Source organism: Lysobacter sp. TAB13 (assembly GCF_052113885.1).
GTDB classification, from domain to species: domain Bacteria; phylum Pseudomonadota; class Gammaproteobacteria; order Xanthomonadales; family Xanthomonadaceae; genus Lysobacter; species Lysobacter gummosus.
The window spans coordinates 1-115,343 of sequence record NZ_JBFRDR010000006.1; the positions used below are offsets into that span (position 1 = coordinate 1).

Here is a 115,343-nt window from a genome sequence, read left to right on the forward strand (position 1 = left end):
GACGGCTTCGTGGAAGCGCTGCAGACGGTGATCGACCGTCACGACGTGCTGCGCACCGCGGTGCAGTGGGAAGGCCTGCCCGAACCGGTGCAGGTGGTCTGGCGCGAAGCGACGATCGAGGTGGAGACGCTGGTGCTGGACGGCGCCGACGTCGAAGCGCATCTGCGCGCCTACACCGATCCCGCGCATTACCGCCTGGACGTGCGCAGCGCGCCGCAGATGCGCGGCTTCGCCGCCTTCGATGCCAGCCAGCAGCGTTGGCTGCTGGTGTTGCTGCAGCATCACTTGATCATGGATCACATCACCAGCGACCTGCTGATGCAGGAACTGGCCCTGATCCAGAGCGGCCGCGGCGATGAACTGTCCGAGCCGGTGCCGTTCCGCGATTTCGTCGCCCAGGCGCGCCTGGGCGTGAGCGTGCAAGAGCACGAACAATATTTCCGCGAGATGCTCGGCGATGTCGAGGAACCGACCGCGCCGTTCGGCTTGAAGGACGTGCAGGGCGGCGGTCAGGACATTCGCGAGGCGCATCGCGTGGTGGACAGCGACTTGTCGCGCCGTATCCGCGCGCAGGTAAAGGCTTTGGGCGTGAGCGCGGCCAGCGTATTCCACTGGGCCTGGGGCCAGGTGCTGGCGAAGACCACCGGACAAGAGGACGTGGTGTTCGGCACGGTGTTGTTCGGACGCATGCACGGCGGCTCGCGCGCGGATCGCGCGATGGGTTTGTTCATCAACACCTTGCCGGTGCGCATTCGCCTGGGCGAAGCGAGCGTGCGCGAAAGCATCCGCCGCACCCATGCCAGCCTGTCGCAACTGGTCTGGCACGAACACGCGCCGCTGGCGCTGGCGCAGCGCTGCAGCGCCTTGCCTTCGTCCACGCCGCTGTTCTCCGCGCTGTTGAATTACCGCCATAGCACGCTGGAACTAGACAACCTGTCCGACGCCGGCCTGGGCGACGGCGTCGAAGTCTTGGCCGCGCAAGAGCGCCACAACTATCCGCTGAGCCTGTCGGTGGACGATCTCGGCCAGGATTTCCACCTGGGCCTGCAGATCGCCTCACCGATCGACGCGCAGCGCATGTGCGAGTACATGCACCGCGTGCTGGAGCAGGCGGTGCAGGCGCTGGAGCGCACGGCCGAAACGCCGGCGTGGCGCGTCGGCGTGTTGGCCCAGGCCGAGCGCACCCAGCTGCTGGAGCAATGGGGCGCCGCGCACGCGGCGTATACGCAAACCGATTGCGTCCACGAACTGTTCGAACGAGAGGCCGCGCGCGCGCCCGATGCGGTGGCCGTCGTTCACGACGGCCGCCACACCAGCTACCGGCAACTCAACGAAGCGGCCAATCGCCTGGCCCGCCATCTGCGCTCGCTGGGCGTGCGCGAGGGCGACAGCGTGGCGATCGTGCTGGAGCGCTCGGCCGATCTGGTTGCGGCGCAGATCGCCATTCTCAAATGCGGCGCCTGCTACGTGCCGATCGACCAGAACGCGCCGATCGAACGCCAGGCCTTCCTGCTGCAGGACAGCGCCGCCGCGATCCTTATCACCCGTTCCGATGAGACTTTGCCGCCGCTGGGCGGAGCGCGGCGCCTGGATCTCGATCTGGCCGACTTGCACGCGCTCGCCGCCGACGACCTCGGCGCGAGCGTGGACAGCGAGACCACGGCCTACATCATGTACACCTCCGGTTCGACCGGACAGCCCAAGGGCGTGATGGTGCCGCATCGCGCCATCGGCCGGGTGGTGCGCGACAACGGCTACGCGCCGTTCGATAGCGGCGACCGCGTGGCGTTCGCATCGAATCCGGCTTTCGACGCCACCACCATGGAAGTGTGGGGCGCGCTGCTCAACGGCGGCCGCCTGGTGGTGATCGCAGCCGACGTGCTGCTGGAGCCCGCGCGTCTGGCCCAGGTGCTGAGCGAACAGCAGGTGACGGCGATGTTCGTCACCACCGCCTTGTTCAATCAGTACGTGCTGGCGATACCGCGCGCCTTGGCCGGTCTGCGTTATCTGATGTGCGGCGGCGAACGCGCCGATCCGGACAAGTTCGCGCGGTTGCTGGCGCACGAAGGCCCGCGCCATCTGATTCACTGCTACGGCCCGACCGAGACCACCACCTTCGCCACCACCTGCGAGATCGGCCGCGTTCCCGAGTCGATGAGCAACGTGCCGATCGGCGGGCCGATCGCCGGCACCTCGGTGTACGTGCTCGACGCGCACGGCGAACCGGTGCCGCAAGGCGTGGCCGGCGAGCTCTACATCGGCGGCGTGGGCGTGGCGCTGGGCTATCTGAATCGTCCGGAGTTGACCGCCGAGCGTTTCCTCGACGATCCGTTCGCGAACCGCGCGGGTGCGCGGATGTACCGCACCGGCGATCTCGGCCGCTGGCTCGAGGACGGCACGATCGAGTTCCTCGGCCGCAACGATCATCAGGTCAAGATCCGCGGCTTCCGCATCGAGTTGGGCGAAATCGAGGCCTGCCTGACGCAGCAGCCCGGCGTGCGCGAGGCGATCGTGCTCGCGCGCGAAGACAATCCGGGCGACAAGCGCCTGGTCGCGTATGTGGTCGGCGATGCCTTGCCGCACAGCGCGGAATTGCGCGCGGCGCTGGCGCAGGAACTGCCCGAATACATGGTGCCGGCGGCCTTCGTGGCGCTGCAGCGCCTGCCGCTGACGCCCAACGGCAAGCTTGACCGCCGCGCCTTGCCGGCGCCGGACGGCGACGCCTACGCTCAGCGCAGCTATGAGGCCCCGCAGGGCGAGGTGGAAACCGCGCTGGCGCAGATCTGGGCCGAGCTGCTGCAGGTCGAACGCGTCGGCCGCGGCGACCATTTCTTCGAACTCGGCGGGCATTCGCTGCTGGCGGTGCAGATGAGTTCGCGCGTGCGCCAGCAACTGGGTCTTGAAGTCGCGTTGTCGGATCTGTTCGCGCAACCGGTCCTGCACGAATTCGCCGCGCTGACCCATCAAGCCGCCTCCGGCGCGCAGCCGGCGCTGCAGCCGCAGTCGCGTCCGCCGGTCGTGCCCTTGTCGTTCGCGCAGCAGCGGATGTGGCTGATCGCGCAGATGGGCGCGCACGCCAGCGTCGCCTATCACATCCCCGGCGGCCTGCGATTGCAGGGGCCGCTGGACGTGGACGCGTTGCAGGCGGCGCTGGACAGGATCGTGCAGCGGCACGAATCGCTGCGCACGCATTTCGCCGTGGTCGATGGACAACCGGTGCAGCGGCTGAGCGATGCGGCCGGCTTCAGTCTGATTCGCCAGGACATGACCCAGGCCGACGATGCGCAGGCCGAGGTCGAATATTGGAGCGAAATCGAGGCGGAAGAACCGTTCGATCTGGGCACGGGGCCGCTGGTGCGCGGGCGTCTGCTGCGCCTGGGCGAGCAGGAGCACGTGCTGCTGCTGACCATGCACCACATCGTCTCCGACGGCTGGTCGATGGGCGTGCTGATCCATGAGCTCGGCGTTTTGTACCGCGCTTATGCGGTCGACGGCGTGGCCCATGCGGTCGATCCCTTGCCGCCGCTGCCGCTGCAATACGCCGACTACGCCGTGGCCCAGCGCCAGTGGCTCGATGCCGGCACCGAGAGCCGCCACCTGGATTACTGGCGTTCGCATCTGGCCGGGGCGCCGGCGATGTCGAGCCTGCCCACCGACAAGCCGCGTCCGGCCGAACAGAATTTCAAGGGCGGCATGGTCGAAGCGTGGCTGCCCGCCGACGCGAGCAAGGCGCTGGCCGATCTGGCCCGGCGCGAGCACGCGACGCCGTTCATGGTGTTGACCGCGGCGCTCAGCGTGATGCTGTCGCGCTACAACGCGCAGACCGACATCTGCCTGGGCACGGTGGTCGCCAACCGCGACCGCGCCGAGTTCGAGCCGATGATCGGCCTGTTCCTCGACACCCTGGCGATCCGCACCCGCATCGATCCGCAGCAGCGCTTCGAAGAACTGCTGCGCCAGGTGCGCGCCAATCTGCTCGGCGCCTACGCCCACCAGGGCCTGCCGTTCGAGCAGGTGCTGGACGTGGTCAAGCCGGCGCGCAAGGCCGGCGTGCCGCCGCTGTTCCAGGTGATGCTGCTGATGCAGAACATGCCGATGGAGCATCTGCAGCTGGCGGGCCTGACAATGCAGGCGTTGCCGCCGCCGGAACACACGGCCAAGTTCGATCTGACCTTGTACGTCACCGAACGCGACGGCGCGCTGCATCTGGCCTACGAATACAGTCAGGCGCTGTTCCGAGAGGAAACCATCGAGCGTCTGGCCGGGCATTTCAACCAACTGCTGATCGAGCTGAGCCGCGCACCGGCCACGCGCATCGATGATCTGTCGCTGCCGGGCACCCAGGCGCTGGCCTTGCCCGCGACTGCCGTGAACCGTTCCGACAGCGGCGAACGCATCGCGCTGTCGCATCACCAGCAGCGTCTGTGGTTCATCGACGCCTTCGAAACCGGCAAGGTCTACGAGACCTCGCCGGTCTACCACAACGTGCCCTTGCTGTTGCAATTCGACGCCGGCGTATCGGCCGAGCATATCGAGGCCGCGCTCAATGCCGTCATCGCCCGTCACGACGCGTTGCGCATCTCGATCCGCAGCGACGGCACCCACGCCTGGCAGCAGGTGGATCGCGACGGCTCGCTGACGCTGTCGCGCGTCACCGTGCAGGGCGAATATCTGCTGGAAGCGGCGCTGGCCGATGCCGCGCGGCCGTTCGCGCTCGGCCGCGACCGCCTGCTGCGCGCCACGCTGTGGCGCGGCGACGGCACCGATACCTTGTTGTGCGTGACCGCGCATCACATCGTCGTAGACCGCCCGTCGATGCAGGCGCTGGCGCGCGAACTGGTGCAGGCCTGCGCGGCTCTGATCGAAGGGCGCAGCCCCGATCTGCCCGCGACCGGCCTGCAGTTCGGCGACTACGCCCATTGGCAGGCGGCGCAGACGCCGGAGTTCATCGAAGCCGGATTGCTCTACTGGAAGCAGCAACTGCACGACCGCCTGCAAGCGCTGGAACTGCCCTTGAACCGGCCGCGGCCGGCGGTGCATACCTTCACCGCCGCGCGTCACGCCTTCGCCCTCGACAGCGAACTCGGCTCGCGCCTGCGCGCTCTGGCCGACACGCGCGGCGTGAGCGTCGAAGACGTGCTGCTGACCGGTTTCAACGCCTTCCTGCGCCGTTACGCCGGCCACGACGAACTGGTCATCGGCACCGGCGCGGCCTGCCGCGGCCATGCCGGCTTCGAAGCCCTGGTCGGCCCGGTCGCCAACTTGCTGGTGCTGCGCACCAAGCTGCCGGCGCACTGCAGTTTCGAACGCCTGCTGCAATCTCTGGCGCATACGCGCCGGCGCGCCCTGCAGCATCAGGACATGCCGTTCGAACTGCTGACGCGCAAGCTCGATCCGGAAAAGGACATGAGCCGCACGGCCCTGTTCGACGTATTGTTCCAGTACGACGAAGACAGCGGCCGGCCGATCCGCGCCGGCGCGGTCGAAGCCTTGCCGCTGGAAACCAACCTGGGTTACGGCAAGTACGACCTGCACCTGCATCTGTTCCCGGCCGGCGACGGCTTCCAGGCGCGCGTGGCCTATAACGCGGATTTCTTCGATGCCTGGCTGATCGAGCAGATGATGCGTCACTACGTGCGCCTGCTGCGCGCGGCGGTGGACGACCCGGCCGCGGTCATCGACGACGTAGCGCTGCTGGAGGACTCCGAACAGCAAAAGCTGCTGGCCTGGAACCAGACCGACGCGGCTTATCCGCACGACAAGACCGTGACGCGGCTGTTCGAGGAACAGACCGCGCGCACGCCGGACGGAGTCGCGGTGAGCTGCGGCGATGTCCGCCTGAGCTATCGCGAACTCAACCAGCAGGCCAACCGTCTGGCCCATCACCTGCGCGCGTGCGGAGTGCTGGCGCAGGAGCGGGTGGCGCTGTGCCTGGACCGCGGCGTGGAGATGATCGTGGCCATGCTCGCGGTCATCAAGGCCGGCGCGGCCTATGTGCCGATCGATCCGGAGTACCCGCAGGACCGCGTGCGTTTCATGCTGGAAGACGCCGGTTGCCGCTTCGTCCTGACCAGCGCCTCGCGCGCTGCGTCCCTGCCGGACACGGCGGTGCAGGCGATCGTCCTGGATCGCGACCGCGAGGCCGTGGACGCGCAGCCGTCGAGCGATCCGGCGCCGCTCAACGCGCCGGACGATCTGCTGTACGTGATCTACACCTCCGGCTCGACCGGCCGCCCGAAGGGCACCTTGCTGTCGCACCGCAACGTGGTGCGCCTGATGATCAACGACCAGTTGCAGTTCGATTTCTCCGAACGCGACGTGTGGTCGATGTTCCACTCCTACGCCTTCGATTTCACCGTCTGGGAAATCTACGGCGCGCTGCTGTACGGCGGACGGCTGGTGATCGTGCCGCACGCCGAGCGCAAGGACCCGCAGCGGTTCCTGGAACTGCTGCAGCGCGAACAGGTGACGGTGCTGAACCAGACCCCGAGCGCGTTCTACCACCTGGCCGACATCGCGGTGCGCCGCGGCGAGCCGGCGCTGGCCGCGCTGCGCTATGTGATCTTCGGCGGCGAAGCGCTGAGCCCGTCGCGGCTGCGCGAGTTCCGCGCGGTCCATCCGCGGGTCGAACTGATCAACATGTATGGCATCACCGAAACCTGCGTGCACGTCACCTTCAAGCGGCTGGAAGCGGCCGACCTGGACAGCGGCGCGTGCAATATCGGCGCGCCGATTCCGACCACGCGCACCTACATCCTCGACAGCCACCAGCGCCTGCTGCCGGCCGGCATGCCGGGCGAGCTGTACGTCGGCGGCCTCGGCGTCGGCCAGGGTTATTTGAATCGCGACGAACTTACCCGGCAGCGTTTCATCGCCGATCCGTATCGCCCCGGCGAACGCCTGTACCGCTCCGGCGATCTGGCCAAGCGGCTGGATTCGGGCGAGATGATTTACCTGGGTCGCATCGACAATCAGGTGCAACTGCGCGGTTTCCGCGTCGAACTGGGCGAGATCGAAGCGCAGCTGGCGCGCCTGCCGGGCGTGCGCGAAGCGGCGGTGATCGCACGCGAAGACCAGCCGGGCGACCAACGTCTGGTCGCGTATCTGGTCGGCGACGAAGTCCCCGATACGCCCGAGCTGCGCGCCGCGCTGGCGCGCGAGTTGCCGGACTACATGGTGCCGGCCGCCTACGTCATGCTGGCGCGCTTGCCCTTGACCTCCAACGGCAAACTCGACCGTAACGCCTTGCCGGCGCCGGAAGGCGACGCCTACGCGCAGCGGGCCTATGAAGAGCCGCAGGGGCCGGTGGAAACGGCACTGGCGCAGATCTGGGCCGAGCTGCTGCAAGTCGAGCGGGTGGGACGCCAGGATCACTTCTTCGAGTTGGGCGGACATTCGCTGCTGGCCTTGCAGATGACCGCGCGCCTGCAGCAACGCCTGGGCCTGGACGTGGCCCTGTCGGACCTGTTCGCCCAGCCGGTGCTGCAGCATTTCGCCCGCGTCGCCGGACACAAGCACGGCGAAGCCTTGCCAGCCATCGTCGCCGCGCCGCGTTCGCAAGCGCTGCCGCTGTCGTTCGCGCAGCAGCGCTTGTGGTTCATCGCGCAAATGGATCAGGCCGCGAGCGCGGCCTATCACATGGCTGGCGGCCTGCGTCTGCACGGCCCGCTGGACGTGGATGCGCTGCAGGCCTCGCTGGACCGCATCGTGCAGCGGCATGAGGCGCTGCGCACTCGTTTCGAACTGGTCGATGGACAACCGTTGCAACGCATCGACGCGGACGGCCGCTTCAATCTGCTGCGGCACGATCTGAGCGATGCCGCCGATGCCGCGGCGCAGGTCGCGCATTGGAGCGAAACCGAAGCCGCCGCGCCGTTCGACCTCGCCGCCGGCCCGCTGGCGCGCGGCCGCCTGCTGCGCTTGGGCGAGCAGGAACACGTGCTGTTGCTGACCTTGCACCACATCGTTTCCGACGGTTGGTCGATGGGCGTGCTGGTCAACGAATTGGGCGCGCTGTATCGCGCCTATGCACTGGAAGGTGTGGCGACCCGGATCGATCCGTTGCCGGCGCTGCCGGTGCAGTACGCCGACTACGCGCTGTGGCAGCGGCAATGGCTCAGCGGCGAGGTCCAGCTCAAGCAGCAGACCTTCTGGCGCGAGCAACTGACCGGCGCGCCGGCGCTGATCACCTTGCCGACCGACCGGCCGCGGCCGGCGGTGCAGGAATATGCCGGCGCCAGTCTGGATCTGGAGCTGGACAACGACTTGAGCGATGCGCTGCGGGCGCTGTCGCGCAAGCACGGCACCACGCTGTACATGACCTTGCTGGCGGCGTGGAGCGCCTTGGCGTCGCGACTGGCCGGACAGGACGAAGTGGTGATCGGCACGCCGGTCGCTAACCGCGCCCGCGTCGAAGTCGAGCCGCTGATCGGTTTCTTCGTCAACACCCTGGCGCTGCGCCTGGACCTGCAAGGCAAGCCGAGCGTGGCCGAGCTGCTGGCGCGGGTGCGCGAGCGGGTGCTGCAGGCGCAGGCGCACCAGGACGTGCCGTTCGAGCAAGTGGTGGAAGTGCTCAAGCCGGCGCGTTCGATGGCGCACAGCCCGCTGTTCCAGTTGATGTTCAGCTGGCAGAACACGCCGCAGGCGGCGCTGGAACTGGGCGCGCTGCAGTTGCGCGACCTGGATGAAGGCGAGCATCGCAGCGCTCAGTTCGATCTGTCGCTGGGCATGCAGGAAGTCGATGGCCGCATTGTCGGCAGCCTGGAATACGCCACGGCCTTGTTCGACCGCGCCACGATGCTGCGTCACGTCGACTACCTGAAGGCCGTGCTGCGCGGCATGGCCGACGATGACGGTCAGGCCGTGGAGCGCATCGCGATCCTCGATGGCGGCGAACGGCAACACCTGCTGCAGACCTGGAACGACACCGCGCGTGCGTATCCGCAACTGCAGTGCATCCATCGATTATTCGAACAACAAGCCGCGCAGACGCCCGATGCGGTGGCGGTGGAGCAGGACGGCCAGCGGCTGACCTACGCCGAACTCAACGCGCGTTCGAACCGTTTGGCTCATCACCTCAAGGCGCTGGGCGTCGGCGCGGACGATCGCGTCGCGATCGCCATGCCGCGCACGCCGGACATGCTGGTGGCCTTGCTGGCGACCCTTAAGGCCGGCGGCGCCTACGTGCCGCTGGACCCGGCGTATCCGTCCGAGCGCCTGGCCTACATGCTCGAAGACAGCGCGCCGAAGGTATTGCTGACCCACGGCGAGGTGCGGGCGAATCTGCCTGTCGTCGATGGTCTGCGGGTGATCGAGATCGATCGCGACGCATCGGCATGGCAGTCGTTGCCGCAGCACGACCTCAACGCTCAGGCCTCGCCGGTCGGCGCCGAACATCTGGCCTACGTGATCTACACCTCCGGCTCCACCGGCCAGCCCAAGGGCGTGATGGTGGAGCACCGCGCCCTGAGCAACTTCCTGCTGAGCATGCAGGAACAGCCCGGACTGGAGCGCGGCGACCGCCTGCTGGCGGTCACCACGCTGAGCTTCGACATCGCCGGCCTGGAACTGTGGTTGCCGTTGATCAGCGGCGCCAGCATCGTGCTGGCGCATCGCGAACAGGCGATGGACGGCGCCGCTCTCAAGGAACTGCTCGAAAGCCGCGCGGCGACGATCCTGCAGGCCACGCCCGCCACCTGGCGCCTGCTGATCGAAGCGGGCTGGCAGGGCGGCGAAGGCTTCAAGGCGCTGATCGGCGGCGAAGCGCTGCCGCCGGATCTGGCCGCGGAGCTGCTGCAACGTTGCGGACAGCTGTGGAACATGTACGGCCCGACCGAGACCACGGTGTGGTCGATGGTCGATCGGGTGCGGCCGGCGTCGCCGCCGGCCGGCATCGGCCGTCCGATCGCCAACACCTCGATCTATGTGCTCGATGCGCACGGCGAACCGGTGCCGCAAGGCGTGGCCGGCGAGCTCTACATCGGCGGCGACGGCGTCGCCCGCGGCTATCTCAACCGCGCGCAGCTGAGCGGCGAGCGTTTCCTCGACGATCCGTTCGCCAACCGCATCGGCGCGCGGATGTACCGCACCGGCGATCTCGGCCGTTGGCTCGCCGACTGCACGATCGAGTTCCTCGGCCGCAACGATCATCAGGTCAAGATCCGCGGCTTCCGCATCGAACTGGGCGAGATCGAGGCCTGCCTGATCCGTCAGAGCGGCGTGCGCGAGGCAGTGGTGCTGGCGCGCGAAGACCGACCGGGCGACAAGCGTCTGGTCGCGTATCTGGTCGGCGACGACATCGCCCCGACCGCGCAGCTGCGCGCGGCGCTGGCGCAGGAACTGCCCGACTACATGGTGCCGGCGGCGTACGTGACGCTGGAACGTTTGCCGCTGACGCCCAACGGCAAGATCGACCGCCGCGCCTTGCCCGCGCCGGAAGGCGACGCCTACGCGCAACGCGAGTTCGAAGCGCCGCAAGGGCCGGTGGAAACCACGCTCGCGCAGATCTGGGCCGAGCTGCTGCAGGTCGAGCGGGTGGGGCGTCAGGATCACTTCTTCGAACTGGGCGGACATTCGCTGCTGGCGGTGCAGATGGGCTCGCGCCTGCGCGAACGCCTGGGCATGGACGTACCGTTGTCGGCGCTGTTCTTCGAACCGGTGTTGAGCGCGTTCGCGCGTCACGTCAGTCAGGCCGCGGTCAATGTCCTGCCGGCGCTGGTGTCCGGCCAGCGGCCGGAACTGATTCCGCTGTCGTTCGCCCAGCAGCGTTTGTGGTTCATCGCTCAGATGGGGCAACAGTCCAGCGGCGCCTATCACATGGCCGGCGGCTTGCGCCTGCGCGGCGCGCTCGACGAAAGCGCCTTGCAGGCGGCGCTGGACCGGATCGTGCAGCGCCACGAGGCCTTGCGCACGCACTTCGAACTGGTCGAAGGCCAACCGGTGCAGCGCATCGCAAAGCAGGCGAGCTTCGCCCTGTCGCGGCAGGATCTCAGCGCCAGCGCCGATCCCGCCGCCGAGCTGGCGCAGTGCAGCCATCGCGAAGCGCACGAACCCTTCCATCTGGATCGCGGCCCGCTGATTCGCGGACGGCTGTTGCGTCTGGCCGAGCAGGAGCACGTGTTGCTGCTGACCATGCACCACATCGTCTCCGACGGTTGGTCGATGGGCGTGTTGATCAACGAACTGGGCGAGCTGTATCGCGCCTACGCCTCGCACGAGGTGCCGGCCGATATCGATCCGTTGCCGGCGCTGCCGGCGCAGTACGCCGATTACGCGGTATGGCAACGCCGCTGGCTCGACGGCGAGTTGCTGCAAAGCCAGCAGGCCTATTGGTGCGAACACCTGCAAGGCGCGCCCGGCCTGTTGGAATTGCCGACCGACCGCGCCCGTCCGCCGGTGCAGGAGCATGCCGGCGAAAGCCGCCGCTTCGTCGTCGATGCCGACATCACCCGCGATCTGCGCGCACTGAGCCAGCGCCACGGCACGACCTTGTACATGACCCTGCTGGCGTCGTGGGCGGCGTTGCTGAGCCGCTTGTCCGGGCAGGGCGATGTCGTGATCGGTACGCCGATGGTCAACCGCAATCACACCGAGCTGGAACCGCTGATCGGCTTGTTCATCAACAACGTCGCCCTGCGTTTCGACCTGTCCGGCGATCCCAGCGTGGCCGAGTTCCTGGCCCAGGTGCGCGGCACCGCGCTGGCCGCGCAGTCGAACAAGGACCTGCCGTTCGAGCAAGTGGTGGAAGCGCTCAAGCCGGTGCGCAGCCTGGCTTACACGCCGCTGTATCAGGTCGTGTTCGTCATGCACAACATGGCCGACGCCGGCCTGATCCTGCCCGGTCTGCAGATCGAGGCGATGCCGGTGGAAGAAGCCACCGCGCAGAACGATCTGTGGTGGTCGGTCACGGAGATGGACGAACGCCTGGAGTGCGAGGTGGTGTTCGCCAGCGCCTTGTTCGACGCGGCCACGATCGAGCGCTGGATCGGCCATTGGCAGAGGCTGCTGCGCGCGATGGTCGCCGAAGAAGCGACCCAGGTCAGTCGCTTGCCGTTGCTGTCTTCCGACGATCGGCGCCAGCTGCTGCACGACTGGAACGACACCGCGCAAGCCACGCCGGAACCGGCCTCGCCGGAGCACGCCGCGCGCGAGCAAAACCTGATCCATACCTGGTTCGAAGCGCAGGCCGCCCGCGCCGGCGACGCGCCGGCGGTGGTGTCCGAGCACGGCAACCTGAGTTACGCCGAACTCAACGCGCAGGCGAACCGTCTGGCCCATCATCTGGTCGCGCTCGGCGTGCGTCCGGACCAGCGCGTGGCCTTGTTGCTCGAACGCGGCCCGCAGTTGGTGGTGGCGATGCTGGCCACGCTGAAGGCCGGCGGCGCTTATGTACCGCTGGATCCGCAATATCCGTCCGAACGTCTGGCCTTCATGCTCGACGACAGCCGGCCCAAGGTGGTGCTGACTCAGCAAAGCCTGGAAGAGCAATTGCCGGCCAGCCGCGCCCTGATGACCGCCAGCGTGGTGCTGGTGGACGATGCTGCCGCATCGTGGCAGCGCCTGTCCGACGCCGACCCCGATCCGTCGGCGCTGGGCATCGGCGCGGCGACCCTGGCCTATGTGATCTACACCTCCGGCTCCACCGGCAAGCCCAAGGGCGTGATGGTCGAGCACGGCGGGCTGGCGCATTACCTGGGCTGGGCGCTGGGCCACTACGGCGGCGGCGGACGCCGCGATGCCGTGGTCTCTTCGCCGGTGGCTTTCGATGCCACCGTGACCAGCCTGTATCTGCCGCTGATCAGCGGTGGCGTCGCGCAGCTGTTGCGCGACGGCGATGAACTGCTCGGGCTGGAAAACTGGATACGCGGCGCCGCCGCGGGCCATCTGATCAAGATCACGCCTTCGCATCTGCGCGCGCTCGGCGAGCGCCTGGAAGAACTCGGCGCCGGCTGCGCAAGCCAGTTGTTCGTGATCGGCGGCGAAGCCCTGCCGGCGTCCACGGTGGCCTTGTGGCGCCGGATCAGCCCGGACTCGCGTCTGGTCAACGAGTACGGCCCCACCGAAACCGTGGTGGGCTGCGTGGTGCACGAAGCCTCGGCCGGCGTGAACGATTCGGGCTACTGCCCGATCGGCCGGCCGATCGCCAACACCCGCATCTACATCCTCGACGCGCACGGCGAACCGGTGCCGGCGGGGGTGAGCGGCGAAATCCATATCGCCGGCGCCGGCGTCACCCGCGGTTACCACAACCGCGCCGAACTGACCGCGGAGCGTTTCCTGCGCGATCCCTTCGCCGACGATGCGCAGGCGCGGATGTACAAGAGCGGCGACATCGGCCGCTGGTTGCCCGGCGGCGTCATCGACTATCAGGGCCGCAACGACGATCAGGTCAAGATCCGCGGCTTCCGCATCGAGCTGGGCGAAATCGAAGCCAAGCTGTCGCAGTGCTTCGGCGTGCGCGAAGCGGTGGTCGCCGCGCGCGAGGACGTGCCCGGCAGCAAGCGCCTGGTCGCTTACTACGTGGCCGCCGACGCGTCGGTGGACAGCCATGCGTTGCGCACGCAGTTGCAGCTGTCCTTGCCCGAATACATGGTGCCGGCGGCGTACGTGGCGCTGGAGCGGTTGCCGCTGACGCCCAACGGCAAGCTCGACCGCCGCGCCTTGCCGGCGCCGGAGGGCGACGCCTTCGGCCAGCGCGTCTTCGAGGAACCGCAAGGGCCGGTGGAAACCGCGCTGGCGCAGATCTGGGCCGAGTTGCTGCGGGTGGAAAGGGTGGGACGCCAGGACCAGTTCTTCGAACTGGGCGGGCACTCGCTGATGGCCTTGCAGATGACCGCGCGGCTGCGTCAGCGGCTGGGTCTGGACGTGGCCCTGCCGGAACTGTTCGCCCATCCGGTGCTGCGGGATTTCGCCCGCGTCGCCGGACAGCGGCAGGGCGAGGCGCTGCCGGCCATCGTGGCCGCCGAGCGCACGCAGGCCTTGCCGCTGTCGTTCGCGCAGCAGCGCTTGTGGTTCATCACCCAGATGGATCAGGCCGCCAGCGCGGCGTACCACATCGCCGGCGGCATGCGCCTGCACGGCCCGCTGGACGTGCAGGCCTTGCAGGCCGCGCTGGACCGCATCGCGCAGCGGCACGAAGCATTGCGCACGCGGTTCGAAGTGGTCGATGGGCAGCCGGTGCAGAAAATCGTCGGGCACGGCCGTTTCAGCCTGCTGCGCCAGGATCTGCGCGGCGCGGACGATGTCGAGGCGCAGGTGGCGCATTGGAGCCGGATCGAGGTCGAGGCGCCGTTCGACATGGCCGCAGGCCCGCTCGCGCGCGGACGGCTGTTGCAGGCCGGTGAGCAGGACCATGTGCTGCTGCTGACCCTGCATCACATCGTTTCCGACGGTTGGTCGATGGGCGTGCTGGTTGAGGAACTCAGCGCGCTGTATCGCGCCTATGCGTTGGACGGCGTGCCGACTCACACCGATCCGCTGCCGGCCTTGCCGGTGCAATACGCCGACTACGCGCTGTGGCAGCGGCAGTGGCTCAGCGGCGAGGTGCAGCAGAAACAGCAGGCCTACTGGCGTGAGCAACTGACCGGCGCACCGGCATTGATTACCCTGCCGACCGACCGGCCGCGGCCGGCGGTGCAGGAATACGCCGGCGCCAGTCTGGATCTGGAACTGGACGACGGCTTGAGCGAGGCGCTGCGCGCGTTGTCGCGCAAGCATGGCACCACGCTGTACATGACCTTGCTCGCGGCCTGGAGCGCGGTGGCATCGCGTCTGGCCGGGCAGGACGACGTGGTGATCGGTACGCCGGTCGCCAATCGTTCGCGGGTCGAAGTCGAACCCTTGATCGGTTTCTTCGTCAACACTCTGGCGCTGCGCCTGGACCTGAGCGGCGAGCCGACGGTGAGCGAACTGCTGGCGCGAGTGCGCGAGCAAGTGCTGCAGGCGCAGGCGCACCAGGACGTGCCGTTCGAGCAAGTGGTGGAAGTGCTCAAGCCGGCGCGCTCGATGGCGCACAGCCCCTTGTTCCAGTTGATGTTCACCTGGCAGAACACGCCGCAGTCGTCGCTGGAACTGGGCGCGCTGCAACTGCGCGACCTGGACGGCGGCGAACGCCGCAGCGCCCAGTTCGACCTGTCGCTGGGACTGCAGGAGATCGACGGCCGCATCGTCGGCAACCTGGAATACGCGACCTCCTTGTTCGACCACACCACCATGGCGCGGCATGCCGAGTACCTGAAGGCGGTGCTGCGCGGCATGGCCGATGACGACAGCCAGCCGGTGGAGCGCATCGCGATCCTGGAGGCGGACGAACGCCGGCAAGTGCTGCAGAGCTGGAACGACACCGCGCGCGCGTATCCGCCGGTGCAGGCCATCCATCACCTGTTCGAACAGCAAGTCGCGCGCACGCCCGATACGGTGGCGGTGGCGCAGGACGGCCAGCAGCTTAGCTACGCCGAACTCAACGCGCAGTCGAACCGGCTGGCGCATCACCTGCGCATGCTCGGCGTCGGCGCGGATGAGCGCGTCGCCATCGCCATGCCGCGCAGCCTGGAGATGATGGTCGGCCTGCTGGCGGTGCTGAAGGCCGGCGGCGCCTACGTGCCGCTGGACCCGGCGTATCCGTCCGAGCGCCTGGCCTACATGCTCGAAGACAGCGCGCCGAAGGTGTTGCTGACCCACAGCGAAGTGCGCGCGGACCTGCCGATCGGCGATGGCCTGACGGTGATCGAGCTCGATCGCGACGCCTCGGCGTGGCAGTCCTTGCCGGACACCGATGCCGATGCGACGGATGTCCGCGCGAATCAGCTGGCCTACGTGATCTACACCTCCGGCTCCACCGGCCAGCCCAAGGGCGTGATGAACGAACACGGCGGCGTGGTCAACCGTCTGCAGTGGATGCAGGAGGCCTACGCGCTGAGCGGCGGCGACGCGGTGCTGCAGAAGACGCCGTCGAGCTTCGACGTGTCGGTGTGGGAGTTCTTCTGGCCGCTGATGACCGGCGCGCGGTTGGTAATGGCGCGTCCGGAAGGGCACAAGGACCCGCGCTATCTGGCCGAAGTCATTCGCGATCAGCGCATCACCACGATGCATTTCGTGCCCTCGATGCTGCAGGTGTTCCTGGATGTGGCCGACACCGCCTTGTGCGCCAGCCTCACCCGCGTCATGTGCAGCGGCGAAGCCTTGCCCGGCGCATTGGCGCGGCGTTTCCGCCAGAGCTTGCCGGGGGTGGGGCTGTACAACCTGTACGGCCCGACCGAGGCCGCGGTGGACGTCACCGCCTGGTCCTGCGATCACGACGCGCTGCCGGAAAACATTCCGATCGGCCGTCCGATCGCCAACACCGCGATCTATCTGCTGGACCGTCACGGCGAACCGGTGCCCGCGGGCACGGCCGGCGAGCTGTTCATCGGCGGCGTGCAGGTGGCGCGCGGTTACCTCAACCGTCCGCAGTTGACCGGCGAGCGTTTCCTGGCCGATCCGTTCTCCGACCGCCCGGCCGCGCGCATGTACAAGACCGGCGATCTGGCCCGCTGGCAGGACGACGGCACGCTGCTGTACCTCGGCCGCAACGATCATCAGGTCAAGATCCGCGGCCAGCGCATCGAGCTGGGCGAGATCGAAGCGCAACTGGCGAAGCTGCCGGGCGTGCGCGAAGCGGTGGTGCTGGCGCGCGAAGACCGCCCCGGCGACAAGCGCCTGGTCGCCTACGTGGTCGGCGAGCACGCGCCGCAGACCGCGCAGTTGCGCGCGGCGCTGTCGCGCGAGTTGCCCGAGTACATGATCCCGGCCGCCTGCGTGGTGCTGCAGGCGCTGCCGCTGACGCCCAACGGCAAGCTCGACCGGCAGGCGTTGCCGGCGCCGGAAGGCGAGGCCTATGCGCAACGCCCGTATGAGGCGCCGCAGGGCGAGATCGAAACCGCGCTGGCGCAGATTTGGTCGGAGCTGCTGCAGGTGGAGCAGGTCGGCCGCCACGACAGCTTCTTCGATCTCGGCGGCCATTCGCTGATGGTCATCCACGTGGTCGATCGCCTGCGCAAGCTCGGCTTCGAAGTGGAAATCCGCACCATCGTGGAAACGCCCGCGCTGCAGGACGTGGCGAGCCGCACCCACCGTGTCGCCCGCGCGCCGCTGTCCAAGCATCTGGTGCCGATCCGTTTCGGCGCCGCGCGGCGACCGCTGTTCTTCATCCACGAGCCCACCGGCGAAGTGCTGTCGTACGAGCGCCTGTCGCGGCACCTGGACGACGACCTGCCGGTCTACGGCCTGCAGGCCGACCGCGGCGACGCCGAAGGCCACATCACCGCGGAGATGCTCGCCAAGCGCTATGTGCAGGCGATCCGCAGCGTGCAGCCGAGCGGTCCGTATCGCCTCGCCGGTTGGTCCGGCGGCGGCCATCTGGCCTACGAAATGGCTCAGCAGCTGCTGGGCGAGGACGAGAGCGTCGAGTTCCTCGGCATGATCGACAGCGGCCGTCCCGGCAATCTGCGGCCGGAAGACATGCCGCAGGACGAAGAACGTTTCCGCTGGGATTTCCTCTTCAGCCACATCCGCTATCTCGACCCGAGCCTGGACGAGGACGAAGTGGAAGCGCTGGAGTCGCGCGGCACCCTGGAAGCGGCGATGGCGCATTGCCGCAGCATCGGCTGGCTGCCGCCGAGCTTCAGCGCGGAAGAACTGTCGTGGCGCGCGGCATTGATGAAGCAGTTGTCGGTGGCCTGCCTGAGCTATCGCCCGCAGTTGCTGCCGATGCCGACGTATCTGTTCGCCGCCGACATCGCCGCCGGCAAGGACGCCTCGCACGGCTGGGCCGAACTGGCCGGCGACTACCTGCGCCTGGAAGTGATCGGCGGCACCCACAAATCGATCATGGAAGAACCGCTGGTGGCCAAACTGGCCGCGCGCATCAACGCGCTGCTGGCGCAAGCCGAGGCCGAACCCACGCCGCCGCCGTCGCATCCGCACAAGGCCGGCATCGTCATCCAGTCGGCCAAGCCGGGCACCTCGCCGGTGTTCTGCATCCCCGGCGCCGGCGCCAACGTCAGCTGTTTCCTGTCGCTGGCCCAGGCCTGCGGCGGCCAGTTGCCGCTGACCGGACTGCAGTCGCGCGGCCACGACGGCAAGTCGGTGCCGCACGCCTCGGTGGAAGCCGCGGCGCGGGCCCTGCTGCCGGAAATCCGTGCGATGGGCGCGGGCGGTCCCTACCACCTGCTGGGCCATTCCTTCGGCGGATGGATCGCCTTCGAGCTGGCCTGCCTGCTCGAACGCGCCGGCGAACCGGTGGCACCGCTGATCCTGGTCGATTGCGAGCCGCCGCAGCGCGTGCGCGTGTCCAATCACCTGGAAGTGCTGACGCAGTTCGTCGATCTGCTGGAGATGGATCAGGCCCGCGACCTGGGCCTGAGCGCGAAGACGCTCGCCGCGCTCGATCCGCGCCAGCAAGACCAGCGCCTGCTCGCGTGCATGGTCGACGCCGGGCTGCTGCCGCCGCGCACCTCGCTGCCGCAGCTGCAGGCCTTGCTGCGCGTGTTCACCGCCAACTTGAACGCCAGCTACCAGCCCGCCGCGGTCTATGCCGGCCCGGTGGTGCTGCTCAACGCCCAGGCATCGGACAAACCGCTCTCGGTGCAGCGCTCGCTGATGTCGCCGGCCGAACAGGCCGAAGGCTGGCACCGCTACGCGAAGAACCTGGATATCCACGCGCTGCATGGCGATCACATGAGCGTATTGCGATTCCCCCACGTGAACCAGCTCGCGGCCGTCCTGGCCAAGGCCTGGCCGCTGCATGTCGTGTCCGCCGCCGGCAAACACGACACCACCGCTCAACCTGCCAAAGACCACTCCATCAAAGTCGAGTCAACATGAACACACTTCAGTCCTTGTCCGCCGATGTGCGCAGCGTTCCGCTCGTCAACCAGTGGTTCGCGCACATCTACCTGATGTCGCCGCTGACCCTGGGCCTCTATACCAAGCACGCGCACCTGGCGATGCTGGATTCCTTCATCGACGATCCCGAGCAGCATCTGGTTTCGTCCAACACCCCGGAACTGCTGGGCGGCCCGTTCATCAACTACACCGGCGATCCGGCCGATATGACGCGCTTTCGCGATGAAACCATCGAGAAGTGCTCGCTGCACCTGCGCTGCGCCGATGCGATCAACAACCTGTACCAGATGCTGTTCAGTCAGGCCAAGGGCAGCGGCGTGCCGGCGCTGTACGCGCAGGTCGATGAGTTGATCCGCTACGGCGTGGACATCTCTTACGATGTCAGCAAGCAGCCCGGCGCGCGCTTCATCGAATCGATTTTCTACAACAGCCCGCTCAACGCGCCGCAGCTGCAGACCTGCGTGCTGGAAAAAGCCAGCTATGAGCCGCGCACCTTCGTTCTGAGCACCCCGCAGATCAAGACCGACAAGACCTCGGTGACCTTGAGCCTGCCGTTCGGCGATCCGCTGTGGAACGAACTGTACGGCGGCACCACCGACGCCGACGGTCTGGCCGAGCGTCTGCGTCCGTACATGCAGGAACCCGAACGCGAGGTGCCGCTGCTCAAGAGCATGCTGGACGTTCCCCAGCCGGCCGCGCTGGACGCGGAGTGGACGCAGGAAACCCCGCGCATCCGTTACTTCGGCCATGCCTGCGTGATGATCCAGTGCGCCGGCGTCAGCATCCTGATCGATCCGCTGATCAGCTATCCGGGCGAGGCGGAGATTCCGCACTTCACCTTCGACGATCTGCCCGAGCGCATCGACTATGTCCTGATCACCCATCCGCATCAGGACCACGTGGTGTTCGAAACCTTGCTGCGTCTGCGCCATCGCGTCGATCACGTGGTGGTGGGCCGCGCCGGCGGCGGCGGTCTGGCCGACGTGTCGCTCAAGTTGATGCTGGAAAGCTGCGGCTTCGAGAACGTCACCGAGCTGAGCGAATACGAGAGCGTGACCTTCAAGGGCGGACGCATCCTCGGCGCGCCGTTCTACGGCGAACACGCCGACCTGGACATCCGCGCCAAGCTGGTGTTCGGCATCGAGATGAATCAGTCCGCCTGCCTGTTCTTCGCCGACTCCAATCCGCCGTCGCCGGAGTTCTACGAACCGCTGAAGGCGATCTTCCCGCGCGTGGACTGCCTGTTCCTGGGCATGGAATGCGTGGGCGCGCCGGCGACGTGGCTGTACGGGCCGCTGCTGCAGAAGATGCTGACCCGCGGCGAAGACCAGTCGCGGCGCCTGGACGGCTGCGATTCGGCCAAGGCGCTGAGCATGCACGAGTACTTCAATCCCGAGCGGCTCTTCATCTACGCGATGGGCGCCGAGCCGTGGCTGACCCACATCACCAGCATCCTGTACTCGGAAGAGACGACCCAGTTCAAGGAAGCGCGTCTGGTCGAATCGACGCTGCGAGCGCAGGGCCGCGAAGCCGAGTTGCTGTTCGGCAAGATGGAGTTGCTGTTGTGAATGGTGCGGCGGCAAATCGCTCCGGCCTGTTCCGCGGTCCGCTCGCGCAGCTGATCCGCGCGGCGCGGCCGTCGCGGGCGCTGCTGGCCGCGGCGGCGGCCAGTTCTTTCGTCGCCGTGGCCAGCACCCTGGCGTTTCCGATGCTGACCAAGCAGGTGGTCGATCAGATTCCGGCCGGCGGCGTGCAGACGGTCAGCATCGTGCTGCTGGCCGCGGCGCTGACCGGTTCGGCGCTGGCCACGGCCTTGACCGCCTACCTGCTGTCGCGGGTCGGTTACGGCGTGGTCGCGACCTTGCGCGGCCTGCTGGTGCGCAAGGTCGTCGCCTTGCCGGTGGCGGCGTTCGATCGCAACAGCACCGGCGATTGGGTCAGCCGGGTGTTGAACGATTGCCAGTCGATCTCCGAACTGGTGACGCGCGAGGCCATCAACCTGCTCACCAGCGTCCTGCTGTTGGCAGGTTCAGTGACGGTGCTGATCCTGCTGGACGTGCGCCTGACGCTGATGCTGTTGGGCAGCCTGGGCTGCGCGTTCTTGCTGGTGATTCCGCTGGGCATGCTGCTGGAAGGCTTGGCCCGCAGCACTCAGGATCGCACCGCCAGGTTGGGCGCGATCCTCACCCACGTGTTCTCCGAGATCCGCCTGGTCAAGGCATTCACCGCCGAAACCCGCGAGAACGGCCGCAGCGACGAAGAGATCGAAGGCATCCGCCGGATCGGCATCCGCCAGGCCAAGGTCAACGTCTGGATCGAACCGTTGATGACCCTGGCGCTGATGGCCGCGGTGATCGCGATCCTGGTGTACGGAGCGATGCGGGTCAGCAAGGGCGACATCACCATCGGCACGCTGACCGCGTTCGTGCTGTACATCATCAACGTCGCCACGCCGGTGGTGCAGCTGACTCACTTCACCGCCGAGTTCCAGAAAGCCAAGGGCGCCTCCACCCGGATCGCGTCCCTGCTGCAGGACGCGGTGGAAGACACGAGTACGCAGGCCGAGGTGCTGGAGCATGCGCGCGGCCTGCTGGAGTTCCGCGACGTGTCGTTCTCGTATCCGGGCGGGCAGGGCAGCAAGGTGTTGCAGGACGTCACCCTGCAATTCCGGCCGGGCACGACCACGGCGCTGGTCGGCGCCAGCGGCAACGGCAAGACCACCATCTTGTCGCTGATCGAGCGTTTCTACGAACCCGGCGACGGCGCGGTGCTGTACGACGGCCGGCCCATCACCGACTTCACCCTGGCCTCGTGGCGCAGCCGGATCGGCTACGTCGCCCAGGGCGCGCCGATCATGCCCGGCAGCGTGCGCGACAACATCACCTACGGCCTCACCGGCAGTTACAGCGACGAAATGATCCTGGAAGCGGCGGCGCAGGCCGGCGCCCTGGGCTTCATCTCGCGCATGCCCGAGGGCCTGGACACGCAGCTGATCGAGCAGGGCAACAACCTGTCGGGCGGACAACGGCAGCGCATCGCCATCGCTCGCATGTTCCTGCGCAATCCCGACATCCTGATCCTGGACGAAGCCACCTCCAGCCTGGACAGCGAGACCGAGCATCAGGTCAAGCAGGCCCTGGCCTTGTTGATGAAAGGCCGCACCAACATCGTCGTCGCCCACAACCTGACCACGGTGATGCAGGCCGATTGGATCTACTTCCTGGAGAGCGGCCGCATCTCGGGCATGGGCAATCACGAGGAACTCAATCGCACTCATCCGTACTACGCCCGGCTGGTGGCGCGTTATTTCCAGCGCGTGCCGGAGAACATCGCCGCGCTGGAGCCTGCGAGCACGGCTATCGGTTAGCGCCGCCTACTCTGCGAGTGACGCGTCGCGCCGTGCGGCGCTCACTGGCTTCTTTCGCCGCGCCGATCGCGCGGGGCCGGCGCATCCGCGCGCCGGCTCCGCGCGCGGCGGCCGGGCGATCCACGACGCCAACCAGGTTTCGATCGTTGCATGAATATTTTCGCTCCGCTGATTCGCCGTCCCGTCGGTTTGTCGCTCCTGGGCATCGGTCTGGTGCTGGCGGGACTGTGGACCTATCTGCTGCTGGGCGTGGCGGCGTTGCCGTCGCTGGAATTTCCCGGCGTGGTGGTGATGGCGCAGATGCCCGGCGCCAGCGCGCAGACCATGGCGACCACGGTGGCCGCGCCGCTGGAGCGGCGGCTGGGGCGGATCGCCGGGCTGCAGTCGATGGAGTCGCAGATCAGCGAAGGCGCGGCGCAGATCCAGTTGTCGTTCAACTTCGGCCGCAGCGCCGACAAGGCCGCGCGCGACGTGCAGGCGGCGATCAACGACGCCGCGCCCGATCTGCCCGCGGGCATGCCGGCGCCGCCGCAGTATTTCAAGGCCAACACCGACGCGATCCCGATCCTGATGGTGGCGCTGACCTCCGACGGGCAGCCGCCGGACAAACTCTACGATCTGGCCGACACCTTGCTGAAGCCGGCGATCGCGCAGATTCCCGGCGTGGCCCAGGTGCAGGTGACCGGCGGTGCGCCGCACGCGGTGCGGGTGGAACTCGATACGGTCTCGCTGGCGGCCAAGGGCATCACCGCCAACGATGTCAGCAACGCCCTGATCGCGGCCAACGTCACCTCGCCGCAGGGCATCCTCAGCGACGGCCGCACCCAGATGACGGTCAGCGCCAACGGCGCCTTGCACGATCCGAAGGAATTCGCCGATCTGCTGATCGCGGTGCGCAACGGCGCGGCGGTGCGCCTGGGCGATGTCGCCAGCGTCGCCAGCGGCCAGCAGGACCGCTATCAGGCGGCGTGGTTCGGCGCGCAGCGGGCGGTGACGATCCAGATCGGCAAGCGCCCGCAGGCCAACGCGGTCAGCACGGTGGCGCAGATCCGCGAGCGATTGCCGGCGCTGGTGCAGGCCTTGCCGGCGAACGTGCAGGTGGTGCCGATGTTCGATCTGACCGGCACGGTGCGCTCGGGCCTGCACGAGGTCGAGATCACCCTGCTGCTGAGCATCGCCATGGTGGCCGCGGTGATGCTGGTGTTCCTGCGCCGCCTGCGCCCCACCTTGATCGCCATGCTCAGCATTCCGCTGTCGCTGGCCGGCGCCTTCATCGCCATGTGGGCGCTGGGCTATTCGCTCAACACCTTGTCGCTGGTGGCGCTGGTGCTGTGCATCGGCTTCGTCGTGGACGACGCCATCGTGGTGATCGAGAACATCGTGCGCCACATGGAACTGGGCCAGCCGCCGCTGCGCGCGGCGATGATCGCGATCCGCGAAATCGGCTTCACCATCGTCTCGATCACCTTGTCCCTGCTGGCGGTGTTCCTGCCGCTGCTGCTGGGCAACAACGAGCTGGTGGTGCTGCTGCGCGAGTTCTCCATGACCCTGGCCGCGGCGGTGATCATCTCCGCGATCGTCTCGCTGACCCTGACCCCGGCGTTGTGCGCGCGCTATCTGACGGCGCAGCCGCATGAGCCGGCGCGGGTGTCGAAGCTGGAAGCGAGCGTGGAGCGCTTCGACCGATGGCTGCACGGCGTGTACGAGCGCTCGCTGGACTGGGCCCTGCGCCATCGCCGGCTGATGCGCTGGCAGCCGTTGCTGCTGCTGGTGGCGACGGTCGGCCTGGCCCTGGCGGTGGTGGAAACCGCCGGCGGCGCGTTCATGCCGGAGGAAGACACCGGCATGCTGCAGGCCACGTTCCGCGCCGACACCAACATCTCGCCGACCTTGCTGGCCGATCGCGCGGAAGAACTGATCGCGATCATGCGGGCCGACCCGGCCATTCTGGACGTCACCACGATTCTGGGTTCCGACAGCGGCGGCGGCGCGGTCGGCAGCGGCGGCAACATGTTCGTCGATCTCAAGCCGCTGGGCACGGGCCCCGGCGAGCGCCGCGAAAGCCTGCGTCAGGTGATCGAACGCCTCAACCGCCGCTACGAAAAACTGTCCGGAATCTCGGTGGTGATCAGCCCCCTGCAATTGCTGGGCGGCGACGAAGGCCGGGGCAGCGGCGGCGGCCTGTTCTCGTTCCAACTGGTGAACGGCCTGAGCGGCGACATGCAGCCGTGGGCGTTGAAGGTCGTGCAACAGTTGCGCGCGATGAAGGAATTCCGCGATGTCGGCAGCAGCTACGAGGCGGTGGGCAAGCAGCAAATGCTGAAGGTCGATCGCGACATCGCCAGCCGCCTGGGCATCAGCATGGCCGATGTCGACTCGGCCCTGTCCAGCGCTTTCGGCCAGCGCACCGTGTCGGTGATCTATTCCGATATCAACCAGTATTGGGTGGTGCTGACGTCCTCCAACGAAGGCCGCCTCAGCGCAGACGCGCTGCTCAACACCTATGTGCGTTCCCCGGCCGGACAGATGATTCCGCTGTCGACGATGGCCAGGATCGAGCCCAACATCGCCGCGGCCAGCATCAGCCATTACAACCAGCTCGAATCGGTGAAGATCAGCTACAACCTCGCCGACGGCGTCACCCCCGACCGCAGCGCCGAGTTGATCCGGCAGGCGGTGAGCAAGGCCGGGGTGCCGGCCGGCATCCGCCTGAACCTGACCGGCGACAACCTGCGCATGGAATCGGCGCAATCCAACGGCCTGATCCTGCTGTTGGCAGCGGTGGCGGCGATGTACATCGTGCTCGGCATTCTCTACGAAAGCCTGGAGCACCCGCTGACGATCCTGTCGACCCTGCCGGCGGCGGCGGTGGGGGCGTTCCTGGCGATGTTGGTCACGCAGACGCCGGTGACGTTGATGACGATCATCGCCGTGCTGCTGCTGATCGGCATCGTCAAGAAGAACGCGATCTTGATGGTCGACTTCGCCCTGACCGCCGAGCGCGAGCGCGGCCTGAGCCCGTTGCAGGCGGTGCGCGAGGCGGCGCTGGTGCGTTTTCGTCCGATCCTGATGACGACCTTGGCGGCAATCGGCGCGGCGTTTCCGCTGGCGATCGGCTTCGGCGTGGGCGCGGAGATGCGCCAGCCGCTGGGCATCGCCATCGTCGGCGGGCTGCTGGTGTCGCAGCTGCTGACCTTGCTGAGCACGCCGGCCATTTACCTGTGGAACCACGATCGCAAGCAACGCAAGGCGGCGCGGCGCGAGAAGCGCGCGGCCAAGCGCGCGTTCAAGGCGCAGGGGCTGGCCCAGGCGCTGTTCGCACCGTTCCCAAAAGAGTGACCGCTCGCAGTTTTCGCGGCAAATACCGCAAGTTTCCGCCGGATTTCAAATCGTTGTAGCGGGACCTTGATAAACGACAGATGCGCGCCGACCGCCGCCGGCGGATGCGCCACCTGCCTCATGCATGCCAGGAGTGTTTCATGTCGCGTTTTAGCAAGATCGCGTTGATCGCCGCCGTCGTGGTCGTAATGGGAGTGGCGACGATGGGCGTGCTGCACACGTCCTCGGCCGATGCCGGCCCCGGCGCGCAGGCGGGCGCCGAGGCCGCGCCGATCCCGGTCACCGTCGAACCGGTCTCGCGCCAGGACGTGCCGGTGTACCTGCTCGCCCAGGGCACGGTGCAGGCGCGCAACAGCGTCGCGGTCAATCCGCAGGTCGGCGGACAGCAGTTGCTGAGCATCAACTTCAAGGAAGGCCAGGAAGTGAAGAAGGGCGCGCTGCTGGCGCAACTGGACCCGCGCAACGCCCAGGCCAGCTACGATCAGGCCACCGCCAAGCTGCGCCAGGATCAGGCCGCGCTGGCGACCGCGCGCAGCAATTACCAGCGCTCTTCCGATCCCAAGTACAGCCTGTACGTGTCGAAGATCGATCTGGACACCCAGCGCAATACGGTCAGCCAGAACGAGGCCCAGATCGCCGCGGATCAGGCCGCGATCCAGAACGCGAAGGTGCAGATGGACTACACCCGCATCGTCTCGCCGATCGACGGCGTCGCCGGCATCCGCGGCGTCGATCCGGGCAACGTGGTGACCACCAGCACCAACATCGTCACCATTACCCAGGTGCGGCCGATCTACGTCAGCTTCACCTTGCCCGAGCAGAACCTGGATCTGGTGCGCAGCGCCGCCGGCGGCGCTGCGGCGCTGGAAGTCGATGCGCTCGACCGCGTCGACGCGCACACCGTCGCCCAGGGCGGCACGCTCGATGTCATCGACAACACGGTGGACAGCGCCACCGGCACCTTCAAGCTGCGCTCGGTGTTCGTCAACGAACAAGGCGCGCTGTGGCCGGGGCAGTTCGTCAACGTGCGGCTGAAGCTGCGCACGGTGGCCGGCGGGCTGGTGATTCCGGCGCAGGCGGTGCAGCGCAGTCCCGACGGCGATTACGTCTATCTGCTGCAGGCCGACCAGACGGTGAAGATGCAGCCGGTCAAGCTGGCGGGCGAGGTCGGCGAGAGTCACGTGATGGTCGTCTCCGGTCTCGCCGCGGGCGCGCGCATCGTCACCGAGGGCCAGTTCCGGCTCAAGCCGGGCAGCAAGGTCAAGGCCTTGAAACCCGGCGAAGTCGCGGCGGCGCCGGCCGCTCCCATCGCCGCCGCGCACTGACCGCGCCATGGGATTGTCGACTCTCTTCATCCGCCGCCCGATCACCACCTCGCTGCTGGTGGTGGCGGTGATGCTGCTGGGCATCCTTGGCTATCGCCAGTTGCCGGTGTCGGCCTTGCCGCAGATCGACGCGCCCAGTCTGGTCGTCACCACGCAATACCCCGGCGCCAGCGCGGCGACGATGGCGGCGCTGGTGACCACGCCGCTGGAACGCAACTTCGGCCAGATCTCGGGCCTGGCGATGATGACCTCGGATTCATCCGCGGGCCTGTCCACGATCGTGCTGCAGTTCAACATGGACCGCGACATCGACGTCGCCGCCCAGGACGTGCAGGCGGCGATCAGCCAGGCCAAGGGCATCCTGCCGAGCAATCTGCCGTATCCGCCGGTGTACAACCGGGTCAATCCGGCCGACGCGCCGATCCTCACCCTCAAACTGACTTCCGACAGCCTGCCGCTGCGCGACATCAACAACTACGCCGATTCGATCCTGGCGCAGAAACTCTCGCAGGTGCAGGGCGTGGGACTGGTGTCGATCGCCGGCAACGTGCGGCCGGCGGTGCGGGTGCAGGTCAATCCGGCGCAACTGTCCAATCTGGGCCTGACCTTGGAGGACGTGCGCAGCGCGCTCACCCAGGCCAACGTAAACGCGCCCAAGGGCACGCTCAACGGCAAGACCCAGTCCTACAGCATCGGCACCAACGACCAGTTGCGCGATGCGACCGAATACAAGAACACCATCATCAGCTATCGCAACGGCGCGCCGGTGCGGCTGGCCGACGTGGCCCAGGTGATCGACGGCGTCGAGAACGACCAACTCGCCGCCTGGGCCGACGGCAAGCCGGCGGTGCTGCTGGACGTGCGCCGCCAGCCCGGCGCCAACATCGTGCAGACGGTGGAGCGCATCCAGCGGATCATGCCCGAGCTGCGCAGCGTGCTGCCGGCCGACGTGCACCTGGAGGTGTTCGCCGACCGCACCGTGACCATCCGCGCCTCGGTGAACGATGTGGAATTCACCCTGGTGCTGACCATCTGCCTGGTGGTCGGGGTGATCTTCGTGTTCCTGCGCCGCTTGTGGGCGACGCTGATCCCGTCGGTGGCGGTGCCGCTGTCGCTGCTGGGCACCTTCGGCGTCATGGCCTTCGCCGGCATGTCGCTCGACAACCTGTCGCTGATGGCGCTGACGGTGGCGACCGGATTCGTGGTCGACGATGCGATCGTCATGGTCGAGAACATCGTGCGTTACATGGAGCAGGGCAAGAGCAGCAAGGAGGCGGCGGAAATCGGCGCGAAGCAGATCGGTTTCACCGTGCTGTCGCTGACGGTGTCGCTGGTGGCGGTGTTCCTGCCGCTGCTGCTGATGCCCGGCGTCACCGGCCGTCTGTTCCACGAGTTCGCCTGGGTGCTGACCATCGCGGTGACGATCTCGATGCTGGTGTCGCTGACTCTGACGCCGATGATGTGCGCCTATCTGCTCAAGCGCGAAGCGTTGCCGGACGGCGACGACGCGCACGAGCGCGACGCCGCCGGCGGCCGCCGCACTCTGTGGACGCGCATCGTCGGTGTGTACGAACGTTCGCTGGACTGGGTGCTGGGCCATCAGCGCCTGACCATCGCGGTCGCCGCCGCCAGCGTGGCGCTGACCGTGGCGCTGTACGCGATCATCCCGAAGGGGCTGTTGCCCGAGCAGGACACCGGTTTGATCGCCGGGGTGATCCAGGCCGACCAGAACGTCGCCTTCGCGCAGATGCAGCAGCGCACCCGCGCGGTCGCCGAGGCCTTGCGCAAGCAGGAGGGCGTGGCCGGCGTGGCCGCGTTCATCGGCGCCGGCTCGGTCAATCCCACGCTCAATCAAGCGCAGCTGAGCATCGTGCTGAAGGATCGCGGCGAGCGCGACGGGTTGGACGCGTTGCTGCCGCGGCTGCAGCAGGCGGTGGCGGACATTCCCGGCGTGGCGCTGTATCTCAAGCCGGTGCAGGATTTGGCGCTCGACAGCCGCGTCGCCGCCACCGAGTACCAGTACTCGATGTCGTCGGTGAATTCCGCCGAGCTGGCCGGCTATGCCGCCCGAATGACCGAGCGCCTGCGCCAGCGGCCGGAGCTGGCCGATGTCGGCAATAATCTGGCCGCGCAGGGCAACGCGCTCGATCTGACCATCGACCGCGCCAAGGCCAGCCGCATGGGCGTGCCGATGCAGACCATCAACGACACCCTCTACGACGCGTTCGGCCAGCGCCAGATTTCGACCATCTTCACCCAGCTCAATCAGTACCGCGTGGTGATGGAAGTGGGGCCGCAGTTTCGCAGCAGCCAGGCCCTGCTCAACCAGCTGACCGTGCGCGGCAACGGCAACGGCGCGCTGACCGGCAGCAACGCCACCGAGTACGGCCAGCTCAGTTCGAGCAATTCGGCCACGCCTTCGGGCATCGGCGATACCGGCAATGTCGGCTTCCAGATCGGCGGAGGCGGCGCCATCCCGCTGGCGTCGCTGGCCAGCGCCCGCGTCACCAGCGCGCCGCTGGTGGTAAGCCATCAGCAGCAGCTGCCGGCGGTGACGCTGTCGTTCAATCTGGCGCCGGGCTATTCGCTGTCGCAGGCGGTGGAGGCCATCGCCGAGGTCGAGCGCGAGCTCAAGTTCCCGCCGCAGATACGCGGCCAGCTGATCGGCAAGGCGGCGGAGTTCTCCGCCTCGCTGTCGGATGAGATCTTGTTGCTGCTGGCGGCGGTGGTGGTGATCTACATCGTGCTGGGCGTGTTGTATGAGAGCTACATCCACCCGGTGACCATCATCTCGACCCTGCCGCCGGCCGGCGTGGGCGCGCTGCTGGCGTTGATGATGTGCGGGATGAGCCTGTCGGTGGACGGCATCGTCGGCATCGTGCTGCTGATCGGCATCGTCAAGAAGAACGCGATCATCATGATCGACTTCGCCATCGAAGCGCAGCGCACCGGCCTGAGCGCGGCCGAGGCCATCCGCCGCGCCTGCTTGCTGCGGTTCCGCCCGATCATGATGACCACCGCGGCCGCGCTGCTGGGCGCATTGCCGCTGGCGCTGGGCAACGGCATCGGCGCCGAATTGCGGCGGCCGCTGGGCGTGTCGATCGTCGGCGGTTTGCTGGTGTCGCAACTGGTGACGCTGTACACCACGCCGGTAATCTATCTGTATATGGAGCGGTTCTCCGAATGGCTGCGCTCGCGCCGGCAGGCGCGGGCGCCCGGCCAGGCGCAGCTGCTGGGCGCATGATCGCGGCCGCGCCGTCTTTTGTAGGAGGGGCTTCAGCCCCGATGCTCTTGGCTCAGATGCGGTGGATCTTCATCGCCTGAGCGAAAAGCATCGGGGCTGAAGCCCCTCCCACAATCAAAGCGATCGCAACCCCGCCTCAGGCAAGCAACAACTCAAACCCCAACTGCTGACTGGCCTGGCGGATATCCTCCGGCGCCCCGGTATCGGTGATCAGCGTGGTCAGATCGCCGACGGAAATGATGCGGTGCAGGCAGACCTTACCGAACTTGGAGCTGTCGGCGATCGCGATCACCGCCCGCGCGGCCTCGACCATCTTGCGATTGAGCATGGCCTCGGGCTCGTAGTGCGTGGTGATGCCGCGCTCCAGATCGAAACCGTCCACGCCCAGAAACAGCATGTCCACGTGCAGCGCGCCGAGCGCATCGACCGTCAGCCCGCCGTAGCAGGCCATGTTCTTGCGCCGCAATTCACCGCCCAGCATCACGATATGGATGTTGCTCTTCGGTGCCAGCGCCGACAGCACGCCGAGGTCGTTCGTGACCACGGTGATATCGATGTTGGGCATCGCCTCGGCCAACTGGACGGCGGTGCTGCCCGAATCGATGGCGATGGTGTCGCCGGCCTTGACCAGGGCCGCGGCGCGCTGGCCGATGCGGCGCTTTTCATCGAGAAACACCGTGCGCCTGGCCTCGTACTGCGGCTCGGCCTGGGCGCCGCCGACCACGCCGCTGTCGATCGCGCCGCCGTAGGCGCGCGCCATGACGCCGCGCTCGGCGAGGTAGCGCAGGTCCTTGCGCACCGTCTGCATGCTCACACCGAAACGCGAAGCCAGCGCCGCCACCTGCACGCTGCCGTGCTGGCGTACCAGCTCGCTGATCTGCAGGCGTCGCTGGCTGGTGTCGCGGCTGGCCGTCATACGGAACTCCTTCGTAAGACGAAAGTATGCAATAGTTCGTTTGCTTTCGGTATTGATATAAAACGAAACATCCGCGCGGAAAGGCGACCGCAGCTTCGTGCTGCCGTCGGTGAATTTCGTTTGGCGCTTCATCGCGCCGGCGATCTGAGATGTACGAGCAGGGGCCGTTGTTGCTCGGCGCCACCGATCCTTCAACGTGGGCGTCAGCTTCCGGTTCTGAGCGCGGCCACGCCGGCGCCGTCCCACCACCTGAGCACCCGCAAGGCGCGCAGCGTCAGCCAGCGCGACGGCCGGCCCGGGCCCTCGTCCATGTCGAACCAGACCCGGCCGCCCGGGCTCCAGTCGAGCGGCCAGGTGCCGTCGGGCGAACGCCGGCTGCGCAGATGCTCGACGGCTTCGTGCAGGCGCTGATCGGGTTCGCTGCCGGAAAGCTGCGCCGCGTCGCGGAAGTAATCCAGTGCGCGCAACACGTCGTAACGCCAGCGGTTGGGATGCAGGAACTGCAGGAAGCGCGGATCGGCCGGCTCGCCGGTGCTCAGGCGGCGGAACAGATGGCGGCGCAGCAGATACTCCTCGCCCATACGCCGCGCCTGCCGCGACTGCGCACTGCCACCGCCGGCGCGCTCGAATTCCAGCAGGCCTTCCAGGACATTGAGGGTGGTGGCGAACGAAGAGCAACGCGAACCGTTGCAGCGCTCGCAGTTCCAGCCGCCGTCGTCGAGGCGTTCGCCGAGCAGCCGCGCGACGATGGCCGAGACATCGACACCGAAATAAGCGCCGTCGGCGACGGTGCGGCCGTTGATGCATTCCTCGACTTCGCCGGCCCAAAACGGCTGGCCACCTTCGTCCCAGCGCGAATGCGCGCCGACCAGCTCGACCGTGCGCCGCGCCCGCTCGCAGGCCGGGTCCAGGCCGAACTCGCGCAACTGAGTCAAGGCAAAACAGGTCGCCGTCCACGGTTGCCCGTGCTGCTTCCATTGCTGCGAATCGAAACCGGCCGGCACGAACGCGCCGCCGTCCCATTGCCCGTCCGGGTCCTGCGCCGACAGCAGTCGCGCGCCCCAGCCCTCGTGCTCCACCTTGGCCCGTTCGGCCTGCCATGCCGATTCGGGCGCGTCGAGCAGATCGCGCATCGCCTGCCATCGGATCGCCGGGTCGGCGTCGAGCAGCCATTCGATCACCGCGTTCGAATCGGTCATTGGCGGGCCTTGCAGGTTGAACAGTGGGCGGGTCATTTAACCGCAGGAAATCCTTCGATGCGACGCACGTATTCAGCCGGCTCGCAGCGCCGAGGGTTATTCGCAACGCAGCGTGTACAAATATTCAGCCTGATCGGCGCCGGCATTAATTAAGCTTGCAAGACCGCGGCCCCATCGGAGAACAGCTTGGATACCGACATCGGCTTCATCGGCCTGGGCGTCATGGGCCGGCCCATGGCCTTGAATCTGGCCCGCGCCGGGCTGGCGCCGATCGTCTGGAATCGCTCCGAGCCGGCGCTCGAGATCCTGCGCGAGGCCGGTGCGCGCGTCGCCGCCAGCACCGACGAACTGTTCCGGCAGGCGAGCGTGGTGTTCTTGATGCTGGCCGATGAAGCGGCGATCGACACCGTGCTGGAACGCGCCGATGGCGCGGTCGGTGCCAACGTCGGCGGCCGCATCGTGGTGCACATGGGCACGACTTCGGCCGAGTACTCGCGCGCGCTGGAAGCCGATATCCGCGCCGCCGGCGGCGCATACGTCGAAGCGCCGGTGTCGGGTTCGCGCGGCCCTGCCGAACAGGGGGCATTGGTCGCGATGCTGGCCGGCGAAAGCGCGGCGGTCGAGCGGGTGCGGCCGTTGCTGGCGCCGATGTGCAGCCAGTCCTTCGTCTGCGGCGCGGTGCCCGCGGCATTGTTGATGAAGCTGTCGGTGAATCTGTTCCTGATTTCGCTGGTCACCGGCCTGGCCGAATCGGTGCACTTCGCGCAGCGGCACGGTCTCGACCTGAGCCTGTTGCAGGCCGTGCTCGACGCCGGCCCGATGGCGAGCCAGGTGTCGCGGGTCAAGCTCGGCAAACTCACTCAGGACGATTTCACCGTGCAGGCCGCGGCGCTGGACGTGCTCAAGAACAACCGCCTGATCGCCGAGGCGGCGCGCGCGGCCGGCGTGGCTTCGCCGCTACTCGATGTCTGCCATGCCCTGTTCGGCGAGACGGTGAAGCTGGGCCACGGGCAGGAGGACATGATCGCGGTGCTGCGGGCGATCGAGGCGCGCTCGGGCGTGTGAGATGCTTGCGTTCGCTCACCCCGGCCACGATGCCCGAGACTCCGACATTGAAATCCGCTTCGATCATTCTCGTGCTGCTCGTCCTCTTGCCCGGCGCGGCGTTTGCCGGCGACATCAAGCTGCAGGCGGATAAGCAGTTCGATCAATGCCTGCGGGAAACCAAGAAAGACCGCGAGCAATGCAGCTTCGGCGGCTGCGGCAACATCGTCGGCGCCTGCTACGAGCGCCAGCTCGGCGCCATTTCCGCCGCGACCGAACCGCTGACGAAACGGTTGAGCGCTGGGCGATGCGCGCAGGTGGCGGCCACGGCCGCGACCGACATCGACACGCTGGATTCCCGATTGAAATCGCTGCCGCCGCTGGACAACACCTGGAACGGCTATGAGGTCCAGGTCGAGGTGGCGCTGTTGAAGCACAAGGTCATGAGCGCCATCGCGAAAGAATGCCAGAGCAATCCCTGATCGCGCCGGCGTCATGAGCCCGCGCATCGCACGTGTCAGCGCCTGGACGATCCGCGCCGTGCCAGCCGCGTCCGGTTGGCCGAGACGGTACGCGCCACCGGCTTGAGCCCTTCGGCCAGGATGCGATCGCCGGCATGGGCGAGTCCGGTCCAGTACTGCCACGGGTTCGGCCACAGCGTCCAGGCGCTGTACGACATCGGCGCGAGCCACATCGCATTGATCATCGCCCACCAGCCTTCCATCGCGGCGCTGCCTTTCTCGGTGAACATTCGATTCCATTCGCGCTGATCGCGGCCCGATGGCGGTTGCGTGGCCAGCGCCATGTCCATCAGGCGTTGCGCCATCACGAAAGGCGACGCCTGGACGATGGTCGAAAGCTGTCGGCTGGAGCGGGTGGGCGAGGGCGACATCGGATGAACCTGTGAATGCATGCGCCGCGAGTGTGGCAGGCCGATGTTCAATCGCCGTGACGCGATCGCGCATGTATGAAGCCGCAACAACACCGCGCTGAACAGTTCAGAACTTCGTCGCCGGACTTCACGCGCACCACATCGCCGCGCACCTAAGGTCGCAGCTCCGATCGCATCGTGCGTCGCATGAACGCCGATATCGCATCGTTGTTTCGAACAACGAACAGGTCACGAGGCCTTAATGAGCCTTCGGAAATAGTCGTTTCCATCGGCGAATACGCCGCCCCATTTCGATGGCAACCTCCAGGAGTTCCAATGAACAACCAGACCAAGATTGCGCACAGCCTCAACGATCTCATCGAGATCGCCCGCGACGGCAAGGGCTTCTACGACGAAGCCGCGCAGAAGGTGAAGGACGCGGAGTTGTCCGCGCTGTTCGTACGCATCGCCGGCGTCAAGGCCGATATCGTCGATTCGCTGAGCTCGGCGGTGGTCGCGGCCGGCGGCAAGCCGGCCGAACACGGCACCTTCGTCGGCTCGATGCAGCAGTTCTACGGCAAGGTGCGGGCCACCTTGGGCGATACGCAGTACGGCTACGTGGCCGAGCTGGAAGAGTCCGAGGATCGTCTGTTGAAGGCCTTCAACGAAACGCTGGCCGATGCCGACACGCCGGCGCCGGCGCGCGCCGAAGTCGAACGCCTGCTGCCGCAGGTGCGCGAATGCCACAAGGTCATGAGCGTGCGCAAGCATGCCCTGAAGGCGGCAAGCTGAGTTCGCGAAAGGGTGAGACGCGTTGTGTCGCGCGAAACCTGAGCCTGTACCATCGGGCGTATGAGTCAGATCATCAGCCCATACGCCGGTAAAGCGGCGCCGGCATCCACGCTGGTGGATGTCGGCAAGCTGCTGTCGGCTTACGCCGATCTTCGACCCGATCCCTCGGTGCCGGCGCAGCGCATCGCGTTCGGCACTTCCGGCCATCGCGGCAGTTCGCTCGATCGCAGTTTCAACGAGTGGCATATCCTGGCGATCACTCAGGCCATCTGCGATTACCGCAAGAGCCAGGGCATCGACGGCCCGCTGTTCATCGGCCTGGACACGCATGCGCTGTCGCTGCCGGCGTTCGACAACGCGCTGGAAGTGCTGACCGCCAACGGCGTGGAGACCATGATCTCCGCCGACGGCGAGTTCACGCCGACGCCGGCGATTTCGCATGCGATCCTGGTCTACAACCGCGGCCGCAGCGCCGGCCTCGCCGACGGTATCGTCATCACGCCGTCGCACAATCCGCCCGACAGCGGCGGCTTCAAATACAACACGAGCAACGGCGGCCCGGCCGGCACCGCCATCACCCACTGGGTGCAGAACCGCGCCAACGCGCTGATCGAGGCCGGCCTGGACGGCGTCAGGCGCATGCCGCTGGCGCAGGCGCGCAAGGCCGCCAGCACGCGCGAACACGATTACCTCAACACCTATGTCGCCGATCTGGCCAGCATCATCGACTTCGATCTTATCCGCGGCGCCGGCGTGCATATGGGCGTCGATCCGCTGGGCGGCGCGGGCGTGCATTACTGGGCGCCGATCGCCGAGCGTTACCGGATCGATCTGACTGTCGTCAGCGACATGGTCGATCCGCAGTTCGCGTTCATGAGTGCGGACTGGGACGGCAAGATCCGCATGGACCCGTCGTCGAAGTACGCGATGCAGCGGCTGATCGGCCTGAAGGATCGGTACGACGTCGCCTTCGCCTGCGACACCGATCACGACCGCCACGGCGTGGTCACGCGCAGCGCCGGGTTGATGGAACCGAACCATTATCTTTCGGTGCTGATCGATTACCTGTTCCAGCACCGGCCGCATTGGGGCGAGCGCGCCGCGGTCGGCAAGACCGTGGTCACCACCGCGCTGATCGATCGCGTGGCCAGGCGCCTGGGCCGGACATTGTTCGAAGCGCCGGTGGGATTCAAATGGTTTTCCGACGGACTGCTCGACGGTTCGCTGGGATTCGGCTGCGAAGAGAGCGCCGGCGCCTCGTTGCTGCGCCGCGACGGCACGGTCTGGGCGACGGACAAGGACGGCATGGTGCCGGCGCTGCTGTCGGCGGAAATCACCGCGCGCCGTGGCGAGGACCCGGGCTCGGCGTATACGCGCTTGACCGACGAACTCGGCAAGCCCTTCGCCAGCCGCGTCGACGCGGCCGCCACGCCGGCGCAGAAAGCGAAGCTGGCCAAACTCTCGCCGGAGCAACTGCGCACCGACCGCGTCGCGGGCGAGAAGATCGAACAGGTATTGAGCACGGCGCCGGGCAACGGCGAGCCGATCGGCGGCATCAAGGTCGTGGCCGCCGGCGGCTGGTTCGCGGCGCGGCCGTCGGGCACGGAGGCGATCTACAAGATCTATGCCGAGAGCTTCAAGAGCGAAGAGCACTTGCGCACGCTGTTGCGCGAGGCGCAAGGCATCGTGGACGCGGCGTTGGAGTGATGACGAACACCGTGACGGCTTGTCGCTACGGTCGTACACGTAGCTACTAAATCGACAGCCTTCAGCGCCCTGAAGGCGCGAGGGCGAACAGGATCGAACAGATTCGGCCGCGCCGCTAACGCAACTGCCCGGTTCGGGGCATGCGGTTGAGTTCGTCGATCACCCGGCGCGGCGCGCGCAGGCGGATCTGCACCGGGAACGATTCCTGCACCACCACGTCTTTCACCACGCCGCTTTTTTCCAAAGCCATGACTTTGTCCAGCACCGGGTCGGGAGACTCCGCGCTGCCGACGATCAGCGCGCTTTCCAACGGCTCCTGATCGACGGCCGCCGGCTTGGTCGGCTGCTTGTTGTCGAGGCCGCAGGCCGCCAACAGCATCAGTATCGCGATGAAGACCGGTTTCATCATGGCCGCCTCGGTTGTTGGGCGAAGGGATGAGAACGTGGCGCACCGTCGTTCCGGTGCGCCACGCGGGCATCGACTCATATCATCGATGCGGTTCGATCAAGGATACGTGCTGATCCAGTTCTGCAGCGTGTTGTAGACCGTGCTGGTGATCCGGGTTCCGCAGTTCTGGCTGGCCGAACCGGTGGTATGGATGCCGCGGACGTTGACGCCGCCGTCGCTGGCGATGCCGCTGCCGCTGTTTCCGCCGGCGGTGTCGATGGTGTAGCACAGGCGGTAGGAGCCGCTGGTGCTGACCGGGCCGGAGTGCGTCCACATCGTGCCGAGCGGCTTGTCGCCCGGGTAACCGCTGATGGTGTGGGTGCCGCCGGAGTAGGTACCCCAACCGGAGTTGCCGCCGTGCGGCGCGGAGTTGAGCACGATCAGCGCATAGTCGTAATTGCTGTCGGCGCTGTTATGCCACGCGGTGGTGGTGACGGCGCGGGCCCAGGTGGTGGTGCCCCAGGGCTGGTAGCTGCCGTTCTGGGCGGTGGTGAAATCCAGGGCGGAATACCAGGTGCCGGCGCCGTTGGACACGCAGTGGCCGGCGGTGAGCACGTGCTTGGCCGTGATCAGCGTTCCGGTGCAACCGATGCCGATGCGGCCGATATGCCAGTACGGCGAGGCGACGGTGTTCGACACCTGCACGCGGTCGTCCGCGCCGATGACGACTTTCGGCGTGACCCGGCCGTCCTCGTAAAGGGTGGGGAAGCTCGGCGCCGTGCTGAACGAAGTGGCGGTGCGGCCGACCGCTTCCAGGTCCTTGATGGCTTTTTCGAAGATGGCGACATCTTCCGGATTCATCTTGGATTCGTACACATCGCCATTGCGCGTGACCATCACCGCGCTCAAACCGGCGGCCTTTTGTTGCGGCGTCTGCAGCCGCGCGTCTGTCGCGGCGCCGGTTTCCGGCAGCAGGCCCTTGATCAGATTGTCGCCGTGGATGAACTTGGCCTTGGCGTTCAATTTTTTGAATACAGGTTCCTTAGCTTCGGCGGCGTTCATCGCCGGAACGCCGATCAGCAACACCAGACTCAACGCGAGTAGATTTTTCATAACAAGCTCCATGTTGGGGGATAGTCCTTAGGGCAAACGATCGGGAACCTGCATTGCGGGTTTCCCGGCTCGACCGCTGCGGCCCGAGTCCGCACCGGTCTTTGGCGAAACAGCACGTGCGTGTGCGTTGCGCCGGTACAGCCATCCGTGGCCGCGTTGGCGGCGCGTTTTCAGGCGCGCCGTCGTTCCTTATGTCGGCTTCGTCTTCGATCGGACGTGCGGCTCGCGAGCGCGACGCCGAAGAATGGGCACGGCAAGTCCGATCGAAAGATCAGGGGCGAGGATCGCCGCGAATCGTTGGTGTGCGCATGCATCGATGCGCGTGGACAACCTCCATGTCCGCAGAAAAAGTTTCTCCAGAAACGTTTACGCATGCATGAGCACGATCGGCAAGCGCCGATTCCGCAGGCAGAAATACGCCATTAACTTCGCCTGCGACGTGATGCGCACCGCAGATGCTCAAACATTAAAGACGCGATCGCCGCGGATGTCCGGCCAATCGTTCGCGGCCGCTGAGCGTGTAAACGCGGCCGTGACCGCCTGAGTCGCGCCCGCGAGCGCAGATGCGCACGATGGTGCGCGACTTGTAGTAGCGGTTCCGAAGTCGTTGTCGTCGACGGGGAAGGGTGCCGATACCTGTATGCATAACGGCGCGCAGCGCTCGATGGCGGCGCCGCGCCGCGCGTGCTGTCGTGCAACACGGCATGAGCCGATGCCGGCGCTTATTACCAACCAGCCCACATCCAGAGTGTGAAGCCGGCCCCGCAAACCCGAGCCCCGCGGAAACGTTCGTTGACAGCGCTGTCATAGCGAGACAGTTTCGGCCGCGAACCTGGCGTGCGGCGGTCATCCGGCGGCGACGCATGAGCCTGTTCGCACGCAACGCCGGAACGGGTCGATGGACGTCTTTCGCGTTTCCCACAAGGATCACACACCATGAAACAACTGATGAAAGGCATGATTTTCGCCGTCGCCTGCCTGTTCGCCGGCGGCGCCAGCGCGCAGAACTGGCAACTGGCATGGAGCGACGAGTTCAACGGATCGATCGGCCCGAGCTGGGTGTTCGAGACCGGCAACGGTAGCGGCGGCTGGGGCAACAACGAGCGGCAGTACTACCGCCGCGAGAACGCCGGCATCGAGAACAACGCGCTGGTCATCACCGCCCGGCGCCAGGACTTCAACGGCTTTCGCTACACCTCCGCGCGCATGAAGACCCAGGGCGTGCGCACCTTCAAGTACGGCAAGATCGAAGCGCGCATGCGGCTGCCGTCGTTCATGGGCGCATGGCCGGCGTTCTGGATGCTGGGCGCGAACATGCCGCAGGTCGGCTGGCCCGATTCAGGCGAAATCGACGTGATGGAGCACATCAACAACGAAAACCGCACCTACGGCACCATCCACTGGCGCGATCACAACGGCAACTACGCCCAGTACGGCGGCAACACCGCGCTCAACGTCGCCGACTGGCACGTGTACGCGGTGGAGTGGGACGTCAACGCGATCCGCTGGTACGTGGACGGCGTCAAGTTCCACGAAGCCAACATCCAGAACGGAATCAACGGCACGCAGGAGTTCCACAACGACTTCTTCCTGCTGCTGAATTTCGCCATCGGCGGCAACTGGCCGGGCTTCAACATCGACGAAAGCAAGCTGCCGGCGAAGATGCACGTGGACTACGTGCGCGTGTACCGGCGCTGATGGTTTGAACGACGGCTGCGACGGCGTGGCGCCGCCCCGGGGCGTTCACGCTGTCGCGGCTGTGGTTGCGGGCGGCCCCTTCAGTCAGCGCTGTAAGCGCTCGCGGAAATCTTCCTTGCAGGCGCATGGGCCGCAGGCAACTTCCTCACGCGCTTGCGCCACGGCCCGCCCGACCAGAATCACGCCCGGCCGATCCGGCCACGTTTTATCCGATTGTCCGGATAACTGATCCAGAGTCGCGAATAAACGCACTTCATCGGGAAGACTCGCCGATTGCACGATCGCGGCGGGAGTATCGGACGGGAGATGACGCAAGAGCGCCCGCGTCAGCGATTGAATACGCGTCATGCCCATATAGATAACCAGCGTGGTTCCGGTGGCCGACAGGGCGGCCCAGTCGGGCTCGCCGTGATCGTGCGTATGCGCCGTTACGAAGGTGACCCCATGGCAATGATCGCGATGGGTAAGCGACATGCCCAACGCTGCGGCGGCGGCGAATCCGGCGCTGACGCCGTTGACGATTTCGACCTCGATGCCGGCCTGCCGCAGGAAGGCGATCTCTTCGCCGGCGCGCCCGAACAGCAGGGCATCGCCGCCTTTCACCCGCACGACCCGTATCCCTTGCATCGCATAGCGCCGCATCAGGCGGCAGATGAAGGCTTGCGGTGTCGAACGGCAACCGCCCCGCTTGCCGACGCGCACGATCCGTGCCCGCGGCGCCAGTTCGACGATGCCGGGCGCGACCAGGTCGTCGAGCAGCAGAACCTCGGCGGCGGCCAGGGCCTTGGCCGCCTTGAGCGTTAGCAGTTCCAGGTCGCCCGGGCCCGCCGACAGCAGCACTACCCTGGCATTGCCGCGATCGCGGGGGCGGGTGTGGCGCGGCGATAGTTCGTCGTCGTTCGTCATCGATGACCTCATGCGCGTTGCGGTTGCCGGCACAGTTGCGCTAGTTGCGGAAGACACGAGCCGCAGACGGTGCCGCAACCCAGGCGCTGCTGGAGTTCGCGCACGCCGGCGCCTTGCGCCACCTGTTCGCGGATGGCCGTTTCGCCGACCTGCATGCAGTTGCACACCAGCGCGTCGCGCAGGCCGTGGCCGGACTGCGCGAACACAGCCAAACCGGAGCCGCGCCAGGCGCGGCCGGACAGTGCGCGTTCCAGCAAGGCTTCCTCGATGCGATGCGGCTGCGTGTCGCTCAGCAGAACGCCGTCGATATGGCGCTCGCCGGCATCTGCGCGCCATATCACGCGTTTGAGCAAGCCGCGCCGCGCGTCGCGGTATTCCACGGCGTCAGCGCCCGGCAACAGCGTAAGCGCCTGAGTGATCGCATCCAGCCAGGCGTCGGGCGGCGCCTGCGCGTGCGCGGCTCGCAAGGTCAGCCAGGCGATGTCGTCGCCGGCGCCGGGCTCGGCCGCGAAACTGAGCTCGGCGAACGCGCATTCCTTCAACAGCGGTTGCACCGCTGCCTGCAAATTCAATACCTCGCCGCGTCGCGCCGCCAGCAGATGCCAGCCGAACTCGGCTTTCTCCACCCGTACCGCGGCGTGCTTGAGTTCCGGCTGCTGCGAGCGCGCATCTACCGCCGGCTGGGTAAGTTCGTTGATGCCGCCGCTGGACAGGAACTGGCCGCTCCAGTGCATGGCGGCGAATACCGTGCCGGAGACGAGTTCGTCCGATAACTGCAGCGCAAGCACCAGTTCGCCGCGCTTGCCGGTCACGCGGACCAGTTCGCCTTCGGCCAACCCGCGCCGCGCCGCGTCCTGCGGATGCATGCGCAGGCCCGGTCTGGGGCTGTGCGCGAACAAGCCCGGTACGCGACCGGTGCGCGACATGCCATGCCACTGATCGCGCAGGCGCCCGGTCAGCAGACGCAACGGATAATGCGCCGAGATCGCTTCGGCGACGGGCCGGTACGGTGTCGGGTGAAAGCGTGCGCGGCCGTCGGCGGTGGCGAAGACGCCATCGGTGTAACGGCGGGCCTGCCCCTGCGCGGCGTTCGCCGGGAACGGCCATTGCTGCGGCCCGTCGGCTTCCAGCTTCGCGTAATCCAGCCCGCCGATGTCGAGATCGCGGCCGACGGTGAGGCTTCGATGTTCGTCGAAGATCGCCGCGGTGGAGTCGAACGCGAACAGCGGCGCCGCGCCTGGCGGCGCCAGACGCGCTTCGAGACGGCGCGCGACTTCATTGGCTATCCACCAATCGGGCTTGGCCTCGCCCGGCGCGGCCACCGCTGCGCGCACCCGCGAGATGCGGCGCTCGGAATTGGTCACCGTACCTTCTTTCTCGCCCCAGGTGGCGGCGGGCAACAACACGTCGGCATAAGGCACGGTGTCGGTGTTGCCGAACGCCTCCTGCACGATCACCAGTTCGGCGCGTTGCAAGGCTTCGCGCACATGGCCGATGTCGGGCATCGAATGCACCGGGTTGGTGCAGGCGATCCAGACGGCCTTGACCTTGCCGCTGCGCAGCGCATCGAACAGCGCGACCGCCGGCAGACCAGGCCGCGCCGACAAGGTATGCGCGGGCAGGCCCCACAAGCGCTCGACCTGCGCGCGATCCTCGGCGACTTCGATGTCGCGATGCGCGGCGAGCATGGTCGCCATGCCGCCGACTTCGCGTCCGCCCATCGCGTTGGGCTGCCCGGTCAGCGAGAACGGACCGGCGCCGGGCCTGCCGATCTGTCCGGTCGCCAGATGCAGGTGGATCAGGGCCAGGTTCTTGTCGGTGCCGTGCACGGACTGGTTCAAACCCATGCAATACAGCGACAAAGTCGCCGGACTGCGGCCGAACCACTCCGCCGCCTGGATCAGATCGGCGACCTCGATGCCGCACAATTCCGCTGCCATGCGTGGGGTGTATTCGCGCAGCAGCGTTTTGAGTTCGCCGAATCCGCTGGTGTGGCCGGCGATGAAGACCGGGTCGATCAGGTCTTCCCACAGCAGGTGATGCAGCATGCCGTTGAACAGGGCCACGTCGGTGCCCGGCTGGATCGCCAGATGCAGGTCGGCCATCGCCGCGGTGTCGGTGCGGCGCGGATCGATCACGATCCAGCGTATCTGCGGATCGTCGCGGCGCGCGTCTTCCAGCCGGCGCAGCAGCACCGGATGCGCATAGGCCATGTTGCTGCCGGCGAACAGTACGGTCTTCGCCAGCTCCAGGTCTTCGTAGCAGGTGGGCGGGCCGTCCGCGCCGAAGGCCAGTTTGTAACCGGCGACCGCGCTCGACATGCAAAGCCGCGAGTTGGTGTCGATGTTGTTGGTGCCGAGCAATCCCTTGGCGAGCTTGTTGAAGACGTAGTAGTCCTCGGTCAGCAGTTGTCCGGACAAATAGAACGCCACTGCGTCCGGACCATGCTGATGAACGATGTCGGCGAGGCGATCGGCGACGGTGTCCAGCGCCACCGCCCAGTCGACGCGGCGGCGCGGTTGCTGGCGATGCGCGCGCAGTTCCGGCGCCAGCAGCCGGCCCTGCGCGCTGTGCGCGGTCTGCGCCAAGGCGCGGCCTTTGGTGCACAGGCGGCCGTGGTTGGCCGGATGCGTCGGGTCGCCTTCGACGCCGACGATGCGGCTGCCGGCCGCATCGCGCTCGGCGTCGATCAGCACGCCGCAGCCCACGCCGCAGTAACAGCACGTGGAGCGGGTGCGCGTGCGCAGCGTGGGCGCGGCGGAGCCGTCCATCAGCCGTCGCCTTCGAGCGCGAGCCAGACATCGCCGTGTTCCACGCGAACCTGGAACCGGTGCGCGCAGCCCACGTCCGGCGCCTGCGCTTGTCCGCTGCCCAGGGCGATATTCCAGCCGTGCAGCGGACAGGTCACGGTGTCGCCGGCGACGATGCCCTGCGACAGAGCGCCGCCCTTGTGCGGGCAGCGGTCGCGCAGCGCGAACACGCGATCCTCGCCGGTCCGGAACAGCGCGATGTCGTCGGCGCCGTCGCGCTTGAGCACGCGCGCGCCGAGCGCGGGGATGTCGTCGAGACCGCACACGCGCAGCCAGGTGAGGGAGCGTTCGATGACGGCGTCCATGCTCAGTTCTCCTGCCCGACCAGCTGAGCCGGCATCCGCAGCGGTTCGTACTCGCGCGGCCGGCGGTCCTCGCGCACGCGCGCCTCCCACGGGTCGATCAATCCGTCCAGCGCGTACAGCAGGCGCTCGTACAGCGACTTGCGATCGGCGGCGTCGTCGACCACGCGCCGGCGGATGTAGTCCAGGCCGACGCGTTCGATGTAGTGCACAGTGCGGTCCAGGTAATACGCTTCCTCGCGATACAACTGCAGGAAGGCGCCGGTGTATTCGCGCACCTGATCGGCGGTCTTGACCTTGGTCAGGAACTTGGCGACCTCGGTCTTGATGCCGCCGTTGCCGCCGACATGGATCTCCCAGCCGGAGTCGACCGCGATGATGCCCACGTCCTTGATGCCGGATTCGGCGCAGTTGCGCGGACAGCCGGAAACGGCCAGCTTGACCTTGTGCGGACTCCACATGTTGGCGAGCATGGTCTCCAGGTCGATGCCCATCTGCGTGCTGTTCTGCGTGCCGAAGCGGCAGAACTCGCTGCCGACGCARGTCTTCACCGTGCGGATCGACTTGCCGTAGGCGTGGCCGGACTTCATGCCCAGATCGCGCCAGACATCGACCAGGTCTTCTTTCTTCACTCCGAGCAGATCGATGCGCTGGCCGCCGGTGATCTTGACCATGGGCACGGCGTATTTGTCGGCCACATGGGCGATGCGCCGCAGTTCGTCGGCATTGGTCACGCCGCCCTTGATCTGCGGAATCACCGAGAAGGTGCCGTCCTTCTGGATGTTGGCGTGGGCGCGCTCGTTGATGAAGCGCGACTGCGGATCGTCCGCGGCCTCGCGCGGCCAGGTCGAGATGAGGTAGTAGTTGATCGCCGGGCGGCAGGTCGCGCAGCCGTTGGGCGTGCGCCACTCCATGAACTCGTAGGCCTGGCGGTGCGAGAGCAGGCGGTGTTCGGCGATCGCTTTGCGCACGTCGGCGTGGGTATGCGAAGTGCAGCCGCATACCGCCTTGGTCTTGGGCGTTTCCTGGAAATTCGAACCCAGGCAGTTCATCAGGATCTGCTCGACCAGCCCGGTGCACGAGCCGCAGGAACTGGAGGCCTTGGTGTGTTTCTTCACCTCGTCGACGGTGAACAGCCCCTGCTCGTTGATCGCCTTGACGATCGCGCCCTTGCGCACGCCGTTGCAGCCGCATACTTCGTCGGCGTCGGCCATCGTCGCGGCGCGGCTCTGGCCGGCGGTGCCGGAGTCGCCGATGGCTTTCTCGCCGAACATCAGCCGGTCGCGCAGGCCGTCGATGCGGCCGCCGTCCTTGAGCAGCTTGAAGTACCAGCCGCCGTCGCCGGTATCGCCGTAGAGGCAGGCGCCGACCAGCTTGTCGTCCTTGATCACCAGTTTCTTGTAGACGCCGCCGGCCGGGTCGGACAGTACGATCTCCTCGCTGCCGTCGCCGCCCATGAAATCGCCGGCGGAAAACAGATCGATGCCGGTCACCTTGAGCTTGGTCGAGGACACCGAGCCGGCGTAGATGCCGATGCCGTAGTGAGCCAGATGATTGGCGCAGACCTTGGCCTGTTCGAACAACGGCGCGACCAGTCCGTAGGTGATGCCGCGGTGCGAAGCGCATTCGCCGACCGCGTAGACGCGCGGGTCGAAGGTCTGCAACGAGTCGTTGACCATGACACCGCGGTTGCAATAGATGCCGGCCGTCTGCGCCAGTTGCGCGTTGGGACGGATGCCGATCGCCATGACCACCAGATCGGCGGGAGCTTCGCTACCGTCGGAGAACCTGACCGCGCGCACCTCGCCGCGGTCGTTGCCGAGCAGTTCCGTGGTCGAGGTGCCCAGGCGGAATTTCAGGCCGCGCTCGCACAGCGAGTTCTCCAGCAGCCGTCCGGCGGCGGGATCGAGCTGGCGTTCCAGCAGCCAGCCGGCCAGATGCACCACGGTCACGTCCATGCCGCGCTGTTTCAGGCCGTTGGCCGCTTCCAGTCCGAGCAGGCCGCCGCCGATCACCACCGCATGCTTCTTCACCTTGGCCGCTTCGATCATGGCGCGGGTGTCGTGGATGTTGCGGTAACTGATGACGCCGCGCAGATCCTTGCCCGGGATCGGCAGCACGATCGGCAATGAGCCGGTCGCCAGCAGCAGGCGGTCGTATTGCGCTTGCGTACCGTCGGCGGCGATGACGCGCCGGTGCACCCGGTCGATCCGCTCCACTTCCTTGCCCAGATGCAGCTCGATGCCGTGCTCGGCGTACCAGACCATGGGGTTGAGCACGATCTCGTCGAAATTCTGCTCGCCGGCCAGCACCGGCGAGAGCAGGATGCGATTGTAGTTCGGATAGGGCTCGGCGCCGAACACGGTGATGTCGTACATGTCCGGAACCAGCTTCAGCAATTCCTCCAGCGTGCGCATGCCCGCCATGCCGTTGCCGATCACCACGAGTCTGGGCTTGTTCATCGCTGTGTCTCCGTCATCGACCGCACTCAAACACGCGCGGCGCTGAGCGCCGCCCACTGATGGCGCCACTGTTTGCTCACATTCGACAGCAGGCCCCAGGCGAGCATCGCGCAGCCGGCGAAGGCCCACAGGCCCAGCGCATAACTGCCGGTGTGCTGCTTGAGCACGCCCAGGCCGGCGGCGAGCACGAAGCCGCCGATGCCGCCGGCCATGCCGATCAGTCCGGTCATCAAGCCGATGTCGGCGCCGAAGCGTTGCGGCACCAACTGGAACACCGCGCCGTTGCCGGCGCCCAGGCAGAGCAGGGTGGCGACGAACAAGGTCACGGTTATCGCCGCGCCGCCCACGCCCTGTCCGGCGGCGGCGACCAGCACCGCCACCGACAGATAGACCGCGAGCAGGGTGCGCGTGCCGCCGATGCGATCGGCGATCACGCCGCCCAGCGGCCGCATCGCCGAACCGGCCAGCACGCATGCGGCGGTCGCCCAGCCCGCGATCTTGGGGTCGAAGCCGAACTGATCGTGGAAATAGCCGGGCAAGGCGCTGGCGAAACCGGCGAAGCCGCCGAAGGTGATCGAGTAGAAGAACATGAACCACCACGAATCGCGGTTGCCTACCAGCACGCGGCCGTAGTCGCTGAAACGCTTGCGTTCGATCTCGATCGGCGCGTCCCTGGCGCAGAGGAAGAACACGATCATCACCAACGCCAGCGGCAGGCAGGCCAGGCCGAACACCGCTTCGTAGCCGAACGCCGCGGCCAACACCGGTGCGAACAACGCTGCGAGTACCGTGCCCGAGTTGCCGGCGCCGGCGATGCCGAGCGCGGTGCCCTGGTGTTCGGGCGGATACCAGCGCGAGGCCAGCGGCAGCGCCACCGAGAACGAGGCGCCGGCGATGCCGAGCAGCGCGCCCAGCAACAGCACCTGGGCGAAGGAATGCACGCCGAGCCACCACGCCGCCAGCAGGGTGAGCACGACCGCGCTCTGCGCGAGCAGCCCGGTGCGCCTGGCGCCGATGGCGTCGGCCAACATGCCCAGGAACAACCGCAATATCGCGCCGCACAGGATCGGCACGGCCACCATCAACGCGCGTTGTTGTGTGTCCAGTTGCAGGGCCTGCGCGATCTGCACCTGCAGCGGGCCGAGCAGATACCACACCATGAAGCTCAGATCGAAATACAGAAACGCCGATAACAGCGTGGGCGCATGTCCGGCCTGCCAGAAGGATCGATTCACCTGCGCGATCTCCGAATGGAACGCCGCCCGATGCCGGTGTGCCGGCAGGGATGCGATGAGAAGGGGAGGGGAAAACGAAAAACGGCGCCCTCCGGTCCTGTTCGAACCGGAAAAGACGCCGTTGTCTTGGCTGGACGGACCGCCGTTGGTCCGTCTGCCGGAGTCGCTCATCGCAGGTGCACGTGTGCACCCATCAAAGGGCTACGCAATCATCGTGCCAAGCGGGTGCGGCGATTTCGCGCGGATGGAATCGTCCATCGATTCATACGCTTATGCGTGAAGCCGATGCGCCGATGATCGTGAGGATGTTCGCGAAATCCGAAGGCCGCACCAAACGAGCGCGCCAACGCTCCATTTTGGTGCGCGCGCAGGGCGCGGCGATGCGAGCGATCAGAACGCTTCGTCGAACAGTCGGTGCGCGCGGCTGTCGCCTTCGGGAACCGGCACGCCGATCCGCTGCGCCGCCTGGCGATAGCTGTCGATGCGGTGCACGCGGCCGATCAATGCCGCATCCTCGCCGTCGAGCGCCGGCGGCAGCCAGCCCCAGCGGCGAAACTGCGCCAGGAACCACAGGCCATCGGACAGCCAGGGGAAATTCGCCTGGCCATCGGCATGAAAACGCAGCTGCGTTTGTCCGTCGCCGTCGGCTGGCAACAGGCAGGCTTCGATGTCGCGCGCGGGCAGGGCGATCACCTGCGAGTCCGCCAGCCATCGTGCCGCTTCGCGCCGATGCCGCACATCGGCGTCGAGCCAGCGACACGCATCCAGCACGGTCGCGGTCAGCGCGATCGCGGCGTCGGGTTGCAGCGCGGCGAATTCGCGGCGGCAGGCCAGGACTTTTTCCGGATGCCCCGGCCAGATCGTTCCGCTGCGAATCACCCGCCGGCCCACGCCCGCGAGCTCGGCTTGCATCGACCAGGGCTCGCCGGCGCAATAGCCGTCCAGCTCGCCTCGCGCCAGGGCATCGGGCATCTGCGTCGGCGGCAGGGTCAGGATGCGGATCTCGCGCATCGGGTCGATGCCCAGCGCCGCCAGCCAGTAGTACAGCCACATGGCGTGGGTGCCGGTGGGGAAGGTCTGCGCGAACACCGCCGGCCGCGGCAACGAGGCGAGCGCATCGCGCAACGATCGGCCTTGTTCGAGTGATCGCGCCAGCGGCGAGGACAGCGTGATCGCCTGGCCGTTCTGGTTGAGCGTGGACAGGATCGCCAGTTCGCCTTTCGGCCCGCCGATGCCGGTTTCCACGCCGTAGACCAGGCCGGCGAGGGCGTGCGCGGCGTCGAGTTCGCCCGATAGCAGCCGGTCGCGGACCGCTGCCCAGGAGGCCTGACGTTGTAATTGCAGGCGCAGGCCGTGACGGCGATCCAGGCCGAGGCGGACCGCGGCCACCAGCGGCGCGCAGTCGACCAAAGGCAGGTAGCCCAGGCGCAATGGACGGTCTGATGCGGCGGCGGGTGCGGTCATCTCGGCCTCGTTCCAGCGGGTCATCCCAGTAAATCGGCCATCGCGATGATCTGGCGGGCGACATCCACCAGTTTCGTCCCGTTCTTCATGGCCTGTTGGCGCAGCGCGGCGTAAGCGTCGGCTTCGGCCATGCCGCGTTTTTCCATCAGCAGGCCCTTGGCGCGATCGATGAGCTTGCGGTCCAGCAATTGCTGCTGCACCTCGTCGAGGCGGCGGCGGATGTGCGACTGATGCTCGAAGCGGGCCAGCGCGACCTGGATGATCGGCGCCAGCCGCGCCGGAGACAGGCCGTCCACGACATAGGCGGTGACACCCGCGCCGACCGCGGCGCGGATCAGCTGCTCGTTGCCGTCGGCCGAGAACATCACCACCGGCCGCGGCGCGTGCTCGTGCATCAGGGCCAGTTGCTCCAGCGTGTCGCGCGAAGGCGAGTCGATGTCGAGAATGACCACGTCGGGTTGTTGCGACTCCACCGCCTTGAGCAGGGCGCCGATCGCGACGACTTCTTCCAGCACTTCATGGCCGGCGCCGAGCAACGCGTCGCGCAGCTCGCCGATCGGCTTTTCGGTATCGTTGACCAACAAGATGCGAGGCATACCGGTCGAAGCCCCTGGGTGTGTTGACGCGCCGTCAACCTCATGTTGCCATGCAACATAACAGGCCGCGAGCCCCCTTGGAGGATTCCGCATGGCGCTCTTTCCGCTGCTCGCCGACCTTTCCGGCCGCCCCGTGCTGGTGGTGGGCGGCGGGGAAGTGGCTGTGCGCAAGATCGAGGCGCTGCTACGCGCGGGCGCGCGAGTACGCGTGCACGCGAGAGCGCTCGATCCGGTGCTGCAAGGCTGGCTGGAGCAAGGCCGGCTGACCGGCCTGGACGGCGAGTTCGATCCAGCCTGGCTCGACGGCGTCTGGCTGCTGGTGGCCGCCACCGACGACCATGCCTTCAATGCGCGCCTGGCCGAGCAGGCGCGCGCGCGCGGGCTGTGGGCCAACATCGTCGACGACGCGCAGCTGTCCAGCGTGCAGATCCCGGCCGTGGTCGACCGCGCGCCCCTGCAGGTGGCGATCTCTTCCGGCGGTGCCGCGCCGATGCTGGCCCGGCGCATCCGCGAGCGGCTGGAAATCGAACTCGATCATTCCCTCGGCGACTTCGCGGCCCTGTTCGCGAGGCATCGCGATGCCATCCGCAAACGGTTCCCGGCCTTGCCGCAGCGCAGGCGCTGGTTCGACCGGGTCATCGACGGGCCGGTGTCGGTGCTGTTGCGCAACGGTCGGCACGAGGACGCCGAACGCGCCTTCCGCGACGCCCTGGAAAGCGATCGCGACGACGACAACGCCGGCAGCGTCGCCCTGGTCGGTGCCGGCGACGGCGATCCCGGCTCGCTGACGCTGAAAGCCTTGCGCGTGTTGAACCAGGCGGACGTGCTGGTCTGCGACCCGGCACTGTCCGCCGCGGTGATCGATATGGCGCGACGCGATGCGACCCGGCTGATCGCGCCGCAAGAGCGCGACGCACTGGTGGAACTGCTGGTCCGTCACGCCGGCAATGGAATGCGCGTGGCCTACATCAAAGGCGGCGATGCGTTTCGCATGGTGCCGGACAAGGGGCTGCTCGCGATGCTGGAGCGGCGTAATGTCATTGCCGAAGTGGTGGCGGGGGTTTCTCCGACCGAATCGGCGGCGATTGATCGCTGAAACGGCGACGGCGGCGAATTGGCGGCGCGGGTCATCGCGGTCGGCAGAGCCCCCTGTTCGGTGGGCCGCTCGGTGCCTATAGTCCAGCTACGGTCTCGCTTTAGAACACGCCGCTCGCGAAGGCTCGCGTCGGCCCTCTCGGAGCGGGAGAAAACCCACCGGGAGCTTTGCGAATGATCGACTACGACCTGGAGCTGCGGCATCACAACGATGCCCTGCGGATCGCGTATGCAATTCGCGCCTCGGACCGGGTTGTGGATGTCGGGTGCGGGACCGGGCAGACCACGCGCGATGCGGCGCGACTGGCGACGGCGGGAACGGTGCTCGGGATCGACAGGTCGCAGGAGATGATCGAGCGCGCAAGGGCGCTTACCTCCCAGGCGGGGGTCGGCAATATCGAATACGTTTGCGCGAACGCGGAAGAACATGAACTGCCGCGCGAGCGTTTCGACCTGGCGATCAGCCGCTTCGGCACGATGTTCTTCAGCCGGCCGATGACGGCGTTCGTCAATATACGAAACACGCTGCGCCCGGATGGGCGGCTGGTGATGATGGTTTGGCAGTCGCGCGATCGCAACGAATGGGCCACGTCCATCGAACGTGCGCTCGCATCCGACGAATCGAAGGCCGAAAGCGCCTCAACCGTGCCGCCGGCCTTCTCGCTGGGTGAAGCCGACGTCGTAAAACGCCTTCTCGATTCCGCCGGCTTCCTCTCACCGACGTTCGAGGACGTGCGGGCGCCGGTCTTCTACGGACTCGATGTCGATGCGGCGTTCGAATTCGTATCCGAATTCTCTACCGTGCGAGACCGGATCGCAGGCCTCGATAGCCGCCAACGCGCGCACGCGGTGGATCGTCTCCGCGATCTGCTGGTCCGGCACCAAAGGGCCGACGGCGTATGGTTCGACTCGCGCGCCTGGATCGTGACCGCGCATCGCGATTGATTGCGTTCACTATCTGCCGATGCCCGTTCGCGACTCAATCCTCCACGCACAAGTCCGGATCGTCGATCACGCAGTCGGGCAGTTGCGCTGAATTGCGCAGCGATCGCAATGTGGGCCCGGCGTTCTGCGCCGCGCTGACGACCTGGGTCTTCGGCAGCAGCAACCACATCTGCGCCACTTCGTTGGTCGCCAGCGCGAGCCGCCCGGCGCTGTCGCCGAAGCCCCAGAACAGGTCGCCGCGCACGCTGCCGCGGATCGCGCCGCCGGTGTCCTGCGCGAACATCAATCGCCGCAACGGACCGCTGCCGGCCGGTTCCTTGGTCGAAATGAAGACGGGGGATCCCAGCGGCGTGGAGCGCGGATCCACCGCCAGCGAACGTCCGGCCGTTAGCGGCACGCCGAGCGCGCCGATGGGGCCTTCGGGGCCGTCGCCGCTGCTGCGGAAGAAGACGTAGCTCGGGTCCGGAATATTGGTCAAGGCGGGCGCGCCGGTCGCAGACACTGGAAGCGCGGGGCGCGCGCTCGCCGGCTTGGCCGATGCGGACGCCACGCTGGACGGATTCGCGCGGGGCGCGGCCGTTCCGCCGCCTTTGAGCGCGGCGATCAGCGCGGCGACATCGGCGCTGTTGCTGACGGCCTTGGGTTTGACCCGTACTGCCGAGCCCGGGTTCGGCGAAGGCCGCGCGGAAGCTACTGTGCCCGGTTTGCCGTTTCCCTGGAACAACGCGATCAGACGCGCGACTTCGTCGTTGACCGGAGCCGACACGGCGGGATCGGCGCGCGATCCGCCGGCGCTGCCCGCAGCGGTCAGTCCCCGGATTTTGATCGCGGTCAGGACGGTGGACGCGTCGATGCCGCGAGTGATGTTGGGCAGGAACGGATGGCCGTTCTGTTCGGCATACGAGACGCGGATCAGCGTGCCGTCCTCGACTCGGATCTTGCCCGAGCCCTGGATCTGCATCGAATACAGCCGGTCGGCCGCGGCCACCCAGGCCAGTACCGGCGCCTGCAGCGAGCGCAGCTCGATGTCCTGGCGCGACCAGTACGGTTTGATCTGATCGCCGTCGACGCGCACGCGTATGCGCTTGTCGCGGATGCCGACAGAAAAGTCGTCCAACACCAGAGTGTACTCGCGCGCGCCGGCGCTGCCGGGGGAGGCCGGCACCAGGCGTTGGCCTTGCTTGCGCAGCCATTGCCTGGCGCCGCCGGAGCGCGCGGCCGCGTCCAGCAGCAATAGGTCTTGCGGCACGCCGTACACCGGGAAGCGGAAGGTCTCATCGCGATTGCGCCGGCCTTCCAGCAGCGGCTCGAAATAGCCGGTGATGAGGCCGTCGAGCTGGCGCGCCGGCGACATCATCCGGTAGACGTGGAAGTTGCTTTCGAAGAACGCGCGCAAGGCCGCGTCGCTGCCGGTGTCGACGCGGTCGAACGCCGCGCAGACCGTGCTCCATCCCTGCTTGCGCCGCAACGCATCGCAGCTCTCGCGCATGCCGTTCGCGCTTTCGTGCAGCGCATCGTTGTCCCAGCCCGGCACGTCCGCGAAACGCACCGGCTCGAACGCGGCGTGGCGGGTGGCGAAGGGCTGGCCCAGGACGGCCGCGGGCGCGGTTTCCTGCGCCATGACGCAATGGCCCGCCTGCGCCGCCAGCAGTGCGCCGGCCAGCGCGGTGGCTGTGCCGGCGCGGCGGACGAAAACACGAAGTGGGGAAGGGGCATTGCGCATGACGAGTTCTCCCGGCGGTCGGATCAGCCGCTGGCCTGAACTTCCACGCGGCGGTTTTCCGCGGCGTAGGGATCGTCGCCGTTGAGCAACTGGCTCTTGCCGCGGCCTGCGGTTTCCAGCCGGTCCGCCGGCACGCCGTCGCGGATCAGCGAGCGCTTGACCGAGGCCGCGCGCCGCTCGGACAGGCGCTGGTTGTATTGCGCCGAGCCCTTGCCGTCGGTATGGCCGATGATCAGGAAACGGCGCGAGGCGAGTTCCGGCGATTGCATCGCCTGTGCCAGGTTCGCCATCGTCGTCTGCGAACTGACCGACACCGCGTCAGAGTTGAAATCGAACTGGATCTGCATCGAGATCGACGCGGTTTTCGGCGGCTGCGTCGTCGCGGTCGCGGTGACCGCCGCGCCCGGACGCAAAGCGCGCGTGCCGGTGGCGGGCGAGGCGTCCTTGCCGCTGCCCAGGTTCTTGATGATGTCGTCCACCGCCGGCGGTTTGTCGCCGTAATGGGTCTGCGCCACGGCGAACGCCGCGCCCAGCGACAGCGCCGATGCCAGGGCGATGCGTGCGAATACGAGCTTGCGATTCATGACTTTCTCCGGTGTCGACGCCGTCCCAATGGCGGGTGCGGCCTTACGCGAAAAGTCTGGACATCGCCGGCGCACAATTCGATATCTCATTCGGCCTATTCCCTGTGGCGCGGCGGCGAGATGTGGCTTCAGCGACTTCGATCGATGTCGCCCTGCGAGGTGGGGGCGGTACGCATCGGGGCGGGCTCGACGTTCCTCGTTCCCGAATGCGCACCGCCCCCGTGACCGGTATCGGACGCCGCGCCCAGGCGCGAGGGCGGCAGTTGCCCGCGCCGCGCCTCCGATTCGAGCAAGGCGAGCGAGAGTAGCGTGGCGTCGTCGGGCGGCGGCGAGGCGGGACGCGCGCGCGGAAAATCGATGGCGATGGTGTTGCCCCTGCGCTGTCCGCGGCGAATGCCGACGCCGACTTCGAGCAGCTCCGCGATGCGGGCGCCGACGGTCAGGCCCAGCGCGGTATCGCGTTCGTCCCGGGCCTGCGCGTGGCGCGACAGCGCGTCGAGGATCGGCGCATCGGCGGCGATATCCAGACGGTCGCCATCGTCGCGGATCTGCAGCGCCACGCGCCCGGCCACAGGCCGCGCCGCGACCAGCACGCGATGGCGCGCGCGATGGATGGCGCTGCCGACCAGGACATGCACGAGCCGCTCGGCGAGCAGGGCATCGCCGCGCAAACACAGATCGCTGCTGTGCCAACGCACCTCCACGCCCGCGCCGCGCGCTTCGCGCACGAGCAGGCCGCGCAAGCTGTCGAACAGCTCCGCCACCGGCAGATCCATCGCGCGCACCGGCACTTCGTGGCGCAGCAGCCGCGAAATCTGTTCGACCTCTTCGATCATGCAGGCCAGATCGCGGACGCAGGCTTCCAGGCCGTGCAGGGCATCGCGTTGCGCCGGCAGCGCGCCATGATTGAGGCTTCCGGCGAACAGGCTCACCGCGTGCAGGGATTGCCGCATTCGATCGCCGGCGATGGCCAGCATGTCGCCGGAAGGGATCGTGTCCGCCACCGGAGGTGGTTGCGTGGGCGCCGAGGGGTCGCGCGCAGGCCGGAACCGGTAGGTGGCGTCGTAGGCGCCGAACAGCAACAGCAGCACCACGATCGCCTGCGCGCCCTGCCGCCAAATGCGCGCTACGCCGGCGTCCGCGCCGTCGGTGCGGACAAGCCGCGGCGCGCCCTCGACGATATCCGGCGAGGCGGCTTGCGCTTGCGACAGGCGAGGGCCCTGGCCGTCGCCGGGCGTCGTGTCGAGCATCGCCACGCGCACCACGCTGACGGCGCACACGAGCAGGGCCAGCGCGCCCGCCAGCGCCCAGGCCCGGGCGCGCGGCGAACGCAGCCATCGCGGCCACGGGCTCAGCCGCCGATGCGCCGGCATGCGGTGCGCGGCATCCTTGCGCGGCTTGTGTTCGTGGAAGAGGGGAGGAACTGCATTGCGGACCTCCTGGCGATCGCGTTCGTCGCGGCGGCGCACCCCGCGCCGTCGTTGCCGTTATTGGACGCGAATGGCGGCGATGCTTCGATACCTCGTGCGTGCTAGAGCGAGTTGCGTATCCATATCGCTGGGCCGCGTGCCGCGTTCGCGGACGCAGCGACCCGGCGTCGGCAACGCATGATCGTTTGCGGCGCATGGCGCGCCGGAAGATCGATGTTCGGGCATGCGCCGCGGTGGCGAACCCGCGCTCGCTCGGCCTCGCCCGGCGCGCGGCGCATTCAGCCGGATGGCTATAGCTAAATGCATATCGCCAAGCCGTTGGCGCGGGCCGAGAATCGGGGCATGAAGCGGTGCGCAGGCACCGGGTTTTCACTCCACGACACGGACGGAAACGCTTATGCCTCCAGCAGCCCGACTCGGCGACATGCATGTTTGCCCGATGGTGACGCCGGGAACGCCGCCGGTGCCACACGTTGGCGGCCCGATCCTGCCGGCCTGCTGCCCGACCGTCCTGGTCGGCGGACAACCGGCGGCACGTGTCGGCGACATGGCGCTGTGCGTCGGCCCGCCCGATGTGATCGCGCAAGGCTCGCCCACCGTCATGATCGGCGGCATGCCGGCGGCGCGGATCGGCGATGCCACTGCGCATGGCGGCAAGATCGTGAAAGGTTGTCCGACGGTGATGATCGGCTAGCTTGTTGTTGATCGAGTCGGAGACGGCGGCTCACCTACCGTCGTGTTGTTGATCGCGTCAGAGACGACACCCCACCTGCCGTCGTTTTGTTGATCGAGTCAGGCATCGCGCACCCACCTATCGTCATTCCCGCGAAGGCGGGAATCCAGGGCCTTTCGTGCGAGAACGCTTGAAGTCACAGGATTCCCGCGTTCGCGGGAATGACGGTCTGGGGGAATAGCGCTGAAGGCTCTGGATTCCCGCCTTCGCGGGAATGACAGTCTGGAGGAATGGTGCTGAGGGCTCTGGATTCCCGTCTTCGCGGGAATGACGGTCTGGGGGGGGGGCGCTGAAGGCTCTGGATTCCCGCCTTCGCGGGAATGACGGTCTGGGGAATAGCGCTGAAGGCTCTGGATTCCCGACTTCGCGGGAATGGCGGTCTGGAGGAATGGCGCTGAAGGCTCTGGATTCCCGCCTTCGCGGGAATGACGGTCTGGGGGAATAGCGCTGAAGGCTCTGGATTCCCGCCTTCGCGGGAATGGCGGTCTGGAGGAATGGCGCTGAAGGCTCTGGATTCCTGCCTTCGCGGGAATGACGGTCTGGAGGAATGGCGCTGAAGGCTCTGGATTCCCGCCTTCGCGGGAATGACGGTCTGGGGGAATGGCGCTGAAGGCTCTGGATTCCCGCCCTCGCGGGAATGACGGACTGGGGAATGGCGCTAAAGGTTCTGGATGTCCGGCTCAGCCGAAGTAAGGCAGAGCCCGCGTTCGCGGAAACGACGAATCGAGACTCAGAAAGGCAACGACGGCGCCGCAGCCGCAGCCGGCGGCGCAGCAGCCGGTTGATTGCGTGCCGCGATAGCCTCGGCTTCCGCCTCCGGCGTTACCCGTCCAGCCTGTTGAATTTCGCCCGGAGCGACCGGCTTGGCCTTGCCGCCGCGAACGCGCGATGCCGAGATCGGGCCGCTGCCGGTCGGCGCCGGTGGCGGCGGCGTGGCGCCGGGTTCGTCTTCGCCCTTGGCCGCTTTCATGATGTCGTCCGGAGCGCCTCCGATGGCATCGGCCAGAGCGTTGCCTTGCCCGACCTTGTCGCCCGCCAGCCGCTGCGCGTCGCTCAAGCTGCTGACCGACGCGTCCGGATTCGCGAGCTGTCCCGCCTTATCGGAGATATCGCGCTGCTGACGGTCGATCTCGTCCTCCGCGCGTTGGCTGCCGGCGGCGATGTCCTCGCCGGCATCGTGGATATCGTTCTTGGTGTCCCTGACGCTGCGCGCGATCTGCCCGGCCTGGCGGATCTTTTCGTCGACCGGATTCCAGACCATGCCGGCGACCTGATCGCCGATACCGAAGATCTTCAGCACCAGATTGAACACCGGGAAGGTCAGGTTGCGCATCAACAGCGCGGCCAGCATCGGCAGGCGGCCGAGATAGGCTTCCATGGTCAGGCAGGATTTGCCCGCGCAATCGGCCTGCGCCGCGGCCAATTCCTTGTGCAGATCCTCGGCGAGGAATTCGATCAGCGCATCGATGTAATGGCCGTTGTCGCGAATGAAGCCGCGAACCAGATCGGCGGCCTTGTTCTCCAGCGCCGACACGCCGGGCAGGCCGCCGCTGGCGAGGCTGCCGCGGCTCAGGCCGTCGACTAAGTCCGTGCCGCGTTTTTTCATGTCCGCATCGTCGTTGCCGCCCGGCGCGGAGCCCTTGCCGAAGATCCACGCCCAGATCAGATCGACGATCTTGCCGGCGACCGCGTCGTGGGTGGCGGCCAGGATCAGCGCCGGATCGGGCAGGCCCAGCCGTCCATGCAGATGGCTGTAAACCTTGGGCAGCAACACCATGGCGATATCGGCGATCACGCCGACGCCGGTCTGCATGAAACCCGGCAGCGGCTTGCCCGCGCCCAGCAGGGCTTCGCCGAGCGCTTGCGCCATCAACGGCGCGAGCGCCGGCAGCGGCGGCTGCGCTTGCGGCTTGCCGTTTAAGGTGGCGATCGCGGCGCTCAATGCCGCGGCGCTGCCTTCGGGCAGATTGGCCTGCTCCGATTCGGCGGTGGCCAGCCAACCGGTGATGTCGCCGGCCTGTTCGCGCGCGCCTTCGCGCGCCTGGCGAATCGCTTTTTGCACATCGCCCAGCGCGCCGGCCGCATCATCGACCGGCGCGCTGCCGCCGATCAGCGGCAGGCCGCGCAGGCTGCGCTGTGCGTTTTCCAGCGTCTGTTCGACGCCGCTGGCATCGCCGACCGGTTCGCCCTGTTTCTCGCCGAGCAGGAACCAGATATCGAAGCCGGGCTTGCGCTGCTGCGCGATCGCCTGGATCGAATAGTCGTGGCAGGCCTTGATGATGTCCCACTCATAGGCCTGCCGCGAGGCGCGGTACATCGCCTGATAGGCGTCTTGCACCTTGAACAGCCACTCGGGAATCTTCGCGACGACCTCGGGAATGCCGGCGCTGCCGGCCAGGCTGCTCAAGCCGGGAATCGACGGCAGCCCGAGCCCGCCGCCGGCCGCGGGCTGCAGCGCGGTCTTGCAGGTTTCGTGCAGCGTCGCCCAGGCTTCGGCCAGTTTCACGCCGGCCGCGTGCACCTCGGGATAACCCGGCGCTTCGACATTGACCGGATCGGCGGCGGCGCGGATCGCGTCCAGCACCGGGTCGATCGCTTCCGGGCCGCTCGAAGCCTGCGCCTTGCCGCCGAGCAGGGAACCGGCGGTGTCGAGCATCGCGCCGGCCGCGCCCTTGCTCGCCTTGGCTTGCTCCAGCACGCGCTGTGCGGCGCGCGCGAAGGAGTAGATCAACACGTCCTCGCGGATCAGCGCGTCGCGCATGGCGATGCCGTGGGCGGCGGACTCGCCGGGAAAGCGGTCGGCATGATCGTCGTGGGCGAAGCTCAGGTGCACGAACTGCAGCGGCTTGCGCGCATCGAAGGGCACGTGCGAACCGGGCTTGGCCTGCGTTCCCGGATCCGAGCCGACCGGTTCGGGCTGCGCGGCGATGCTGGCCGCCTTGGACAGGCGCGGGTCGAGCGCTTCGCCGGCGATGTAATGCGCCGTCGCCGACGCGCCGCCGCCGGATTGGCCGGTCAGTCCTCCGGCGACCGCATCGATCGCATCGCCGACGACGTTGTGGGTCAAGGTGTCGGTGACGCCTTTGGCGGCATTGCCGGCGTTGCTGATGATTCCCATGGCGGTCTCCGTACCGGCGATGCGCGCTGCGCCGGGCAATAGCTAGACATGCAAGGCATCGAGCCTGGCGCGGGTGTCCTCGTCGGCCTCGCCGGACTCGGCCAAGCCCTGTGCGCGTTGGAAGCGCAGCAGGGCGTCGCGCGTGGCGTCGCCGATGTCGCCGTCCTCGCCGCCGCAGTCGAAGCCCAGGTTGTTCAAACGGTGCTGCAGACCGCTGGCCAACCCGGGTGGGTCCAGCAATCCGATCTCGACGCTGTAGCTTTCGCTGCCGTCGCCGAAGCTCAGCGCGGCCGCGCGGGTTTCGCCCGGGATCGGCTGATCGATCTTGCCGTCGCCGTCGGTCTTGCCGTGGATGACCTTGTCGCCGAACACCAGCGTGAACGCCTCGTTGCGGCGCGGCTCGCCGCTGTCGAGCATCTGCAGCTTCAGCCGCGTCGGCTCGCCGCGGCGCTTGAACCGGTGGCGGGCGTCGGCCGGCTTGGCGATCTGCTTGTCGCCTTTTTCCGGCAGGAACAGCGCATCGCCCTCGACCAGTTGGTTCGGGTTCTTGCGTTTGGCCTTGAGCTTGGCGTTGTTGCCGTGCTCCCACAGCGTCCGCCACAGAAAGCCGCGCTCCTTCGCGATCGAGGCCAGGCTCTCGCCCTTGCCGATCGCATATTGCTCGCCCGCGGAAGCATCGCTAGCCATGGTGGTTCTCCGTCATTCCCACGCATCCTTGTCCAGGTCCGGGAAGCCGATCTGGCAATCGCCCGGATCGATGTTGGCGACTTTCAGCAGCCCCTTTTCGTCGGTGGTGCCGCCGCTGATCGAGCCGTCGGGCAGGGTGATCTGCACGCGTTCGCCGGCGACCGGTTTGCCGGCCTCATCGACCAGTTCGACTTCGATCCAATGCGTCTTGTCTTTGTTTTCGTCCGAGTCGGGATCGAAATTGGACCGGTCCGGCGGTTTGCCCGGGCGCTTGTTGCCCAGCGGCGAGGCTTCCGGCTTCTGCCCGGGCTTGGCGTTGGCCGCGGCCGCCGCCGCGGTCACCGCCAGCGGCGGCACCAGCGAGGCGGCCGATCCGGACGCGGGCGCGCCGCCGCTGTTGACCAGCACCATCGCGCCGACGATGGCGACACCGGCCGGCGAAATGGTCACGTGGTTGCCGCCGACCTTCAGAGTGAGCATGACGCCGGCCTCGATGACCACGTTGGCGCCGGCGTTGAGGTAGTAGTTCGTGGCGACCTGCTCGCTGTGGCTTTGGAACGATTCGCCGACCGCACCGTCCACTTTCAGCGACTTCGATCCGGCGATTGCGATCGCCTGCTTGCCTTTCAGGCTGAGGTGATCGTCGCCCTCGATTTCGCCGACGCGGTCCTTCTTGACATAGCTGTGATGGCTGCGATGGGTTTCTTCCAGGCGATCGCGCTTCACCACCAGGCTGCGGTCGTTCTCGACCCATTCGCGGCGGTCGTTGCCCACGCGCAGGTCCATGTCCTTTTGCGCGTGCAGGAACAATTGTTCTTCGCCTTTCTTGTCCTCGAAGCGGATCTCGTTGAAACCCTCGCCGCCCTTGCTGGAATAGGTCTTAAAGGTGGACTTGGTCGCTTCCGCCGGCAAGGCGTAGGGCGGCATGTTCTCGCCGTTGTACAGACAGCCGACCACGATGGGTTGATCCGGATCGCCTTCCAGGAAATCGACCAGCACCTCCATGCCGATGCGCGGGACGAACATCGCGCCCCATTGCTTGCCGGCCCACATCTGCGCCACGCGCAGCCAGCACGAGCTCTTGTCGTCGGCGGTCGGAGTGCGGTCCCAGCGGAACTTCACCTTGACCCGGCCGTATTTGTCCGTGTGGATCTCTTCGCCCGGCGGGCCCACCACCACCGCGGTCTGCGGCCCGCGCAGATGCGCCTTACGCGTGAGCAGCGGCGCGCGGTACTGCACGCGGTGCGGGATCATGGAAAACCGGTTGTCGTATCCGCTGTCCTGGTCGCTGCCCAGATTGTTGCGGCCGCGGTGCTCCACCGCGACGACCAGATAGTCTTCGTTGAGCGCGTCTTCCGGATGCCGCTCCAGTCCGAACACATGCCCGGGCATCAGAGTGCGCACGTCGCTGGTGGCATCGAGCAAATCCTGATCGGCTTCCTCCGACTCGATCATCACCCGCGCCAGGCCTTCGCCGAGCGCGCGATCGGTGTAGCCGCCGGGATGCACGAAGCGTTCGTAGTTGCTGTTGTCGCCGATGTGCACCAGCGAATCGACGCTGACCTCCAGGTCGGTGCTGGGGCGTTCGAAATCGTAGTCGCGCAGCACCACGCGCCCGGTGTGGATGCGCTCGCGGCGCTTGAGCGCGGTGACGCAGTCCGATGCCTCGGCCATGGCGAGGTCGTGGAAGGGCAGCGTGTCCGGTTCCAGCCGCGGGTTGTGGTCGCGGTTGTCGGTGAGGACGAGGATTTCGGTTTCCGGCTCGTGGCGGAAGAAGTAGTAGATGCCGGCGCGTTCCAGCAGCCGCGAGATGAAGGCGAAATTGGTTTCGCGGTACTGCACGCAATAGGTCAGCGGCGGGTGTTCGCCGGACAGGCGCAGCTCGTAGTCGGTGAACTGGAATTGCTTGAACACCTCCTCGACGATGTCCGGGATCGACTTGTCCTGGAAGATGCGCGAGTCCTCGTGCTGCAGCATGAACCACAGCCACGGCACCAGATCGCATTCGTAGGCATAGAACTCGCCTTGCGCGCCCTCCGGCGCCGGCGTGGCGCCGACGCGCGAGAAGCGCGACATCAGGCCGGTGAAGTGGCGTTCGCCGTCGATGGTTTCGATGCACAGGGTCGAGCGCTTGCCGATCACGTCCTCGGGCTGGATATCGTCGCGGTCGGAAATCAGGTCCAGGCTGAATTCGAAGGGGCGCGACAGCGCCTCGCGTCCCTCGACCCCGCGCACCAGCAGCGCGTCCTCGCCAAGCGGACAGCGCAGCTGGAACATCCGGTGTTGTGTCGACAAGGGCATGCCAGGGCGCTCCGGGGAATGCCGTTATGCTGGTCGGCGCGCGGGCGCGCGACCAGTGGCAAGACGGCTTAGGCCATGCGTCATAGCGCGGCGGCTCGGGGTTGCGTGTTCATCGCGGCCGGCCGCTCATTCCAGGGTGTAGGCGAAACGCCCGTGCGCGTCGATGCCGGCATGGATGCGGCTGAAGCCGGCGCTGCGGCTCATCCGCGTCAACACCTCGGCGGCGACTTCCGGCAGCAGGCTGCCGGTGAGGATGTTGTCGATATTGCGCGCGCCGGAATCGACCTCGGTGCAACGGGCGGCCACCGCGTCCACCAGGGCGTCGTCGTAGTCGAAACGCGCGCCGTGGTTGGCCTGGATGCGGCGGGCGATCTTGCCCAGTTTCAGGCGCACGATCTTGCGCATGTTGGCGTCGTCCAGCGGATAGAACGGAATCACCGTGGTGCGGCCGAGGAAGGCCGGCTTGAAGACGCGGTTGAGCTCGGGTTTGAGCAGCTCGTTGAGGCGTTCGACCGAGGGCAGGCCGCCGTCGGGCAGGGCATCGGCGCCGCGGCAGGCCTGCATGACCAGATCGGTGCCGGCGTTGGAGGTGAGAATGATGACGGTGTTGCGGAAATCGATCTCGCGGCCTTCGCCGTCCTCCATGCGACCCTTGTCGAAGACCTGGAAGAACAGTTCCAGCACGTCGGGATGGGCCTTCTCGATTTCGTCCAGCAGCACCACCGAGTAAGGCCGCCGCCGCACCGCCTCGGTCAGCACGCCGCCTTCGCCGTAGCCGACATAGCCCGGCGGCGAGCCCTTGAGGCTGGAAACGGTGTGCGCCTCCTGATACTCGCTCATGTTGATGGTGATCATGCTGCGTTCGCCGCCGTACAGCATCTCGGCCAGGGCGATCGCGGTTTCGGTTTTGCCCACGCCGGAGGTGCCGACCAGCAGGAACACACCCTTGGGTTTGTTCGGGTCTTCCAGGTTGGCGCGCGAGGTGCGCACGCGCTGGGCGATGGCTTCCAGCGCGTGGCCCTGGCCGATCACGCGCTGTTCGAGGTGTTCGCGCAGGTTGAGCACGGTCTGGATTTCGTCGGCGACCATGCGCCCGACCGGAATGCCGGTCCAGCCGGCGATGATCTGCGCCACCGCGGTGGCGTCGACCACCGGCAGCACCATCGGCGCTTCGCCCTGTAGCCCGCGCAGCTCGGTGCGCAAGGCATCCAGTTCCGCTACCGCGGTCGCGCGCACGGCGGCATCCGCGTCCGGCGCTTCGGCCGCATCGAGCTTTTGGTGAATCTTCGCGACCAGGTCTTTTTCGCCTTGCCAGCGCGCGTCGAGCGCTTCCAGCCGCTGCTGCAGCGCCGTGTGTTCCTCGGCCAGTTCGGTCAGGCGGGCGAGGTGATCGCCGCCGCCGGCGGTTTCGCGTTCCAACTGCGCGCGTTCGGTGGCGATCTCCTCCATGCGCCGGCGCGTGTCTTCGACCTGGGCCGGCGTCGCGCTCTGGCCGATGGCGATCTTGGCGCAGGCGGTGTCCAGCACGCTGACTGCCTTGTCCGGAAGCTGGCGGCCGGCGATATAGCGCGAGGACAGCTTGACCGCGTCGCGCACGGCTTCGTCGAGGATGCGCACGCGATGGTGCGCGGCCATCGCCCGGGCGACGCCGCGCAGCATCGCCACCGCCTTGTCGTCCTCGGGTTCGTCCACCTTGACGACCTGGAAGCGGCGGGTCAGCGCCGGGTCTTTCTCGAAGTATTTCTTGTACTCGCTCCAGGTCGTCGCCGCGATCGTGCGCATCTCGCCGCGCGCCAGCGCCGGCTTGAGCAGATTGGCGGCGTCGTTCTGGCCGGCGGCGCCGCCGGCGCCGATCAGGGTGTGGGCCTCGTCGATGAACACGATGATCGGCTTCGGGCTGGATTTCACTTCCTCGATCACGCCCTTCAGGCGATTTTCGAACTCGCCCTTGACGCTGGCTCCGGCCTGCAACAGGCCCAGGTCCAGCGACAACAGTTCCACGTTGCGCAGCGGCGGCGGTACATCGCCGGCGGCGATGCGCGCGGCCAGGCCTTCGACGACCGCGGTCTTGCCGACGCCGGCCTCGCCGGTGAGGATGGGATTGTTCTGGCGCCGCCGCATCAGCACGTCGATCATCAGGCGGATCTCGCCGTCGCGGCCGAGCACCGGATCGAGCTTGCCGTCGCGGGCGCGCTGGGTGAGGTTCTGGCAATACTGGTCGAGATTGGGCGTGGCGCTGGGCCGGCCGCCGGCGGTGGCGGCATCGGCCGACGCCGGCGCGCCGCCGGTGTCGCCCAACGCGCGCGCGTCGCGCGCTTCCACCGAGGCCTCGACCAGCGCGTGGAAATTCTGCAGCAGCGTCTCCAGGTTGATGGGCGCCAGCACGGCCGCGACATTGCCCGGCAGGCGGCGCAGTTCGGCGTCGGCGAGCAGCGCCACCAGCAGATGGCCGCTGCGCACACGCGCCTCGCCGAATTCGATCGAAGCCCAGGCCCAGCCGCGTTCAAGCAACAGCGGAATATGCGCCGACAGCGCCGGCGTGCGCTGATTGCCGGACTTCAATCCGTCCAGCGCCTGCGCCAGCGCTTGCTCGACGCGCTCGGGCGCGATGTCGAACTGGCGCAGGATCCGCCGCAGATCGCTGTTGTCGACTTCCAGCAGCTTGAGCAGCACGTGCTCGATCTCGACATCGTAGTGGCTGCGCGACAGGCACAGGCCGGCGGCGCTTTCGACCGCGCCGCGGCAGGTGGTATTGAGGCGTCCCACCAGGGAACGCAGGTTCAGCGCCATGACTGGCCTCCCATTGCGGAAAAGTGGAATTCGCATTCGTCCGCCGGCGCCGCGCCGCGGCGGCCGGACAGCCAGGTGTTCCAACCCAGTTGCGGGCGATCGGCGCCGCGCTCTCCCAGCGCCAGCGGCGGAACCTCGTCCGCGCGCAGCGACAGTTCGATGCGCAGGTCCAGCGCCAAACCGGTGAGGAAACGCGCCAGCTCGATCACGTCGGACAGCAACTCGCCGCGCGGCAGCAGCCGGCGGAAACTCGCGCGATCCAGCGGGCCGATGCGCAAGCGCAAGGTGGTCTGGCGATCCCAAAAGCGATCGCCCAACAGACAGCCGCCGCCCAAGGCCGATGTCGCGCCGCCCAGGCGCGTGCGATCGGCCGCCGGCACCCGCTGCCAAGTGCCCAGGCAACCTTCGACCGCGACCGGCGCGCCGACCACGTCGCCGACCACCTGCGACAGCGCGCCGGCGCCATGGGGACGTTGCGAGATCAGTCCGGCGAAATAGGCGGTGGCCGCGCCCGGCAGGCGCGGCTGCGCCGGCGCGCTCTTCGCCGACGGCTGCGCTCGCGCTTGCACGCGCGCCTGCAGCGCCGGTGTGCCCAGGCCGATCAGGTGATGGACGTAGTGCAGCGGCGAATTGCGGAAGCCGAATTCCAGGCCGATGTCGGCGCGATATTTTCCCCACGCGCGCCAGAACAGGGTGATCAGGCGGTGATTGAACAGGTCGAGAAAATCCTGCGCGGCGCGGTCGCGCTGCGCGCCCTGGGCGATCAGCCATTCGGTGTAATGGCGCGGCAGCACGCCCGACGGCCCGGTGAGGCCGAGAAAATGCACACGCATGCGCCAGCCGCCGGCGTTGTCGGCCTCCAACGCGGCCAGTTCGGCCGGAGGGAAATTCAACGAGGCCGGGGTGAGGAAACGCAAGGGCCCGGGCAGCGCCGCGCTGCCGCGGGCGTCGAAGTCGTGCGCGCGGTAGATCAGCCGCACGGCCTGGAAGAATCCGAACGCCTGCGGATCGTTGCGCAGTCTTTCGATCGGCGCAACCGGCGTCTCGACGCCCGCGGTGGCGGCGATCGGGAGCGGCAAGGACACGGTGTCGGCCATGGCGCGCCGGTCACACCAGCGGCAGCGCGCCGGCGCGCGGCGCGAAGCCGGCCAGCAGGCCTTCGCGCTGCTGCGAGCGCACGCTCAGGCGGGTGTAGGAGTTGGAGGTGCAATACAGGCCGAAGAACACGTCCAGCACGCGCGCCAGCAGGTACACGCCGCCGCCGACGTACTGGCTCTCGTCGAAGGTCAGCTCGACATCGGTGCCGCGCACGAAGGCCTGCCGCGGCGCGCGGCCGATGCGCGTCACCGACGGCCGGCTGTCGACTTCGACGATGCCGGCGATCTGTTTGCGCAGGCTGGCCGAATCGGCGTAGTTATACAGGCTGAGGATTTCCAGCAGCGCTTCGCGTCCGCCGCCGACGATCGACAGGTGATTCAAGGCCAGGTGCGAGATCAACCGCCACTGATTGGCCATGCGCATCGGCGCGCGCCAGGTGGCGGTGGGTTTCTTCAGCAGGCGCGCTTGCGCGATCACGCCGCCTTGTTCGACCTGCAACAGGCTTTCCTCGCCGCCGAACGGCAGTTGCGAGGGCAGGTCGCGGTTGGTGCAGGTCAGCGACAGGGACAGGGTGTCTACCGCCGGCACATGCGGATTCATGTCGCGATCGACCAGGGCGATGCTCATCTCGCTGCCGTCGTCGTTCGGCCGCGATGAGGGATGGCGCTGGCTGTACCAATGGCATCCCTCATCGCTGTCGTGCAGGCCGTGGCGGATCGAATAGAACGGTACGAAATCCACCACGTTGGCCTGATCGGCGGTGCGGCTGAACTTGCGCACCGAATCGACCGAATACACTTCCAGCCCCTGCGGACGGCGCACGTCGGGAATCACCGGGTATTCGTGGCGGTGCTGGTTCAGGCGGATCGGCTCGGCTTGCTGCTTGAACAGGTTGACGATCGGCGTGCAGTTGAGGCGGAAGGTGTCCGCGCTCACCGCCTGTTCCAGCCGCGGCAGGCGCTCAGGGCGGCCGAAGGCCTGGATCTCGAACACCAATTCGACTGCGTCTTCGAAACGCGAGAAGTCCAGGCCGTCGAGCTCGAAGAACAGGAACTTCTCCGGCAGCACGAAATATTCCTGGATCAGGCGATAGCCGAGGAAGGAGCGCGCGTCGTAGTCGAGCAGGCCTTCGTCTTCGTCGAAGCCGACCGCGCGCAGGGCTTCGCGCGGCAATTGCAGCGGCGGCGTCTGCGGCGAGCCGTTCGGCGCGCGCAGCGCGATCGCGGCGGTGGCGTTCAGCAGAATTTCGTACAGCGCGTGCGCCACCGGACTTTCGCCGTCCAGGTAGAAGCGCAGCTTGCGCACCTCGAGCTGCGACAGCGGGGTTTGCCCCTCCGCCTCCAGCCGGATCCGCAACGTCGCCACGCTGCCGGGGCGTTGCAGCGCGAACGCCGAACGCTCGGCGGACTCCAGCCGGGCGTCGGCGACGCGCAGCGGCCAGATGTCGACCGGATAGGCGGTGCGATAACGCACCGGCACGCCGTTCACCGGCCGGCTCAGCAGGGCGGTGCCGCGCGGGATCTGCTGCATCGCGGTGAGTTCGGCGCCGGCGCTGGGGCGCAGCTGCGCGATCGACATCGACGGCACCGGGCGCAGGAAGTGCGGGTACAGCACCGACAGCAGCGCTTCGGTGATCTGCGGAAATTCGTCGTCGAGCTTCTTGTGGATGCGCGCGGTGAGGAAGGCGAACGATTCGATCATCCGCTCGACGTGCGGGTCTTCGCAGACATCGCCTTCCAGCATCAGCCGCGAGGCGATCTTGGGATAACGCCCCGCGAACTCCTTCGAGAGCCGGCGCAGGTACGTCAGTTCGTTCTCGTAGTAAGGCAGCAGCTCATCGAGCATGGCGGAACGCGCACTTCCGCGGTCAGGCGGATCGCGCGAATGGGGGACAGGCGCTCAGGCTAGGAGCGTGCGCCGCCGGGGGCCATTTGCCGAACGGACTATGCCTTACGGCGCCGCATGGGTTGGCCGTGTCCCAGGCCGCCTGTGCGCCGGCGTCAGCGCGTGAGTTGCCTTTCGATGCGGTCGTGCTCGGCGCGCAGGCGGTCGAGGCGGGCGCGCTTGGCGTTTTCGTCGATCCAGCGCGCCGAATGCGCCTGCTGCAGTTCCAGGATGTATTCGATCTCCTCGAACGGCAGCAGCGCGCGGTTGTCGGCGGCTTCGAATCCGGACAATTCGTGGATCCTCAGCAGGTTTCGCCGTTCGCGGGCGGCATCGGCGCCGCGCCCGTAGTCGATCAGGAACTGCCGCACCGCCGCGCGCGTTTCCGCCGGCAGCGAGCGCGAGACCACCAACACCGCATGCGGAATCAGGTCGGACTGCCACAGCACGCGCAACTGCGCATGCTGGCGCGGGAAGCGCACGGCGAAACGTTCGAGATCGGCGTCGTTGTTGCTGGCGACATCGACCTCGCCGTTGGCGACGGCGAGGGCGTTGTTCTGGTGGTTATTGATGGTGACCGATTTGAAATACAGGTCGGAGCTGAGGTCGCGGCGCGCGAACAACTGCGCTTCCGGGACCAGATAGCCGGAGACCGACAGCGGCTCGCTGCGCGCGTAGCGCCATCGGCCCGGAGCGCCGAGCAGCGTCGCCAGATCGCGGATCGGTCCGCCGCGCCGCGCGATCAGCACCGAACGGTAGCCCGGAGAGCCGTCCAGGCGGGTCAGCCGCACCGCCACCTGCATGTCGTTGTTGAGCACCGAGTCCAGCGCCAGCTTGCCCGACAGGAAGGCGACATCGACGCGGCCGGCGGCGATCGCCTTGTGCATGCCCTCGTAGGTGCTCACCGACACGCTTTCCACCGGGCGGTTCAGCGCCTTCGCCAGATCGTCGAGCAGCGCCTGCCAGTCGTCCCGGGATTCGGCCGGACCGCCGGTGGGCAGGATCCCGAACTGCAGCGGCTTGGTCGGCTGCGCGGCGGGCGCCGGCGGCGGGGAAGGCGCCGGCTGTACGGGCGGCGCGGCAGTCGCCGTTCCCGCGATGCCGATGCACAGCAGCAAGGACCGCACGCAGGCAAGCCTCAGGCGCATGAACGCGGACGAGAACGGTCGCACTGGAAATTGTCGTCTCGGGGGGGAGAAAGCGTTATATCACCGCCGGCTGGGGCGGCGTCATCTCGCGGCGCAGGGGCCGGCGTTCATGCGCGGGCGGCGCAGCGCCGGGATCGTGACGAAAATCACGGCTCGACCAGGCGCCGCGAGGCCACCACGGCCTCGACCCGGTTGCGAACGTTGAGCGCGCGGAAAATCGCGGCCAGATGGATCTTGACCGTGCCTTCGCTGATGCCGAGGTTGCGCGCGATCAGTTTGTTGGGCTTGCCCTGCGACAGCAGGCGCATGACGTCGATCTGGCGCTCGGTCAGAATCTGGCGCAGGCCGTCGAGCGAATGCTGCTCGGCCGCCGCGGACAGGTTGCGCGCCGCCGCCGGCATTTCGGCGGCGGGCGTCCAGCCGCGCGCCTGAACCCCGGCGAGCAGCAACGGCGGCACGTACACGCCGCCCGACAGCACCAGGCGCACGGCCGACAACATGACGTCGGGCGAATAGGCCTTGGGAATGAAGCCCTGCACGCCGAGTTCGAGCAGCGTGCGGATCAGCTCGGTGTCCTCCGATCCCGACAGCACGATGACCGGCACGTCCGCGGCGACGCGGCGCATTTCGGCGATGTGGCGATGCCCCTGCGCGCCGGGCATGGAGATATCGATGATCGCCAGATCCAGCGGGCTGTCGGACCGGTTCAGCACCGCGTCGAACTCGGCGATGTTCATCGCCACGACGAATTCGACCTCGTGCTCGAGCTCGGACAGTTTGGTCTTGACGCCCTCGACGATGAGGCGATGGTCGTCGGCAATCAGTACTCTCATGGGACTCTCATCACTTGGATCCTCAGCGAACGCCCCATGCGCCGCCGCCCCGGATGGACGGATGGATGGCTGCGCAGACTCAGCGCGACGATAGTCCGCGCCCGCCGCCCCGGCAATAGCGGGCACCGCACCAAAGGCATAGCGCCAACGAGATATGGCCGTCGCCGCCGCGCTCGCGAAAGATGAGCCGCCTGATCCTCAAGTGATTGCTTGTGACGATGCTGCCGCTGCCCTGGCTAAGATCCGCGTCGATTCCGCGCGTTGGCGGCGCATGTGTGCTGGCCGTCGCAGCGCTGGTGTGCGGATGCACGCGCACCGCGGCGCTGGCGGCGAAGCCTGCGCTTGAGCCTGCGCACATACCGGTATCGATTCCGCAGCCGCCCTCGTTGCCTTCGCACGGCATCTTGTTCCGCATCGAGCCCGCGCAAGCGGTAGCCGATACGGCGGCTCCCGAGACGCAATCCCGGCCGCCGCGGGCGAGCAGTTACCTGTTCGGCACTATTCACTTCGGCAACGATGAAGAACTGGGATTGAGTCCGGAACTTCTGGCCTCGGCGCTGTCGTCGTCGTTCACGCTGGTGAACGAGATCGATCTGGCCGCGCCCGGTGGCGGCAATCTGGACCGCTACCGCTGGTTGCCGCCGGAGCAGTCGCTGTCGGCGCTGATCAGCGCCGCCGGCTTCGCCATGGCGCAGTCCCTGCTGCCGCAGATTCCGCCGCCGACCCTGCAGCGGATGAAGCCGTGGATGGTGCTGGCGCTGCTGGAGGCGCGCGGCGAACAGGCAGGCGAGCAGACCCTGGACGATCGCCTGCAACGCATCGCCGCCGAGCGCGGCATGCGCATCGTGCATCTGGAGACGGCCGAGGACCAACTGCGCGCGCTCGACTGCATTCCCAGCGAAAGCCAGGCGCTGGTGCTGGAAGAACGGCTGAAAGCGCCGCAGATCATGCGCGAGATGTCCGAACGCGCGCTGATGCACTACCGCGGGCGCGATCTCGACGCCTGGCTGGCCGATGTCGACCGCATGGTCGGCCTGGACGGCGAAAGCAAGGACATCGAGATGCGCGCGCGCCAATGCCTGATCGAAGAACGCAACCAACGCTGGCTGCCGGAACTGCTCGCCTTGCTCGATCAGGGCGGCTGCTATATCGCGGTCGGCGCGATCCATCTTCCCGGCGAACACGGATTGCTGGCGGCGCTGAAGCACGCCGGCTATCGCATCGAGGCCGAACCGCTATGACGCTCGCCGCTACGACATCCGCCGCCCCGATATCGGCGCGCCATCGCCGCCACGCGGAGGGAACCGCATGAACAGCCATCGTCAGGTCTTCTGGGGCCAGGGCGCCTTTCTCAGCCCGCAGCACCTGCAGGCGCAGGACGCTTGGCATCAGGCCATGCGGCAGGGCGTGCAGCGGGCGATCACGCCGTATCCCTGGGGCCTGGAAACGCTGGTGTTGCGCGAGGACGCGCTGGCCAGCGGCGTGGTCGATATCGAGCAGATCGAACTGCACACCCGCGATGGAGAGCGCCTGGCCGGCGGCTCGGCGCTGGCCGGCGGCAACGCGCGCATTCCCGATCGCGCCTTGCAGGATCTGACGCCGCGCAACAACGATCCGATCGCGTTGTGGCTGGTGCTCAATCGCGAACGCACCGTGCACGGCCTGGGCCCGGCCGGGCGCCTGAGCGAGCGCCATGCGCTGGCCAGCGACAGCCTGGAAGATCCTTTCGATCCGCAGGCGCCGGCCGCCGATGTCGATTTCCTGCTGTACCAGCCGATGATCGTGACCTCGCTGGACGACAACGCCGAAGTCCTGGTGCGGTCCTGCGAGGCGTACAAGTTCGCCGAAATCGTGCCGGTGGGGCCGGGCAAGTACCGGTTGTCGAACGATTACGTGCCGCCGCTGCTGGCGCTGCAGGCTTCGCGCAATCTTTCGCGCTGGACCCGCGCTTTGCGCGACCTGCTGACCTCGCGCGGACAGGATTTCGCCGCCAGCAAGCGCCAGCGCGGCATCCGCGCCGCCTCGACCAGCGCGCAGGAAGTGATGCGCGTGGCGATGATGCAGACCTTCGCCCGCTATATCCCGGTCTTCGCCGAACACGTCCGGCTGGGCACGGTGCCGGCGTATGCGCTGTACCAGCAGTTGCGGGCGCTGGTCGCGGAGTTCTCCGTGTTCTCGGAGGACATCGGCTATTTCGGCGGACTGGCCGCGAACCCGACCGAAACCGAACTGCCCGATTACGATCACGACGATCTGCGCCGTTGCTTCCGCATCGCCTTCGAGCGTGCCGAGGCGCTGATCAAGGCGCTGACCGTCGGCGCCGAGGTCGGCATCGCGCTGGCCTTCGACGGCCGTTTCTACAAGGCCGATCTGCCGGCGAACCTGTTCGAATCGGACAAGACCCGCTTCTATCTGGCGTTCGAATCCGACCTGCGCGGGCAGGACCTGTTCACCCGCCTGTCGCGCACCGGCAAGATCGCCTCGACCGAGGAAATGCCGCGCCTGCTGTCGGCGGCACTGTTCGGCCTGAAGATCGACCTGCTGCCGGTGCCGCCGGAGGAACTGCCGCAGAAGACGCCGAACACGACGTATTTCCTGGTCGATACCGCGCATCCGTTCTGGCAGATGATCAAGAACGCGCGCAACATCTGCGTGTTCTGCGATCTGCCCTCGGACGCCACCGCGATCAAGTTGTATCCGGTCGGCGCGCAGGAGTAGGGCGGCCATGGCGCGGTTACTCCATCATTTCCTGCCGGTGTGTTCGTTCGGACTGGCGCTGGACGAAAAGATCGCCGCCGCCGCCGCGCACGACCCGCCGGCGGGCGTGTTGGCCGCCGCGCGCCAGCTGATCGATCGCGCCAAGGCCGCGGCCCAGGCCGACGGCAAGCGCGCCGAGCATGTCGAAGACGCCGCGTTCGCGGCGGTGGCCTGGATCGACGAGGTCATGGCGCGCAATCCGGCCTATCTCACCAGCGGCGCGGCGCCGCTGCAGGTCGCGCTGTACAACACCAACAACGCCGGCAACGAATTCTTCTCGCACCTGTCGGCGCTGAAGTCCGAGCACGACGAAGTTCGCGAGGTGTACTACCACATGCTGCTGCTCGGATTCGTCGGCCAGTACTACTACGAAACCGGCGACAGCGGCGAGTTGGGCAAGCTCAAGGAACTGCACGCGCGCCAGCTGCCGGTCGCGCCGGCGGCGATCCATACGCTGCGCGAGGAGCGGGTGACGCCGCAGCCCTACAGCGGCGAGGCGCCGGCCGGCCCGCGTTATCCCAAGCAATGGGACCGCCTGCTGCTGAAGGTCGGCGTGATCGCCGCCTTGCTGATCCCGCTGGGTTATCTGGCCTACCTGCTGATCGCCGCGCCCAAGCAGACCGGCCCGAGCGTGCAGGAACTGGTGAACAGACAGCTCAGCGGATTTCCCTGTTCGGATCTGGCCGCCGTCGTCGGCCCGCGCGGCGAGACCGTGGTGGAAGGCTATGTGTCGCGCGCCGACGACATCGCCGCGGTCCGGCAGCGCGTGTCGAAGGTGGAAGGCGTGAGCGCGCCGCAGTTCAAGGTGCAGCTGCGCATCTGGCCGCATTGCGAGGTGGTGCGGATGCTCAAGCCGTTCCGCGAGCGCAACCAGGATCTGCGCTATGGCCTGGCGGTGACGCCGACTACCGGGCATTCGGATCGCTTCATCGAAGGCGAGCAGGTGACCGTCAAGCTGCTGCAAGCCAACTACGACGGGTATCTGTACGTGGATTACTACACGGTCGGCGGCGATGTCGCGCACATCTATCCGAATTCCAGAGAGCCCGACAGCGGGCGCATGATCCGCTCGGGCGAACAGTTCAACGTCGGCGCGACCGATGCGCGCTCCTGGACGGTTGCGCCACCGTTCGGACAAGAGCTGATCACCGTGATCGCCTCGCCGATGCCCTTGTTCCAGGGCAATCCCACGGCGGAGATCGAGCCGGCGAAGGACTACCTGCCGCGCCTCAATCAGTTGATTCAAAGCAATCGCGGCAATCCCAAGCTCGCGGCGGAATTCCTGTTCATGCAGACGGAACCCAAGCCATGAACCTGTCCAATCCGCTCGCGCCGGTGCAGGCGCTCTTCTCGTGGCTGGGCAGCCTGTTCTCGCAGGCGCGCAGCCTGTACCGTCCGGTCGCCGAGGGCGCGAAGAAGCCGTGGCTGCTACGGCTGGTCGTGGGCTTGCTGGTGTTGGCGCTGTTGATCGCGCTGGCGATCGCCGCGGTCGCGATCGTGCCGACCTTGCCGGCGCGCTTCTGGCAATTGCTCGGCCTGTGCGCGGTGGCGCTGGCGGTGCTGTGGTGGTTCATCTCCGGGCAGCGCCGCTTCACCTTGCAAGGCCGCACGCGCACGCGCATCGGCGATCTGGGCCCCGGCAATACCGACGACGAACGCGAGCCGCTGGCGCGCATGGCCCAGGCCATCGCCGAGGCCAAGCGCACCATCGTGCGTTCGCCGGAAATGGAAAAGGGGCGCGATCCGCTGTACCGCGTGCCGTGGATGCTGTTCCTGGGCGATGCCGACGCCGATGTCGACGGTCTGCTGTGCGCCGGTGCGGAAGTGTCGCCGTTTCCGCCGCCCTCGGCCGGCGACAGCGGTGAATGGTGGCGCTGGTGGTTCTTCAAATCGCTGATCGCGATTCAGATGCATCCGCGCATCGTCTGCGACACCGCTTCGCGGCTGGAGCGCGGCTTGTGGTATCAGGCGCTGATGCAGCTCGCCGCCGAGCGCGAGAAGCTGCCGCTCAACGGCATCGTGCTGACCGTGTCGGTGCAGACCCTGCTGGGCCCGGCCGACGCGCTGAAGACCACGGCGACGCGGTTGCGGCGCCTGGTCGACGAAGCGATGGAGCATCTGCAGGTGCGGGTACCGGTCTACATCGTGGTCAGCGGCCTGGAACGCCTGCGCGGTTACCCGACGTTGCGCGCTACTTTGCCGGCGGAAGCCTTCGCCCAGGCGCTGGGGCACCGGCTGCCGCAGACCGAAACCGTGAGCTCGGCCACCAGCGGCCGCTTCGATCAGATCCTCACGCCGATCCTCGATCGCCTGCATGCGCTGCGCATGACCGCGCTGCGCGCGCAGGCGACCGCGTCTACTCGCCGCGACATCTTCGAATTCGTCGAATCGCTGCGCCGCTGCGAGTCGGGACTGGCCTTGTTCGTCACGCTGTTGCTGGAGGACAACACCTTCCAGCGCACGCCGCCGTGGCGCGGCCTGTATTTCGCCGGCGGCGCCGATGCCGCGTATCCGGGCGGTGCGTTCGTCGCCGATCTGTTCACGCGATTTCTGCCCGCCGATCAGCCGCTGGCGATGACCAGCCTGCGCGGCAGCGCCGCGCGCATGGCGGTGGCCGGCCTGGGCGTGGCCGCCTTGCTGGGCTTCAGCGGCTATCTCGCCTACGGCCTGTCGGCGGCGCGGCAGGACGATACGCAGTTGCTCGCCAGCACGCGCACCGCCTGTCGCGAGGTCGAGGGCCGCCTGGGCAATGCGCGCATCGAGTGGGTGGCCAGTTGCGGGCGCACCATCGAGCGCCTGGAGTCCGCGGCGGAAGGCACCTTGCTGGGCTTTGGCATTCGCCGCGCCGATCGCGATATCGAGGGGTTGAAGCAGCGCGTCACGGACGATTTCGCCAATCTCATCCTCGCGCCCTACGACCAGATGCTGAGTGAGGACATCGATCGCGGACGCGCCGGATTCGAGCATGCGCTGGCGATCGCGCAGCGCCTGCGCCTGCTGGACGCCTGCCGCTCCGCGAGCGAGGAATGCCTGGCGCGCGAATTGCCGAACAACGTGGTCTTCGACGCCCGCTCGCGCCTGTTCGCGCCGTTCGTCACGCCGAACAACGACACCCGCCGCGACCGAGCCAACGCCACCGCCCTGTTCGGCACCTATCTGGGCTATCTGCGCTGGCAAAAAAAAAAGAGCCTGGACGACGAGCGTGACCGGCTGAAGGCGCAGTTGCAGCGGATCATGCAATCGCGCTCGCTGGAGGTCGGCCAGGCCCGGGCCTGGGCGGAGACCCACGGCAAAGGCTATGTGCTGGAGGATTTCTGGCTGCCGAAAGACCGCGTCGTGGGGATCGAACGCGGCACGCTGCCGACGGTCTCGGGCGCATTCACCTACCGCACCTGGAACGGGGTGATCGCGCCGTTCCTGGAAACCGCGCAGGAACAGGCCGATGTCCCGGCCGCGCAGGTCGCGGCGTTCCGCGACGCTTATTTCCACGACTATTTTCTGGCCTGGGCGACGCTGCAATCGCGCTTCGGCGAAGGCTACGCGTTCTGGAAAGGGCACGAGAACGAATTGGCCGCGCGCGCGGCCGGCATCAACAACCCGTACACGGTGTATTTCGACACGCTGCGCTCGCAGCTCTACGCCTTGCCGCTCAAGCGTCCGCTCGGCCTGCGCTGGAAGGAAACCTGGGCGCAGATGAAATCGAGCTGGACCTCGGCGTGGCGGCCGGCGGGGCGATTCGTTCGCGACAGTTTTCGCTTCGGCGAGGTCTCGATCGAGCCGCCGGTGTGGCTGACCGCGTTGCACGATACCCAGGTGGCGGTGCTGGCGCCGCAGGCGCCGATGTTCGCGCGCGGCTATCTGCGCCTGCAGGCCGATCGCGACGGGCAGGAGGCGTATCGCATCGCCGCCGATCTGTTCGCCAGCCGCGGCGCGCCCGAACGCGCGCCGGCGAACGAGTACGGCCAGTTGTTGAGTTCGGTGGACAAACCCGGCGAACCTTATGCGCAAGCGTTCGGCGCCAACGATCTGGCGGCCTGGTCGATCGCGCAGGGGCCGGCGCACTTACTCCTGCGGCTGACCGTGCGCCGCGCCGGCGATCACCTGCAGCAGCGCTGGCGCGAAACCGTGATCCAGCCGCTGGCCTCGCAGCCGCCGGCGCAGCAGGCGCAGGCCTTGCTCGGCCCGCAGGGCAAGCTGGAAGCCTTCGTCGGCGATTGGCTCAAGCCTTTCCTCAGCGAGAAAGAGCGCACGCCGGTCAGTCTCAGCGGCGTCGCGATGCCGCTGTCGGCCGACTATCGCGCGATGCTCACCGGCGGACAGCCGGCGCCCGCCAGCGACGCGCCGTTTCCGGCCGGGACGTTCACGCTGGATGCGCCGACCCATCTGGGAACGCTGCTGGAAGGCGAGCAAGGCACCACGTTCGAGCTGATCTGCAACGGCCAGAGCGTGGGCATCACCAGCCGCGGGGAATCGCTGACCGACGCGCAGATGCAGCCGCAATGGTCGCCGTCCACCTGTCCGGAAGCGCGCATCCGCATCGCGCTGCCGGCGAGCGCGAGCCAGACGCTGGCCGCGACGGAAGCGATCGCCGCCGCGCCCGCGGACGCCACCGCCGCGTCCGCCGCATCTGCGCCCGCCGTGCCGCCGCCGCCCGATCCCGCCTTCCGCCTGACCTTGCTCTATCGCGGGCCCGACGGCATCGCGCGCCTGCTCGAACAATTCGCGCCCGGCGCGCATGTCTTCAGCCTCAGCGATTTCCGCGAGTCCTACAGCCCTTCGCAATGGCAGCAGCTGGCGCCGCGACTGCAGGCGATGGGCTTTCGCCAGGCGCGCGTGCATCTGCGCATCGAGCCCAGCGAACAGATGCAACGCTTCCTGGCCTCGCGCGGCACCGCGCCGCTGGCCCTGCCGCAAACCATCCTCGAATGAACCGCGCGGCCCGCGTGCCGCTTAGGAGCTCCGCCATGGCGATCGACATCGATGCCCTCCTGGCCCCCATCAGCGCCGACGCACCATGCGGCGAAGATGCCGGGTTTTCCGATCTGTTCGACCGCATCCGCGAGGCGCGCCGCGCCGACGATGCGTCGCTGCCGCAAGGCGAATGGCAGACGCAGGTCAAGCTAGCCGACTGGCGGCTTGCCCTGGATTTATCCGTGGAAGCGCTGAGCCGAGTCAGCAAGGACCTGCAGGCCGCCGGCTGGCTCGGCGAGGCGCTGATCGCACGCCACGGCCTGGACGGCGCGCGCGACGGGTTCGCGGTGATCGCCGGCTTGATCGAGCGCTATTGGGACGGTCTGCATCCGTTGGCCGAAGGCGAGGATCTGGAAGAACGCGCCGGAAAACTGGCCTGGTTCAACAGCAACGCCGCGGCGGCGCTGCAGCGCATGCCGTTGAACACGGATGCGGCGACCGCGGTCACCCTGATCGATTGGCAGACCTCGCGTGAGGTCGACAATCTGGCGCGGCAGAATGCCGAAGCGCATCAGGCCGCGCTGGCCGAAGGCAAGCTGGGCGGCGAAGCCTTCGATACCCGCATCCGCGCCGTCGCCGACACCGATCTGCGCGCCATGCTCGCCGCCATCGCCGCCGCGCAGACCGCGTATGCGCATCTCAAATCGGTGGCCGACACGAAGTTCGGCCGCGCCTGCCCGAGCCTGGCCGAGATCGAAACCACGCTCAAGCGCATCGCCCAGGTGCTGCAGCAGGCCGCGAAAGCGAAGGGGCTGCTCGATCCGGCCGACGCCGCGGCGGGGGAGGGCGAAGATATTGCCGCCGGCGCATCGCCGCGCGGCGGTGCCGCGGCGACGTCGCTCGATCTGGGCGGCGACAGCCGGGTCTCGAAACAGGCCGCCCTGCGCGCGCTCGGCGACATCGCCGGTTACTTCAAGCGCACCGAACCGCACAGCCCGGTGGCTTCGCTGCTGGAACAGGCGGTGCAATGGGCCGACATGCCCTTGAACGAATTCCTCGCCGAAGTGGTACGCGACGAAAGCGTGCTGGCCGCGATCCGGGCGCGGGTCGGCCTGAAACAGTGAACCGGCCGCATCCGGCGATGCCGTTGCGCCTTCGCGGACACGATGAACGCGGGGTTCGCCGCATTGGGCGTTCGCCGCGCAGCGCTCGCGCCGCATCGCCTCGTTCGAACGGCATAGGCCGTCGATCGGCCGTCCGATGGATTTCCGCGGCGCGGCGCCGTTCCTAGACTCGCTGTCACTGAATCACCGCGCAAGCCGGGAGAGATCATGGCCAAGAAGGAAAGCACGCAGCACAAGCTCGATCGCGTCCGCGCCCCGCGCGTGCAGCTGACCTACGACGTGGAAGTCGGCGACGCCATCGAGAAGAAGGAACTGCCCTTCGTCGCCGGCGTGATCGGCGACTTCACCGGCAAGAGCGAAGAGCCGTTGCCGAAGTTGAAGGACCGCAAGTTCGTCAACATCGACAAGGACAACTTCAACGACGTCCTCAAGGGGATGAAGCCGCGCGTGGCGGGGCAGGTCGATAACAAGCTGGCCAACGATGGCTCCAAGCTCGCGGTCGATCTCACCTTCGCGAATCTGGCCGATTTCGAGCCCGAACAGGTCATCGGCCAGATCGAGCCCCTGCGCAAGCTGCTGGAAGCGCGGCAGAAACTCGCCGATCTGCGCAACAAGGCCGCCGGCAACGACAAGTTCGAGGATCTGTTGAACGAGGTCCTGCTCAACACCGACAAGATCACCCAGCTCAGCAAGGAAGTCGGGCCGAAGTCCGAGTAAGTCGTCACGGCGGCCGGCATCGGCAGCCGTCCCGTCCGCGCAGCCAGCGAGTCCATCATGGCCAATACCGAATCCCAGGCGGCCCCGGCCGCCGCAGTCGAAGCCGCCGAGGGCGGACTGCTCGAACAAATCCTGATCCAGACCAAGATCGCCAAGACCGATACCGAGCGCGCCCGCGCGCGCGATCTGATGGCCGAACTGGTCGCTCAAGTCACCGACGGCGCCCTGGTGGTGTCCAAGGACGCGATCACCGCGCTCGACGCGCGCATCGCCGAGATCGACCGATTGCTGTCGGACCAGTTGTCCGCGGTCATGCACATGGAGGATTTCCAGCGCATGGAAGGCAGCTGGCGCGGTCTGAAGTACATGGTCGACAACAGCGAAACCAGTACTACGCTGAAGATCAAGGTGTTCAACTGCACCAAGAAAGAGTTGGTCAAGGATTTCAAGAATGCCTCCGACTTCGACCAGTCTTCGCTGTTCAAGAAGGTCTACGAAGAGGAATACGGCACCTTCGGCGGCGCCCCGTTCGCCACGTTGATCGGCGACTACGAGTTCGGCCGCCAGCCCGAAGACATGTACCTGGTCGAGGAGATCTCGCATGTCGCCGCCGCCGCGCACGCGCCGTTCCTGTCGGCGGCCTCGGCGCAGTTGCTCGGATTCGAGAGCTTCACCGAGCTGTCGGGCCCGCGCGATCTGGCGAAGATCTTCGACACGGTGGAATACGCCAAGTGGAAGAGCTTCCGCGGCTCGGAAGACTCGCGCTACGTGGGCCTGACCATGCCGCACGTGCTCGGCCGCCTGCCGTACGGGCCCGACACCTCGCCGGTGGAAGCGTTCAACTTCACCGAGACGGTCACCGGCAAGGAGCACGAGCGCTACCTGTGGATGAACGCCGCCTACGCGCTGGGCAGCAAGATCACCGACGCCTTCGCCAAGTACGGCTGGACCGCGGCGATCCGCGGCGTGGAAGGCGGCGGCCTGGTCGAAGGGATGCCCACGCATACCTTCAGCACCGACGACGGCGAGGTGGCGCTCAAGTGCCCGACCGAGATCGCCATCACCGACCGCCGCGAGAAGGAGCTCGCCGACCTCGGCCTGATCCCGCTGGTGCATTGCAAGAACACCGACTACGCCGCGTTCTTCTCCACCCAATCGGTGCAGAAGTCGAAGGAATACAACACCGACGCGGCCAACGCCAACGCGCGCCTGTCGGCGCAGCTGCAGTACATCTTCGCGGTCAGCCGCGTCGCCCATTACCTCAAGGCGATGATGCGCGACAAGATCGGCAGCTTCGCTTCCAAGTCCAGCGTGGAGATGTTCCTCAACAACTGGATCGCGCAGTACGTCCTGCTCGACGACAACGCGTCGCAGGAGCGCAAGGCCCAGTTCCCGCTGCGCGAGGCGCGCATCGAAGTCACCGAAATACCGGGCAAGCCCGGCGCGTACAAATCCGTGGCGTTCCTGCGCCCGCACTACCAGCTCGACGAACTCAGCGTTTCCCTCCGCCTGGTGGCGGAGTTGCCGAAGTCGGCACGCTGAGCCCTTCACTACCTAGGCACTGTATTACAGGAGCACGATCATGGCATTCGATGCATTCATCCAGCTCGAGGGCGTCAAGGGCGAAAGCGCCGACGACAAGCACAAGGACTGGATCGAGATCAAGAACTACGGCTTCGGCGCGTCGCAGCCGCAGTCCAGCACCGCGTCCTCCGCCGGCAGCCTCAGCTCGGCGCGCGTCAACATCCAGAATTTCACCTTCACCAAGCTGCTGGATATCGCCAGCCCGAAGCTGTTCGAGTACTGCTGCACCGGCCAGCACGTTCCCGTCGCGACCATCCATCTCAATCGCGCCGGAGGCGACAAGGCCAAGTACATGGAATACAAGCTCACCGACGTGCTGATCAGCTCGGTCGGCCGCGGCGGCGATTCCAAGGGCGATGAAGACGTGCCGATCGAATCGGTCAGCCTGGTGTTCGGAAAGTGCGAGATGACCTACACCAAGATCGGCATCGACGGCAAAGCTGCGGGCAACGCTTCGGCCGGCTGGGATCTGAAGGCGAACAAGAAGGTCTGACCGCTTCCGCATGGGCGCGCGATCTCCCGCGGCCGTTTCCCGGGCTCCCTCGGGAAACGGGCCGGGCCGGCGCGCGACTCGAGATCACGACAATGATCAAGCTCGAACAACCTTCCATGGTCCTCAACGCCGAGGGCGTTCCCGGGCCGTACTACAAGATGTGGAACAGCTGGACGGTGCCGCCGGCGGCGAAACCCATCGATATCATGGCGTGGGTGGCATCGGTCGCCAGTTCGGCGCCGTCCACCGTCGGCGGATTCAATCTGGTGATCAACTGCCACGGCAACCACGCCCGCCTGGGCCTGGGCACGGGCTTCGGCTGGTCGCAGTTGCCGCTGTTCACGCTGCTCGCTCCCAGCGTATCCACCATCTATCTGGTGGCCTGCAATGTCGTGTCGTTCTCCGGCAGCGGCGACGGCAATCTGTTCTGCAGCACGATGGCCAAGAACGCCGCGGCCCGGGTGATCGCTTCGAGCCACACCCAGACCACCGGCGCCTGGCCGACGATTCCGTACGGATACATCGACGGCTTCGAGGGCGATGTGTGGATGTGGCATCCGGACGGTTCCAACGAACTGACCGAGTTGTAAGCCAGCGCGGCGTTCGGCCGGCATCGCCGGGCCGGGCGCCGATCGTTCCCGACGATCGCGATCCGGCATGGGTCGCGGTCGCGCGGCGCGGATCGTGGAAGAAACCAGGAAGGCGCTGGGCCGGGCCGCGGGACGGGCCGGTCGCAGCGCCGCATCGCGAGGTGGCTCATGGCAATAATGTACGACTCGGGCTGGTCGATCGACACCAGCGAGGAAACGCAGGGCTCGCTGTTCTTCGGCGTGGCGTCGGGCAACATCTACATGAGCCACGCCGCCAGCGGCGACTCGATGGTGGTCAGCTATCGCTGCGTCAGTGTCGGCGCCGGCAAGGGGCCGCCGGTCGGCGTGTCGTGGTCGAAGAAAACCGATCCCAGCGGCGGCATCGACAATGTCGGTGTCATGCCGGGGCGCTATTTCGGCAGTCTGGCCTTTCCCTGCCGCGGCTACATGATCGGCGTGGGCGCATCCAGCGGCGTCGTCGGCAGCATTCTGGGTATGGACGTCAGCGGCGGCGGCGTGACGATGGCCGTGTTCGGCATGTGGCCGGTGTTCGCGGGCGCCAAGCTGTGGGGAATGGGCAACGGCGTGCTGCCCGGCGCGGGCATGAACATCGGGCTCGCCCACTTCTGGGTCGAATGACCTCCTCTTGCAGATTCGTCCTGGCGCCGGCCCGTCAGCAGCGGCCGGACGAATGCCGTGTCGCCGCGCCGTTACCGGCGAAATCTTCCGCATTGCCGTAAATTTTCAGGAACCCTCATGGCCGCGCGCGTCGTCGAAGAAACCAAGAACACGATCTACCATTTCGGCCCGGACCTCATCCGCAGCACGTATCTGGAAAAGTATCCCAAGCCCCGGCAACTCGGCCGTTTGCAGGCGACCGCCGGCCCGCACAAGTCGGGCGGCGATCCGCACATCGCAGGGCGGGCCCTGGACATCATCCTGGACGCGACGGTCGAGGAAGAGCGCGCCATCGCCGATCAACTGGTCGACGTGTTCCTGAGCATGCGCGAACGCATGCGCTGGGGCGGATTGATCTACAACGGCGAAGAGTGGAACAGCGCCGGGATCAAATTCCCGCGCACCGGCTCGGTGATCAACCGGCACCTGAGCCATATCCATATCGAATGGGGCGCCAGGAGCGCCGAGCAGGTCGATCCGGACGATTTCAAGCCGCTGCTGATCTGCATGCTGATGCAGGTCCGCTGAGCACGGGCGGCCGCGAGCGAACACGACGATGCAAAGCCTGCTCGATCAACTCGACCAGAAAAGCCAGCCCGGCGACCGCCGCGACATCTACGCGATCAGGGCGGCGATTTCGCGCGACCTGGAAAGCCTGCTCAATACGCGCTCTGAAGGAGCGCGGCTGATCCCGGATGCGTTCGAGGAATGCCGCAAGTCGTCGCTGACCTACGGCATTCCGGATTTCTCTTCCTACAGCCTGCTCAACGTGCACGACCGCGACCGTATCCGCCGCGCCCTGGAGCAGGCGGTCGCGCTGCACGAGCCGCGCCTGACCCGGGTCCGGATCTCGCTGGAACCGCAGCGCGCTTTCGAGCGCACCTTGCGGTTCCGCATCGACGCGCTGATGGAACTGGGGCCGGAGCGGGAAAAGGTGCAGTTCGACGCGGTGCTGCAACTCAACACCCAGGTCTATCAGGTGCGCTGAGGCCGGGCGCCGACGGCGCTCAGGCCTGCTTGGTCAGGATCGCCGCCATCATCGCTTCGCGCAGCCGCTCCGGCGGCACCGGCTTGTGCAGCACCGGGATGCGCGCGGCGGTCGCCTCGTGCAGGCGCTCGCCCTTGGTTTCCCCGGTGATCAACAAACGCGCGAACGGACGTACCGCGCCGGCGTCCACGCCGTAGTGCGCGTCGAGCCGCTGCAGCGCTTCCAGGCCGGTGCGGCCGCGCGCCAGCTTGAGATCCGACAGCACGATGTCGGGCGGGCCCCAGTCGCGCAGCGCGGCCACCGCCTGCTCGGCGTCCTCGGCCGCGCGCATATCGCAGTTCCAGCTGTGCATCAGCACGCGCATGCCTTCCAGGATGGCGCGCTCGTCGTCGATCACCAGCACGCGCAGGCCGCTGACATCCAGCGGCGCTTCGGTCGGATGTTCGCGGACGCGGCTGCTGGCTTCCGCGCCGGCGCGCGGGATGGTCACGCTGAACACGCTGCCGCTGCCCGGGCGCGAGCGCAGCACGACTTCGCCTCCCAGCAGATGCATCAATCGATTTACGGTGGCCAGGCCCAGGCCGAGGCCGTGCTCGCGGTTTTCCGCGTCGGCGCGCGCCTGCTCGACCTGGAAGAATTCCTCGAACACGCGCGTCTGGTACTCCGGCGCGATGCCCGGCCCGGTGTCCCACACTTCGATGCGCACGTGCGTGTCTCCGGCGCGGCGCACGCCGACCAGCACGCCGCCGCGCTCGGTGTAGCGCAGGGCGTTGCTGACCAGATTGTTGATGACGCGCGCGAGCATGACGCGGTCGGTATGCACCCAGGCGTCGGTCTTGCGCAGCACCAGCCGCAGCTCGCGTTTCTCCGCGATCATGCGGAAGGTGCGGTTGACGTCTTCCAGCAAGGGGTCGAGGGCGAACTCGCTGAAGGCCGGTTGCATCGCGCCGCTTTCCAGCCGCGACAGGTCCAGCAGTTCCGAGAACAGGCCGTCGAGCGTGGCCACGCATTCCTGGATGTGACTGGCGCGGGTGAGCCGGGCCGGATCGGTTTCGCCGACCTTGAGCGCGGAGGAAAACAGAGTCAGGGCGTACAGCGGCTGGCGCAGATCGTGGCTGGCGGCGGCGAGGAAATGCGCGCGCGCCTGGCTTGCGGCTTCCAGTTTCGCGTTCTTGTGCGCCAGCTCGGAGGTGGCCGCGGCGATGCGCGCTTCGAGTTCTTCCCAGGCCTCGGTGAGGGCGACCGAGGCGGCGTTGAAGCCTTGCTGCAGATGGCCGATCTCGCCGCCGCGAGTGACCGGGACGCGCACGCTGCGCCCGCCGCGTCCGAGCTTGTCCACCGCTTCGGCCAGTTCCAGCACCGGCGCGCTGACTCGCCGGGCCACTCGCCATCCGGTCACGCCGGCGATCACCAGACACACCGCCAGCACCGCCGCGGTCGCCTGCGCCTGGCGCGTGCGGATGTCGTCCATGCGGCGCAGTCCGAACTGCACCCGCACCCAGCCGGGGGAGGGCGCCGAGGCGATAGTGGAGCGGATCTTGCGCGAGACTTCGACGTAGCGCGACTGCGAAGCGGCGGTCGGGCCGAGCGCCTCGGCCAGGATTTCGCCGTCGCGCGAGAGGAACTGTACGCGCACCAGATCGGTATTGCTCGCCAACGGCTTGGCGATGCGCGCCAAGGCCGCGCGGTCGCCTTGCTTCATCGCCGATGAGGCGGCGGCGGCGAAATTCTCCGCCACCACTTCGGCCGAGGCCGAGGTGACCCGCTCGACTTCGCGGCGCTGATTGTCGTTCAGCAACACCGCCAGCAAGATCGCGATCAAGGTGGCGGGAACGATCGCCAGCAGGCTCAGCCGCGCGACCAGCGACAGGTCGTAGGGCCGTCTGCGACGGTCGGGCATGGCCGGATTATGGACATTGGTATTCATCGCCACGGTAATCTAGCGCGTCCGCCGCGATTCGGCGCGATGCGCCGGGCCGGCGAGGCGGGCGGCCTCGGTTTCGATGCGTGGCCGCTGCACAGGCGTTAATCCGTTTCAGATATGGCGGGGGGCCCAGATCGAGAAATCGGTCGATGAATTCCCTCGCCCTGTCGCTCAGGAAGGGCGGCAGTAAACAGGAGCAGGACGATGACAAGGCAGTCGAAAGTGCGCGGCGGACGGCGAGTCCAGGATGGGCGGCCGCCCCGGCACGGGAGACAAGGATGAACGCGGGCGTGCTCGAGCACGTGCTGCACGAACGCTTGTTCACCGGCAGCGGCGATGTCTACGCCGTGCTCGATGGACGCAAGATCCCGGGACTGCCCGAGCGTCTGCGCGCCACCGGCGCGGAGTTCTGGTGTCTGCTGGCCGAAGGCCTGGACCCGGTCCTGGCCGAATGCGCGCCGTATCTGGTGCGGCTGCACTGCGAGGCATCGGCGGTCGCCGCCGCGCTGCGCGCGGTGTGGGAACGCGGCAGCGGCATCGTGCTGTGCACCTGCGACGGCCGCGCGTTGCGCGGGCATCTGCGCGCCTGGTTGCGGATTCCCGGAGCCGACGGCCGCACGCAATTCTTCCGTTTCTACGATCCGCGCGTGCTGCGCACGATTTTGCCGAGTCTGTCCGCCGAGCGGCGCGCGCAATTCCTGGCGCCGCTGGGATGCGTGTACGTCTCGGGCCCAACCCCGGGCAGTCTGATCGAGTTCAGTCGCGATGCCTGTGCGGACGGCTGCGCGCTCGGCGCGGCGGGCACGAACGAGGCGCGCTGCTCGCCCGATCTGCGCGTGGCGAAGCTGGCCTGACCGCTTCGCCGTAAACACACCGTGCGCGATGCCGCCCGGTGTCTGTCATTCGGCCTCCATGCCCGGGCCGCGTAAGCCGAAAGCACTAGTCCCTTTCACGGATAGGCGCGGCGCGCGGGCCTTCCTAGACTCCGGTCGTTGCCGCGATTTGTGATCGCGTTCGACATTCCCCCGGACATGGAGTTTCGGCATGCGCATCATTCGCCCGCTTTCCTGCCAGAAGCGGAATCGCACGGACTCGGCGCTCGCGTCGCGTCTGGCTCATGTCGTATTGATCGCGCTGGCGGCGATCGCGCCTTGCGCATCGGCGCAGGCGCCCGCGCCGGCGCAGACCGCGCAACTGGCGGAAACCGAGCGTCCCGACGTGCGCGCGGCGCTGCACGCGATCTCGCGCATGGACGATGCCGACACCGCCTTGGCCCTGGCCGAAGACGGCGCTGCCTTGTACGAGACCGAAACCGTCAGGCTCGACGGTTACGAATACTGCAGTCAGGCCGTGGCGCTGGCCGATCGCGGCGAATTCCGCCGCAGCGTGCAGGCGGCGAGCAAGGCCTTGCACGTCGCTTTGCAGACCGGCAACGAAGACCTGCTGGCCAAGGCTTACCGCGATCTGGCTATCGTTTTCAGCTACTCCGGCCAGCTCGACCGCGCCGAGACCTTCGCCACGCTGGCGCTGTCCAAGCACGCCGAAGATCCGCAGAAGGTGCACGGCCCGGCGCACAAGATCCTGGGCGACGTGCGTAGCCGGCAACAACGCTATCCGGAGGCGATCGCGGCGTATGAGCAGGCGCTGCAGACCAGCTCCGCGCGCTACCGCCCGCTGGTGCAGGCATCGCTGGCCAACGCGTTGATCCAGTCCGGCGACCTTGTCCGCGCGCAGCGCGAACTCGATGCGCTGCAGGCGCCGGACGATCCCGCGCAGCGCGCTCAGCTGGAACGCACGCGTGGCCGCTTGTTGTTGGCCGAAAACAAGCCGGCGCAGGCGCTGGCCTTGTTCCAGCGCCTGGCCGCGCAGAAGGTTCCCGGCGACGAAGGCAATTACCGGATGTGGGCGCTGGACGGGGTTTCGCGCAGCGAGCAAGCGCTGGGGCACCCGGATCAGGCGGCGCAGGCGCTCGATCAGGCGCTCGCCGCGTTCGACAACGTGCGTGCGCGTTTTCGCAGCGACGAATTCAAGATGGGCTTGTTCTCGGACCTGCAATCGGTGTTCGAGCGCGCGATCCGTCTGTACTCGCAAACCGGCAACCCCGAGCGCGCGTTCGCCGTCAGCGAGCGCAGCCGCGCGCGCGCGTTGCTGGACGCGGTCGCCGACAGAGGCAAGACGCCGGAAGACGCGACCGCGCAGGTGGCCGACGTCGCCAGCCTGCGCAAGCTGCTGCGCGCCGATGAGCGCATCGTCGCCTTCCACTCGCTGCAGGACGAGTTGCTGGTTTGGGTGATCTCGCCGGAGGGCGTGAGCGAGCATCACATCGCGGTGTCGCGCGCCGACCTGGTGCGTCTGGTGGAAGCCTACCGGCAGGCGATCGTCGGCCTGCGTCCGTCCGCGGTCGACGCCGGCGAAAGCATCGCCACCTTGTTGCTGGCGCCGCTCGGCCTGCAAGACGGGCAACGGTTGATCGTGATTCCGCACGGGCCCTTGCATTACCTGCCGTTCCAGGCGCTGCGCGTGGACGGCAAATACCTGATCCAGCGCCATCCCATCGCGATCGCGCCGTCGGTCAGCATCGCCGCGCGCCTGGCCGCGCGCGCGCCCAGGACGGCGCCGCAGTTGCTAGCCTTCGGCAATCCGCTGGTCAGCCCCGCGGTCGCCGAGCCCTTGCCCGGGGCGGAACTTGAAGTCGGCAATCTGGCCGCGCTGTTCCCGCGCCCGCAGGTCTATCTGGAGGCCGCGGCGACGAAAGCGCGTTTCCAGTCCGAGGCGCCCAAGGCGCGCATCGTCCACGTCGCCGCGCATGCCCGCGCCGACATCGCCGATCCGCTGCATTCGCAGATCCTGCTGGCCGACGAGAACGGCCGGCAGAATTTCCTCGAAGCGCGTGAGGTGCTGAACTTGAATCTCAACAACGTCTCGCTGGTGACGCTGTCGGCTTGCGAGTCCGGCCTGGGCCGCGTCGCCGACGGCGACGAAGTGCTGGGTTTCACGCGCTCGTTCCTGTCGGCCGGGACTTCGGCCCTGGTCGCTTCGCTGTGGCCGGTTCCCGACCGCGACACCGAACGCCTGATGACCACCTTCTACACCGATCTGCGCGCGGGCGACGACCTGCAACGGGCGATGCAGGCGGGGCAGCTGGCGGTGCTGGAACACCCGGAAACCTCGCATCCGTTCTATTGGGCGTCGTTCAACCTGATCGGCAATTGGCGCCTGACGGTGGAGAACTGAGATGACGCCGATGCAGCCTTCCGTATTTCGCCTGCCCACGCTCGCCTGCGCCGTGTTGATGGCCCTGTGCGGGCACGCGCGGGCCGAACCCGAACCCGAACCCCAGGCGCCGCAGCAGGCGCTGCCGGAGCCGCAGATGCGGGCGCCGTCGCAGACGCGCTTCACCCTGACCGCCATAAAGTTCGTCGGCAACACGCGTTTCACCGACGGCGATCTGCAGACGATGGTGGCCTATCGGATCGGCCAAGAGGTCACGCTCGCCGATCTGGAAGACATCGCCAAGCGCGTCACCGCGCGCTATCGCGATCGCGGTTATTTCCTCGCCCAGGCCGTGGTGCCGGTGCAGGAAGTGGAGCAGGGCAAGGTCACCATCAACATCGTCGAGGGCACGCTGGGCAAGGTCGGGATCGATGTCGATCCCGACGCGCCGATTCCGGCCGCGCGGGTCGAGAAAACCCTGATGAAGGTGCTGCAGCCGGGGCAGGCGCTCAACGGCCCGCGCTACGAGCGCGCGATGCTGCTGTTGTCGGACTTGCCAGGTATCCGGCCGAAATCCGCGGTCGAATCCGGCGCCGAGATCGGCAGCACCGATCTGAACGTGCAGGTGTCGCGCGGCGAAGCCCTGGGATTCGTGGTGGAGGTAGACAACCACGGCACGCCGGAGTCGGGGCGCATCCGCGCCGGCGGCACCATGCGCTGGGCGAGTCCGAGCGGGCATGGCGACAATCTCGATCTGCGTGTGATGGTGGCCGAAGACGCGCATACCGCGTTCGGCCGTTTGGCCTACGAGCTTCCGGTCGGCTACGACGGTCTGCGCGTCGGCGCCGGCGTCGCCCGCGTGCAGTACGAACTGGGCGGCGAGTTCCGCGCCCTGCACGCCACGGGCACGGCCGACATCGCCGATGTCTCGGCCACCTATCCCTTGATCCGCCAGCGCGGGACCAACCTGTTCCTGCGCTTCGGTTTCGACCGCAAGTCGCTGACCGACGAATTCGAAGCGGTCGATTTCGAGACCGAAAAGCGCATACGCGGCGCGACCGCCGGCTGGTCGTTCGAGCATCGCGATGCCTTGTTCGGCGGCGGCTACACCAGCGTCAACGGCGTGCTCTATCGCGGCGAACTGGATATCCGCGATCCGGTCAGCGAATTCATCGACCAATCGCCGATCGGCCGCAGAACCCAGGGTTATTTCACCAAGTTCACCGTGCAGGCCACGCGCCTGCAAGCCCTGACGCAGGACCTGAGCCTGTTCCTCGGCGTCGGCGTGCAACTCGCCAACCGCAATCTGGATTCCTCCGAGCAGCTTTCGCTGGGCGGTCCCCGCGCGGTGCGCGCGTACTCGACCAACGAAGCGCTGGTGGACGAAGGCTGGATCGCCAACCTGGAACTGCGTTACGCGCTGAACGAGCGCGTGACTCCGTTCTTGTTCTACGACGCCGCCCACGGCGCGTTCGATCACGATCGCTCGCCCTTCGTCCCGGAAAACGGCAAGAGCCTGCGCGGCTACGGCCTGGGACTGAGCTGGGCCCGGCCCGGCAACTGGTCGTTCAACGCCACGCTGGCCTGGCCCGACGGCATACGCGCTGTCGCCGATCGGCGCGAACCGCGCCTGTACCTGCAACTGCAGAAGCACCTCTGAGTGGAGACTCCCATGGGCGCGCAAGCCAATGTCCGATCCATCCATCGCACGCCGCGGCCGCTGGTTCGGCATGCCTTGCCGTTGGCCTTGGCCGCGTCGCTGGCGGCTTCGCTCGCGCAGGCGCAGCCGCCGCTGCCCACGACGCTACCGATCAACGGCAACGTGGTCGGCGGCACCGCCACGATCGCGCTGCCCGGCGGCAACACCATGACCATCAATCAGACCAGCAACGGCGCGATCATCGATTGGGGCAGCTTTTCCGTCGGCAGCGCCGCGACGGTCACTATCACCCAGCCGGGCGCGGCCAGCGTGCTGCTCAACCGCGTGATCGGCGACGGCAGCACGGTGCCGGTCTCGGAAATCTTCGGCGGCCTCAACGCCAACGGCCGCGTGTTCCTGGTCAATCCCAGCGGCGTGCTGTTCGGCGCGGGCTCGCAGGTGAACGTCGGCAGCCTGGTGGCGTCGACGCTCAGCATCAGCAACGCGGATTTCCAGGCCGGCGTGGACAGCGGCCGTTTCGTCTTCGCCGGCAACGGCGAGGGCGTGACCAACAACGGCACGATCACCGCCGCATCCGGCGGCACGGTGGCGCTGCTGTCGAGCGACTCGGTGGACAATACCGGTCAGATCTCGGCCCCTCGCGGCACCATCATCGGCGCCAAGGGCAGCGGCCTCACCCTGGATTTTCAGGGCGACGGTCTGACCCAGGTGACCATCGACGACAGCGGATCGGCGCTGGCTTTCGACATCAACAACAGCGGCACGCTGACCGCCGACGGCGGCCAGGTGGTGTTGACGATACAGAGCAACGACATCACCAGCGGCATCGTCAACACCGGCACGATCCGCGCCCGCACCCTGGAAAATCGCGCCGGACGGGTCACGCTGTCGGCCGGCGCCAAACGCGTGGAAATCGACGGCGGACAGATCGACGTCAGCGGCGCCGACCCCGGCCAGAGCGGCGGCAACATCAACGTGACCGGCAGCGATGTCGGTGTCCTCAACGGCGCGCGGCTCGACGTGTCGGGACAGGCCGGTGGCGGCCGCATGGACCTGGGCAGCAACGACGGCACCTTGGTCGTCGACGCCAGCAGCGTACTCAGCGCCAACGCGACCGATAACGGCAACGGCGGCTATATCGGACTGCAGGGCGGCAACGGCGGGGCGCGAATTTTCGGCGATCTCAGCTCGCATGGCGGCCCCAACGGCGGCTTTGGCGGCCAGGTCGTGACCGGATCGTCGGCCGGCTTCGATCTGCGCGGAGTCCGCGTCAATACCGGCGGCGGGTTCTGGACCGTCGCCGCTTCCAACAATGTTTCGATCGCGCACGGTGCCGCCACCGGCGTCATGCCGGCCGATCCGTACGAAGCGCTCACCACCACCGTTCTTCAGGACGGCGATGTCAATCGCGCGCTCGATGCGGGCAGCAGCATCAATGTCGTCGCCCTGGGCACTACGACCCTGCGCGGCGACCTGAATATCGATGGCTCGGCCGGCGCGGTGGCGATCAATCGCAGCGTCGGCAGCGCGCCGTTGACCGTGATGCTGAGCGCGAAGAACCGGGTGATCGGCAACAACTTCAGCATCGGCTCCAGCAACGGCCCGCTCAATATCGATGTCAACAGCAATGCCGTGATCACGGCCGAGATCAACGGCGGCATCTCCTTCGCCAACGCAAGGCTGCTGAGCAACGGCGGCGCCATCCGGCTGTACGGCCAGAACGATGCCGTCAACGGTTTCGCGACCGCCGCCGGCGGTGTCGCCCTGCAGTTGTTCGGAACGACGCTCGACACGCGCATCGGGCAAAACGATGCCAACAGCGGCGGCAATGTCGTGGTGCGGGGACGGGGATTGGGCGCGAGCGCCGGCGAGTTCGTCGGCGAGGGCATGTTGTTGAGCGACACGCAGGTTCACGCTTCGACCGGCAATATCAGCCTGCTGGGCGTGGGCGATATCGGCTCTTATGGGGTGCAGCTCGACGGCCGTGGGACCAACGCGGGCATGTCGACGACCTCCGGCGCCATCGACATCGTCGGCATCAACGGCGGCGGCTCTTTCCCCAATCAATCCGGCCTCAACGTGGTGGGCGGATTCGCGATTCAAAGCGGCAGCGGACGCGTCCGCCTGAGCGGTCATTCCGGCGTCAACGGCGGTCCCAACGCGGATGAAATCTCCGATGCCCTGGTGATCGAGGACGGCGTGATTACCAGCGGCGGCGGTATCGAGCTCAACGGTTCCTCCGACGGCAGCGGCGTGGGCGTGAGCATCGGCGTGGCCAGCCGCATCGACGGCGGCGCCGGCACGGTGCTGTTGCGCGCCGGCAACAACGGCGCCGCCAGCCCGCTGCAAATCGCGGGCACGGTCACGGCCGGCGCGGTCAATGTGCGCGCGGGCGAAGTCACCGCGGCGGGCGAGGTGCTGGATCGCAACGCCGCGGCGCTGCAGATCGGCGGCGGTGCCGGCGAGTTCGTATCGCTAGCTTCGCTGGCCAATATCGCCGCGCCGAACCTGGTGATCGGCCACGCCGATCACGCCGGCGCGATCACGCTGGCGCAGGCGCTGGCCCGCAGCGGCAACCTGACTTTGCAAAATACCGGCGGCAATGGCGGTATCGCGCTCAATGGCGCGGTGAACCTGGGCAGCGGCACCCTGGCTTTGGTCAGCGGCGGCAACATCGGCCAGAGCGCGGCGGGCGGCATCACCGCGCAAAGCCTGCTAGCCCGTTCGAACAACGGCAGCGTCGATCTGAGCGCGGGGCAGAACGATGTCTCGGGCAATACGCTGGCCGGCGGCGCGGCGGGAGGTTTCAGCTACACCGACATCAACGCCCTGAGCATCGGCACCGTGACGGCGACGGGATTCGACGCGACTGGCGCGGCGAGCGGGCTGTCGGAATCGGGCATCGGCGCGGCCGGTGCGGTGTCGGTGCGCAACAACGCCGGCGACCTGACTTTGAACCAGGATGTCAGCGGCACCGATGTGGATCTGGTCACCGCCGGCCGCTTGCAGAACGCGGCCGGCGCCGGCATCAACGCCAGCAATCGCTGGCGGGTGTGGGCGAACACTTGGGTCGGCGAAACGCGCGGCGGTCTGGCCGGCTCGGGCGCGCTGCCGAACCTGTACAACTGCAGCTTCGGCGGTAGCTGCGGGGTGGTCGTGCCGACCGCCGGCGACCACTTCATCTATGCCGCGCAGCCGACCGCGACGATCGACGTCGCCAGCTTCGTGCGCGAGTACGGGCTGAACAATCCGGCGCTGAGCTTCAGCTTCGCCGGGCTGATCCTCGGCGATACGTTCGGCAACGCGATCACCGGCGATGCCGCAACGCTCGCCACCATCCTCAGCGACGTGGGCAACTACGCGATCGGCGGCAACTTCGCTTCGCCGGCCGGTTACGCCCTGCAGATCAATCCGGGCACGCTGAGCATTACTCCGGCCAGCCTGCTGTTCACCGCGAATCCCTACAGCCGACTCTACGGCGATCCCAACGGCACGTTGAGCGGAACCGTCAGCGGTTTCCGCAACGGCCAGAGCGTGGCCGATCTACTCGGCACACCGGTGTGGACCACGAACGCCACACAGGCCTCGGACGTGGGCAGATACGCCATCGGCCTGAGCGGCGTCTCCTCGCAGAACTACAACTTTGTCGCGGCGCCGGGCAACGCCAGCGCGTTCGACATCCAGAGAGCCAATCTGCTGTTCACGGCCAATCCTTTCAGCCGCCGCTACGGCGATCCCAACGGCGCCTTGAGCGGCACCGTCAGCGGCTTCCGCAACGGTCAGAGCGTGGCCGATCTGGCCGGCAGTCTGGCCTGGACCAGCGACGCCACGCAGGCTTCGGATGTGGGCCAGTACGCCGTCCACTTCGGCGGCGTGTCCTCGCAGAACTATCAGTTCGTCGAGGCGGGCGGCAATGCCACCGCGCTGGAGATCCAGAGGGCGCCGCTGGTGTTCTCGGCCAATCCTTTCATCCGCCTGTACGGCGATCCCAACGGCATTTTGAGCGGAACCGTCAGCGGCTTCCGCAACGGTCAGAGCACGGCCGATCTGGCCGGCAGTCTGGCCTGGAGCAGCGACGCCACGCAGGCTTCGGGCGTGGGCAAGTACGCCATCGGCTTCGGCGGCGTGTCGTCGCGGAACTACGAGTTCGTCGCGGCCGGCAGCAACGCCACCGCGCTGGAAATCCAGAAGGCGACGCTGACTTATGTCGCCGATCCGATCGCGGTGTTGTTCGGGCAAAAGCTAGGCGACTTCACCGGCAGCGTGGCCGGGTTCCGCAATGGCGACACGCTGGGCGGCGCTACGACCGGCGCCCTGAAGTTCTCCGCTGAGGTCGGCGCCGATGCGGTGCCCGGGGTCTACCCGATCCAGGGCAGCGGCCTGGAGGCGCAGAACTATACCTTCGCCCAGGCGCCGGCCAATCTCACCGCGTTGAGCTTGAATTCGTTGCCACCGCCCGCGCTTCCCGACATGACCCGCCTGCCGCCGGACAGCTACGTTTACAGCAGCAATGTCGGCAAGACGCCGACGTGTCCATCGACGGGGCCGCTGGACACTCCGGGGCTGGCGCGCGGCGGCGACACGCTCGCGCGCGAGTGGTCCAAGGTGCGGTCGCGTCCGAACCTCAACAGCTGTCTGGCGAGCGAGCGCAAGAGCGGCTGCGGCGATTTCTGATCGGCGGGCTGTGGAGCAGGGCGACGCTCAGAAGTGCTACAGGCGCTGTCAGGAGGGGAGGCAATCGCCTCCCGACAATGAAGAGGGGCCGCCAGAATTCCTGGCTGGCCCCTACGGGCGTCAGCCGAGTTCTTGCGCGAGTCCGATAAGAAGCCCTTCGGGCCCGCGGATGTAGCAGAGCTTATATACGTCTTTGTAGTTGACCACTTCGCCCACGAGCTGCGCGCCGTGCGCGCGCAGTCTCTCGAATGTGTCGTCGACGTCGTCCACGGTGAACATGGCGCGCAGGTAGCCCAGGGCGTTGACCGGGGCGTTGCGGTGATCCGCTATGACCGTCGGCCGCAGGAAGCGGGAGAGTTCGAGCCGGCTGTGGCCGTCGGGCGTGCGCATCATGGCGACCTCGACATGCTGATCGCCCAGTCCGGTGACGCGTCCGGCCCATTCTCCTTCGATCTCGGCCCGTCCTTCGAGTTCCAGGCCCAGTTCGCGAAAGAAATCGATCGTCCGTTCGAGGTCTTCGACGACGATTCCGACGTTGTCCATCCGCTTGAGCGCCATGTGTCCGATCTCCAAGGGGTTTGGCCCAGTCTAACAACGAACCGGTACACGCTTGCGGCGTGCGTCACTGCCCCTGTGGGCCCGAACTGTGCATCATGCGGGGATATCCCTGCGGATTGCCTGCCAGATGAAAATGCGCTTCAAGCTCGAAGTTCTGCTGCTCTGCCTGACCGCCGTCGCCGCCAGCGGATGCGACCATCGCCTTGCGGCCGCGCAGGCCAAGACGCCGCCGGTGCATATCGTGCCGATTCCGCAGTCGATGGCGGTAACCTCCGGCGAGCTGCGGATATCCGCCGCGGCGGTGGAAAGGGACGCGGCCGCGGTGAGCGCCGGGCGCGCCCTGGACGAATTGCTGACCACGCTGAACATCGGCGGCAAGGGCCCGGCTTTGATACCGATCCGGCTGCAGCTGATCAATGACCCGGCATTGGGCGAGGAAGGCTATCGGCTGGTGGTGGACGATGCGATCGGTCTGAGCGCGCAGACCGACACCGGCTTGTTGCACGCGGTGCAGAGTCTGCGCCAGTTGTTGCCGGCGAAGGCCCAGGCCGACTATCGCCTGCCTCGTGTGGCGATCACCGATGTGCCGGCCTATCGCTGGCGCGGTATTTCCCTGGATGTGGCGCGGAGCTTTCTGCCGGTGGAATACCTGGAGAAGCACATCGATCGCATGGCGCTGTTCAAGTTGAACCGCCTGCACCTGCATCTGACCGACGATCAAGGCTGGCGCATCGAGATCAAGCGTTATCCGAAACTGGTCGAGATCGGCGGCGCCAGCGCGGTGAAGGACGGGCGCGCTGGCTACTACACCCAGGCGGAGCTGAAGCATCTGGTTGCCTATGCGCAGGCGCGCGGCGTCACCATCGTGCCGGAGATCGACATGCCCGGGCATGTGCAGGCGGCGCTGGCTTCGTACAACGAACTGGCTTGCGAGGATGTCAGCAACCTGAGCGCCTACTCGGGCGTGGAAGTGGGCTTCAGCGTGTTCTGCCTGAAAAAGCCCGAGGTCGTGTATCCCTTCGTGCGCAATGTGCTGGAGGAGGTGGTGGCGATCTTTCCGTCGGCCGAAATCCATATCGGCGGGGACGAGATCAAACACCCGCTGTACGCCGATTTCATCGCCCGCACCGCGGCGATGGTGGATGCGATGGGGCGTACCGCCATCGTCTGGGAGGAGGGCTCGGTGGCCGAGATGAAGCCCAACGTGCTGCTGCAGCTGTGGAACGACGGCTACGCCATCGACGCGGCGGTCGCCAAGGGCCATCGACTGATCCTGTCGCCGTGTTCGTATCTGTATGTCGACCACGGCAACTACAAAGGCCAGCCCGGCGCCGACTGGTGCCGCGGGGAGGGAGTGCCGCTGCAGCGGGTCTACAGCTTCGATCCGGCGCCGTTCAAGAGCGCGGTGGGTATCGAGGCCGCGCTATGGACGGAGTACGTGCATTCCGACGCCGCGGCGGACGATCGCCTGTGGCCGCGCCTGGCGGCGGTGGCCGAACTTGCATGGAGCCCGGCCGGGCAGCGCGGTTATGCCGGGTTCGTGCAGCGCATGGGGGCGTTGCGCCCGCAACTGGATGCGCTGGGTATCCACTATCACGCCGAGCCGGATCTGGACTGGGCCGATGCGAAGGATGCGCATTAAGCGGGACGTTGGAAGAGGCTGCCCTCGCGTGCGCAGCGCGAGGGCAAGCCGTCAGCGACCCGATGCGGCGATCAGAACTTGTACGTCAAACCCAGATACATGATTCGGCCGGAGTAGTTGTTGGTCCATAGCCGCGCATCGGTGTCATGGCCCAGGTGCGCCCGCTGCTCTTCCTTGGTCACGTTCAGCACCGAACCGCTCACGGTGAACCGGTCGGTGAGGTTGTAGGACGCATTGAGATCGAGCTGAGCGTAGGGCTCTGTGTAGATGTTCAGGCCGGTGTGCAGGCCGCCGACCACTTCGCCGCGACGGTTGTACGAGGCGCGAACCAGGAACTTCGGGGTCTCGTAGAACACGGTCAGATTGGCCTGGTTCTTGGCGCTGCCCACCAGCGGCGAGCTGGCGATCTGCTCGCCGTTGAGTTCCACCGCGGCCAGGTTGGTGTCGTTGTAGGTGTAATTGGCCTGGAAGCCCAGGCCGAAATCGAAGGTGTGCTGCGCATACACTTCGACGCCCTGCGAGACGCCGTCGCGGCCGTTGGCGGAGGTGCTGTAGTCCTGCACGGTCACCGTTTCACCGCCGATGGTCACCGGCGTGTCCTGCACCACGGGCACGACGAAGTTCTTCACGTTCTTGCGAAACAAGCCCAGACCCAGGACCGAGCCCGGACGGAAGTACCATTCCACGCCGATGTCGAATTGCGTGGCCTCATACGGATCCAGCGCCTTGTTGCTGCCGTTGCCTCGCCAGCCCAGGTCGCTGCCGCCGGCGGCCGAACGGTCGTTGCTGTATTCCGGGCTGTAGTAATTCAACGCGCCGGGATAGGCGATGTCGGTGAAGGCCGATCGCGCGATGACCTTGGAGGCCGCGCCGCGCAGCACGATGTTTTCCGTCACGTCCCAGGCGATATTGAAGCTGGGCAGGTAGTCGGTGTAACTCTTGTCCAGCGTGTTGAGCGCGAAGGTCTTGGACCTGGCCAGCGCCTCGGGCAACCTCACGAAGCCGCTTTCGCAGGTATAGCCGCCGTTGGAGCCCAGCAGCGCGCCCGCGGCGGGATCGGTGCACGACATCGGATTGCCGCCGGCATTGTCGGCGAAGTAATCCGTGAAGCGCTCGACCGCATCGGTCGATGCCGCGCTCTGCTTGGTCTTGACCACGCGCACGCCGAAGTTGCCGCGCAGGCGCTGGGTGCGGAAATTGGCCTGGAAATAGCCGCCCGTGGATTGTTCATCGACGTCGTAGACGAAATCCGGTTCGCGCCGGCTTTGCATGCCGCCGTAGCGGCCGTTGAGATAATCGATGTAGGCCGGGAAGTCGATCCCGGGGAAGACATTGGCGTTGAAGCCGCCGGCGAGATTGCCGATCGGGCTGGACAGGAAGAAGTCCGGGCGGGCGATTCCCGCGGTCGAATCGCAGCCGGCCTGATAGCGCTTGCTGTAATCGCCCGGGTCCGCGCCCTGGCATACCCAGTAGGTGTTGCCGGTGTTGCGATGGACCGCGGCGTCGGTGAACTTGGCGCCGAACTGCACCGATTCGAGCCAGCCGCTCAGGAAGGTCCTGGTGGCGTCGATCTGGAAATGGTCCTGCGAGATGCTGGTTTCCTTCCACGACGAGTCGGTGGAACCGGTATCGATCTCGGCGATGCCGGCCATCAACTGGTTCTGCAGATTCGACGCGAACCTCATCGACGGCGTGCCGGTCAGATCCCACGCGCTGTAGGTATTGCCGGCTTCCCACACGCCGTTGACGTTGCGGCGCGGCTTGGCCGACATGCGAAAGCTCATCGACGGCCCGCCGTCGGACCAGGTCCGTCCCGCCTTGGCCGCGATGTGCAGCAGGTCGGTGGCCTGCCATTCCATCTCGAAGCCGGCGGTCTGCGACAGCGCCTTTTCGCGGCTGTAACCGCCGGTCAGCTGCGGCGTCGGTATGGTGCAGTCGTCCGAGCCCCAGCCGCCGCCGGGCTTGCCCTGCGCCGCGGCGTCGGCATCGCTGCAGGGATAGACCTTGCCCGCGAGTTTTTCGTACTCCGCGGCGGTGACGACCGTGCCGCTGCGATCCAGGGTGAACCCGTTGAGCAGCCGGCCCGATGCCCAGTTGCCGTCGGAATTGAAGCGGGCCAGGTTCCACTCGGGAATCTTCAGGGTGTTGAGCGTGTAGTTGCCTTGCAGCTCGAAACGGAAGTAGTTGGCCGTCAGCGTCAGGTTGTCCGCCGGCTTGAATTGATAGGTCAGCTGCAGGCCCTTGCGTTCGCGCTCTTCCTCGCGCACGCCGAAATTGACCGAGGTCGGCAGGAAGAAACCCGAGTACCTATTGCCGTTCTGGTCGTTGATGGCCGAGCCTTGTCCCCACCAATTGCCGATGCTCGGGTCGAGGCGGCGGCCGTTGGCGTCGGTCACCGGATGGGTGGCGACGCCGTTCACCTTGTCGGTGTACCAGTTCCAGTCCTCGGTGCTGACTTCCATGCTGCGGTTGGTGCGCTTCTGCTGGGTCGCGCCCACCAGGAAACCGAAGCGGCTGTCGTCGCTGTGCCAGGAGTACATGGCCGACAACTGCGGATCGGTGGTCTTGCTGGTGTCGGAGTAGGTGCCTTCGAGCGTGACGAAGCCGGTGTTGGATTCCATCTCCAGCGGGCGCCGGGTACGCAGGATCACCGTGCCGCCGATGCCGCCTTCGTCGATGCGCGCTTCCGGCGTCTTGAACAGCTCCGCGCCGGAGAGCATGTTCGCCGGCAGCAACGTGTAGTTGAACGAGCGCGTGGCCTCGTCGTTGGTTTCCGACGAGGCGACGTAGTTGCCGTTCAACTGGGTCAGGGTGAGGTCCGGGGCCAGGCCGCGGACGCTCACGCTCTTGCCTTCGCCGCCGCTGCGGGTAATCACCACGCCCGGCACGCGCTGCAGCGCATCGGCCACGTTCTTGTCCGGGAACTTGCTGACGTCCTCGGCGGTGATGACTTCGACCACCGCGTTCGCGTTGCGTTTTTGGTCCAGGCTTTTTTCGATCGAATAACGAAAGCCGGTGACCACGACCTTGTCGAGATCGGTGGCCCGTCCGGAGGCATCGGCGGCGGCCGGAGCGGGCTGAGTGTTCTGGGATTGAGCATGTACGCAGACCGGTACATACAGCGCCGCGCACAGCGCCGCGGCCAAGGTGTTGCGAGCGTGGACTTTCATTGAATTACCCCCGGAGTTGCCCCTGTGACTGGTGTCTTGCGCGAGCGACAGCACTTAGATCGATCTAAACAAGGTGTAGACGTGTGGGGTTCTGGCTTGCCTCGATCCGCATAACAAAGCGATTGGATCGATCTAAGTATCACCAGAAGCCGGGGCCTGACGCATGCGGCGGCGCAGCAAGGGCGGTGCTTTGCGAACCGGGTCACCCTTTGGGCTGGCGCATTGGAATGGGCGCCACGGTTTCCGGGATGGGGGGGCAGGCGAGGGGCGCAGGAGGCGTGGCTCACGCCTGCTGTCTATCGCCGCGGCGGATGCAGGCGGCTCGCCGGACGCTGCCGGTATCGATCCGGCAATGGGCGCGATATGCGGCGGCGCCTCAGCGTTCTTCGCGATCGCTGCCGGGCGGTGGGCGCATCCGATAGCGGCGACTGCGGTCAGTCAGATCGGCGGGACTTCGAGCGGGAAGGGCGCTTCAGTCCGGCACGCTCAACGGCAGACAGTTCGTGCCTGTCGGTCAGACCAGCACTTGCCGCGTTTGCCTGAGGAAGTCATGGATTTCTTGTTCGGTTCGCGTATCGATCATGTACACCGGGCGCTGGCCGTTAGGACACAGCAGTTGCGGTGTCGTGCCGAACAGCCGGCAAATCAGCGGCCGCTCGTTGTAGACCTCGCAGCCATGGCTGCCCAGATGCGGGCAGCTCAACTCGGCCAGGGCGGCGTCGTGCTCGGCTTCGCTCTTGACCGGCAGGCGCGCCATTTCTTCCGACGATGCGGTTACCGGGCCGCAGCAGTCATGGCAACCCACGATGCAGGTGAACGAGGGAATTCGCCGGCGCAGCTCATCGATTTTTTGATCGTTGCGCGTCAACGCTGTCTCCCATTACGAGTTGTTACCAAGGACGCTTCGCGTGCGCCGGCCTCGTACTCATTCTCGCACGTCCGGGACGATCACCCGCATGCATCCGGCGATGGCGGCGACTGTTCGCGCGTGCCGGCAGTCCGCGCCCGTCAAGGCAAGCTCGGGTTCTTTCTCAGTTCGGCGACGATCAGATCGAGAAAAGTCCGGACTTTGGGCGAGGTGTATCGACCCTCGCGGTGCAGCACGTGTATCGGCACCTTCGCCGGTTCGAATTCGCTCAATACGATCTGTAACTGTCCGGCGGCCAGATAAGATTCGATCTGGTAAGAAGGCAGCCGCGTGATTCCGAACCCGCTCAAGGCCGCATCGATCCCCGAGTCGTTGCTCGTCACCATCAGCCGCGGCGCGATGCGCTGTGTTTGCTGCTTGCGGCCTTCGCCGAATTTCCAGTCGGTGACCGGGTTGGTGCCCAGGGCCGAGATGATGTCGTGCCCGGCCAGGTCCGCCGGCGTCCGCGGCTGGCCACGTTCGCGCAAGTAATCCGGCGACGCGCACAACACCCTGCGCACATTGGCGACATGGATGGCCTGCAGGCTCGAATCCGGCAGTTCGCCCATGCGCACGCCGACGTCCACGCCTTCTTCCAGCAGATTCACCACCCGGTCCAGGAACATCGCCGATACCTGCACCGATCGATAGCGCCGCAGGTACTGTCCGATGACCGGCAAAACGAAGAGCCGGCCGAACTGCACCGGCGCGGTTACCGTCAGGTGCCCGCGCGGTTCGGCGTCGACGCCGCCGGCCGCTTCGTCCGCCTGGTCCAGTTCGGCCAGGATGCGGCGCGCATCTTCCAGGTAGCGCCGCCCCGCGTCGGTGGCGCGAACGAAGCGGGTGGTGCGGCTGAGTAACTTGACGGCCAGGCGCTCTTCCAGGGTCGCCACCGCCCGGGTCACGGCGGGCGGCGACAGGCCCAGCTTGCGCGCGGCCGCGGCAAAGCTCTGTTCTTCGGCGACGGCCACGAAGACGGTCAGCAGATGGAACCGGTCCACGTCGATTATTCCGATCTAGGGAATAATAAATTTTGATTGGCGATTATTCTTATTGCAAGGGGAATGAGGGAAATTAGCCGCCAGCCCAACCGGCGGCGTCGAAGACGCAAGGTCTCGACGGCCTATCCCCACCTCGATTTCGGATTCGACACGATCATGGACAAACTGCTGACTGCCGTTCTTGCGACCTCGATGCTTCTCCCGGCGGCCGACGCGTCCGCCACGCCGCCGCCGGCGCAAAGCGCCGTGACGCGCCATAACGTGGTCGAAGCCGACGGCGTGGAAATCTTCTACCGGGAGGCCGGCCCCAAGGACGCTCCGGTGATCGTGCTGCTGCACGGCCTGCCCAGTTCGTCGCACATGTACCGCGGCCTGATGCCGCGGCTCGCCGATCGCTATCGCGTGATCGCTCCGGACTACCCCGGTTTCGGCGCCAGCGCCGTGCCCGATCCGGCCGACTACGAGTATTCCTTCGACCGGATCGCGCAGACCATGCATCGGCTGCTGCGCAAGTTGGATGTGAAGTCCTACAGCCTGTATCTGTTCGATTACGGCGCTCCGGTCGGCTTGCGCATCGCGGCCAGCCATCCGGAAGAAATCGAGGGTTTGATCATCCAGAACGCAAACGCATACGAAGAGGGGATGGGCTCGCTGTGGGATCCTTTGCGCGCCTATTGGAAGGAGCGCACGCCGCAGCGTTCGCAACAGATCGCGGACAAGCTGCTGAGTCTGAGCTCCACCCAATGGCATTACCTGCATGGCGTGCGGGATCCGTCGGCCATCGCGCCGGAAAACTGGCTGCTCGATCAGGCCCTGCTGGATCGACCGGGCGTGCAGGACATCCAGTTGCGCCTGCTCTACGACTATGGCTCGAATCCGTCGCACTATCCGGCCTGGCAGGCCTATTTCCGCAAGCACCAGCCGCCGGCGCTGATCGTATGGGGAAAGAACGATCCGATCTTTCTCACCCCCGGCGCCTATGCCTATCAGCGCGACCTGCCCAAGGCGCAAGTCCATCTGTTCGACACCGGCCATTTCGCACTTGAAGAGGACGCCGCGCCCATTGCAGGCTTGATTCGGGATTTCATGGATTCCAACGAGCGCGCGCATGGCGGATCGGCCGGAGCGCTGCGCTGAGCTGAGTCCAGATCAAGGCCGCATGTCAGAAGGAGCCGTCTTCGTGGTGGAGAAAAAATCGCTGACCGATATCGTGCAGGGCCTTACTCATCTGGACGGCCGCACGCCGGAGATGGCATTCGATGGCGCAGCCGATTCGGCGTTCGCCAAGGTCGCGCCATACCGCAATGGCGCGATCTCGGTGGGCTATTACTCCGGCAACACCGAGTGGGAGTGTCATCCGGGCGGGGACGAGATCGTGATGTGCATCGACGGACACACGACCGTGGTGCTGCTCGCGAACCGTGAGCAGCAGCGTATCGATCTGAAGGCCGGCGAGCTTGTGGTGATCCCGCAGGGCCGCTGGCATCGATTCGAGAACTCGGTGCGGCTCAAGGTTCTGGGCGTTACGCCAGAGCCGACGGATCACAGTCTCGACTTGCCGCAGCACTAGCCTTGGTGCTGGGCTGCGCCAAGTCCTCCTCTCCGGCGAGAGAGGAGGACTTGGCACGCTGCAACAACCTCAATAGTCCAGGCGAACCCGCAAGCCGACCGTGCGCGGATCGTTCCAGTAAGCGCGGACGAAGCCGCCGCCGTCGCTGGCCGAGTTCTTGCTCATCTTGTCGGTGGCGTTGAGCACATACAGCTCGGCGCGCCAGAACGACGGCGACTGCAGACTCAGGCTGGCATCGACCGTGGTGTAGGCCTCCTGCGCATCGGAGATATGCGCGTTGTCGAGATTGCGCAGGGTGAAGTACATCTTGTCCTGCCACTTCACGTTGACCCACGGCACCAGTTCATAGCCGTTGCCGAACTTGAAGGTGTGCGACACATTGACGCCGAGGGTGAATTTCGGGCTCATCGGCAGATGGTTGCCGGTGATGTCGTAGATCTGGCGGCCGGCCAACGTGGGGTCGGAGCCGGTGTAGGGCGCCGGACAGGCCGGCGCGCCGAACTCTTCGCGCACGCCGCAGTTCCATTCGTCGCTGAAGGTGGGGTAGTCCTTGATCTTGCTGTTGATGTACGAGAAGAAACCGCCGATGCGGGTGTTGGGCGTGGGCAGGTAGTCCACTTCCACTTCCACGCCCGGGATGTTCACCGTGCCGACGTTGACGGTCTGCCACTTGTTGACGATGTCGCAGGTCGGGTCCTGCGCCGGGCAGGGCTCGTCGACGTGAACCTTGGCGGCGTAGAAGTCGCCGGTCACCTGCATGTCCTTGTAGCGGCTGTAGAAGGCGGTGACCGACAGGCTCAGGCGCTTGTCCAGCAGCAGGCCCTTGTAGCCGATTTCGAAGTTGGTGACGGTTTCCGGCTTGTACGGGAAGAAGGTGTAATGCGGGCCGGGCGGGCCGTCGATGCAGACCTTGCCGTCGCAGGCATCGTCCTTGTCGCCGAAGCCGCCGGCCTTGTAGCCGGTGGACAACGAAGCGAACAGGATTTCTTCATCGGACAGGTCCTTGGTCAGGCCCAGGCGATAAGTGAACTTGCGCCAGGCTTCGGAGTGTTCGTTCTCCGCCGGCGGGCCCCACAGCTTGTAGGCGTCGATGCCGCCGAACGGGCCCATGCGTTCGGTCAGGTCGCGGCCGTTGTGCGCGCGGAAGCCCGGCTCGCCCGGCGTGCCCGGGTCGTACAGGCCGTTGTAGTAGGCCGTCGATTCGGTATCCCAACCGCCGTACACCTGGCCGCCGCGGTCGGTTTTTTCGTCGCGGCTGTAGCGCGCGCCCATCGTCGCGGTCCAGGTGGGCGCGAAGCGCCAGTCGGCCTGGGTGAAGATCGCCTTGGCGTCGACCTGGCGATTGGGCTGGTGGTACAGCTGGCTGATCGGGTAGCCGAACGGCGCGTTGACCAGCAGTTCCTGGGCATAGTTGATCTGGTTCTTCTCATGCATCCAGAACAGGCCGGACACCAGCTTCAGGCGCTCGCCCTGATGCTTGAACTGCAATTCGTGCACGAACGACTGGTACTTCGAGTCCAGGGTGATGGAGGTGTTGTCGCGCACCGGCCAGATGCCCCAGTCGCCTTCGTGCGGAACCGGCAAGGTGGCGGTGACCTGCGAGGGGATCTCGTGGTAGCCGCCGTCGTCGTCGGAGATCTGCGAGCGCTTCTGCGTGGCGAAGGCCACGCTGTATTCGAGGCTGTTGGTGTCGCTGAGGAACCAGTTGAGGTTCGAGCGCACCGTGTCGATCGACATGTCGGTCTTGCCGGGCACGTTGATCTTCACGTCCCACTTGCCGCCCTGGCAGGCGAAGCGGGTGCCGGCGGCCTGGTCGCAGTCCTTCAGTCCCACTTGCCCCGCACCGGAGTTCTGGAATTTCTCGTAGGCCAGCAGCCATTCCACGTTGTCGGTGAAAGCGAAGCGGGCGGCGAGGCGGAACGCCCATTCGTCGCGGTTGTAGTAGTACTTGTCGCGGCCGACCTTGACGTTGCGGCGCTGGTCCACGTCCGGGATGCCGTCGGCGATGAAGCCGCGCTCGGGAATATTGACGTCGGTGAAGTCCTGCTGCTGGTCGACCCAGCCGTCGCGCTCGACCTTGGTCGCGGAAAAGCGCAGGGCGAAGCGATCGTTGACGGCGATGTTCTGGATCAGATTGAGCTGGCGCAGGTTATAGCTGCCCACGTCGAGCTCGGCGCTGCCGAAGGTGGAATCGAAGCGCGGCTTGGCCGGAATGATATTGATGCTGCCGCCGGTGGAGTTGCGGCCGAACAAGGTGCCTTGCGGGCCGCGCAACACTTCGACCTGGTCTACGTCGAACATCAGCGCCAGCGCGCCCTGCGGCCGCGGCGAGTACAGGCCGGCCACATGCAGGCCCACGGCCGGGTCGCCGATCTCGGTGAAGTTGTTCGCGCCGATGCCGCGGATGCTGACCTGCACGCCGGAATCCGGGCCGGCGCCGATCTGCACGTTGGGCATCGTGCCCGACAGCCCGCGCACGTCGCGGATGCCTTCGCGGGTCAGCGCTTCCTGAGTGACGGCGGTGACGGCCACCGGCGTTTTGAGCAGGTCCGATTCGATGCGGGTGGCGGAGACGTGCACGGTTTCCAGGGTGGTTCTGGTTTCGCCAGCGTCGGCCTGCTTGTCCTTGTCGGTCGTGCTGGACTGGGCCATGACCGGGGCGGTCGCGCAACTGATCAATACCGCTGCCACCGCGGCGGCGATGCCGGTCGGTCGAACATCGCTGGGATGCTTTTTCATCATTGGCTCCTGGTTGTACGGCGACTCGGGCCGGCGGACCCGCGCAGTGGCTGGTGGTGTGGCCTTGTCAGGGCGAGGCGGGAGTGTTTTTCCCGGAGTACAGGGTTTGGTTGCGCACCAGCGGCCTGGCCCAGGCACTGACGCTGAGGATGTAGAGCAGGGGGATGAAGACCAGCGACAGGCCCACGCGCAGGCCCCAGTGATCGGCGACGAAGCCGATCAGCAGCGGCACGACGGCGCCGCCGAGAATGCCGCTGCACAAGATTCCCGAGAACGCGCCGTGGTGCTGGCTGACCGAGTTCAATCCCAGCGAGAAGATCACCGAGAACATCACCGACAGGAAAAAGCCGGCGGCGGGAAAGGCCAGCAGCGAGATGTCCGCGCTGCCGAAAAGAGCCAGACCCAGGCAGACGATGGCCAAGGTCGAGAAGATCGCCAGCACCAGCTTCGAGTCCAACAGTTTCAGCAGGCCCAGACCGGCCAGGCAGCCCAGCGACATCAATCCCCAGAAGCGGCTAACCGCGATCGCGCCCTGCTCGGTGGCCGACATGCCGTGGTAGCTGTGCAGGAACTGCGACATCCAGTTGGCGAGGGACTGCTCGGTGCCGACATAGGCGACGATGCCGAGGAAGTACAGGCGCACATCGACGCGCTGCAGCAGGCTGCGGTAAGCGTCGCGGCTGCCCGCTCGTTCGTCGTCTTTCAGTTCCACTCTCGGCAGCGGCAGCTTGTAGTTCAGCAGCGCCAGCAGCACGAAGGCGGCGCTGAAAAACCAGTAGAACGTCAGCCACGCCAGCGGCTGTCCCTCGATGCCCGGGCGCTGCATGTAAAGCCGGAACGCCAGCGGGCTGAGGAAAGAGGCCAGGCCGAACACCAACTGCGCCATCACCGAGAAGAAGGCGAAGTGCTCCTCGCCGGCGGCCGTGCGCATCAGCGGGTTGATCACCACCTGCAGCAGCGCCATGCCTAAGCCGATGACGAACAGGCCGGCCACGACCGAGACGTAACCCGGCATCACCGCGATGGCCAGTGCGCCGATAAAATTCAACGCGAAGGCGGTAAACAAAGTGAAACGGGTGCCGCGCACTTCGATCAGGATGCCGCCCGGAATCGAGATCAGGCCGTAGGCCAGGAAGAACGAGAACGGCATGAAGCCGGCCATCGTCAGGCTGAGCTTGAAGTCCTGGATGGCGATGGGCATCAGCGGCCCGATCAGATTGGTGATGAAGGAGATCGCGAACCAGATCAGCAGGATGTAGCTGACGATCATCGGCCGGTGCTTCATGGTCGCGTCTCCTCGGTCAGGACTGCGGCAGCAGGCAGTGGGAGAGTTCGCCGGCGGCGATGCTCTTGCGCGGGAAGCGGGGCAGGATCGCGCTGGCGGTGCGGCAACCGGCCGCCAGCGCCTCGATCAGGCTGGCCCGATTCAAGCGCGCCGCCAGATAGCCGGTGTTGAAGCTGTCGCCGGCGCCGACGGTGTCGAAGATTTCCAGCGCCTCCTGCGTCGCGTAGCGGATGCTGCGGCCATCGACATGACCCAGCGCGCCGGCGGCGCCCAGCTTCACGATCAGATGCGCGCCGGGCTTGAGCAGGCGGGCGACGCGTTGCACGGCGAGTTCCAGGTCGTGGCAGTCGTCCGGGTTGCTGGCGATGCTCATCGCCTCCAGCTCGTTGACCAGCAGATGGTCGCAATGCGCCAGCCAGCCTTCGACTTCCTCGTGCACCTGGGGCGTCCAGCCTTCCGGCGGCCAGCCGGTATCCAGCGCGACCTGATAGCCCTTGGCCGAGGCCTGCGCCAGCAACTGGCTGAAGTGTTCGCGCAGGCCGGGCAGCAGGAAAGGCGCGGTGAACAAAGCGACGCTGCCGGGCGATGCCTGCGGCAAGTGCTTGAGCACGAAGTCCGGCGTCAGATGCTGCAGATGGCCGTAGCTGGTGAAGAAGGTGCGCTCGCCACCGGTATGCAGCAGGCCCACCGACATGGTGGTGTCGCTTGCGCAGGTCTGCAGTTCGACGCGGATGCCCGACAGCTGCAGCAGCAGCCACTGCGCCAGGTCATCGTTACCGATCGCGCCGATCAGATGCGGGCTCAGGCCGAGATGCCGGGCCGCGAGGGCGGAGTTGGCGGCCGAACCGCCGGCGCGCAGCTCGCTGCGCGGCAGCAGTTGTTCGGTGCCGATCTTGGGCCAGCCGTCCAGCGTGCCCAGAACCAGGTCCACGCTGACGTCGCCGATGATGCTGAATTGGGGAGGGCTGAGTTGAGGCTGATCGAGCTTCATGGGGGGCGACTATAGCCACCCCAATTCCGCCCCGTCAATAAAAATATCCAGTGGAAGTTTAATTAAATCCGACGTCCTCCGACGGACGGGCGGTGACCGAGCAGCTCCGCGGTCTGGAGTTCCTCCAGGTCGTCTTTCTGCACGCCTTCCAGGCGCGGCGAGAGCAGTTCATGGATCGGCAGCACCGCCGCGCCCAGCAGCGAGCAGTCTTCCTCGCGCTGGGAAATCATCACCCGCGGCCATTCCGGGGCAGGGCGGCCGCGGACCGAGCGGTGCAAGGGCTGGGCGAGGTCGACCAGGCGCTGCACCAGCTTCTGCGGCGCCGAACCGCCGATCACGATGGTCTGCGGGTCGAGCATGTTCTCGATCATGCAGATGGCGTCGCGCAGTCGCTGCGCGGCCTGCTGGCACCATTGCTGCAGGGCTTGATCCTCGGCGTCGTCCAGGCGCTCGAGCAGGTCCGGGGTATGGATCTGCGCGTCGTCCAGCCCCAGCGCCTCGGCCAGCGAGTGCAGCGACAGGTAGCGCTCCAGGCAGCCCTGGTTGCCGCAGTAACAGGGCGTGCCGCCGGGGACGACCGGCACGTGGCCGATCTCGGTGGCATTGCCGTCGGCGCCGCGGTAGGTGTTGCGGCCGACGATCAACGATCCGCCCAGGCCCATGCTCAGATGCAGGTAGAAGAAGTTGTCCAGATGCCTGGCGACGCCGTACAAGGTCTCGCCGAGCGCGCCAGCCACGCTGTCGACGCTGTGGAACAGGGGCAGGCCGGTGGCTTCCTGCAACTGGTCGAGGATGGACAGGTCCTTCCAGCCCTCCAGCGCGGTGGGGCCGACAAAACTCAGTTCGGTGTCGCCGAGCGGGCCGGGCAGGGCCACGCCGATGCCCCATAGCCGGGCGTTGGCCTGGCGGCGCAGGGTGGCTACCAGTTCCAGCAACGCGGCCAGCAGTTGCGGGCGATCGCAGCCCTGCAACGGCACCTCGCAGCGCGCATCGATCCGGCCGACCAGATTGACCAGCGCGCCCGAAGCGCGGCCCGGTTCCAGGCTGATGCCGATGGACTGGCCGGCGTCGGGATTGATCTCGAAGGCGATGGGCGGCTGGCCGCGGGTCTTCAGATCCTTCTGCCGGCGCGAAACGATCAGGCCGATCGATTCCAGTTCATTGGTGATGTTGGCGACCGTCTGCGGGCTGAGCGAGACCTTTTCCTGGATGTCCTTGCGCGAAGCCGCGCCGTGCTGGCGGATGAAATCCAGCACGAGGCGGCGGTTGTAGGGGGCGCTGGATTGCTGGGTGGCGCCGCGGCCAATGTTCATAGGCGTGGAAACCGGTTGAGCGTAGCGGAGGGATGGCGCGTATTATTCATACATCCATGTGAAGTATTTATTGACGACGGCCAGCGACATGGCTAAGTTGCGGTGGCTAGTCTATCCGGAACCGTGCCGATGACCCGTTTGCCGCATTCCCGCAAGACCGGAATTCAAGTGATGGCCGCGCTGGCGATGGCGGTGTCCGGCCTGCTGCAGCCGGCCGGCGCCGCCTCGCCCGAAGCGTCGAAGACCACCGTGTCGGTGAGCCTGCCCAAAGAGCCGCTGCTGGTGCATATCAACGAGGTGGCGCTGGAGCGCAAGGGGCCGAAACTGGTCGTCGTCGAATACGCGGGCGAGGCCGGGGAGGGCACCTATACCGTGCTGCGCGACGGCAAGCCGATCAAGAAAGGCGAACTGCGGCCGCTGCCGCCGTTTACCGAGTGGAGCCCGGGCAAGCGTTATTTCAGCGTCGATTTTTCCGATGCCGAGGAAGCCGGCAAGTACGAAGTGGACGTGCGCATCGGCAATCAGCAGGCGCAGTCGGCCTCCGTGCCGGTACGCGACAACGCGGTGTTCGCCACCACCGGCGCGCAGCTGCTGGGCTACTTCAAGCGCAGCCGCCACACCGACGACGCCGATCGCGACCTGCCCATCTTTAAAAGCACGCGCAGAGTGAACGTATGGGGCGGCTGGCAGGATGCCGGCGGCGACAAGGGCAAATACCTGTCGCACCTGGGCTATGCCAACCATTTCAATCCGCAGCAGGCCTCGATAGCGGCCTGGGTGCTGGCCTATGGCGCGCATGCGCGCAAGGCTTTGTTCACCGCTCACGGCTTGCAGACTCAGGTCGAGGACGAGGCGTTCTGGGGCGCGGACTACCTGCACCGCATCCTGGATGCGAAGGGCTACTTCTACACCACCGTGTTCGATCAGTGGGGCACGCCGGGCGCCAAGCGCATGGTCACCGGTTATGAAGGCGCGGCCGGAACGTACACCACGCTGTACCGCTCGGCCTTTCGCGCCGGCGGCGGCATGGCCATCGCGGCGCTCGCGCGTGCTTCGATGCTGGCCAAGCAAAGCGGCCGCCATGGCGAATTCGACGGCGCGCAATATCTGGCCGATGCCGAGCGCGCCTACGCGCACCTGCGCAAGTTCAACCCGCAGTACGGCGCCGACGGCAAAGAAAACATCATCGACGATTACACCGCGTTGATGGCGCTGGTGGAACTGCACAACGCCACCGGCCAGTCGCGTTATCTCGACGATGCGCGCGAGCGCGCCGCCAGCCTGATCGCGCGGCAGCAAGCCGACGGCGGTTTCATCAGCGACGGCGGCAGCCGCCCGTACTACCACGCGGCCGAAGCGGGCTTGCCGGTGATCAGCCTGTCGGCCTATGTCGATATCGAACCGGATCAAGGCCGTCGTCAGCGCGCGCTGGATGCCATCGGCGTGGCGCTCAAGCACGAGTTGACCATCACCAACGCGGTCGCCAACCCCTACGGCTATGCCCGCCAGCGCTTCCAGCTGACGCAGGACGGCAAGGCCGCGGGCGAGGTGTTGGAAGGGTTTTTCATTCCGCATCGCAACGAAACCGGCTACTGGTGGCAGGGCGAAAGCGCGCGCCTGGCCTCGCTCAGCGCGGCCATGATCATCGGCGGCCGCAAACTGGCGGACCACGGCACGGCCGGTTATGGCCTGTCCGCCGAGCGCGCGGGTTATGCGCAGAGCCAGCTCGACTGGACGCTGGGCCGCAACCCTTACGGCATCTCCATGCTCTACGGTTTCGGCCGCAAGAACCCGCCGACCGTGCTGGAGAGCGCCGGCGAAATGTTCGTGGGCGGCATCTCCAACGGCATCACCGGCGCGGTGGGCAGCGACACCGGTGCCGGCATCAGCTTCGCGCCCGGCCCGGATTCGGAGCAGTGGCGCTGGGTGGAGCAGTGGATTCCGCACACCACCTGGATGCTGTTTGCGGTCATGGCGATGACGGCGGACGAAACGCGCTGAGTTGCCTTAGCTCACGCGCAGGGCGCGGATCAATGCGGAAAGCGCCGCCGATTGATGGCGACGGTCCGGATAGTAGATAAAGAATCCGGGAAAGGACGGCGACCAATCGTCCAGCACCCGGATGAGCTGGCCCTGGCCGATGTAGTCCGCCACCTGATCTTCATAGGCCAGCGCGATGCCCAGGCCGGCCAAGGCGGCCTGGATGGCGAGGCTGGTGTCGTCGACGACCAGCGGCCCGGCGACGCTGATAGTCACGGGCGCGCCGCCTTTCTCGAATTCCCATCGATACGATCCGCCCGGCAGGCGCAGCCCGATGCAGTAGTGCGCGCTCAGATCCCGCGGATTCAACGGGAGGCTGCGCGTCGCGAAATACTCGGGTGAAGCGACGGCAGCCAGCCGCAGCTCTTGGGTCACGCGCGCGGCGATCATGTCCTTCTGAATGAATTCTTCGAGTTGGATGCCGGCGTCGAACCCGCCTCCGACCAGATCCACCGGGCCGGTGCAGGTGGAGACATCCAGCACCACCTCGGGATAGGCCGCGGCGAACGCCGGAAGTTTGCGCAACAGCACCAGCGCTGCGGCGGATTTCGATACGGCAAGACGCAGCCGGCCGGCCGGACGATCGCGGGCGGTGCGGACCTCGTTGAGCGCGCGATCGATTTGCTCGAGCGCCGGCGAGAGACTCTTCAACAGATCGGCACCCGCGGAAGTCGGCGACACGCTCTTGGTCGTGCGGGCGAGCAGTTGCAGTTCCAACCGGCGCTCCAGCCCGCGGATCGTATGGCTCAGCGCGGACTGCGTCACCCCGAGCCGCTCCGCGGCCCTGGTAAAGCTTCGCTCGGCGGCGACGACGGCGAACGCCGCGAGGTCGTTCAGTTCGCTCTTCATGAAATTGGCTCATGAGTCCTATGCAGATATGTGCACTTTACTCATATATGGGCGCGATCCAATATTCCATGCGGCGACCGGGAGAGAACGCCCACGGCGGAAGAGGGGCAGTCGCCCCGCGTTCGCCGCAATCAATCTTCGATACCAGGCAACGGGATAAATCCATGCAAGACGCCGAACATGCTTTGCGAGCCTTGGCTCAAGTCTATTTCGATGCCGCGTACGACATGGACGCGCAGCAGTTCCAGACGATATTTCACCCCCGCAGCGCGGTAACCAGAATCGGAGATGACGGCGAAGTCAGCGTGATGCCGATCGAGACCTGGCTGGCCGGCGTGCGCAACGCGACCGCGCCGCGAAAACTCGGACTCGAGCGCAAGGACGAAGTCGTCGCGATCGATGTTTCGGAGGATCTCGCCCTGGTGAAGCTGAGGCTGCAGATGCCGCCGCGTTACTTCATCGATCTGCTGTCATGCTTGAAAGTGCAGGGCTGTTGGAAGATTGTTCAGAAGGTGATGTCGGTTGAGGTGCGCCCATAGAGTCGCCGGGGAGACTGCGGTCGCCATTTCAGACAGCGCTGGCCGACAGGTCTTTTGCGTTCGCCCAATCGCCCCTATGCCCCGAATGCCGCGGGTACGACAAGGGCAGCAACAGCCGGAAACAAGCGCCTTCTTGCGGGGCGTCGACGATGTCGATGGACCCTCGATGCAACAGCACGATGTCCCGCACCAGATTCAATCCCAGCCCGCTGCCGCGCTGATTGTCTTGAATGCGATAGAAGCGTTCGAACACTTTCTCGCGATGTTCCGGACGAATGCCCGGCCCCTGGTCCGAGATTTCGACGATGCCATGGCTGCTGTCGCGGCCGACGAAGATGGTGATCGTGCCGCGGTTGCCGCCGTACTCGATGGCGTTCTGGACCAGGTTCACCAGCACGCGCTCCAGCGCCAAAGCATCGCCGGCGACCGGAACCGCATCGGCATCGGTTTCGAATCCCAGCTCGTAACCGGCGGAAATCGCCAACGGCGCCAAATTAGCCGCTATCTGCTGCCCCAGATCGACCAGGTCGAGCGGCTGAAAATTCGGATTCGCCCGATCCAGGCGTTGCAAGTTCAACAAGTGCTCCGTCAGCACGGATAGCCGCGCGAGGTCCTGCAGCAGCCGCGCGCGCTCGGCCGTCGCGGGCATCGACTCCAGGCGGGCGTTGAGGATCGCGATCGGGGTGCGCAGTTCATGCGCGGCGTCCACCAGGAAGCGCCGGCGCCGCTCGTGGCCTTCGTCGTAACGGCCCAGCGCATCGTTGACCGCGGATACCAAAGGCAACACCTCATCGGGGACATCGGCCTCGGGCAAGCGCTCGCCACGGCGTTCGACATCGAGCCCGCGAGCGATTTCGACCACCGGCTCCAGGCTCCGCAACGACCAGCGCACCACCTTGGGCGTGGCGATCGAAGTGACCAGGGTCATCAGGATCAGCAGCGGCAGGATGACGGTGGCCAATACCGAGAGAATCAGCCAGGTCGCGCGGCCGGGCGCCATCACCCGTCCTTCTTCGGTCGTCAGTATCTGCACCCGGCCGAACGAGGTTTCGACCCGTTTGAGGCGGGCGCCGCTGGCCTTGTCCTCGTCCAGCAGATAACCCAGCCGCGCCTGGCTGACCTGGTCCAAGGCGCCGCCGATAGCCGCGAATTCGGTCGGTACCGGGCCGTGGCGGAGTTCGCGGCCATGTTGATCGCGGATGATGTACCACAGGCCCGGAATTTCGCTGCGCAGTTCGGCAAGGTCGGGGGTTTCGCGCAATGTCATCCGCCCGTTGCGGTCGAGCGTCAGCGCATGCTGGAGAATCTCGACCGCATTGTCGGCGTCCTTTGCGATGTTGGTGCTGAACAGCGCCAACACGATCAACAGGCCGAAGATGGCGAGCAGGGCGCCTTGC

70 protein-coding genes (1 of these 70 running past the window's edge) are annotated in these 115,343 nt (G+C 66.9%); 36 read left to right on the top strand and 34 right to left on the bottom strand.

Annotated elements, in window-relative coordinates; translation table 11 throughout:
- The first annotated feature begins 9 nt into the window (after positions 1 to 9).
- The 6 genes from AB4Y92_RS09085 (at position 10) to AB4Y92_RS09110 (ending at position 30,157) form a co-directional block, all read left to right on the top strand.
- Positions 10 to 18,861, top strand: coding sequence for a non-ribosomal peptide synthase/polyketide synthase (locus AB4Y92_RS09085; protein WP_441819326.1), 18,852 nt, complete (start codon positions 10 to 12; stop codon positions 18,859 to 18,861).
- A complete protein-coding gene (locus tag AB4Y92_RS09090; RefSeq protein ID WP_441819327.1) occupies positions 18,858 to 20,450 on the top strand; it encodes an MBL fold metallo-hydrolase in 1,593 nt (530 codons plus the stop codon). The genes AB4Y92_RS09085 and AB4Y92_RS09090 overlap by 4 nt, the downstream gene beginning before the upstream one ends.
- The gene (locus tag AB4Y92_RS09095; protein ID WP_441819328.1) at positions 20,447 to 22,249 is read left to right on the top strand and encodes an ABC transporter ATP-binding protein; all 1,803 of its coding nucleotides are present in this window, start codon (positions 20,447 to 20,449) and stop codon (positions 22,247 to 22,249) included. Before AB4Y92_RS09090 ends, AB4Y92_RS09095 begins: the two co-directional genes overlap by 4 nt.
- Positions 22,250 to 22,399: 150 nt before the next feature.
- Entirely contained in the window at positions 22,400 to 25,588 is a 3,189-nt protein-coding gene (locus tag AB4Y92_RS09100; RefSeq protein WP_441819329.1) for an efflux RND transporter permease subunit, read from the top strand.
- 140 nt (positions 25,589 to 25,728) lie between these two features.
- Positions 25,729 to 26,913: an efflux RND transporter periplasmic adaptor subunit gene (locus tag AB4Y92_RS09105; protein ID WP_441819330.1), complete on the top strand. Its 1,185-nt coding sequence runs from the start codon at positions 25,729 to 25,731 to the stop codon at positions 26,911 to 26,913.
- Positions 26,914 to 26,920: 7 nt separating this feature from the next.
- On the top strand, positions 26,921 to 30,157 hold the full coding sequence (locus AB4Y92_RS09110; RefSeq protein WP_441819331.1) for an efflux RND transporter permease subunit: 3,237 nt from the start codon (positions 26,921 to 26,923) through the stop codon (positions 30,155 to 30,157).
- Between the two features lie 136 nt (positions 30,158 to 30,293).
- Here AB4Y92_RS09110 and AB4Y92_RS09115 read toward each other — a convergent pair whose 3' ends face one another.
- Positions 30,294 to 31,073, bottom strand: a complete 780-nt coding sequence (locus AB4Y92_RS09115; RefSeq protein ID WP_441819332.1) for a DeoR/GlpR family DNA-binding transcription regulator — start codon at positions 31,071 to 31,073, stop codon at positions 30,294 to 30,296.
- A gap of 203 nt (positions 31,074 to 31,276) precedes the next feature.
- Positions 31,277 to 32,308: a hypothetical protein gene (locus tag AB4Y92_RS09120; protein WP_441819333.1), complete on the bottom strand. Its 1,032-nt coding sequence runs from the start codon at positions 32,306 to 32,308 to the stop codon at positions 31,277 to 31,279.
- Positions 32,309 to 32,458: 150 nt separating this feature from the next.
- Here AB4Y92_RS09120 and AB4Y92_RS09125 point away from each other — a divergent pair, with 150 nt between their 5' ends.
- Both AB4Y92_RS09125 and AB4Y92_RS09130 read left to right on the top strand, forming a co-directional pair.
- Entirely contained in the window at positions 32,459 to 33,337 is an 879-nt protein-coding gene (locus AB4Y92_RS09125) for an NAD(P)-dependent oxidoreductase (RefSeq protein ID WP_441819334.1), read from the top strand.
- A 71-nt stretch (positions 33,338 to 33,408) separates the two neighbouring features.
- Positions 33,409 to 33,798 (top strand): hypothetical protein, encoded by a 390-nt coding sequence (locus tag AB4Y92_RS09130; protein ID WP_441819335.1) that lies wholly within the window; start codon positions 33,409 to 33,411, stop codon positions 33,796 to 33,798.
- A 35-nt stretch (positions 33,799 to 33,833) separates the two neighbouring features.
- Here the strand turns inward: AB4Y92_RS09130 and AB4Y92_RS09135 are convergent, their stop codons facing one another.
- The gene (locus AB4Y92_RS09135) at positions 33,834 to 34,208 is read right to left on the bottom strand and encodes a hypothetical protein (RefSeq protein WP_441819336.1); all 375 of its coding nucleotides are present in this window, start codon (positions 34,206 to 34,208) and stop codon (positions 33,834 to 33,836) included.
- A 315-nt stretch (positions 34,209 to 34,523) separates the two neighbouring features.
- Here AB4Y92_RS09135 and AB4Y92_RS09140 point away from each other — a divergent pair, with 315 nt between their 5' ends.
- Positions 34,524 to 34,979: a PA2169 family four-helix-bundle protein gene (locus AB4Y92_RS09140; RefSeq protein ID WP_441819337.1), complete on the top strand. Its 456-nt coding sequence runs from the start codon at positions 34,524 to 34,526 to the stop codon at positions 34,977 to 34,979.
- A 60-nt stretch (positions 34,980 to 35,039) separates the two neighbouring features.
- Positions 35,040 to 36,686 carry a phosphoglucomutase (alpha-D-glucose-1,6-bisphosphate-dependent) gene (gene pgm, locus AB4Y92_RS09145; protein WP_441819338.1) on the top strand — a complete coding sequence of 549 codons (1,647 nt, stop codon included), beginning with the start codon at positions 35,040 to 35,042 and terminating at the stop codon, positions 36,684 to 36,686.
- 115 nt (positions 36,687 to 36,801) lie between these two features.
- Here pgm and AB4Y92_RS09150 read toward each other — a convergent pair whose 3' ends face one another.
- Together AB4Y92_RS09150 and AB4Y92_RS09155 are read right to left on the bottom strand one after the other, a co-directional pair.
- Positions 36,802 to 37,095: a hypothetical protein gene (locus AB4Y92_RS09150; RefSeq protein WP_441819339.1), complete on the bottom strand. Its 294-nt coding sequence runs from the start codon at positions 37,093 to 37,095 to the stop codon at positions 36,802 to 36,804.
- Positions 37,096 to 37,191: 96 nt separating this feature from the next.
- The gene (locus AB4Y92_RS09155) at positions 37,192 to 38,187 is read right to left on the bottom strand and encodes a trypsin-like serine peptidase (protein WP_441819340.1); all 996 of its coding nucleotides are present in this window, start codon (positions 38,185 to 38,187) and stop codon (positions 37,192 to 37,194) included.
- A gap of 376 nt (positions 38,188 to 38,563) precedes the next feature.
- Here AB4Y92_RS09155 and AB4Y92_RS09160 point away from each other — a divergent pair, with 376 nt between their 5' ends.
- Together AB4Y92_RS09160 and AB4Y92_RS09165 are read left to right on the top strand one after the other, a co-directional pair.
- Positions 38,564 to 38,731, top strand: coding sequence for a hypothetical protein (locus tag AB4Y92_RS09160; RefSeq protein WP_441819341.1), 168 nt, complete (start codon positions 38,564 to 38,566; stop codon positions 38,729 to 38,731).
- A gap of 392 nt (positions 38,732 to 39,123) precedes the next feature.
- A complete protein-coding gene (locus AB4Y92_RS09165) occupies positions 39,124 to 39,885 on the top strand; it encodes a glycoside hydrolase family 16 protein (RefSeq protein WP_441819342.1) in 762 nt (253 codons plus the stop codon).
- 84 nt (positions 39,886 to 39,969) lie between these two features.
- Here the strand turns inward: AB4Y92_RS09165 and cobA are convergent, their stop codons facing one another.
- The 7 genes from cobA to AB4Y92_RS09200 all read right to left on the bottom strand — a co-directional run bounded on the left by cobA (position 39,970) and on the right by AB4Y92_RS09200 (position 49,660).
- On the bottom strand, positions 39,970 to 40,791 hold the full coding sequence (cobA, locus tag AB4Y92_RS09170) for a uroporphyrinogen-III C-methyltransferase (RefSeq protein WP_441819343.1): 822 nt from the start codon (positions 40,789 to 40,791) through the stop codon (positions 39,970 to 39,972).
- A gap of 8 nt (positions 40,792 to 40,799) precedes the next feature.
- Complete coding sequence (locus AB4Y92_RS09175) at positions 40,800 to 43,562, bottom strand: nitrate reductase (protein WP_441819344.1); 2,763 nt, start codon at positions 43,560 to 43,562, stop codon at positions 40,800 to 40,802.
- Positions 43,562 to 43,906: a nitrite reductase small subunit NirD gene (gene nirD, locus AB4Y92_RS09180; protein ID WP_441819345.1), complete on the bottom strand. Its 345-nt coding sequence runs from the start codon at positions 43,904 to 43,906 to the stop codon at positions 43,562 to 43,564. Before nirD ends, AB4Y92_RS09175 begins: the two co-directional genes overlap by 1 nt.
- Positions 43,907 to 43,908: 2 nt before the next feature.
- On the bottom strand, positions 43,909 to 46,365 hold the full coding sequence (nirB, locus tag AB4Y92_RS09185) for a nitrite reductase large subunit NirB (RefSeq protein ID WP_441819346.1): 2,457 nt from the start codon (positions 46,363 to 46,365) through the stop codon (positions 43,909 to 43,911).
- A gap of 26 nt (positions 46,366 to 46,391) precedes the next feature.
- On the bottom strand, positions 46,392 to 47,561 hold the full coding sequence (locus AB4Y92_RS09190; protein ID WP_441819541.1) for a nitrate/nitrite transporter: 1,170 nt from the start codon (positions 47,559 to 47,561) through the stop codon (positions 46,392 to 46,394).
- A 429-nt stretch (positions 47,562 to 47,990) separates the two neighbouring features.
- Entirely contained in the window at positions 47,991 to 49,064 is a 1,074-nt protein-coding gene (locus AB4Y92_RS09195; protein ID WP_441819347.1) for a CmpA/NrtA family ABC transporter substrate-binding protein, read from the bottom strand.
- Between the two features lie 20 nt (positions 49,065 to 49,084).
- On the bottom strand, positions 49,085 to 49,660 hold the full coding sequence (locus AB4Y92_RS09200) for an ANTAR domain-containing response regulator (RefSeq protein WP_057942933.1): 576 nt from the start codon (positions 49,658 to 49,660) through the stop codon (positions 49,085 to 49,087).
- A gap of 91 nt (positions 49,661 to 49,751) precedes the next feature.
- On the opposite strand from AB4Y92_RS09200, the gene AB4Y92_RS09205 reads away from it, so the two are divergent.
- Both AB4Y92_RS09205 and AB4Y92_RS09210 read left to right on the top strand, forming a co-directional pair.
- Entirely contained in the window at positions 49,752 to 50,756 is a 1,005-nt protein-coding gene (locus AB4Y92_RS09205) for an NAD(P)-dependent oxidoreductase (RefSeq protein ID WP_441819348.1), read from the top strand.
- Positions 50,757 to 50,929: 173 nt separating this feature from the next.
- Entirely contained in the window at positions 50,930 to 51,700 is a 771-nt protein-coding gene (locus AB4Y92_RS09210; protein ID WP_441819349.1) for a class I SAM-dependent methyltransferase, read from the top strand.
- A 34-nt stretch (positions 51,701 to 51,734) separates the two neighbouring features.
- Here AB4Y92_RS09210 and AB4Y92_RS09215 read toward each other — a convergent pair whose 3' ends face one another.
- The 3 genes from AB4Y92_RS09215 to AB4Y92_RS09225 form a co-directional block, all read right to left on the bottom strand.
- The gene (locus tag AB4Y92_RS09215) at positions 51,735 to 53,423 is read right to left on the bottom strand and encodes an MltA domain-containing protein (RefSeq protein ID WP_441819350.1); all 1,689 of its coding nucleotides are present in this window, start codon (positions 53,421 to 53,423) and stop codon (positions 51,735 to 51,737) included.
- Positions 53,424 to 53,446: 23 nt separating this feature from the next.
- Positions 53,447 to 54,007, bottom strand: coding sequence for an OmpA family protein (locus AB4Y92_RS09220; protein ID WP_441819351.1), 561 nt, complete (start codon positions 54,005 to 54,007; stop codon positions 53,447 to 53,449).
- A 128-nt stretch (positions 54,008 to 54,135) separates the two neighbouring features.
- Positions 54,136 to 55,380 (bottom strand): sensor histidine kinase, encoded by a 1,245-nt coding sequence (locus AB4Y92_RS09225; protein ID WP_441819352.1) that lies wholly within the window; start codon positions 55,378 to 55,380, stop codon positions 54,136 to 54,138.
- A gap of 454 nt (positions 55,381 to 55,834) precedes the next feature.
- On the opposite strand from AB4Y92_RS09225, the gene AB4Y92_RS09230 reads away from it, so the two are divergent.
- A complete protein-coding gene (locus AB4Y92_RS09230) occupies positions 55,835 to 56,131 on the top strand; it encodes a PAAR domain-containing protein (RefSeq protein ID WP_441819353.1) in 297 nt (98 codons plus the stop codon).
- Between the two features lie 769 nt (positions 56,132 to 56,900).
- Here AB4Y92_RS09230 and AB4Y92_RS09235 read toward each other — a convergent pair.
- The 8 genes from AB4Y92_RS09235 to AB4Y92_RS09270 form a co-directional block, all read right to left on the bottom strand.
- Entirely contained in the window at positions 56,901 to 59,288 is a 2,388-nt protein-coding gene (locus AB4Y92_RS09235) for a hypothetical protein (RefSeq protein ID WP_441819354.1), read from the bottom strand.
- Between the two features lie 42 nt (positions 59,289 to 59,330).
- Positions 59,331 to 59,975, bottom strand: coding sequence for a peptidoglycan-binding domain-containing protein (locus AB4Y92_RS09240; RefSeq protein ID WP_441819355.1), 645 nt, complete (start codon positions 59,973 to 59,975; stop codon positions 59,331 to 59,333).
- Between the two features lie 12 nt (positions 59,976 to 59,987).
- A complete protein-coding gene (locus AB4Y92_RS09245) occupies positions 59,988 to 62,276 on the bottom strand; it encodes a type VI secretion system Vgr family protein (protein WP_441819356.1) in 2,289 nt (762 codons plus the stop codon).
- Between the two features lie 126 nt (positions 62,277 to 62,402).
- Complete coding sequence (tssH, locus tag AB4Y92_RS09250; protein WP_441819357.1) at positions 62,403 to 65,066, bottom strand: type VI secretion system ATPase TssH; 2,664 nt, start codon at positions 65,064 to 65,066, stop codon at positions 62,403 to 62,405.
- A complete protein-coding gene (gene tssG / locus AB4Y92_RS09255) occupies positions 65,057 to 66,151 on the bottom strand; it encodes a type VI secretion system baseplate subunit TssG (protein ID WP_441819358.1) in 1,095 nt (364 codons plus the stop codon). Before tssG ends, tssH begins: the two co-directional genes overlap by 10 nt.
- A 22-nt stretch (positions 66,152 to 66,173) precedes the next feature.
- Complete coding sequence (tssF, locus tag AB4Y92_RS09260; RefSeq protein ID WP_441819359.1) at positions 66,174 to 68,009, bottom strand: type VI secretion system baseplate subunit TssF; 1,836 nt, start codon at positions 68,007 to 68,009, stop codon at positions 66,174 to 66,176.
- Between the two features lie 155 nt (positions 68,010 to 68,164).
- The gene (locus tag AB4Y92_RS09265) at positions 68,165 to 69,175 is read right to left on the bottom strand and encodes a phosphate/phosphite/phosphonate ABC transporter substrate-binding protein (protein WP_441819360.1); all 1,011 of its coding nucleotides are present in this window, start codon (positions 69,173 to 69,175) and stop codon (positions 68,165 to 68,167) included.
- Between the two features lie 167 nt (positions 69,176 to 69,342).
- The gene (locus tag AB4Y92_RS09270) at positions 69,343 to 70,029 is read right to left on the bottom strand and encodes a response regulator (protein WP_441819361.1); all 687 of its coding nucleotides are present in this window, start codon (positions 70,027 to 70,029) and stop codon (positions 69,343 to 69,345) included.
- A gap of 275 nt (positions 70,030 to 70,304) precedes the next feature.
- On the opposite strand from AB4Y92_RS09270, the gene AB4Y92_RS09275 reads away from it, so the two are divergent.
- From AB4Y92_RS09275 to tssE, 12 genes are all read left to right on the top strand, one after another.
- Positions 70,305 to 71,270 (top strand): TraB/GumN family protein, encoded by a 966-nt coding sequence (locus tag AB4Y92_RS09275; RefSeq protein ID WP_441819362.1) that lies wholly within the window; start codon positions 70,305 to 70,307, stop codon positions 71,268 to 71,270.
- A gap of 67 nt (positions 71,271 to 71,337) precedes the next feature.
- Entirely contained in the window at positions 71,338 to 72,747 is a 1,410-nt protein-coding gene (gene tssK, locus AB4Y92_RS09280) for a type VI secretion system baseplate subunit TssK (RefSeq protein WP_441819363.1), read from the top strand.
- 7 nt (positions 72,748 to 72,754) lie between these two features.
- Entirely contained in the window at positions 72,755 to 74,098 is a 1,344-nt protein-coding gene (locus tag AB4Y92_RS09285) for a DotU family type IV/VI secretion system protein (protein WP_441819364.1), read from the top strand.
- Positions 74,095 to 77,715, top strand: a complete 3,621-nt coding sequence (locus tag AB4Y92_RS09290; RefSeq protein ID WP_441819365.1) for a type VI secretion system protein — start codon at positions 74,095 to 74,097, stop codon at positions 77,713 to 77,715. Before AB4Y92_RS09285 ends, AB4Y92_RS09290 begins: the two co-directional genes overlap by 4 nt.
- A 35-nt stretch (positions 77,716 to 77,750) precedes the next feature.
- Positions 77,751 to 78,821 carry a type VI secretion system protein TssA gene (gene tssA / locus AB4Y92_RS09295; RefSeq protein ID WP_441819366.1) on the top strand — a complete coding sequence of 357 codons (1,071 nt, stop codon included), beginning with the start codon at positions 77,751 to 77,753 and terminating at the stop codon, positions 78,819 to 78,821.
- A gap of 207 nt (positions 78,822 to 79,028) precedes the next feature.
- Entirely contained in the window at positions 79,029 to 79,538 is a 510-nt protein-coding gene (gene tssB, locus AB4Y92_RS09300; protein ID WP_441819367.1) for a type VI secretion system contractile sheath small subunit, read from the top strand.
- Positions 79,539 to 79,595: 57 nt separating this feature from the next.
- Positions 79,596 to 81,080: a type VI secretion system contractile sheath large subunit gene (gene tssC / locus AB4Y92_RS09305; RefSeq protein ID WP_441819368.1), complete on the top strand. Its 1,485-nt coding sequence runs from the start codon at positions 79,596 to 79,598 to the stop codon at positions 81,078 to 81,080.
- 40 nt (positions 81,081 to 81,120) lie between these two features.
- Positions 81,121 to 81,615, top strand: a complete 495-nt coding sequence (locus AB4Y92_RS09310; RefSeq protein WP_441819369.1) for an Hcp family type VI secretion system effector — start codon at positions 81,121 to 81,123, stop codon at positions 81,613 to 81,615.
- Positions 81,616 to 81,707: 92 nt separating this feature from the next.
- The gene (locus tag AB4Y92_RS09315) at positions 81,708 to 82,205 is read left to right on the top strand and encodes a hypothetical protein (RefSeq protein ID WP_441819370.1); all 498 of its coding nucleotides are present in this window, start codon (positions 81,708 to 81,710) and stop codon (positions 82,203 to 82,205) included.
- Positions 82,206 to 82,373: 168 nt separating this feature from the next.
- Positions 82,374 to 82,844 (top strand): hypothetical protein, encoded by a 471-nt coding sequence (locus AB4Y92_RS09320; RefSeq protein ID WP_441819371.1) that lies wholly within the window; start codon positions 82,374 to 82,376, stop codon positions 82,842 to 82,844.
- Positions 82,845 to 82,961: 117 nt separating this feature from the next.
- On the top strand, positions 82,962 to 83,411 hold the full coding sequence (locus AB4Y92_RS09325; protein WP_441819372.1) for a hypothetical protein: 450 nt from the start codon (positions 82,962 to 82,964) through the stop codon (positions 83,409 to 83,411).
- Between the two features lie 28 nt (positions 83,412 to 83,439).
- Positions 83,440 to 83,871: a type VI secretion system baseplate subunit TssE gene (gene tssE / locus AB4Y92_RS09330; RefSeq protein WP_441819373.1), complete on the top strand. Its 432-nt coding sequence runs from the start codon at positions 83,440 to 83,442 to the stop codon at positions 83,869 to 83,871.
- A gap of 19 nt (positions 83,872 to 83,890) precedes the next feature.
- Here tssE and AB4Y92_RS09335 read toward each other — a convergent pair whose 3' ends face one another.
- Complete coding sequence (locus AB4Y92_RS09335) at positions 83,891 to 85,798, bottom strand: ATP-binding protein (protein ID WP_441819374.1); 1,908 nt, start codon at positions 85,796 to 85,798, stop codon at positions 83,891 to 83,893.
- A gap of 275 nt (positions 85,799 to 86,073) precedes the next feature.
- Here AB4Y92_RS09335 and AB4Y92_RS09340 point away from each other — a divergent pair, with 275 nt between their 5' ends.
- The 4 genes from AB4Y92_RS09340 to AB4Y92_RS09355 all read left to right on the top strand — a co-directional run bounded on the left by AB4Y92_RS09340 (position 86,074) and on the right by AB4Y92_RS09355 (position 95,342).
- Entirely contained in the window at positions 86,074 to 86,649 is a 576-nt protein-coding gene (locus AB4Y92_RS09340) for a DUF4123 domain-containing protein (protein ID WP_441819375.1), read from the top strand.
- Positions 86,650 to 86,839: 190 nt separating this feature from the next.
- Positions 86,840 to 89,029 carry a CHAT domain-containing protein gene (locus AB4Y92_RS09345; protein WP_441819376.1) on the top strand — a complete coding sequence of 730 codons (2,190 nt, stop codon included), beginning with the start codon at positions 86,840 to 86,842 and terminating at the stop codon, positions 89,027 to 89,029.
- 10 nt (positions 89,030 to 89,039) lie between these two features.
- Positions 89,040 to 90,668: a ShlB/FhaC/HecB family hemolysin secretion/activation protein gene (locus tag AB4Y92_RS09350; protein ID WP_441819377.1), complete on the top strand. Its 1,629-nt coding sequence runs from the start codon at positions 89,040 to 89,042 to the stop codon at positions 90,666 to 90,668.
- A 12-nt stretch (positions 90,669 to 90,680) separates the two neighbouring features.
- On the top strand, positions 90,681 to 95,342 hold the full coding sequence (locus tag AB4Y92_RS09355; protein ID WP_441819378.1) for a beta strand repeat-containing protein: 4,662 nt from the start codon (positions 90,681 to 90,683) through the stop codon (positions 95,340 to 95,342).
- A 120-nt stretch (positions 95,343 to 95,462) separates the two neighbouring features.
- On the opposite strand, the gene AB4Y92_RS09360 is transcribed toward AB4Y92_RS09355, so the two are convergent.
- On the bottom strand, positions 95,463 to 95,900 hold the full coding sequence (locus AB4Y92_RS09360; protein WP_441819379.1) for a VOC family protein: 438 nt from the start codon (positions 95,898 to 95,900) through the stop codon (positions 95,463 to 95,465).
- A 127-nt stretch (positions 95,901 to 96,027) separates the two neighbouring features.
- On the opposite strand from AB4Y92_RS09360, the gene AB4Y92_RS09365 reads away from it, so the two are divergent.
- Complete coding sequence (locus AB4Y92_RS09365; RefSeq protein ID WP_441819380.1) at positions 96,028 to 97,542, top strand: beta-N-acetylhexosaminidase; 1,515 nt, start codon at positions 96,028 to 96,030, stop codon at positions 97,540 to 97,542.
- A 71-nt stretch (positions 97,543 to 97,613) separates the two neighbouring features.
- Here AB4Y92_RS09365 and AB4Y92_RS09370 read toward each other — a convergent pair whose 3' ends face one another.
- From AB4Y92_RS09370 to AB4Y92_RS09380, 3 genes are all read right to left on the bottom strand, one after another.
- On the bottom strand, positions 97,614 to 100,712 hold the full coding sequence (locus tag AB4Y92_RS09370) for a TonB-dependent receptor (RefSeq protein ID WP_441819381.1): 3,099 nt from the start codon (positions 100,710 to 100,712) through the stop codon (positions 97,614 to 97,616).
- Positions 100,713 to 101,226: 514 nt separating this feature from the next.
- Positions 101,227 to 101,580 carry a YkgJ family cysteine cluster protein gene (locus AB4Y92_RS09375; RefSeq protein WP_441819382.1) on the bottom strand — a complete coding sequence of 118 codons (354 nt, stop codon included), beginning with the start codon at positions 101,578 to 101,580 and terminating at the stop codon, positions 101,227 to 101,229.
- A 140-nt stretch (positions 101,581 to 101,720) separates the two neighbouring features.
- Positions 101,721 to 102,620, bottom strand: coding sequence for a LysR family transcriptional regulator (locus AB4Y92_RS09380; RefSeq protein WP_441819383.1), 900 nt, complete (start codon positions 102,618 to 102,620; stop codon positions 101,721 to 101,723).
- 156 nt (positions 102,621 to 102,776) lie between these two features.
- Between AB4Y92_RS09380 and AB4Y92_RS09385 the strand changes: the two genes are divergently transcribed.
- Together AB4Y92_RS09385 and AB4Y92_RS09390 are read left to right on the top strand one after the other, a co-directional pair.
- Positions 102,777 to 103,757, top strand: a complete 981-nt coding sequence (locus AB4Y92_RS09385; protein WP_441819384.1) for an alpha/beta fold hydrolase — start codon at positions 102,777 to 102,779, stop codon at positions 103,755 to 103,757.
- Positions 103,729 to 104,190: a cupin domain-containing protein gene (locus AB4Y92_RS09390; RefSeq protein ID WP_441819385.1), complete on the top strand. Its 462-nt coding sequence runs from the start codon at positions 103,729 to 103,731 to the stop codon at positions 104,188 to 104,190. The genes AB4Y92_RS09385 and AB4Y92_RS09390 overlap by 29 nt, the downstream gene beginning before the upstream one ends.
- Positions 104,191 to 104,259: 69 nt before the next feature.
- Here AB4Y92_RS09390 and AB4Y92_RS09395 read toward each other — a convergent pair whose 3' ends face one another.
- From AB4Y92_RS09395 to AB4Y92_RS09410, 4 genes are all read right to left on the bottom strand, one after another.
- The gene (locus AB4Y92_RS09395) at positions 104,260 to 106,929 is read right to left on the bottom strand and encodes a TonB-dependent receptor (protein ID WP_441819386.1); all 2,670 of its coding nucleotides are present in this window, start codon (positions 106,927 to 106,929) and stop codon (positions 104,260 to 104,262) included.
- A 67-nt stretch (positions 106,930 to 106,996) separates the two neighbouring features.
- On the bottom strand, positions 106,997 to 108,214 hold the full coding sequence (locus AB4Y92_RS09400; protein WP_441819387.1) for an MFS transporter: 1,218 nt from the start codon (positions 108,212 to 108,214) through the stop codon (positions 106,997 to 106,999).
- A 16-nt stretch (positions 108,215 to 108,230) separates the two neighbouring features.
- Positions 108,231 to 109,205, bottom strand: a complete 975-nt coding sequence (locus AB4Y92_RS09405) for a carbohydrate kinase family protein (RefSeq protein WP_441819388.1) — start codon at positions 109,203 to 109,205, stop codon at positions 108,231 to 108,233.
- A gap of 62 nt (positions 109,206 to 109,267) precedes the next feature.
- Entirely contained in the window at positions 109,268 to 110,518 is a 1,251-nt protein-coding gene (locus tag AB4Y92_RS09410) for an ROK family transcriptional regulator (protein ID WP_441819389.1), read from the bottom strand.
- 129 nt (positions 110,519 to 110,647) lie between these two features.
- Here AB4Y92_RS09410 and AB4Y92_RS09415 point away from each other — a divergent pair, with 129 nt between their 5' ends.
- Positions 110,648 to 112,519 carry a glycoside hydrolase family 9 protein gene (locus AB4Y92_RS09415; protein WP_441819390.1) on the top strand — a complete coding sequence of 624 codons (1,872 nt, stop codon included), beginning with the start codon at positions 110,648 to 110,650 and terminating at the stop codon, positions 112,517 to 112,519.
- Between the two features lie 6 nt (positions 112,520 to 112,525).
- On the opposite strand, the gene AB4Y92_RS09420 is transcribed toward AB4Y92_RS09415, so the two are convergent.
- Entirely contained in the window at positions 112,526 to 113,407 is an 882-nt protein-coding gene (locus AB4Y92_RS09420) for a LysR family transcriptional regulator (protein WP_441819391.1), read from the bottom strand.
- Positions 113,408 to 113,571: 164 nt separating this feature from the next.
- Between AB4Y92_RS09420 and AB4Y92_RS09425 the strand changes: the two genes are divergently transcribed.
- On the top strand, positions 113,572 to 113,946 hold the full coding sequence (locus tag AB4Y92_RS09425) for a nuclear transport factor 2 family protein (protein ID WP_441819392.1): 375 nt from the start codon (positions 113,572 to 113,574) through the stop codon (positions 113,944 to 113,946).
- A gap of 28 nt (positions 113,947 to 113,974) precedes the next feature.
- On the opposite strand, the gene AB4Y92_RS09430 is transcribed toward AB4Y92_RS09425, so the two are convergent.
- Positions 113,975 to 115,343: the 3' portion of a sensor histidine kinase gene (locus AB4Y92_RS09430; protein ID WP_441819393.1), read on the bottom strand. 59 nt of this gene lie beyond the right edge of the window; 1,369 of the gene's 1,428 nt are visible here — the last part of the coding sequence; the start codon falls outside the window, past its right edge — the gene reads right to left on this strand; its stop codon occupies positions 113,975 to 113,977.

Coding starts and splice junctions, on each gene's coding strand:
- AB4Y92_RS09090 (WP_441819327.1), top strand. CDS start 18,858: ATGAACACACTTCAGTCCTTGTCCGCCGATGTGCGCAGCGTTCCGCTC.
- AB4Y92_RS09100 (WP_441819329.1), top strand. CDS start 22,400: ATGAATATTTTCGCTCCGCTGATTCGCCGTCCCGTCGGTTTGTCGCTC.
- AB4Y92_RS09105 (WP_441819330.1), top strand. CDS start 25,729: ATGTCGCGTTTTAGCAAGATCGCGTTGATCGCCGCCGTCGTGGTCGTA.
- AB4Y92_RS09110 (WP_441819331.1), top strand. CDS start 26,921: ATGGGATTGTCGACTCTCTTCATCCGCCGCCCGATCACCACCTCGCTG.
- AB4Y92_RS09115 (WP_441819332.1), bottom strand. CDS start 31,073: ATGACGGCCAGCCGCGACACCAGCCAGCGACGCCTGCAGATCAGCGAG.
- AB4Y92_RS09120 (WP_441819333.1), bottom strand. CDS start 32,308: ATGACCCGCCCACTGTTCAACCTGCAAGGCCCGCCAATGACCGATTCG.
- AB4Y92_RS09135 (WP_441819336.1), bottom strand. CDS start 34,208: ATGTCGCCCTCGCCCACCCGCTCCAGCCGACAGCTTTCGACCATCGTC.
- AB4Y92_RS09140 (WP_441819337.1), top strand. CDS start 34,524: ATGAACAACCAGACCAAGATTGCGCACAGCCTCAACGATCTCATCGAG.
- pgm (WP_441819338.1), top strand. CDS start 35,040: ATGAGTCAGATCATCAGCCCATACGCCGGTAAAGCGGCGCCGGCATCC.
- AB4Y92_RS09150 (WP_441819339.1), bottom strand. CDS start 37,095: ATGATGAAACCGGTCTTCATCGCGATACTGATGCTGTTGGCGGCCTGC.
- AB4Y92_RS09155 (WP_441819340.1), bottom strand. CDS start 38,187: ATGAAAAATCTACTCGCGTTGAGTCTGGTGTTGCTGATCGGCGTTCCG.
- AB4Y92_RS09160 (WP_441819341.1), top strand. CDS start 38,564: ATGAGCACGATCGGCAAGCGCCGATTCCGCAGGCAGAAATACGCCATT.
- AB4Y92_RS09165 (WP_441819342.1), top strand. CDS start 39,124: ATGAAACAACTGATGAAAGGCATGATTTTCGCCGTCGCCTGCCTGTTC.
- cobA (WP_441819343.1), bottom strand. CDS start 40,791: ATGACGAACGACGACGAACTATCGCCGCGCCACACCCGCCCCCGCGAT.
- AB4Y92_RS09175 (WP_441819344.1), bottom strand. CDS start 43,562: ATGGACGGCTCCGCCGCGCCCACGCTGCGCACGCGCACCCGCTCCACG.
- nirD (WP_441819345.1), bottom strand. CDS start 43,906: ATGGACGCCGTCATCGAACGCTCCCTCACCTGGCTGCGCGTGTGCGGT.
- AB4Y92_RS09195 (WP_441819347.1), bottom strand. CDS start 49,064: ATGACCGCACCCGCCGCCGCATCAGACCGTCCATTGCGCCTGGGCTAC.
- AB4Y92_RS09200 (WP_057942933.1), bottom strand. CDS start 49,660: ATGCCTCGCATCTTGTTGGTCAACGATACCGAAAAGCCGATCGGCGAG.
- AB4Y92_RS09205 (WP_441819348.1), top strand. CDS start 49,752: ATGGCGCTCTTTCCGCTGCTCGCCGACCTTTCCGGCCGCCCCGTGCTG.
- AB4Y92_RS09210 (WP_441819349.1), top strand. CDS start 50,930: ATGATCGACTACGACCTGGAGCTGCGGCATCACAACGATGCCCTGCGG.
- AB4Y92_RS09215 (WP_441819350.1), bottom strand. CDS start 53,423: ATGCGCAATGCCCCTTCCCCACTTCGTGTTTTCGTCCGCCGCGCCGGC.
- AB4Y92_RS09220 (WP_441819351.1), bottom strand. CDS start 54,007: ATGAATCGCAAGCTCGTATTCGCACGCATCGCCCTGGCATCGGCGCTG.
- AB4Y92_RS09225 (WP_441819352.1), bottom strand. CDS start 55,380: ATGCCGGCGCATCGGCGGCTGAGCCCGTGGCCGCGATGGCTGCGTTCG.
- AB4Y92_RS09230 (WP_441819353.1), top strand. CDS start 55,835: ATGCCTCCAGCAGCCCGACTCGGCGACATGCATGTTTGCCCGATGGTG.
- AB4Y92_RS09235 (WP_441819354.1), bottom strand. CDS start 59,288: ATGGGAATCATCAGCAACGCCGGCAATGCCGCCAAAGGCGTCACCGAC.
- AB4Y92_RS09240 (WP_441819355.1), bottom strand. CDS start 59,975: ATGGCTAGCGATGCTTCCGCGGGCGAGCAATATGCGATCGGCAAGGGC.
- AB4Y92_RS09245 (WP_441819356.1), bottom strand. CDS start 62,276: ATGCCCTTGTCGACACAACACCGGATGTTCCAGCTGCGCTGTCCGCTT.
- tssH (WP_441819357.1), bottom strand. CDS start 65,066: ATGGCGCTGAACCTGCGTTCCCTGGTGGGACGCCTCAATACCACCTGC.
- tssF (WP_441819359.1), bottom strand. CDS start 68,009: ATGCTCGATGAGCTGCTGCCTTACTACGAGAACGAACTGACGTACCTG.
- AB4Y92_RS09270 (WP_441819361.1), bottom strand. CDS start 70,029: ATGAGAGTACTGATTGCCGACGACCATCGCCTCATCGTCGAGGGCGTC.
- tssK (WP_441819363.1), top strand. CDS start 71,338: ATGAACAGCCATCGTCAGGTCTTCTGGGGCCAGGGCGCCTTTCTCAGC.
- AB4Y92_RS09285 (WP_441819364.1), top strand. CDS start 72,755: ATGGCGCGGTTACTCCATCATTTCCTGCCGGTGTGTTCGTTCGGACTG.
- AB4Y92_RS09290 (WP_441819365.1), top strand. CDS start 74,095: ATGAACCTGTCCAATCCGCTCGCGCCGGTGCAGGCGCTCTTCTCGTGG.
- tssA (WP_441819366.1), top strand. CDS start 77,751: ATGGCGATCGACATCGATGCCCTCCTGGCCCCCATCAGCGCCGACGCA.
- tssB (WP_441819367.1), top strand. CDS start 79,029: ATGGCCAAGAAGGAAAGCACGCAGCACAAGCTCGATCGCGTCCGCGCC.
- tssC (WP_441819368.1), top strand. CDS start 79,596: ATGGCCAATACCGAATCCCAGGCGGCCCCGGCCGCCGCAGTCGAAGCC.
- AB4Y92_RS09310 (WP_441819369.1), top strand. CDS start 81,121: ATGGCATTCGATGCATTCATCCAGCTCGAGGGCGTCAAGGGCGAAAGC.
- AB4Y92_RS09315 (WP_441819370.1), top strand. CDS start 81,708: ATGATCAAGCTCGAACAACCTTCCATGGTCCTCAACGCCGAGGGCGTT.
- AB4Y92_RS09320 (WP_441819371.1), top strand. CDS start 82,374: ATGGCAATAATGTACGACTCGGGCTGGTCGATCGACACCAGCGAGGAA.
- AB4Y92_RS09325 (WP_441819372.1), top strand. CDS start 82,962: ATGGCCGCGCGCGTCGTCGAAGAAACCAAGAACACGATCTACCATTTC.
- tssE (WP_441819373.1), top strand. CDS start 83,440: ATGCAAAGCCTGCTCGATCAACTCGACCAGAAAAGCCAGCCCGGCGAC.
- AB4Y92_RS09335 (WP_441819374.1), bottom strand. CDS start 85,798: ATGAATACCAATGTCCATAATCCGGCCATGCCCGACCGTCGCAGACGG.
- AB4Y92_RS09340 (WP_441819375.1), top strand. CDS start 86,074: ATGAACGCGGGCGTGCTCGAGCACGTGCTGCACGAACGCTTGTTCACC.
- AB4Y92_RS09345 (WP_441819376.1), top strand. CDS start 86,840: ATGCGCATCATTCGCCCGCTTTCCTGCCAGAAGCGGAATCGCACGGAC.
- AB4Y92_RS09350 (WP_441819377.1), top strand. CDS start 89,040: ATGCAGCCTTCCGTATTTCGCCTGCCCACGCTCGCCTGCGCCGTGTTG.
- AB4Y92_RS09355 (WP_441819378.1), top strand. CDS start 90,681: ATGGGCGCGCAAGCCAATGTCCGATCCATCCATCGCACGCCGCGGCCG.
- AB4Y92_RS09360 (WP_441819379.1), bottom strand. CDS start 95,900: ATGGCGCTCAAGCGGATGGACAACGTCGGAATCGTCGTCGAAGACCTC.
- AB4Y92_RS09365 (WP_441819380.1), top strand. CDS start 96,028: ATGAAAATGCGCTTCAAGCTCGAAGTTCTGCTGCTCTGCCTGACCGCC.
- AB4Y92_RS09370 (WP_441819381.1), bottom strand. CDS start 100,712: ATGAAAGTCCACGCTCGCAACACCTTGGCCGCGGCGCTGTGCGCGGCG.
- AB4Y92_RS09385 (WP_441819384.1), top strand. CDS start 102,777: ATGGACAAACTGCTGACTGCCGTTCTTGCGACCTCGATGCTTCTCCCG.
- AB4Y92_RS09390 (WP_441819385.1), top strand. CDS start 103,729: ATGGCGGATCGGCCGGAGCGCTGCGCTGAGCTGAGTCCAGATCAAGGC.
- AB4Y92_RS09395 (WP_441819386.1), bottom strand. CDS start 106,929: ATGAAAAAGCATCCCAGCGATGTTCGACCGACCGGCATCGCCGCCGCG.
- AB4Y92_RS09400 (WP_441819387.1), bottom strand. CDS start 108,214: ATGAAGCACCGGCCGATGATCGTCAGCTACATCCTGCTGATCTGGTTC.
- AB4Y92_RS09405 (WP_441819388.1), bottom strand. CDS start 109,205: ATGAAGCTCGATCAGCCTCAACTCAGCCCTCCCCAATTCAGCATCATC.
- AB4Y92_RS09410 (WP_441819389.1), bottom strand. CDS start 110,518: ATGAACATTGGCCGCGGCGCCACCCAGCAATCCAGCGCCCCCTACAAC.
- AB4Y92_RS09415 (WP_441819390.1), top strand. CDS start 110,648: ATGACCCGTTTGCCGCATTCCCGCAAGACCGGAATTCAAGTGATGGCC.
- AB4Y92_RS09420 (WP_441819391.1), bottom strand. CDS start 113,407: ATGAAGAGCGAACTGAACGACCTCGCGGCGTTCGCCGTCGTCGCCGCC.
- AB4Y92_RS09425 (WP_441819392.1), top strand. CDS start 113,572: ATGCAAGACGCCGAACATGCTTTGCGAGCCTTGGCTCAAGTCTATTTC.